Source organism: Chachezhania antarctica (assembly GCF_003646465.1).
Classification (GTDB): Bacteria; Pseudomonadota; Alphaproteobacteria; order Rhodobacterales; family Rhodobacteraceae; genus Chachezhania; species Chachezhania antarctica.
Window position 1 is genome coordinate 1 of the sequence record NZ_QZEX01000012.1, and the last position, 112,521, is coordinate 112,521.

General features: G+C 62.8%; 116 protein-coding genes, 4 pseudogenes and 2 riboswitches (1 of these 122 only partly in view). Of the genes and pseudogenes, 53 read left to right on the forward strand and 67 right to left on the reverse strand.

The genetic code is table 11. The annotated features are described in order from the left end of the window. Positions 1-286 precede the first annotated feature (286 nt). From D4754_RS19130 to D4754_RS19175, 10 genes and pseudogenes are all read right to left on the reverse strand, one after another. Positions 287-541: pseudogene (locus tag D4754_RS19130) on the reverse strand (transposase); the annotation flags it as partial. A gap of 55 nt (positions 542-596) precedes the next feature. Beyond that, the gene (locus D4754_RS19135; RefSeq protein ID WP_121066840.1) at positions 597-1,808 is read right to left on the reverse strand and encodes an IS256 family transposase; all 1,212 of its coding nucleotides are present in this window, start codon (positions 1,806-1,808) and stop codon (positions 597-599) included. Positions 1,809-1,966: 158 nt separating this feature from the next. Then, positions 1,967-2,266: pseudogene (locus tag D4754_RS19140) on the reverse strand (transposase); the annotation flags it as partial. A 12-nt stretch (positions 2,267-2,278) separates the two neighbouring features. Further along, positions 2,279-2,473, reverse strand: coding sequence for a hypothetical protein (locus D4754_RS19145; protein WP_121066843.1), 195 nt, complete (start codon positions 2,471-2,473; stop codon positions 2,279-2,281). A gap of 147 nt (positions 2,474-2,620) precedes the next feature. Next, on the reverse strand, positions 2,621-3,457 hold the full coding sequence (locus tag D4754_RS19150) for an alpha/beta fold hydrolase (RefSeq protein WP_071974396.1): 837 nt from the start codon (positions 3,455-3,457) through the stop codon (positions 2,621-2,623). A 7-nt stretch (positions 3,458-3,464) separates the two neighbouring features. Next, positions 3,465-3,680 (reverse strand): 2-hydroxymuconate tautomerase, encoded by a 216-nt coding sequence (locus D4754_RS19155; protein WP_071974395.1) that lies wholly within the window; start codon positions 3,678-3,680, stop codon positions 3,465-3,467. Positions 3,681-3,704: 24 nt separating this feature from the next. Next, positions 3,705-4,490 (reverse strand): 2-keto-4-pentenoate hydratase, encoded by a 786-nt coding sequence (locus tag D4754_RS19160; protein WP_071974394.1) that lies wholly within the window; start codon positions 4,488-4,490, stop codon positions 3,705-3,707. A 67-nt stretch (positions 4,491-4,557) separates the two neighbouring features. Then, positions 4,558-6,462, reverse strand: coding sequence for a TRAP transporter large permease (locus D4754_RS19165; RefSeq protein WP_083545811.1), 1,905 nt, complete (start codon positions 6,460-6,462; stop codon positions 4,558-4,560). A 14-nt stretch (positions 6,463-6,476) separates the two neighbouring features. Then, the gene (locus D4754_RS19170; RefSeq protein WP_071974393.1) at positions 6,477-7,502 is read right to left on the reverse strand and encodes a TRAP transporter substrate-binding protein; all 1,026 of its coding nucleotides are present in this window, start codon (positions 7,500-7,502) and stop codon (positions 6,477-6,479) included. A 188-nt stretch (positions 7,503-7,690) separates the two neighbouring features. Further along, entirely contained in the window at positions 7,691-8,494 is an 804-nt protein-coding gene (locus D4754_RS19175) for an IclR family transcriptional regulator domain-containing protein (protein ID WP_083545808.1), read from the reverse strand. Between the two features lie 170 nt (positions 8,495-8,664). On the opposite strand from D4754_RS19175, the gene D4754_RS19180 reads away from it, so the two are divergent. The 17 genes from D4754_RS19180 (at position 8,665) to thiE (ending at position 24,864) form a co-directional block, all read left to right on the forward strand. Then, complete coding sequence (locus D4754_RS19180; protein ID WP_071974392.1) at positions 8,665-9,597, forward strand: 3-carboxyethylcatechol 2,3-dioxygenase; 933 nt, start codon at positions 8,665-8,667, stop codon at positions 9,595-9,597. Positions 9,598-9,663: 66 nt separating this feature from the next. Next, entirely contained in the window at positions 9,664-11,157 is a 1,494-nt protein-coding gene (locus D4754_RS19185; protein ID WP_071974391.1) for a 4-hydroxyphenylacetate 3-hydroxylase family protein, read from the forward strand. 23 nt (positions 11,158-11,180) lie between these two features. Then, entirely contained in the window at positions 11,181-12,047 is an 867-nt protein-coding gene (locus D4754_RS19190; RefSeq protein WP_036562808.1) for an alpha/beta fold hydrolase, read from the forward strand. Positions 12,048-12,115: 68 nt separating this feature from the next. Then, entirely contained in the window at positions 12,116-12,667 is a 552-nt protein-coding gene (locus D4754_RS19195; protein WP_071974390.1) for a flavin reductase family protein, read from the forward strand. Beyond that, positions 12,664-13,461: a 2-keto-4-pentenoate hydratase gene (locus D4754_RS19200; RefSeq protein ID WP_071974389.1), complete on the forward strand. Its 798-nt coding sequence runs from the start codon at positions 12,664-12,666 to the stop codon at positions 13,459-13,461. The genes D4754_RS19195 and D4754_RS19200 overlap by 4 nt, the downstream gene beginning before the upstream one ends. Beyond that, positions 13,458-14,399: an acetaldehyde dehydrogenase (acetylating) gene (locus D4754_RS19205; RefSeq protein WP_071974388.1), complete on the forward strand. Its 942-nt coding sequence runs from the start codon at positions 13,458-13,460 to the stop codon at positions 14,397-14,399. Before D4754_RS19200 ends, D4754_RS19205 begins: the two co-directional genes overlap by 4 nt. A gap of 1 nt (position 14,400) precedes the next feature. Next, positions 14,401-15,435 (forward strand): 4-hydroxy-2-oxovalerate aldolase, encoded by a 1,035-nt coding sequence (gene dmpG / locus D4754_RS19210; protein ID WP_071974387.1) that lies wholly within the window; start codon positions 14,401-14,403, stop codon positions 15,433-15,435. Positions 15,436-15,573: 138 nt separating this feature from the next. Further along, positions 15,574-16,146 (forward strand): NADPH-dependent FMN reductase, encoded by a 573-nt coding sequence (locus tag D4754_RS19215; protein WP_205589667.1) that lies wholly within the window; start codon positions 15,574-15,576, stop codon positions 16,144-16,146. A gap of 94 nt (positions 16,147-16,240) precedes the next feature. Next, complete coding sequence (locus D4754_RS19220) at positions 16,241-17,512, forward strand: LLM class flavin-dependent oxidoreductase (protein ID WP_071974386.1); 1,272 nt, start codon at positions 16,241-16,243, stop codon at positions 17,510-17,512. A gap of 253 nt (positions 17,513-17,765) precedes the next feature. Further along, positions 17,766-18,644, forward strand: a complete 879-nt coding sequence (locus D4754_RS19225; protein ID WP_071974385.1) for an MBL fold metallo-hydrolase — start codon at positions 17,766-17,768, stop codon at positions 18,642-18,644. Positions 18,645-18,697: 53 nt separating this feature from the next. Continuing rightward, on the forward strand, positions 18,698-19,435 hold the full coding sequence (locus D4754_RS19230; protein WP_071974384.1) for an SDR family oxidoreductase: 738 nt from the start codon (positions 18,698-18,700) through the stop codon (positions 19,433-19,435). Positions 19,436-19,512: 77 nt separating this feature from the next. Next, a complete protein-coding gene (ribB, locus tag D4754_RS19235; RefSeq protein WP_205589668.1) occupies positions 19,513-20,214 on the forward strand; it encodes a 3,4-dihydroxy-2-butanone-4-phosphate synthase in 702 nt (233 codons plus the stop codon). A gap of 60 nt (positions 20,215-20,274) precedes the next feature. After that, positions 20,275-21,042, forward strand: coding sequence for an SDR family oxidoreductase (locus tag D4754_RS19240; protein ID WP_071974383.1), 768 nt, complete (start codon positions 20,275-20,277; stop codon positions 21,040-21,042). A 25-nt stretch (positions 21,043-21,067) separates the two neighbouring features. Beyond that, positions 21,068-21,340 carry a DUF1330 domain-containing protein gene (locus D4754_RS19245; protein WP_071974382.1) on the forward strand — a complete coding sequence of 91 codons (273 nt, stop codon included), beginning with the start codon at positions 21,068-21,070 and terminating at the stop codon, positions 21,338-21,340. 57 nt (positions 21,341-21,397) lie between these two features. Continuing rightward, a riboswitch (TPP riboswitch) is annotated at positions 21,398-21,516 on the forward strand. Positions 21,517-21,614: 98 nt separating this feature from the next. Then, positions 21,615-23,429, forward strand: a complete 1,815-nt coding sequence (thiC, locus tag D4754_RS19250) for a phosphomethylpyrimidine synthase ThiC (protein ID WP_071974381.1) — start codon at positions 21,615-21,617, stop codon at positions 23,427-23,429. Next, entirely contained in the window at positions 23,426-24,229 is an 804-nt protein-coding gene (thiM, locus tag D4754_RS19255; RefSeq protein ID WP_071974380.1) for a hydroxyethylthiazole kinase, read from the forward strand. Before thiC ends, thiM begins: the two co-directional genes overlap by 4 nt. Next, positions 24,226-24,864: a thiamine phosphate synthase gene (thiE, locus tag D4754_RS19260; protein ID WP_071974379.1), complete on the forward strand. Its 639-nt coding sequence runs from the start codon at positions 24,226-24,228 to the stop codon at positions 24,862-24,864. Before thiM ends, thiE begins: the two co-directional genes overlap by 4 nt. Here thiE and thiD read toward each other — a convergent pair. Beyond that, positions 24,853-25,557 (reverse strand): bifunctional hydroxymethylpyrimidine kinase/phosphomethylpyrimidine kinase, encoded by a 705-nt coding sequence (thiD, locus tag D4754_RS19265; RefSeq protein WP_083545807.1) that lies wholly within the window; start codon positions 25,555-25,557, stop codon positions 24,853-24,855. The genes thiE and thiD overlap by 12 nt on opposite strands. 30 nt (positions 25,558-25,587) lie before the next feature. Here thiD and tnpA point away from each other — a divergent pair, with 30 nt between their 5' ends. From tnpA to tnpC (D4754_RS19280), 3 genes are read left to right on the forward strand one after another with little or no spacing between them, the layout of a single operon-like run. Beyond that, positions 25,588-26,007, forward strand: coding sequence for an IS66-like element accessory protein TnpA (tnpA, locus tag D4754_RS24585; protein ID WP_420837224.1), 420 nt, complete (start codon positions 25,588-25,590; stop codon positions 26,005-26,007). After that, on the forward strand, positions 26,001-26,354 hold the full coding sequence (gene tnpB / locus D4754_RS19275) for an IS66 family insertion sequence element accessory protein TnpB (protein WP_121066846.1): 354 nt from the start codon (positions 26,001-26,003) through the stop codon (positions 26,352-26,354). Before tnpA ends, tnpB (D4754_RS19275) begins: the two co-directional genes overlap by 7 nt. Positions 26,355-26,408: 54 nt before the next feature. Beyond that, the gene (gene tnpC, locus D4754_RS19280) at positions 26,409-27,965 is read left to right on the forward strand and encodes an IS66 family transposase (protein ID WP_121066849.1); all 1,557 of its coding nucleotides are present in this window, start codon (positions 26,409-26,411) and stop codon (positions 27,963-27,965) included. A 28-nt stretch (positions 27,966-27,993) separates the two neighbouring features. Here tnpC (D4754_RS19280) and D4754_RS19285 read toward each other — a convergent pair. Beyond that, positions 27,994-28,146 (reverse strand): annotated as a pseudogene (locus tag D4754_RS19285) (bifunctional hydroxymethylpyrimidine kinase/phosphomethylpyrimidine kinase); the annotation flags it as partial. Beyond that, complete coding sequence (locus D4754_RS19290) at positions 28,143-28,592, reverse strand: NUDIX hydrolase (RefSeq protein ID WP_071974376.1); 450 nt, start codon at positions 28,590-28,592, stop codon at positions 28,143-28,145. The gene D4754_RS19290 and the pseudogene D4754_RS19285, both read right to left, overlap by 4 nt. 34 nt (positions 28,593-28,626) lie before the next feature. Continuing rightward, positions 28,627-28,743: riboswitch (TPP riboswitch) on the reverse strand. Between the two features lie 99 nt (positions 28,744-28,842). On the opposite strand from D4754_RS19290, the gene D4754_RS19295 reads away from it, so the two are divergent. After that, positions 28,843-29,994: an HPP family protein gene (locus tag D4754_RS19295; RefSeq protein ID WP_121066852.1), complete on the forward strand. Its 1,152-nt coding sequence runs from the start codon at positions 28,843-28,845 to the stop codon at positions 29,992-29,994. 15 nt (positions 29,995-30,009) lie between these two features. Here the strand turns inward: D4754_RS19295 and panC are convergent, their stop codons facing one another. The 6 genes from panC to D4754_RS19325 form a co-directional block, all read right to left on the reverse strand. Further along, entirely contained in the window at positions 30,010-30,897 is an 888-nt protein-coding gene (gene panC, locus D4754_RS19300) for a pantoate--beta-alanine ligase (protein ID WP_071974374.1), read from the reverse strand. After that, positions 30,894-31,721: a 3-methyl-2-oxobutanoate hydroxymethyltransferase gene (gene panB, locus D4754_RS19305; protein ID WP_071974373.1), complete on the reverse strand. Its 828-nt coding sequence runs from the start codon at positions 31,719-31,721 to the stop codon at positions 30,894-30,896. The genes panC and panB overlap by 4 nt, the downstream gene beginning before the upstream one ends. 124 nt (positions 31,722-31,845) lie before the next feature. Continuing rightward, positions 31,846-32,706, reverse strand: a complete 861-nt coding sequence (gene nadC / locus D4754_RS19310; RefSeq protein WP_028288506.1) for a carboxylating nicotinate-nucleotide diphosphorylase — start codon at positions 32,704-32,706, stop codon at positions 31,846-31,848. Continuing rightward, positions 32,703-34,286 (reverse strand): L-aspartate oxidase, encoded by a 1,584-nt coding sequence (locus D4754_RS19315; protein ID WP_071974371.1) that lies wholly within the window; start codon positions 34,284-34,286, stop codon positions 32,703-32,705. Before D4754_RS19315 ends, nadC begins: the two co-directional genes overlap by 4 nt. 4 nt (positions 34,287-34,290) lie before the next feature. Then, a complete protein-coding gene (gene nadA, locus D4754_RS19320) occupies positions 34,291-35,343 on the reverse strand; it encodes a quinolinate synthase NadA (protein WP_071974370.1) in 1,053 nt (350 codons plus the stop codon). A 663-nt stretch (positions 35,344-36,006) separates the two neighbouring features. Continuing rightward, on the reverse strand, positions 36,007-36,324 hold the full coding sequence (locus D4754_RS19325; protein ID WP_028288509.1) for a Dabb family protein: 318 nt from the start codon (positions 36,322-36,324) through the stop codon (positions 36,007-36,009). A 427-nt stretch (positions 36,325-36,751) separates the two neighbouring features. On the opposite strand from D4754_RS19325, the gene D4754_RS19330 reads away from it, so the two are divergent. The 11 genes from D4754_RS19330 to D4754_RS19380 all read left to right on the forward strand — a co-directional run bounded on the left by D4754_RS19330 (position 36,752) and on the right by D4754_RS19380 (position 48,395). Beyond that, positions 36,752-37,675 carry an ArdC family protein gene (locus tag D4754_RS19330; protein WP_048534124.1) on the forward strand — a complete coding sequence of 308 codons (924 nt, stop codon included), beginning with the start codon at positions 36,752-36,754 and terminating at the stop codon, positions 37,673-37,675. A gap of 90 nt (positions 37,676-37,765) precedes the next feature. Continuing rightward, the gene (locus tag D4754_RS19335; protein WP_028288511.1) at positions 37,766-38,155 is read left to right on the forward strand and encodes a DUF3768 domain-containing protein; all 390 of its coding nucleotides are present in this window, start codon (positions 37,766-37,768) and stop codon (positions 38,153-38,155) included. A 150-nt stretch (positions 38,156-38,305) separates the two neighbouring features. After that, positions 38,306-40,264 (forward strand): ParB/RepB/Spo0J family partition protein, encoded by a 1,959-nt coding sequence (locus tag D4754_RS19340; protein WP_071974369.1) that lies wholly within the window; start codon positions 38,306-38,308, stop codon positions 40,262-40,264. A gap of 70 nt (positions 40,265-40,334) precedes the next feature. Beyond that, complete coding sequence (locus D4754_RS19345) at positions 40,335-40,928, forward strand: hypothetical protein (RefSeq protein WP_048534128.1); 594 nt, start codon at positions 40,335-40,337, stop codon at positions 40,926-40,928. Further along, on the forward strand, positions 40,928-41,584 hold the full coding sequence (locus D4754_RS19350; RefSeq protein ID WP_048534129.1) for a DUF6927 domain-containing protein: 657 nt from the start codon (positions 40,928-40,930) through the stop codon (positions 41,582-41,584). Before D4754_RS19345 ends, D4754_RS19350 begins: the two co-directional genes overlap by 1 nt. A 112-nt stretch (positions 41,585-41,696) precedes the next feature. Beyond that, positions 41,697-45,956, forward strand: coding sequence for a bifunctional class I SAM-dependent methyltransferase/DEAD/DEAH box helicase (locus tag D4754_RS19355; protein ID WP_121066855.1), 4,260 nt, complete (start codon positions 41,697-41,699; stop codon positions 45,954-45,956). Between the two features lie 126 nt (positions 45,957-46,082). Continuing rightward, positions 46,083-46,469: a DUF6878 family protein gene (locus D4754_RS19360; RefSeq protein ID WP_121066858.1), complete on the forward strand. Its 387-nt coding sequence runs from the start codon at positions 46,083-46,085 to the stop codon at positions 46,467-46,469. A 1-nt stretch (position 46,470) separates the two neighbouring features. Continuing rightward, positions 46,471-46,911, forward strand: coding sequence for a DUF6915 family protein (locus tag D4754_RS19365; protein WP_121066864.1), 441 nt, complete (start codon positions 46,471-46,473; stop codon positions 46,909-46,911). Continuing rightward, positions 46,908-47,189, forward strand: coding sequence for a DUF5983 family protein (locus D4754_RS19370; RefSeq protein WP_048534139.1), 282 nt, complete (start codon positions 46,908-46,910; stop codon positions 47,187-47,189). The genes D4754_RS19365 and D4754_RS19370 overlap by 4 nt, the downstream gene beginning before the upstream one ends. An 81-nt stretch (positions 47,190-47,270) precedes the next feature. Next, entirely contained in the window at positions 47,271-47,549 is a 279-nt protein-coding gene (locus D4754_RS19375) for a hypothetical protein (RefSeq protein ID WP_121067029.1), read from the forward strand. A 117-nt stretch (positions 47,550-47,666) separates the two neighbouring features. Next, positions 47,667-48,395, forward strand: a complete 729-nt coding sequence (locus D4754_RS19380; protein ID WP_028288520.1) for a DUF736 family protein — start codon at positions 47,667-47,669, stop codon at positions 48,393-48,395. Between the two features lie 186 nt (positions 48,396-48,581). On the opposite strand, the gene D4754_RS19385 is transcribed toward D4754_RS19380, so the two are convergent. From D4754_RS19385 to D4754_RS19400, 4 genes are read right to left on the reverse strand one after another with little or no spacing between them, the layout of a single operon-like run. Further along, positions 48,582-48,899 carry a hypothetical protein gene (locus D4754_RS19385; protein ID WP_028288521.1) on the reverse strand — a complete coding sequence of 106 codons (318 nt, stop codon included), beginning with the start codon at positions 48,897-48,899 and terminating at the stop codon, positions 48,582-48,584. Beyond that, positions 48,892-49,878 (reverse strand): hypothetical protein, encoded by a 987-nt coding sequence (locus D4754_RS19390; protein ID WP_121066868.1) that lies wholly within the window; start codon positions 49,876-49,878, stop codon positions 48,892-48,894. Before D4754_RS19390 ends, D4754_RS19385 begins: the two co-directional genes overlap by 8 nt. Beyond that, on the reverse strand, positions 49,871-50,953 hold the full coding sequence (locus D4754_RS19395; protein ID WP_121066871.1) for a hypothetical protein: 1,083 nt from the start codon (positions 50,951-50,953) through the stop codon (positions 49,871-49,873). The genes D4754_RS19390 and D4754_RS19395 overlap by 8 nt, the downstream gene beginning before the upstream one ends. A 4-nt stretch (positions 50,954-50,957) precedes the next feature. Next, positions 50,958-51,995 carry a hypothetical protein gene (locus D4754_RS19400; protein ID WP_163025986.1) on the reverse strand — a complete coding sequence of 346 codons (1,038 nt, stop codon included), beginning with the start codon at positions 51,993-51,995 and terminating at the stop codon, positions 50,958-50,960. Between the two features lie 658 nt (positions 51,996-52,653). Between D4754_RS19400 and D4754_RS19405 the strand changes: the two genes are divergently transcribed. The 8 genes from D4754_RS19405 to D4754_RS19440 all read left to right on the forward strand — a co-directional run bounded on the left by D4754_RS19405 (position 52,654) and on the right by D4754_RS19440 (position 63,340). Further along, complete coding sequence (locus D4754_RS19405) at positions 52,654-53,637, forward strand: endonuclease/exonuclease/phosphatase family protein (protein ID WP_163025987.1); 984 nt, start codon at positions 52,654-52,656, stop codon at positions 53,635-53,637. 4 nt (positions 53,638-53,641) lie between these two features. Continuing rightward, entirely contained in the window at positions 53,642-54,439 is a 798-nt protein-coding gene (locus tag D4754_RS19410) for a hypothetical protein (RefSeq protein WP_017469683.1), read from the forward strand. Between the two features lie 581 nt (positions 54,440-55,020). Further along, positions 55,021-55,950, forward strand: a complete 930-nt coding sequence (locus D4754_RS19415; protein WP_121066877.1) for a DUF2493 domain-containing protein — start codon at positions 55,021-55,023, stop codon at positions 55,948-55,950. A gap of 593 nt (positions 55,951-56,543) precedes the next feature. Further along, positions 56,544-56,705 carry a hypothetical protein gene (locus D4754_RS24100; RefSeq protein ID WP_163025988.1) on the forward strand — a complete coding sequence of 54 codons (162 nt, stop codon included), beginning with the start codon at positions 56,544-56,546 and terminating at the stop codon, positions 56,703-56,705. 935 nt (positions 56,706-57,640) lie between these two features. Continuing rightward, on the forward strand, positions 57,641-57,847 hold the full coding sequence (locus D4754_RS19425; protein WP_068117809.1) for a hypothetical protein: 207 nt from the start codon (positions 57,641-57,643) through the stop codon (positions 57,845-57,847). Positions 57,848-58,408: 561 nt separating this feature from the next. Continuing rightward, the gene (locus D4754_RS19430; protein WP_121066883.1) at positions 58,409-59,002 is read left to right on the forward strand and encodes a transposase; all 594 of its coding nucleotides are present in this window, start codon (positions 58,409-58,411) and stop codon (positions 59,000-59,002) included. Continuing rightward, positions 58,989-61,316 (forward strand): relaxase/mobilization nuclease domain-containing protein, encoded by a 2,328-nt coding sequence (locus D4754_RS19435; RefSeq protein ID WP_121066886.1) that lies wholly within the window; start codon positions 58,989-58,991, stop codon positions 61,314-61,316. Before D4754_RS19430 ends, D4754_RS19435 begins: the two co-directional genes overlap by 14 nt. Before the next feature lie 8 nt (positions 61,317-61,324). Continuing rightward, positions 61,325-63,340 carry a type IV secretory system conjugative DNA transfer family protein gene (locus D4754_RS19440; RefSeq protein WP_121067032.1) on the forward strand — a complete coding sequence of 672 codons (2,016 nt, stop codon included), beginning with the start codon at positions 61,325-61,327 and terminating at the stop codon, positions 63,338-63,340. A 70-nt stretch (positions 63,341-63,410) separates the two neighbouring features. On the opposite strand, the gene D4754_RS19445 is transcribed toward D4754_RS19440, so the two are convergent. Both D4754_RS19445 and D4754_RS19450 read right to left on the reverse strand, forming a co-directional pair. Beyond that, entirely contained in the window at positions 63,411-63,974 is a 564-nt protein-coding gene (locus D4754_RS19445) for a hypothetical protein (protein WP_121066890.1), read from the reverse strand. Continuing rightward, on the reverse strand, positions 63,967-64,236 hold the full coding sequence (locus tag D4754_RS19450) for a hypothetical protein (RefSeq protein WP_121066893.1): 270 nt from the start codon (positions 64,234-64,236) through the stop codon (positions 63,967-63,969). Before D4754_RS19450 ends, D4754_RS19445 begins: the two co-directional genes overlap by 8 nt. Before the next feature lie 298 nt (positions 64,237-64,534). On the opposite strand from D4754_RS19450, the gene D4754_RS19455 reads away from it, so the two are divergent. Then, positions 64,535-64,786 carry a type II toxin-antitoxin system ParD family antitoxin gene (locus D4754_RS19455; protein WP_121067036.1) on the forward strand — a complete coding sequence of 84 codons (252 nt, stop codon included), beginning with the start codon at positions 64,535-64,537 and terminating at the stop codon, positions 64,784-64,786. Further along, positions 64,776-65,078 (forward strand): type II toxin-antitoxin system RelE/ParE family toxin, encoded by a 303-nt coding sequence (locus D4754_RS19460; RefSeq protein WP_121066896.1) that lies wholly within the window; start codon positions 64,776-64,778, stop codon positions 65,076-65,078. Before D4754_RS19455 ends, D4754_RS19460 begins: the two co-directional genes overlap by 11 nt. 89 nt (positions 65,079-65,167) lie before the next feature. Here D4754_RS19460 and D4754_RS19465 read toward each other — a convergent pair whose 3' ends face one another. The 17 genes from D4754_RS19465 to D4754_RS19540 form a co-directional block, all read right to left on the reverse strand. After that, the gene (locus D4754_RS19465) at positions 65,168-65,863 is read right to left on the reverse strand and encodes an RES family NAD+ phosphorylase (protein WP_205589669.1); all 696 of its coding nucleotides are present in this window, start codon (positions 65,861-65,863) and stop codon (positions 65,168-65,170) included. Beyond that, positions 65,860-66,273: an MbcA/ParS/Xre antitoxin family protein gene (locus tag D4754_RS19470; RefSeq protein ID WP_205589670.1), complete on the reverse strand. Its 414-nt coding sequence runs from the start codon at positions 66,271-66,273 to the stop codon at positions 65,860-65,862. The genes D4754_RS19465 and D4754_RS19470 overlap by 4 nt, the downstream gene beginning before the upstream one ends. Positions 66,274-66,493: 220 nt before the next feature. After that, entirely contained in the window at positions 66,494-67,573 is a 1,080-nt protein-coding gene (locus D4754_RS19475) for a TrbL/VirB6 family protein (RefSeq protein WP_121066901.1), read from the reverse strand. Between the two features lie 6 nt (positions 67,574-67,579). Then, positions 67,580-67,978 (reverse strand): hypothetical protein, encoded by a 399-nt coding sequence (locus tag D4754_RS19480; protein WP_121066904.1) that lies wholly within the window; start codon positions 67,976-67,978, stop codon positions 67,580-67,582. Further along, positions 67,975-68,169: a DUF4177 domain-containing protein gene (locus tag D4754_RS19485; RefSeq protein ID WP_121066909.1), complete on the reverse strand. Its 195-nt coding sequence runs from the start codon at positions 68,167-68,169 to the stop codon at positions 67,975-67,977. The genes D4754_RS19480 and D4754_RS19485 overlap by 4 nt, the downstream gene beginning before the upstream one ends. Continuing rightward, positions 68,156-69,154 carry an ATPase, T2SS/T4P/T4SS family gene (locus D4754_RS19490; protein ID WP_121066912.1) on the reverse strand — a complete coding sequence of 333 codons (999 nt, stop codon included), beginning with the start codon at positions 69,152-69,154 and terminating at the stop codon, positions 68,156-68,158. Before D4754_RS19490 ends, D4754_RS19485 begins: the two co-directional genes overlap by 14 nt. Before the next feature lies 1 nt (position 69,155). Continuing rightward, positions 69,156-70,538 (reverse strand): TraB/TrbI/VirB10 family type IV secretion system protein, encoded by a 1,383-nt coding sequence (locus tag D4754_RS19495; RefSeq protein ID WP_071974363.1) that lies wholly within the window; start codon positions 70,536-70,538, stop codon positions 69,156-69,158. After that, a complete protein-coding gene (locus D4754_RS19500) occupies positions 70,535-71,203 on the reverse strand; it encodes a TrbG/VirB9 family P-type conjugative transfer protein (protein ID WP_036051669.1) in 669 nt (222 codons plus the stop codon). The genes D4754_RS19495 and D4754_RS19500 overlap by 4 nt, the downstream gene beginning before the upstream one ends. A 123-nt stretch (positions 71,204-71,326) precedes the next feature. Beyond that, complete coding sequence (locus tag D4754_RS19505) at positions 71,327-71,983, reverse strand: VirB8 family type IV secretion system protein (protein ID WP_121066915.1); 657 nt, start codon at positions 71,981-71,983, stop codon at positions 71,327-71,329. Positions 71,984-71,993: 10 nt separating this feature from the next. Then, complete coding sequence (locus D4754_RS19510; protein ID WP_035366663.1) at positions 71,994-72,809, reverse strand: type IV secretion system protein; 816 nt, start codon at positions 72,807-72,809, stop codon at positions 71,994-71,996. Between the two features lie 11 nt (positions 72,810-72,820). Then, on the reverse strand, positions 72,821-73,909 hold the full coding sequence (locus D4754_RS19515; protein ID WP_121066917.1) for a lytic transglycosylase domain-containing protein: 1,089 nt from the start codon (positions 73,907-73,909) through the stop codon (positions 72,821-72,823). Between the two features lie 55 nt (positions 73,910-73,964). Then, the gene (locus D4754_RS24105; protein WP_163025989.1) at positions 73,965-74,132 is read right to left on the reverse strand and encodes a hypothetical protein; all 168 of its coding nucleotides are present in this window, start codon (positions 74,130-74,132) and stop codon (positions 73,965-73,967) included. Next, positions 74,129-76,504, reverse strand: a complete 2,376-nt coding sequence (locus tag D4754_RS19520) for a VirB4 family type IV secretion/conjugal transfer ATPase (RefSeq protein ID WP_121066920.1) — start codon at positions 76,502-76,504, stop codon at positions 74,129-74,131. The genes D4754_RS24105 and D4754_RS19520 overlap by 4 nt, the downstream gene beginning before the upstream one ends. After that, positions 76,494-76,772, reverse strand: a complete 279-nt coding sequence (locus tag D4754_RS19525) for a VirB3 family type IV secretion system protein (RefSeq protein WP_121066923.1) — start codon at positions 76,770-76,772, stop codon at positions 76,494-76,496. The genes D4754_RS19520 and D4754_RS19525 overlap by 11 nt, the downstream gene beginning before the upstream one ends. A 12-nt stretch (positions 76,773-76,784) precedes the next feature. Next, complete coding sequence (locus D4754_RS19530; RefSeq protein WP_071974362.1) at positions 76,785-77,075, reverse strand: TrbC/VirB2 family type IV secretion system protein; 291 nt, start codon at positions 77,073-77,075, stop codon at positions 76,785-76,787. Continuing rightward, positions 77,072-77,692 (reverse strand): lytic transglycosylase domain-containing protein, encoded by a 621-nt coding sequence (locus tag D4754_RS19535; RefSeq protein ID WP_071974361.1) that lies wholly within the window; start codon positions 77,690-77,692, stop codon positions 77,072-77,074. Before D4754_RS19535 ends, D4754_RS19530 begins: the two co-directional genes overlap by 4 nt. A 43-nt stretch (positions 77,693-77,735) precedes the next feature. Next, the gene (locus D4754_RS19540) at positions 77,736-78,092 is read right to left on the reverse strand and encodes a hypothetical protein (RefSeq protein ID WP_028093938.1); all 357 of its coding nucleotides are present in this window, start codon (positions 78,090-78,092) and stop codon (positions 77,736-77,738) included. 144 nt (positions 78,093-78,236) lie between these two features. On the opposite strand from D4754_RS19540, the gene D4754_RS19545 reads away from it, so the two are divergent. Beyond that, on the forward strand, positions 78,237-78,557 hold the full coding sequence (locus D4754_RS19545; RefSeq protein WP_017467345.1) for a hypothetical protein: 321 nt from the start codon (positions 78,237-78,239) through the stop codon (positions 78,555-78,557). A gap of 156 nt (positions 78,558-78,713) precedes the next feature. Continuing rightward, on the forward strand, positions 78,714-78,971 hold the full coding sequence (locus tag D4754_RS19550; protein WP_017467344.1) for a helix-turn-helix domain-containing protein: 258 nt from the start codon (positions 78,714-78,716) through the stop codon (positions 78,969-78,971). 141 nt (positions 78,972-79,112) lie between these two features. Here the strand turns inward: D4754_RS19550 and D4754_RS19555 are convergent, their stop codons facing one another. The 8 genes from D4754_RS19555 to D4754_RS19585 all read right to left on the reverse strand — a co-directional run bounded on the left by D4754_RS19555 (position 79,113) and on the right by D4754_RS19585 (position 86,902). Beyond that, complete coding sequence (locus D4754_RS19555) at positions 79,113-79,859, reverse strand: hypothetical protein (protein ID WP_088626515.1); 747 nt, start codon at positions 79,857-79,859, stop codon at positions 79,113-79,115. A gap of 107 nt (positions 79,860-79,966) precedes the next feature. Further along, positions 79,967-80,221, reverse strand: coding sequence for a hypothetical protein (locus tag D4754_RS24110; RefSeq protein WP_141102078.1), 255 nt, complete (start codon positions 80,219-80,221; stop codon positions 79,967-79,969). 208 nt (positions 80,222-80,429) lie between these two features. Next, positions 80,430-80,747 (reverse strand): MBL fold metallo-hydrolase, encoded by a 318-nt coding sequence (locus D4754_RS19560; RefSeq protein ID WP_240453949.1) that lies wholly within the window; start codon positions 80,745-80,747, stop codon positions 80,430-80,432. Positions 80,748-80,823: 76 nt separating this feature from the next. Further along, on the reverse strand, positions 80,824-81,876 hold the full coding sequence (locus tag D4754_RS19565; RefSeq protein WP_121066926.1) for an alcohol dehydrogenase: 1,053 nt from the start codon (positions 81,874-81,876) through the stop codon (positions 80,824-80,826). 12 nt (positions 81,877-81,888) lie between these two features. After that, positions 81,889-83,337 (reverse strand): NAD-dependent succinate-semialdehyde dehydrogenase, encoded by a 1,449-nt coding sequence (locus tag D4754_RS19570; protein ID WP_121066929.1) that lies wholly within the window; start codon positions 83,335-83,337, stop codon positions 81,889-81,891. Positions 83,338-83,448: 111 nt separating this feature from the next. After that, a complete protein-coding gene (locus D4754_RS19575) occupies positions 83,449-84,204 on the reverse strand; it encodes an SDR family NAD(P)-dependent oxidoreductase (protein WP_121066932.1) in 756 nt (251 codons plus the stop codon). A gap of 72 nt (positions 84,205-84,276) precedes the next feature. Further along, entirely contained in the window at positions 84,277-85,905 is a 1,629-nt protein-coding gene (locus D4754_RS19580; RefSeq protein WP_121066935.1) for a flavin-containing monooxygenase, read from the reverse strand. Between the two features lie 97 nt (positions 85,906-86,002). Beyond that, complete coding sequence (locus D4754_RS19585; RefSeq protein ID WP_088626556.1) at positions 86,003-86,902, reverse strand: alpha/beta hydrolase; 900 nt, start codon at positions 86,900-86,902, stop codon at positions 86,003-86,005. A gap of 410 nt (positions 86,903-87,312) precedes the next feature. Here D4754_RS19585 and D4754_RS19590 point away from each other — a divergent pair, with 410 nt between their 5' ends. Then, positions 87,313-88,509, forward strand: coding sequence for an IS256 family transposase (locus D4754_RS19590; protein WP_121067045.1), 1,197 nt, complete (start codon positions 87,313-87,315; stop codon positions 88,507-88,509). 151 nt (positions 88,510-88,660) lie between these two features. Beyond that, a pseudogene (locus tag D4754_RS19595) lies at positions 88,661-89,593 on the forward strand (IS5 family transposase). 64 nt (positions 89,594-89,657) lie between these two features. On the opposite strand, the gene D4754_RS19600 reads toward D4754_RS19595, so the two are convergent. Then, positions 89,658-90,479 carry a helix-turn-helix domain-containing protein gene (locus D4754_RS19600; protein ID WP_121066938.1) on the reverse strand — a complete coding sequence of 274 codons (822 nt, stop codon included), beginning with the start codon at positions 90,477-90,479 and terminating at the stop codon, positions 89,658-89,660. 278 nt (positions 90,480-90,757) lie between these two features. Here D4754_RS19600 and D4754_RS19605 point away from each other — a divergent pair, with 278 nt between their 5' ends. Continuing rightward, the gene (locus tag D4754_RS19605; RefSeq protein WP_121066941.1) at positions 90,758-91,681 is read left to right on the forward strand and encodes a LysR family transcriptional regulator; all 924 of its coding nucleotides are present in this window, start codon (positions 90,758-90,760) and stop codon (positions 91,679-91,681) included. Between the two features lie 9 nt (positions 91,682-91,690). Here the strand turns inward: D4754_RS19605 and D4754_RS19610 are convergent, their stop codons facing one another. Then, complete coding sequence (locus tag D4754_RS19610; protein ID WP_121066944.1) at positions 91,691-93,811, reverse strand: acetate--CoA ligase family protein; 2,121 nt, start codon at positions 93,809-93,811, stop codon at positions 91,691-91,693. 35 nt (positions 93,812-93,846) lie between these two features. Next, positions 93,847-95,013: an acyl-CoA dehydrogenase family protein gene (locus D4754_RS19615; RefSeq protein ID WP_121066947.1), complete on the reverse strand. Its 1,167-nt coding sequence runs from the start codon at positions 95,011-95,013 to the stop codon at positions 93,847-93,849. A gap of 86 nt (positions 95,014-95,099) precedes the next feature. On the opposite strand from D4754_RS19615, the gene D4754_RS19620 reads away from it, so the two are divergent. The 4 genes from D4754_RS19620 to D4754_RS19635 are packed head-to-tail and all read left to right on the forward strand — an operon-like array spanning position 95,100 to position 98,775. Then, the gene (locus D4754_RS19620) at positions 95,100-95,915 is read left to right on the forward strand and encodes an IclR family transcriptional regulator (protein WP_121066950.1); all 816 of its coding nucleotides are present in this window, start codon (positions 95,100-95,102) and stop codon (positions 95,913-95,915) included. Then, on the forward strand, positions 95,906-96,826 hold the full coding sequence (locus tag D4754_RS19625; RefSeq protein WP_121066953.1) for an SDR family NAD(P)-dependent oxidoreductase: 921 nt from the start codon (positions 95,906-95,908) through the stop codon (positions 96,824-96,826). The genes D4754_RS19620 and D4754_RS19625 overlap by 10 nt, the downstream gene beginning before the upstream one ends. Further along, positions 96,826-97,620 (forward strand): citryl-CoA lyase, encoded by a 795-nt coding sequence (locus tag D4754_RS19630; RefSeq protein WP_121066956.1) that lies wholly within the window; start codon positions 96,826-96,828, stop codon positions 97,618-97,620. Before D4754_RS19625 ends, D4754_RS19630 begins: the two co-directional genes overlap by 1 nt. 3 nt (positions 97,621-97,623) lie before the next feature. Continuing rightward, the gene (locus tag D4754_RS19635; protein ID WP_121066959.1) at positions 97,624-98,775 is read left to right on the forward strand and encodes an acyl-CoA dehydrogenase family protein; all 1,152 of its coding nucleotides are present in this window, start codon (positions 97,624-97,626) and stop codon (positions 98,773-98,775) included. A 300-nt stretch (positions 98,776-99,075) separates the two neighbouring features. Here D4754_RS19635 and D4754_RS19640 read toward each other — a convergent pair whose 3' ends face one another. The 5 genes from D4754_RS19640 to D4754_RS19660 are packed head-to-tail and all read right to left on the reverse strand — an operon-like array spanning position 99,076 to position 102,903. Then, positions 99,076-99,558, reverse strand: coding sequence for a class I SAM-dependent methyltransferase (locus D4754_RS19640; protein WP_088626310.1), 483 nt, complete (start codon positions 99,556-99,558; stop codon positions 99,076-99,078). Further along, positions 99,555-100,364 carry an HpcH/HpaI aldolase/citrate lyase family protein gene (locus D4754_RS19645; protein ID WP_088626311.1) on the reverse strand — a complete coding sequence of 270 codons (810 nt, stop codon included), beginning with the start codon at positions 100,362-100,364 and terminating at the stop codon, positions 99,555-99,557. Before D4754_RS19645 ends, D4754_RS19640 begins: the two co-directional genes overlap by 4 nt. Before the next feature lie 8 nt (positions 100,365-100,372). Beyond that, positions 100,373-101,137: a GntR family transcriptional regulator gene (locus D4754_RS19650; protein ID WP_121066962.1), complete on the reverse strand. Its 765-nt coding sequence runs from the start codon at positions 101,135-101,137 to the stop codon at positions 100,373-100,375. After that, entirely contained in the window at positions 101,134-102,279 is a 1,146-nt protein-coding gene (locus tag D4754_RS19655) for an acyl-CoA dehydrogenase family protein (RefSeq protein ID WP_121066965.1), read from the reverse strand. The genes D4754_RS19650 and D4754_RS19655 overlap by 4 nt, the downstream gene beginning before the upstream one ends. 12 nt (positions 102,280-102,291) lie before the next feature. Further along, positions 102,292-102,903: an MmgE/PrpD family protein gene (locus tag D4754_RS19660; protein WP_205589672.1), complete on the reverse strand. Its 612-nt coding sequence runs from the start codon at positions 102,901-102,903 to the stop codon at positions 102,292-102,294. Positions 102,904-103,116: 213 nt separating this feature from the next. Here D4754_RS19660 and tnpB (D4754_RS19670) point away from each other — a divergent pair, with 213 nt between their 5' ends. Both tnpB (D4754_RS19670) and tnpC (D4754_RS19675) read left to right on the forward strand, forming a co-directional pair. Then, positions 103,117-103,470, forward strand: coding sequence for an IS66 family insertion sequence element accessory protein TnpB (gene tnpB, locus D4754_RS19670; RefSeq protein ID WP_048534829.1), 354 nt, complete (start codon positions 103,117-103,119; stop codon positions 103,468-103,470). Between the two features lie 54 nt (positions 103,471-103,524). Next, positions 103,525-105,075 (forward strand): IS66 family transposase, encoded by a 1,551-nt coding sequence (gene tnpC, locus D4754_RS19675; protein WP_121066972.1) that lies wholly within the window; start codon positions 103,525-103,527, stop codon positions 105,073-105,075. A gap of 37 nt (positions 105,076-105,112) precedes the next feature. On the opposite strand, the gene D4754_RS19680 is transcribed toward tnpC (D4754_RS19675), so the two are convergent. The 9 genes from D4754_RS19680 to D4754_RS19720 all read right to left on the reverse strand — a co-directional run. Then, the gene (locus tag D4754_RS19680; protein WP_088626316.1) at positions 105,113-105,934 is read right to left on the reverse strand and encodes an alpha/beta fold hydrolase; all 822 of its coding nucleotides are present in this window, start codon (positions 105,932-105,934) and stop codon (positions 105,113-105,115) included. A gap of 2 nt (positions 105,935-105,936) precedes the next feature. Further along, positions 105,937-106,971, reverse strand: a complete 1,035-nt coding sequence (dmpG, locus tag D4754_RS19685) for a 4-hydroxy-2-oxovalerate aldolase (protein ID WP_121066975.1) — start codon at positions 106,969-106,971, stop codon at positions 105,937-105,939. Further along, entirely contained in the window at positions 106,968-107,903 is a 936-nt protein-coding gene (locus tag D4754_RS19690; protein WP_088626318.1) for an acetaldehyde dehydrogenase (acetylating), read from the reverse strand. The genes dmpG (D4754_RS19685) and D4754_RS19690 overlap by 4 nt, the downstream gene beginning before the upstream one ends. 4 nt (positions 107,904-107,907) lie before the next feature. Continuing rightward, the gene (locus tag D4754_RS19695) at positions 107,908-108,696 is read right to left on the reverse strand and encodes a 2-keto-4-pentenoate hydratase (RefSeq protein WP_088626319.1); all 789 of its coding nucleotides are present in this window, start codon (positions 108,694-108,696) and stop codon (positions 107,908-107,910) included. Then, the gene (locus D4754_RS19700) at positions 108,693-109,739 is read right to left on the reverse strand and encodes an amidohydrolase family protein (protein ID WP_163025990.1); all 1,047 of its coding nucleotides are present in this window, start codon (positions 109,737-109,739) and stop codon (positions 108,693-108,695) included. The genes D4754_RS19695 and D4754_RS19700 overlap by 4 nt, the downstream gene beginning before the upstream one ends. Before the next feature lie 96 nt (positions 109,740-109,835). Continuing rightward, complete coding sequence (locus D4754_RS19705) at positions 109,836-110,690, reverse strand: VOC family protein (protein WP_088626321.1); 855 nt, start codon at positions 110,688-110,690, stop codon at positions 109,836-109,838. Next, positions 110,687-111,577: a VOC family protein gene (locus tag D4754_RS19710; RefSeq protein WP_088626322.1), complete on the reverse strand. Its 891-nt coding sequence runs from the start codon at positions 111,575-111,577 to the stop codon at positions 110,687-110,689. The genes D4754_RS19705 and D4754_RS19710 overlap by 4 nt, the downstream gene beginning before the upstream one ends. Further along, positions 111,574-112,392, reverse strand: a complete 819-nt coding sequence (locus tag D4754_RS19715; protein ID WP_163025991.1) for an ABC transporter ATP-binding protein — start codon at positions 112,390-112,392, stop codon at positions 111,574-111,576. The genes D4754_RS19710 and D4754_RS19715 overlap by 4 nt, the downstream gene beginning before the upstream one ends. Further along, a protein-coding gene (locus tag D4754_RS19720; RefSeq protein ID WP_163025992.1) for an ABC transporter ATP-binding protein crosses the window boundary here: on the reverse strand, positions 112,385-112,521 show its final stretch. 664 nt of this gene lie beyond the right edge of the window; 137 of the gene's 801 nt are visible here — the last part of the coding sequence; its start codon lies beyond the right edge, outside the window; the stop codon is at positions 112,385-112,387. The genes D4754_RS19715 and D4754_RS19720 overlap by 8 nt, the downstream gene beginning before the upstream one ends.

Below are 112,521 nucleotides of genomic sequence, written 5' to 3' on the forward strand. Positions count from 1 at the left end.
CGACGCGGGCGGCCACCAAAAACAAAAAACGGAGCTGCAGATCTCTGACGCCGGCTGATCACCGGGACCAAGCAAGTGGGGAATTTTACTTCGGCACTTCTGGGGAAAATTCAAACGGCGTTGACACCAGCTTCTCATCTTCGCTCCACCGCCGGCGCCGTTCGACACCCAGAACCTCGCCCAGCATGGCTCCTCCGAATAAGACACGTCGTTAAGCACGTCGTTATGCACGTGTCTTAGCTCGGAACCCCGCCGTCAGGCAGGCGGCTCCAATCGGTCGGTTACTTTGTTCGAGCAATTCGGGCAACATGGGCGCATCGCCGATATTACTGCCGGTGATCTCGACAGCCCGGACCTCCAGTGTTTCCGCATCAATCCCGAGGTGGATCTTACGCCAGATGCGCCGCTTCGGGCCGCCATGCTTGCGCGCGTTCCACTCGCCTTCGCCCTCCGACTTGATGCCGGTGCTGTCGATGAGAAGGTTCAGCGGTCCCGTAGAGCCGCGATACGGCAGGCGCACGTTCAACGTCTTCTGGCGGCGGATAGTGTCCCGGGAAATGGTGTAACTTTGCTCTTCGGCCTTGGCTTGGCCGCAGTTACAGGGCGGCGATCTTCGCCGGGTCCATGGGGTCAGTGTCGCAAATGGCGGCGACGGTTTCCAGTGTCATGTAGCGCCGCGTGATCGCCCACTCATCGTTTTGCTCCAGCATCAGCGCTCCGACCAGACGCGTCACCGCGGCCTCGTTCGGAAAGATTCCGACGACGTTGGTCCGGCGCTTGATCTCTTTATTCAAGCGCTCAAGCGGATTCGTCGAATGGATTTTCGGCCAATGATCCTTGGGGAAGCCCTTGTAGGCCAGGACGTCCTCTTCGGCACGGCGCATCAACTCGGCGAGCTTTGGATGGCGTGGTTCGAACGCGTCGTTCAGCTTGGTCCAGTGGTCTTTCGAGGCCGCGAGCGTGTCCTGGTCGAAGGCGGTCCGGAGCGCCGCGGTGACGATCGGGCGGTCCTTCTTGCCGACGCAGGCTAGCGCATTGCGCATGAAATGCACGCGACAGCGCTGGACGGTCGCGCCGAGCACCTTGGCGGCTGCAGCCTTCAGGCCCTTGTGATCGTCGGCGATGATCAGACGGTTGCCGCGCAGGCCGCGATCCGCGAGAGAGCGCAGGAACTCGTCCCAAAAGACCTCCGCCTCGCTGGGCTGGACGGCGATGCCCAAGACCTCGCGGCGGCCGTCCAGGTTGACCGCCACGGCCACTATGGCCGCGACACTGACGATCCGGCCGCCGCGGCGCACCTTGATGTAGGTAGCGTCGAGCCACAGGTAGGGCCATTCGCCTTCCAGCGGGCGGTTCAGGAACGCGTCGACCCGTTCGTCGATCTCGCCGCAGAGCCGCGAGACCTGGCTTTTCGACACGCCGGTCATGCCCATCGCCCTGACGAGGTCGTCCACCGAGCGGGTCGACAGGCCTTGGACATAGGCCTCCTGAATGACCGCCGTCATCGCCTTCTCCGCTGCCCGGCGCGGCTCCAGGAACTCGGGAAAATAGCGGCCCTTGCGCAGCTTCGGGATCTTCACATCGACCCGGCCTGCACGCGTCTCCCAGGCCCGGGACCGGTATCCGTTCCGGCGGTTCACACGGTCGTCGCTGCGTTCGTGCGCGCCGGCGCCGCAGAGCTGGTCGACATCCAGCGCCATGAGCCGGTCGGCAACAAACCCGAGCATCTCGGCCAGCAGGTGGGTGTCGGACGTCTCCGACAAAAGCGCGCGCAAGGCTGCGGTCTCTGATAGGCTGTCTTTGGTCACGGTTGATCTCCTCGGTCATGGGTCAGGTCGGCAAACCGAACCTTAGCCGAAGAACAACCGTGGCCGCCAAGCGACCCACGCGGGCCTCGCTTCGCTACGCGAAGGCTCCGCTCAGCCCGCGCTACCGGCGGGAATTACACCAACCGTTGGGACACTGCTTGGCGGCGGCTCAGTGTGCTGAAATCCGGCACCGTCCAGTCCAGACCGACCAGACGCAGGAGACTTTCCACGAACCCGGTCGTTTGACGCAACGGAAGACCAAATAGAACTTTCAGGGTCAGCCAGGTCTGGATCGCGGCGTCGCTGAAACTCTGCTGTCGGCCGCGCCTGCCGCTTGGCGGGGGTGTCCAGGTCATCTCGGGATCAAACCAGATCGTCAGTGATCCACGCTGCTTCAGCGTGCTTTTGTAAGCCGACCAGTTCGTGGTCTTGTATCTTGTCGGTGCCCAGCTGCTCAAGACCTCCAGCTATCACACTGGATTCACAACATGAATCCCCTCACCCGATTTGTGCAACAAAGCCCCTTCGCATTTGCCAGTCTTGCGGTTCAAAGCAATCTCAAGGTGACTGGCATGGGGAATTTGGGTCAGAATCTGCAGAACCTTTCGGTCGTCTGTTATTGAGTGGTCGTTCGGGACGGTGAAGAATACGAAATGGCGGATCATCAAGAATATTCCGGTTGGTGGGACGGATCGCGAAGCCACAGGGGCTTGTGGAGATCCTGTTCTTGATCGAAGCCGTCACTTGGTTCAAGCGCTGTCACGGACGGGGCCCACCAAAGCCATGATCGGCACACTCCCTTTGTCATCGGGTCAGGAATTGCCCTCCGCTGCCGCCACCGCAGCGAGGTAGGCTCGTAACACCGCAAGGCTTTCCGGCTCGTCCAGAAATGGCATGTGCGCCCGGTCGGGTACTTCGGTTCGGATCAGGTCTGGCCGCCGCAGCGCCATCTCCTCGACAATGCGGGTGGATAGGATGTCCGAATTTTCCCCACGGATCACCGCCACCGGCCGCCCGGCAAGCGCGTCGAATCCGTGCCACATGTTCGGCGCCCGGTCTAGCGTGGCCATGAAAGCGTCGCGCAGGGCAGGGTCGTAGGTAATACGCAACCCGTCCGGCGTTTCGGCGAAATGGTGCTGCACCTCTTCGCACCACCGCGCATCGGGCACGCCGTAAAACCCCGGATGATGCGTGGACATTGCCGCAATGCGCGCGTCAATATTGCGTTCTTTGGGCTGGAGCCCGACATAGGTGGTGATCCGCATCCGCCCGTCCGGCTCCATTTCGGGGCCGATATCATTCAGACACAGGCCCAGGACGCGCTCCGGGACATGCGCGGCCAGCGCCATGGTCACCATGCCGCCGCGCGATGTACCCAGAAATGGCGCGGCCTCGATCCCTAGGTGATCGAGCAGGTTCAGGACATCCTCACCTTCGCGGGGCACGGTGTAAGTCTCCGCGCCGGTTTGTTCGGAGAGGCCGCGCCCGCGTGCGTCGAGGGCAACCAGTCTGTGGTCCGGAAAAAGCGGACGCAACAGTTCGAAATCGCTCCCGTTCCGGGTCAGGCCGTGCAGGCAAACCAGGATCGGCCCGTCACCGCCATCGCGATAAAACAGGCGAGCGCCGTCCGAAGCGGTAAAATGGGGCATGGTCGAACTACTTCTTTCCTGGTGGGTTTCCGGCGGCGCGGCTGTCGGCGATGGAGACGCCCGCAACCGAAAAGTGATTTGTCGGGATCTCTTTCAGGATCACGCGAATGCGCTCCGGCTCGGCATCCATGGACCGCGCCAGGGCGTCGGTGACCTCGCGCATGATCGCGCGCTTCTGGTCGTCGCTTCGACCCTCGAAGATCAGGATTTCTGCTATCGGCATTGGGTTCTCTCCTTCACGTGTGGCTCAGGTTTCAAGCGTTGGTGACGGGCTGAGGCGAAGCTCGATCCGGCCGAGCGGGCCAAATTCGGCACTGACAACGGCACCCGCAGACAGCGAAATGGCGGCGGTGGCGGCCCCGGCCAAGACCACGTCGCCTGCCGATGTGCTGATACCACGCGCGCAGGCGAGGCGCCCGGCCGCCGCCAACGCGTTGAGGGGATGCCCGAGAATTGCGGCGCTTGAGCCAGTCTCTTCCGGCCCGTCCGACATGGCAATCGAGATGGCGATATCGCTAATCTCGGTTTCAGGCGGGAACCTGCGGCCAAGAACATAGCCGGCAGAGGACGCATTGTCGGCGATCACATCGCCAAGGTCGAAACGGAATCCGTCGTAGCGGGAATCGATGATCTCCAGCGCTGGGGCCACCGCCTCGACGCAGGCCAGAGCTTCCTGCGGTGTCGGATCCGGCGGCAGTGGGCTGCGCAGCACAAATGCAATTTCGGGTTCGACACGGGGATGAATCAGCGGGCCGAGGTCCAAACTGTCGCCTTCGTCATGGTGCATCGCGTCGGTGAGTTGACCGAGGATGACCTCGTTCACGCCAACCTGTTTCATCTTCGCTTCGCTGGTGAGGCCGAGTTTCACCCCAGCCAGTCGTTCGCCCCGCGCCAGTCGATGCGCAACCACAATCGCCTGGATGGCATAGGCGTCCTCGACGGACAGAGCCTTGTCCGGAGGGAGTTGCGGCACGGGCCGGGTTGCGAAAGCGGCATTATCGAGAAGGGCCGCGCGGTCCTGGAGGCTGGTCATGGGGTAGGCTCCGTTCGAATATCTGATGTGACTGGATGACCCCAGCCGACGAAGGCGGTCCGGACGATCAACTCAACACCCCGCCAAGCCAAAGCGAGATCGCGGGAAAGGCGATAAGCAGCACCATGCGCAACAAATCAGCGGCCAGAAACGGCAATACCCCACCAAAGATGGTGGAAAGCCGGACGCGATTGCCCACGACTGCCTTCATCACGAACACGTTCATTCCAATCGGGGGGGTTATCATGCCGATTTCGACAAGTGTCAGCGTGACGATGCCCCACCAGATCGGATCGAAACCCATTGACAGGATGATGGGCAACACAAAGGGCACGGTGATGACCACGGCGGCCACTGTGTCGAAGATGCTTCCAAGCACCAGGTACATGATGGCCAGCAAGGTCAGAACCGCCCAGGCGGGCAGGGTATCCGGGTTGATCACGGCCTCCAAAGCCTGAGCCATACCCGCAAAGTTCAGATGACTACCGAAGATATTGGCGCCGATGATCAATAGATAAAGTCCGGCGCTGGTGCCCGCAGCATCCCGCAAGGCTTCGAACAGGCCGCTGACAGAGGCGCGGCCCGACATGAGCCAAGCCACGAAGGAGAAACCGGCTCCGACCGCAGCGGCCTCCTGCACGGTGAAGACGCCGCCATAAAGCCCCCCCAGCACAGCCAGGAACAGGGTGATCGGGCGCCAGGCGATGCGCAGCGCGTAGACCGGGGCGAAAGTTTCGGAACTGTCGGGGACCGGCGCCGCATCGGGACGCAGCCGGACCTGGATAAGGACAGACGCGACGTAGAGCGCCAGGGCCAGCATCCCCGGAACAATCGCTGCCGTAAACGCCTTGGCGATCGAAATTTCGGAAATGACGCAGTAGATGATCAGGACCACTGAGGGCGGAATAAGCGCGCCCAGTGTGCCGCCGGCGGCGATGCTGCCAGTCGAGAGCCCCGGCGCATAGCCGCGTGATTGCATCTCGCGAAAAGCGACACCGCCAAGCGTGGCGGTGGTGGCCACCGACGAGCCGCTGATGGCACCGAAACCAGCGCAGCCCATGACAGCGGCGAGTGCATGGCCGCCGCGCAGGCGACCAAAAACCGCCGTCGCAGCGGTGAAGATGTCATCGGCAAAACCTGCCGCGACCGCGAGGTTTCCCATCATCAGGAACAACGGCACCGCAGCCAGATCGACGCTGGACAGGCTTCCGGTCAGGTTATTTGTGCCGATGAGCAGGGCCGGGCGAAACCCCATCTGAAGCAAGACAGCGCCAAGCCCGGCAATCGCCAATGCCACGCCAATCGGGACATGCGCCAGCGCCAGGAGGTAAAGAATAGCGAAGGAGGCCAGGACCTTTGGCCCCGCCCCAAGCGTCGGTGCGAAATACGCCGTGCTCAGCATCACCGCGAAAGCGGCGGCGACCATGAGCGTGGGCGGAACCACATCGCGCAGCCGTTTGCCCGGATTCCGAAGATAGGAGGCAAGTTCCGAGACGAAGACCGCAAGCTGTGCCAGCGCCGCGAGCCCGATCATAACAGCGGCCGCACCCCAGAACGGGGCCTTGGGCAGCCCCGTAACCAGCGTCGTCTCGCCATGTGACGCTTTCCCGATGGCGTATCGGATAAGAAACCATGCAAAAAGGCAGGACACGAACAAGCCGAGGCCCGCCGCGATCAGGCGCGGAGCGGCCTCACGACCTGTGATCTGGGCCAGTATACCCATTGCAACGTGCGATTGTCGCGTGTTCGTCCAGACCAGAGCCAGCGCCATAACAACCGCAAAGCAAAGTTCTGCAACTTCATACAATCCGAGGATTGGTGCCGAAATGCTCCAGCGCAGCAGGACATCCAGGGTGAAGGCGAGCGACAACCCGAGCAGCATGAGGCCCGCCGCGTTGGCCAGCTGGCGGGCCGCGAACTCGCGCAGCCCACCCCCAGCCACCTCGGTAACGTTGGCTGTGGCGGCAGACATCCGCTTCCCCTGCGTTACTGACTCTCGCGCCAGGCTTTGATTTCAGCGCGGTATGCGTCCAGCACAGTCGCCCCGTTGGGCGTGGCCTCGACCCACTCCGCGATCACCTTGTCGGCGGCCGCTGACCATTTGGCCATTTCCGCTTCGCTCGGGACGATGATGTGATGGCCTGGCGTTGATTCCACCACGGCCCGGACACGATTACTCTCGTCCTCAAGACCCGGGCCCCAGAATGCGGCGAAGGCGGACGGCGGGTTGTCGTCGAAGACCTTTTGGATATCCGGCGGCAAGCGATCGTAGGTATTCTGGTTCATGACGATATACATCGGCGTCGTACCGAGCGGGATGTCGACATGGCCGAGCGTGACGTCGAGCAGCGAAAACCCTTCGACAGCAAACCAGTCGGCAGCGGCCGCATCGACCACATTCTTGGACAGCGCTTCAGCGATGGCCGGAGCCGGCAGTCCGACCGGAGTGGCGCCAACGGCGGTGATCATGGCCGAGAGAACGCTGCCCGCAGCGCGCACCTTGGCGCCCTTGAAATCGTCCAACCCGGTGATCTCGCCGGAATGGTGCAAACGCGCAATATCAGCGGTACCGATGCCAACCACCTTCACGGACTCAAATCCCTCGATGAGGCCGTCCTCATAGAGGGCTGCAAGGGCTGCGGATGTCTCGGAAGAGCCGCTGGCAAGAAGTGGCAGCTCTGTGACGCCCGCCGACTTAAACCGACCGGAGTTATAAGATGTAATGCTCCAGCCAAGATCAATCAGGCCCGCCTCGACGGAATCGAACACTTCGTTTGGAGCGGCAGCCGAGCCACCGGTGAGGAATTCCACCTTGAGCTTGCCGCCCGATTCCTCTTCCAGCTTCTTGAACCAGGGCTCGAAGAGACCGGTATTCAGGAAGTTTGTTGGGCCGGTAAAACTCGCGAAACGGAGCGTAACTTCCTGCGCGTTGGCCGTAGAAACAATGGTGGTCGACAGAGCGACACCAAGGGTTAACGCCGTAAAACGACGGCAGATCGTTGAAATGGACATTAAGGTCCTCCCTACCTTGTTGAGATGCCGCGGCATCCGTTCTGACGCGACAAAAGGCGGTTCGCGAGACTGCAAGTCTCCCCCTCACCGCCTCGTTATCGCTAGAGGCACAAAGAGAAATCCTGAAGGGCAAAGTCTAAAGTATTCACTTGGCGAACATCCTTTATTGGATGCCTCGTTTGGATGACTCAATAACGCGTTTGCGCTTTCAGAGCCGCCTCGGACCGGGCAATGCACTCGCGCAGGGGTTGGAGGCAAGTCGCAGCCGCTTCAGCGGGCGACATCGCCGTGCGGAAAAAGGCGATATTGACTGCGCCGATCGATTTGCGCCCGAGTTTGACGGGCAGGGCGATGGCGCTGATGTTCTCTTCGATCAACCCGACCGATAGCGCGTAACCGCGCCGGTGGATTTCGTCAAGCCGACCATCAATGTTGCCCAGAATCGCAAGGTCCTGGCCATCGAGCGTGCCGATTCGGTGCAATATGTCCAGAGTGCGCGCCAAGTCTGAGCGACCGAGCGAACTAAGATAGGCAAGCCCCAGCGCCGAACGGAGAACGGACCGCGTCTTGCCCACCAGCCTACGGTGAACCGAAACAGGACTGTATTTGTGGCTGGACGCCTGAATCACCATCTGCCCGGAAACCAGCGTCGCAAAATCACTTGGCCAAATGACCTGCTCGGTGAGTTCGTGCAGCATTTGCGACATGATCTGCGTCGCGACATCTTCGTACCGAACGCCATCGCTGAGTTGGTGTACCCGCTCGGTCAGCGACACCGAGCCATCCTCGGCGCGGCGCATAAGATAACCTTTGAGTTCAAGCGTGTGGATAAGCCTATACAGCGTGGCGCGGTCGATTCCGGTGAAGGTCGCAAGTTCGCCGACCTTTGCCCACCCCAGATCACCCGCAGCCTCCAGCAGATCCAAAGCGCGCGTGACCGCACGTATCTCCTTGTAGGGGGAGGCGGTATCGGAATCGCCAGCTATTGTCATGACCTACTCCCGTTCGCCACGTGAACAGTATGGAGGTGGTCGTTGTGGAAAATCAAGGGGGGCGTCATTTCTTGAGTGTCGGGAGGTTACAGACCTTGTCCGGCATTCGGCGAAACCGCTCACCCTGACACGGGGCAGAAGCGGACGCCTCTCGGAGAGGAGGAGACGAAATGATTGTTGGAAGCGTCTGCATGTCGCACAGCCCTATCATGGATCGGAACCGCGCGGCACCTGAGGCCGAGAAACGATTCTGGAGGGCCATCGACAAGGCGAGCGACTATGTTGCTGAAGCCGATCCGGACCTGGTGGTGATTTTTCATCCGGACCACGTGAACGGTTTCTTCTACAAACTTCTGCCGTCTTTCTGCATCGGAATCGAAGGCGACTCCGTGGGCGATTTCGGCACCGTTGCGGGCAAGCTCGATATTCCCGCAGGCCGGGCCTGGTCCTGCGCCGAACACACGCTGAAAGAAGGCGTCGATGTTGCGGTCTCCTACCGCATGGATGTGGATCACGGCGGTGTTCAGCCGATCGAATTGCTCTCGGCAAAGGTGCCGTTGACGCGCATGATCCCGATTTTCGTGAATTGTGCCCTGGCGCCGCGGCCGACGATGGCAAGGGTCCGCGCTCTCGGCGAGGCGGTCGGCCGCTGGGCAGCATCGTGCCCTGAACGGGTGCTGATCGTGGGTTCCGGCGGGTTGTCGCACGATCCGCCAATTGCCTCGCTGGACACGGCAACGCCGGAAGTGCGCCAACGGCTGATTGACGGCGGCCCGCTGCCGCACTCGGCGCGCACGGCACGACAGAATAACGTGATGGGAGAGGGGCCGCGCTTTGCCGCCGGGCAGTCGAAGCTGCTAGCGCTCGATGCTGACTGGGACAAGATGTTGTTGGACGGCTTCGCGGCTGGTGATCTCTCCACGCTCGACTCATCAGACGACCAAACGATCTCGCAGACCGGTGGCCGGGGCAGCCATGAGGTGCGTTGCTGGATCGCTGCATTGGCGGCCCTGGGTCAGGGCTACAAATCAGACGTGTTGTTCTACGAACCTATTCCGGAATGGCTTACGGGCATGGGCATCATGACGGCCACACCGGCCTGACGCCACGGATTCAACCAGACGGCCGACGCGCTTGGCGAAAGTCGACACGAAAAGCAGGAGTGAGACATGGGAGTCCGTAGCGGACAGCAATTCATCGACGGGTTGAAAGCCAACCCGCGCGCAGTTTGGATTAACGGCGAAAAGGTCGAGGATGTCACCACGCATCCGGCCTTCTCGCGGATCGTGCGCCAATTGGCCCGGCTTTATGAAGCCCAGGTCGATCCGGCGACCCGCAATACATTGACCTATGAAGTCCCCGAAACCGGTCAGCGGGCCGGCATGGCCTTTATGCCGGCGAAAACGTCCGAAGATCTGCGCCGCCGCCGCGATGCCTATTACCTCTGGGCGTCGATGAATTTCGGCCTGATGGGGCGCTCCCCGGACTTCCTTAACGCCAGTTTGCTTGCATTTGCCGAAGCGCGCGAGGTTTTCGCCCGCGGCGGCGACCGCTTTGCGGACAATATCGTCAATTACTACAAATACATCCGCGACAACGATCTGTTTCTCAGCCACGCGCTGATTTCGCCGCAGAACGACCGGACCAAATCGTCTTCCGAACAGAAAAACCTGCACATGCGGGTGGTCAAGGAAACCGATGAGGGCATTTACGTGCAGGGCGCGCGGATGGTGGCCACGCTCGGCGCGGTTGCGGACGAAATGCTGATGTATTGCCTGCCCGGCATCCCGGAAAGTGACGCCGACCACGCGTTGTCCTTCGCAGTTAAGGTGTCCGATCCGGGCGTGAAGCAGATCTGCCGCGAACCCTACACCGTCGATGGGCAGCGGTCCGACTTTGATCATCCGCTGTCGAATAACTTCGAAGAGAACGACTCGCTCTTGATCTTCGACAATGTCTTTGTTCCATGGGAACGGGTGTTCATGTATCGCGACGTTGCGCTCAACAACGCGCTTTATACCGAGACGGCGCTGCGCAACTACACCGCGCACCAGACCAACACGCGGGCGCTGGTGAAACTGCAATTCGGAGTGGGCGTGGCCATGGCTGTCGCGCGTTCGATTGGCGCCGACCAATTCCTGCATGTGCAGCGAATGCTGGGCGAGGCCCTGAACGGAATCGAGTTTCTCAAGAGCGGCTTGGTGCGCTCCGAAGTGGAATGTGAGCAAACCGGCCATGATACGGTGCGCCCGGCTCTGGCCCCTTTGCAGGCGCTGCGCACCTTCCTGCCAACCGCTTACCCGAAGCTGGTGGAGACCATTCAGACCATTGCCGCCGGCGGGTTCATGATGATGCCCTCGGGCGCAGAATTCACTGTCCCCGAACTGTCTGAAGACACGGACCTTTATTACCAGGGCGCAGGCGGAATGTCTTCGGTAGATCGGGCGCGGCTTTTCAAGCTTGCCTGGGATCTTTCCGGTGAGGCGTTTGGCTCACGGCTGCTTCAGTACGAGCGCTACTATGCGGGCGATCCGATCCGGACCACTGCCTCCAACTATCTTCAGGTGCAGGACGAAGAGATGATGCGCCTGGTCAACGATGCGCTGGCGCTGGCTGGTGATCCTGAACCCGCGCGCAGCCTGCAGCGCGACGCAGCAGAGTGAAAAACGTGGAGTATGAGATGACAATGACGTCCCAACACAAATCCATCTGGACCGACCTGACGCGGGTGCCTTTTACCCAGGGCTATCTGGATGCGGGCGGCGTCCGCACCCGCTATCTGGCGGCCGGTGACGAAGACAAACCGCTGCTGATCCTGATCCACGGGACCGGCGGCCACGCCGAGGCCTACAGCCGCAATCTTGCCGCCCATGCCGAGCATTTCCGCACCTATGCAATCGACCTTGTCGGCCACGGTTGGAGCGACAAGCCGAAGCTGGATTACGAAATCGCTGACTATGCCAAGCACGTGATCAATGTGATCAAGGCGCTCGGACACAAAAAGGCGCATGTGTCGGGCGAGTCCCTTGGCGGCTGGGTGGCCGGATGGATGGCGGTTCATCATCCCGAATGGCTCGACCGCACTGTACTGAACACGGCCGGCGGCTGGACCGCTTATCCGGAGGTGATGGAACGCATCAAGCGGCTGACCATGGAAGCGGTGAACGATCCGTCGCCTGAGCGGATTCGAACGCGGCTGGAATTTCTGATGCACGACCATTCCAAGGTGAATGACGATCTCGTCGAAGTGCGCCGGGCAATCTACGCACAGCCCGGCTATGCCGACATCATGGAACGCATCCTGTGCCTGCAGGAAATGGACATCCGTCAGCGGAACATGTTCAGCCCCGAGGACAGTGCCAAGATCACAACGCCGACTCTGGTTCTGTGGACCTCGCACGATCCCACCGCAGCGCCCGAAGAAGGCCGCAAGATCGCGGATGCGATTCCCGATGCGCGCTTCGAAGTGATGAACGAATGCGGCCACTGGCCCCAATTCGAAGATCCCGAAACTTTCAATCGGATTCACATCGACTTCCTGCTGGGCCGCTGACCGCGACCCGGAACGGAAACACGTGGTTTCATCGGCCCAACCGACCCTGAGACAAGGAGAGCAAAGTCATGACGATAAACACACAGGCAAAACGCCTTGTCAGTGCCAAAACGACACCACCCTTGGCGCCGACAGCGTTCCGCGATGCGCTGGGACGTTTTGCCACCGGCATCACGGTCATGACGACGCATGATGACGAGGAGGGGCATTATGGCGTCACGGCCACATCGTTCTCCTCGTTGTCGCTTGACCCGCCGCTGGTGCAATGGAGTTTGCGCAATGAAGCCTATTCGTTGCCGGTTTTCCTGCGCGCGCAACGCTTTGCAGTGAATATCCTGGCGGCGGATCAAGAAGAGGTGTCGCGGCGTTTTGCGACCGCCGATGTTGACCGCTTTGCCGATCTTGACCTTGACGAAGGAATTGTCGAGTTGCCCTTGATCAAAGGTGCAGCGGCCTGGATCGAATGCAGCCTCGAAACCACGCTTCCCGGCGGCGATCACACGATCCTGGTAGGGCGCGTGTTGCGGGCCCGCACATTTCCCGAGCCGCCGCTTCTGCACTGGCGGGGCGACTATCTGCCGATTGACGAAGACGCCCGCCAGCCTCGGGGCACCGCATGAGCGGGCGCATCGACGACATGGCCACGGCGCTGGTGGACGCCCGGACAGAGCTGAAACAGATCCCGCCGCTGCGCGAAAGTCACGGGCTGGACACGGTTGAGGACGCCTATGCGGTGCAGGACGCCGCAAACAAGATTTGGCTTGGCCAGGGACGACGGTTGGTTGGTCGCAAGATTGGGCTGACCTCGCCGGCGGTTCAGGCTCAGATGGGCATCGACCAACCCGATTACGGGATGCTTTGGGCCGACTATTTCTTCACCGATGGCGAGGTCGTCGACACCGGCCGCTTCATGCAGCCAAAGGCCGAGTTGGAAGTGGCCTTCGTAATGGACCGCGGCTTCGACGATCCCGAGGCGCCGATGGCCGAACTGATCCGCCGTGTCGCCTATGCGGTTCCGGCGCTTGAAGTGGTCGACACCGCGATCCGAGATTGGGACATCAAACTGGTCGACACTGTGGCCGACAACGCGTCGGGCGGGGGGTTCCTTCTGGGCCTTGGCGCGCGTCGGCTGACCGATCTCGACCTGCGACTCTGCGGCGGCATCCTGTCGTGCAATGGCCGCGTCGTTTCACACGGGCTTGGCGTAGATTGCATGGGAAGCCCGCTCAACGCGACATTGTGGCTGGCCCGCCGCATGGCGCAGCTGGGCCAACCACTGGCTGAAGGCGACATCGTGATGTCGGGGGCTTTCGGGCCGATGGTCCCGGTGGGACCGGGCGAGGCATATCTGGCCGAGATTTCCGGGTTCTCGCCAATCCAGGTGAATTTCGACGACGGAGGGGCGGGAGCATGACCGGCAAGATCAAGGTTGCAATCATCGGTTCGGGCAATATCGGCACCGATCTGATGATCAAGATCATGAGGACTTCGGACGTTCTGGAGGTGGGCGCCATGGTCGGGATCGACCCGGACAGCGATGGTCTGGCCCGTGCCACACGGCTTGGCATCGCGTCTACGCATGAAGGCATCGAGGGGCTGACCCGGCTGCCCGTGTGGTCCGAGATTGGCATTGTCTTCGATGCCACGTCCGCGGGCGCGCACAAGCGCAATGACCAGATTGTCCGCGACGCGGGCAAGATCATGATCGACCTGACCCCGGCGGCCGTTGGTCCTTATGTTGTTCCCCTGGTGAACATGGACAACCACCTGGCGGAGACCAATATCAATATGGTGACCTGTGGTGGCCAGGCCACGATCCCGATTGTGGCGGCGGTGTCGCGAGTCGCCGAAGTCAGCTATGCGGAGATCGTCGCCTCGATCTCATCCCGCTCGGCCGGACCAGGCACCCGCGCCAATATCGACGAATTCACCGAGACCACATCGCGCGCAATCTGCGAGGTCGGTGGCGCCTCAAAGGGCAAGGCGGTGATCATTCTCAACCCCGCAGAGCCGCCCATGATCATGCGCGACACCGTCTATTGTTTGGCAAAAACGACTGATCGTGAAGCCGTGCGCCGCTCGGTCGAAGCGATGATCGCCGAGGTGCAGGACTACGTGCCTGGCTATCGGCTGAAACAGGAAATCCAGTTCGAGACCATCGGCAACAACGCCGCGGTGCGCATCCCGGGCGTCGACGACCACGCCACCGGGCTGAAGGTCAGCGTGTTTCTCGAAGTCGAAGGCGCGGGCCACTACTTGCCGAAATATGCCGGCAATCTGGACATCATGACCTCTGCTGCGTTGAAAACCGCCGAACGGCTGGCGCGACGGACACTGACGGAGGCCGCGTGAGATGACCGACTCGGACAAGACCAAGCTTTACGTACAGGATGTTACCCTGCGCGACGGGATGCACGCGATCCGCCACCGGTACACTTTGGATCAGTGCATCGACATCGCCACGGCGCTGGACCGCGCCGGCGTGGCCGCGATCGAACTGAGCCACGGCGACGGGCTGGCCGGGTCGAGCTTTGCCTATGGTTTTGGGCGCCACACCGATCTTGAATGGATCGCCGCCGTCGCCGACAAGCTTGAAACCGCCAAACTGACAGCTCTTCTGGTGCCGGGGATCGGCACCATTCACGACCTTCAGGCCGCCTATGATGCGGGGGTGCGCTCAGTCCGTGTGGCCACCCATTGCACCGAGGCCGATGTCGCCGCCCAGCATATCGCCCATGCCCGCAAGATCGGCATGGATGTGTCGGGCTTTTTGATGATGGCGCACATGTTGGGGCCAAAGGAGTTGGCCGAACAGGCGTTGTTGATGGAAAGCTATGGCGCCCATTGCGTCTATGTCACCGACTCGGCCGGCGCGCTGCTGATGGATGGCGCACGGGACCGTATCCGCGCCTATCGCGATGTACTGAATCCGGAAACCCAGGTGGGTATCCACGCGCATCAGAATCTGTCGCTTGCGGTGGCCAATTCGGTTGTTGCGGTGGAACAGGGCGCGTTCCGGGTGGACGGCTCTTTGGCCGGGATGGGCGCAGGAGCCGGCAATACGCCGATCGAAGCCTTCGTGGCTGTCGCCGAGCGGTCCGGTTGGGACCACGGCTGCGATCTTTTCGCGCTTATGGACGCGGCTGACCGGCTGGTGCGCCCGATCCAGGACAGGCCGGTGCAGGTGGACCGCGAAACTATCGCGCTGGGGTATGCCGGGGTCTATTCGAGCTTCCTGCGTCATGCCGAAACCGCCGCCAAGACCTACGGTCTCGATTCGCGCGAAATCCTGGTCGAGTTGGGCGAGCGCAAAATGGTCGGCGGTCAGGAAGACATGATCGTCGACGTGGCCCTGGATCTGCTGCGGGCAGGGCAGGGCACCGAATGAGCGTTCGCTGAGTGAACAGAAGACAGTTAGTTTTGCGATGTTGTCGGGATGAGTAATAACCTCATTCTTGTCGATGCTGCGAAACGCCAGAGAGAGTGAGGCGGCGGCTCGACTGAAGGCCTAGGGAGGACATCTTCAATGATGAGAGAAAAGAACCGCCCCCTGATTCTGGGGGTCGGTGGAACTTTGCGGAATCAGTCCACCGGGCAAAAAGCCCTGCACCATGTGCTTGCACGAGCCGAGGAGCGCGGTGCCCGCACAAAACTGATTTCCGGGCAGGCGCTGAACCTACCGCTTTATTCGCCCGAGTCTGCCGAGCGCAGCGCGGCCGCCCAGGAGATGATCGCGCTGATGCGCGAATGCGATGGGCTGGTCTTGTGCTCTCCCGCCTTTCACGGCTCGGTCTCCGGGCTAGTGAAGAATGCGCTCGATTATACCGAAGACATGAACCGCGATGCCCGCGTGTATTTCGATGGGCTGCCGGTGGGCTCGATCGCTTGCGGCGCAGGTTGGCAGGCCGCTGGTCAAACGCTGTCCGCGCTTCGCGCCATTGTCCATGCGCTGCGCGGCTGGCCGACGCCAATGGGCGGGATGATCAATTCCACCCAAAAAGTCTTCGATGACGCGGGTGTCTGTGTGGATGCCGCCGTGCGCTTCCAACTCGACACAATCGCCGATCAGGTCACGGAGTTTGCCATTCGCAAGAGTTGAATGACCCGCCCGATTCGCTTTGGAGGTGGAGGGCGGGAACATCGGAAAGACATCGCCCCGGCGTTGATACGTAAATCAAGAAAGGAGAAAACACATGCGATTTGGAGCGTTTCTGCTACCGGCTGCGGCCGCGAAACACGATGAGTTACAATCAGAGCAGTACCCAGGAGCCAACCCGACTTACTACCAGCGGTCGCTGAACGAACACGCCCGCGTGATCAAGCAGCTCGAAGACCTCGGCTTTGACTTCGTCGCCTTTTCGGAGCACCATTTTCATCTGGAAGGCTTGGAGATTTCAAACAATCCGATCCTGCTGGGTTCCTGGGCCGCCGGCTTCACCAAACGCATCCGCATCGGCCAGATGGCCACCGTGCTTCCGGCGCGCAATCCGATCCTCGTGGCCGAGGATTTGGCGATGCTGGATCATTTCTCCGAAGGCCGCATGTTCACCGGCTTTGCGCGGGGCTATCAGGCACGTCACGTCACTACGATCGGCCAGAAGAACGGCGCCGTGGCGACCTTTGCGACCGATCCCGACTACGCCACCAACGATGCGCGCAATCGGGAACTCTTCCAGGAATCCTATGACGTGATCAAAGGACTCCTGAACAACAGGACCTTCTCGTATCAAGGCAAGCATTGGCAGATTCCGCCCGAAAACGTGAAGTGGGATCACCCGAAGACCAAAAAAATGGCGCCGGACATGGTTGATGGCGATATCCTGAAAAAGATCGGCATCGCGCCGAACACCCTTCAGGATCCCTCGACAATCGAAATGATGGTGCCCTTCACGCTCAGCCCCAACACCATGAAATGGGCGGCGCAGGAAGGGGCCTGGCCGATCGTCTTCACGCCCATCGACGAGACCCTGCGGATGTGCCTCGATGCCTACCATTCCGAGGCAGTGGGCCGCGACCCCAACGTCAAATGGGGTCAGAACGTGGGTCACTTTCGCGACATCGTTGTCGCCGATACCGACGAAGAGGCCTTCAATATCGGCAAGGACGCGCTTGGCTATATCTGGACCGGCTGGCACGATCACTTTGGCTTCAACGAGGCGCTGCGGCGCCCGGGCGAAGAGGGGCCGATCCCCAACACCTATGAATCGATGGTGGATCGCGGCTTCGCGATTGCCGGCTCGGTAGATACCGTGGCCGCCAAGATGGAGAAGATGATCGAGACCTACGGCATGGAAATGATCGTGCCCTGGATCGGCGTTGGACCGGGCCCGGTCGACAAACTGCTGCGTTCGAACGAGTTGCTGGTAGAGAAAGTTCTGCCGAAGCTCGGCATCAAGCTGGAACAGCGCAAGCCGACCTTCCGCAAAGAACTGCGCGAGGGCACTTGGCGCGATCAGCCGCTCTGATACCCTCCGGCTTCAGGCAATGAAAAAAGTCCCTCGCGCCACTGCGATGAGCGGCGCAGGGGCGCGAGGAGATCGGATGCTGACTCCCGTCAGGTATTTCATGGGTATATTCGGACCCGATGGCGATGCAGAATAGTGCTTCAGCCGTATCATAACGGTCTTGAACCGGACGGCCGAATTGTCCTGATCGCGCGGACGCGGGGGCTTGGCGTCTTCGCAAACTAATAAGAGACACAACGCGGAGGAGACGCAAATGACTGACGACCAATCGATCCGGCAAGCGCCGGGCATTTACCGCAGGCGCGTGGGCGACTTTGTGGTCACGGCGATCAACGACGGTATCGTTCCGGTGCCGGCCGAGGTAATGGTCGGCATGGCGCCCGACGAGGTGAAGAAAACCCTGGAAGGCCGCTTTCGCCCCGGCGATCCGCATATTACCATCGGTGCCTATCTGATTGAGAAGGGCGGTTCGCGCACGTTGGTGGACACCGGTGCACGCAATCTGATGGGACCGACGCTCGGAAAGGTGGTGGACAATCTGGCGGTGGTTGGGGTGACACCTGACCAGATCGACCGCATTGCCTTGACCCATATCCACGCTGACCATGCCGGCGGTATGCTGGACGACGACGGGGCTGCGATCTTCCCGCGGGCCGAAGTCTTTCTGTCGGTAGACGAAGAGAAACATTGGCTTGGGGGTGAGCCGCCGACCGACGAAGTGGGCGTATCCGAACAGGTCAACTCCTACGCGCCACAGCTGCGCAAGGCCTATGGCGACCGCTGGCACGCAATCGGCGAGGAAGAGATCATTCCCGGCATGCGCCGCGAAGCCTTGCCGGGCCACACCCCTGGCCACAGCGGTTATCACCTGTCCAGCGGTGACGAAGAACTGCTGATCTGGGGTGATATTACCCACGTGCCGGTGGTGCAGATTGCCCGTCCCGACGTCGGTCTGGCTTTTGACGTGGACGTCGACCTTGCCCGCAAAACGCGGCATCGTATCCTGGATCGTATTTCTGCGGACCGTCTGGCCATCGGCGGGATGCACCTGGAGTTCCCGGGCTTTGGTCATGTGGTGCGCAATGGATCGGGGTACGAATACGTGCCAGATTTGTGGATGCCCGACATCTGAGAAAACATGTGACCGGCGCGGCTGGTGTTGCCGCGCCAACCAAGGAGGCGGCGATGCAGGGCGATGTAACCAATGGCGGGGAAACGCAGCGGGCCAAGGTCGCCGTGGTGACGGCGGCGAGCTCGGGCATCGGGCTGGGCGCGGCCCGCGCATTGGCGGCGCGCGGCTGGTCACTCGTGCTGATGTCGCGTTCGGAAAAGATCGAAGCCGCGGCCGCGGAACTGGGCGCAACGGCCCTGCGCGGAGACGTGACCAACGATGACGACATCGCCCGGCTCATTTCGACCGCGATGGATCTTCACGGACGGATTGATGGCGCCGTCATCAATACCGGCCATCCGCCCAAGGGAGAAATCCTGGAGCTCACCGACGACGACTGGCACACTGCGATGGAAATCATCCTGATGCCGACGGTCCGCGCGATGCGGCACCTGGCCCCGATTTTTGCGCGGCAAAAGTCGGGAGCGGCGGTATCGGTCTCGACCTATGCCGCACGTGAACCGGAACTGACCTATCCGTTATCGGCGGTCTTCCGGGCCGCGTTGTCAGGCTTTCTCAAGCTCTGCGTCGCCCGCCACGGCGGCGAAGGCTGGCGGATCAATGCCGTGCTGCCCGGCTTCGTCGACAATTATCCCAGCAAACCCGAGGCGCTGGCGAAGATCCCGATGGGGCGATATGCGGCAGTCGAATATGAAATGGGTGCGACGATTGCCTTCCTGCTTTCCGAGGACTCCGGATACATCACCGGCCAGGGCCTGCTTGTGGATGGCGGGCTAGTCCGGGCGATCTAAAGGGAAGGAAAGCGAATGACCCAAATCGCAGGAAAGACGATCCAAAGCTACTGTACTGGAACTGCCGAGGTAACCCAATGAACACGATGGCGAATGTAGTCAGCCTGAATCTGCTGGAAGGCGAGATCGTTTCGCCGATTGTGCTGGATAGGGTGGAGGATGCGATCACCGCGATTGCGCGCGGCGAGATGGTGATCGTCGTTGATGACGCTGACCGCGAGAACGAGGGCGATCTGATCATGGCCGCTGACGCGGTCACCCCTGCCGACATCAACTTCATGGCGACCGAGGGGCGGGGGCTGATTTGTGTGTCACTGTCCGCCGAGCGCCTGGAGCAGTTGGACCTGCCGCAGATGGTGGGGAACAACACCGAGTTTCTCAGCACCGGGTTCACAATCACCTGTGATCTGCGCGAAGGGACAACCACGGGAATTTCGGCGTCTGACCGGGCAAAAACCATCCGTGCGCTGACCGACGCCAACCGCGTGCCGGGCGATTTCAACCGTCCCGGCCATGTCTTTCCGCTGCGCGCACACCCCGAAGGGGTGCTTGGACGTCCCGGACACACCGAGGCATCGCTGGACCTGTCGCGTTTGGCTGGGCGCTACTCCGGCGGCGTGCTCTGCGAGATTGCGCTGGCCGACGGCGAAATGGCTCGACTCCCCGACCTGGCGGCCTTTTCCCGCCGTTATGGGCTCAAGTTGATCTCGATTGAGGATCTTATCGCTTGGCGCCGGGTGAACGACAGGGAATCCGAAATCGGAAACACACCGTCCTGACCTGGCGGGACTGTGTGCACGGCCTGAGGCCCTGAGCCAGCCACGAACTGAGGATTTGATATGAGCAGAAATCAGGTTTGCGTTGTTGTCGGCGCCCGTTCCGGGCTGGGATTCGCCGTGGCCGAGGAAATGGCAAAACGCGGGTATGATCTGGTGCTTTCATCGCGCAATCCCAAAGAGGCCGCCGATACGCTGCGCGCTCGCCATGACGTGCGGATCGAAATTGTGCCCGGCAGTGTTGCCGAACCCGCGGTCGCGGCTGCATTGGCAGAAACCGCCAGCGGTCTGGGCGGGGCCAGTGCCTTGCTGCTCAACCACGGCGGACCGCCGGTCAAGCCGTTGATGGCCATCACGGATGAGGATTGGTCACAATCGGTCGAAATCATGGTGAATGGCCCTTTGCGTGTGCTGCGGGCGTTGGTGCCGCAAATGCAGGAAGCCGAAAGCGGACGGGTTGTGGCGGTGTCGTCTTTTACCGTCAAGTCGCCCTATGCCGGTATTGGCCTGTCAAACAGTCTCCGCGCCGCGCTGGTCAATGCGCTCAAGACGGCGGCACTTGAACTCGGGCCGGAAGGGATCATGCTCAACGCCCTGGCGCCGGGATATGTTGAAACAGGCCGTATTCGCGAGTGGAACGACTCCTACGCGAAGCAGCGCAATATCGGTGTCGATGACGTGCGCGCGCAGACCTTGGCGACGGTTCCATTGCGCCGGTATGGAACGCCCGAAGGCTACGCGCGGATGGCCGCGTTTTTGTTGTCGGACGACAACGACTATATTTCTGGTCAGCAGATCCTGTATGATGGGGCGCTGGTGACCGCGAACTAGACAACAAAAACACGGAGAAGGCGAAATGCCGGCACTGGTTCTTGCAAGAGTGAAGATAAGTGACGCCGAAGCCTACAAGGAATACGCAGCCCGTTCCAGTCCGGCGGTGCAGGCCTTCGGGGGCCGGTTCGTTGTTCGGGGGGCAACGCCAGAAAAGTTGGAAGGCGAGGATGACAGTCTGCGCACCGTCGTCGTGGAATTCCCCGATATCGAAACCGCCCGGGCGTGGCACAAGTCTGAGCAATATACCGAGGCGCGCGGATTCCGGACAGTCTCAAATCACCCGCCCGAGTGGTAACGATAATGGCCCCTCTTATCATGCGTTGACATTTGCGCGCGCCCAGAACAGCCTGCGGGCACTCACCCGGGGGGTCTCGACAAGAGGCTGAGATACTGCTGGCACCCGTGCAGCGCAGTGACCCGATGAACCTGATCCAGTTCACACTGGCGTAGGGATGGTGCACTGGCCGCGCGGGCCCCGACCACTTTCGTGGAGGGCTATTCCCACACCGGCAATCCCATTCGACGCGGAACTGGGTCTCCAACGCTTTGAGCTATGGAGGCTCCGACCGATGAAAGATCTCACCCCAACCGTCACCACGGGCCCGCTGCCCGCGTCGCGCCGCGTCTGGCACGCGGGCACCCGTCACCCCGATATCCGCGTGCCCATGCGCGAGATCGAGCTGCACCCCACGGCCGGGGAACCGCCCGTCACCGTCTATGACAGCTCGGGCCCCTATACGGACCCGGAGGCGACGGTCGCCATCGACCGGGGCCTGCCGCGCCTGCGCGAGGGCTGGATCGCGGCCCGTGGCGATACCGAAACCTACGACGGGCGCCATGTGCAGCCGGCTGACAACGGCTTTGCCGAAGGCGCGCGACTGACGCCGGAGTTTCCCGTTCGCAACGCGCCCCGTCGCGCCACGCAAGGTCGGGCGGTGACCCAGATGGCCTATGCCCGCGCGGGCATCGTCACGCCCGAGATGGAATTCGTCGCGATCCGCGAAAACCTCGGGCGCAAGGCGCAGGCAGAGGCCCATGCACAGACATTGGCGCGCGACGGCGAAAGTTTCGGTGCGGAAATTCCGGATTTCATCACGCCGGAATTCGTGCGTGACGAGATCGCCAAGGGCCGCGCGATCATCCCCGCGAACATCAACCATCCCGAGGCCGAGCCGATGGCGATCGGGCGGAACTTCCTCGTCAAGATCAACGCCAATATCGGCAACTCGGCGGTGACCTCCTCGATGGCCGAGGAAGTGGAAAAGATGGTCTGGGCGACCAGATGGGGCGCCGACACGGTCATGGACCTGTCGACGGGGCGCAACATCCACAACATCCGCGACTGGATCCTGCGAAACTCGCCGGTCCCGATCGGCACGGTGCCGCTGTACCAGGCGCTGGAAAAGGTCGGCGGCATCGCCGAGGACCTGAGCTGGGAGGTCTTTCGCGACACCCTGATCGAACAGGCCGAGCAGGGGGTGGATTACTTCACCATACATGCAGGTGTGCGGCTGCACATGATCCCGATGACGGTGAACCGGGTGACGGGGATCGTGTCGCGCGGGGGCTCGATCATGGCAAAGTGGTGCCTGCACCATAACCGCCAAAGTTTTCTGTACGAGCATTTCGACGAGATCTGCGAGATCGCGCGCGCCTATGACGTGTCCTTCTCGCTCGGTGACGGGCTGCGCCCCGGTTCCATCGCGGATGCCAATGACGAGGCGCAATTTGCCGAGCTTGAGACCCTCGGAGAGCTGACGCAGATCGCCTGGGCGCGGGATTGCCAGGTGATGATCGAGGGGCCGGGCCATGTGCCCATGCACAAGATCAAGGCCAACATGGACAAGCAGTTGCAGGTCTGCGGCGAGGCGCCGTTCTATACGCTCGGGCCGCTCACAACGGACATTGCGCCGGGATACGATCATATCACCAGCGGCATTGGCGCGGCGATGATCGGCTGGTTCGGCACGGCGATGCTTTGCTACGTGACGCCGAAGGAACACCTGGGCCTGCCAGACCGCGACGACGTGAAGGTGGGCGTCATCACCTACAAGATCGCGGCCCATGCGGCGGACCTCGCCAAAGGCCATCCGGCGGCACAGATCCGCGACGATGCGCTGAGCCGCGCACGGTTCGAATTCAGGTGGGAGGACCAGTTCAACCTCTCGCTCGATCCCGAAACCGCTCGGTCGATGCATGACGAGACCCTGCCGAAGGAGGCCCATAAGGTCGCGCATTTCTGTTCGATGTGCGGACCGAAATTCTGCTCGATGAGGATTTCCCACGACATCCGCGCCGAGGCGCAGAAGGACGGCATGGCCCGCATGGCCGAGAAGTTCCGCCAAGGCGGAGACCTGTATATCCCGCTGGAGGACAAGGCATGAGCCAGGCACCGGACACCCTTCTGACCGCGCTGCGCGCCACGCCGCCGCTGGTGCAGTGCATAACCAACTACGTCGCCATGAACATCGCCGCCAATGTGATGCTGGCGGCGGGGGCCAGCCCCGCCATGGTTTTCGACGTCGAGGAGGCCGAGGAATTCGCCGGGATTGCCGGAGCCGTGACGGTGAATATCGGCACCCTGTCGCCGCCCTTCGTCGCCGGAATGCACGCTGCAATCCGGGGCGCGCGAGGTGCGTGGCGGCCCTGGGTGCTGGATCCGGTGGCCTGCCAGGCGACGGCCTATCGCCGCGAGGTTGTGCAGGCGCTGGTGGCCGAACGCCCGACGATCATCCGGGGCAATGCCTCGGAAATCCTGTCGCTGGCCGGAGAGGCAAGCAAGGGGCAGGGCGTCGACGGGCGTGATCCAGTCGCGGCGGCGGAAGAGGGGGCGCGTCGGCTGGCGCGCAGCAGCGGTGCCGTGGTCGCCGTGACGGGCGAGGTCGATTATGTCACCGACGGCACCCGCGCAGTGCGGGTCGAGGGTGGTTCGCCTTTCATGCCGATGAACACCGCCCTGGGCTGTTCGCTGACCTGCCTTTGCGGGGCCTATGCTGCGGTGGCCGAAGACGCCTTCGACGCCGCCGTCGCTGCGCTTGCGCATTTCGCCGTTGCGGGGGCGAAGGCGGATGAGGGCGCCTCGGGGCCGGGCAGCTTTGCGCCCCGGTTCCTCGATGCGCTGGCGGCGGTCACCCCGGCGGACCTGTCGAGGGCGGCGATTTACGACGCGGCGGTTCCCGCGTGAGGCGCTGCCCTGACCTCTCGCTTTACCTCGTGCTTGATCCCGGCCTGTGCGCCGGGGTCGGCTTGGTCGAAACCGCCCGCGCTGCCGTCGCGGGCGGGGCGACGGTTGTGCAACTGCGCGACAAGGCGGCAGGCACCGCGCGGATGATCGAGACTGGCCGGGCACTGAAGGCGGCGCTGGCCGGAACCGGCGTGGTGCTGATCGTGAACGACGACGTGGAGGCCGCCGTTGCGATTGGTGCGGACGGGCTGCACATCGGGCAGGGCGACATGGCCGTGACCGAGGCCCGCGCCCGGATCGGTCCGGCGATGGTGCTGGGCCTGTCGGTCGAGACACCCGCGCTGGCCGCCGCCGTCGATCCGGCGCTGGTCGACTACATCGGTGCGGGGCCGGTCTTTGCCACGCCTTCCAAGCTGGATCACAAGGCGCCTGTGGGTTTCGAAGGGCTGGCGGCGCAGGTTGCTGCCAGCCCGGTGCCCGCCGTGGCGATCGGCGGGCTGAAGGCCGAGCACGTGGCGCAGGTCCTGAAGGCCGGCGCGCAGGGCGTCGCCGTGGTTTCCGCCATCTGCGGCCAGCCCGACCCCGAGGCCGCCGCCCGCGCCCTCAGGGACAGGATCGACGCGCTAACCGTCTGACGCCCAGAGCGCGTGGAAATGATGCACCGGCCCGTGCCCGTGGCCCACGTCCAGCGCATCGCTTTGGGCCAGCGCCGCATGCAGGTAGGCCTTGGCGCGGGTCACGGCCTCGGCCATGTCGTGATGCGGCAGGAGCGCGGAAATGGCCGAGGACAAGGTGCAGCCCGTGCCGTGATCGTTGGTCGTGGTGATGCGGGGCGCGCGCAGGGTCTGGATACCCTCGGGACCGGCCAGCAGGTCGGTGCTGTGCGCGCCCTCCAGATGCCCGCCTTTAAGCAGGACGTACTCGGAGCCGAGAGACAGGAGTTCGGGCAGGGCGGCGGTCATGGTCGCGGCGGTCCAGTCGTCGGGACGGTTCAGCAGGACGGCGGCCTCGGGCAGGTTCGGCGTGATGACCGTGGCCAGAGGCACCAGCGCCTCGCGCAGCGCCGAAACCGCTTCGGGATCCAGCAGCGCGTGACCGCTTTTCGCCACCATCACCGGGTCCAGCACGATGTTGCGCGCCGCGTGATGGCGCAGCCGGTCGGACACCGCGCGGGCGATCCCGGCGTTGGCGATCATGCCGATCTTCACCGCGTCGATGCGCACGTCCTCGAGCACAGAGTCGATCTGGTTGGCGACGAAATCTGGGTCAAGCGCCTGGAAGGACCGTAAGCGGCGGCTGCACCCCACGTTGTAGATGAGCTCCGGCACTGCGAGGTGATACCCATCTCATGATGTGGAGTGCGTTTCGCAATGTGCGCGACAAATTCGTTTCTCAGATCTCTGGGCGTCGAGATCTACGGGTCAGGTCATCGGCGCTGGCCGGACGACGTGAAGGCTCGTGCTGTGGCAGAGACCCTGGAGCCGGGTGCGACTGTGAATGCGGTTGCCGGTCAGTATGGCATCCGCCCGAACCAGCTCTCGGCTTGGCGGCGTCTGGCAAAGCAGGGGCAGCTGGTTCTCCCTCCGGCGGAGCTCGGAGAGCCGGCCTTCGCGCCTCTGGTCATTTGCGATCCGACGGAGACGCCCGAGCCTTCCGACGCGAAGCCCCAGCAGGTGATCCGGATCGTCAAGGGAACGACCCGGATAGAGCTGTCGCCCGACACGTCGGCAGATCGGATCGCCGCGATCGTGCGTGCTCTGGAAGCGCCCACATGCTGATGCCGTCCCAAGGGGTCCGCATCCTGGTGGCGACGAAGCCGGTAGACTTCCGCAAGGGGCATGATGGCCTGGCAGCCCTGGTGCAGTCGACCTTGGCCGAAGATCCGTTCACCGGGACGGTCTTCATCTTCCGAGCGAAGCGTGCAGATCGGATGAAGATCCTGTTCTGGGACGGCAGCGGTCTCGTCATGGCTTACAAACGACTGGAGGAGAGCACCTTCACCTGGCCCGCGATCCGGGATGGTGCGATGACCCTGAACCGCGCCCAGTTCGAAGCGCTGTTCGCCGGGCTGGACTGGCGGCGAGTGCGGTCTCTGGAGGCGCGCGCCCCCGCTGTGGCAGAGTGACTCAGGGCGGGGAAAGCCGGTCTGACGAACGCAGGAGCGGGGTATGATCCCCCCATGTCCAGCGCCCCATCCCTCGACCTGTCGGCCATTCCGGAAGACCAGCGTGACGCTGTTCTGGCCGTGCTGCGCGAGCGCGATGCACTCAGGGAAGCCAACAAGCGCCTTGAGCACCTCGTCGCCGAACTGAACCAGGTCGTGCATGGCAAAAGGTCCGAGAAACTGAGTGAGGACGAGCGGCAGCTGGCCTTCGAAGATCTGGAAACTGCCGTCGCCGAGGCAGAGGCCCAGCAGGATGAAGACGCCCCGGCCACGTCCGGTCCGCGGCGATCCAAGGTCGCCCGCCGCAATCGGGGCAATCTGCCTGAGAGCCTCCCCCGGATCGAGCAGGTGATCGAGCCGGCCAGCCTGGAGTGTCCCTGCGGCTGCGGCACGATGCACCGGATCGGCGAGGACCGCAGCGAGCGGCTGGACATCGTGCCGGCCCAGCTCCGCGTCATCGTGACGGTTCGACCCAAGTATGCCTGCCGTGCCTGCGCCGAAGGGGTCACCCAGGCGCCAGCCCCTGCCTTCCTGATCGAGGGCGGGCTGCCGACCGAGGGCGCCATTGCGCATGTGCTCGTCGCCAAGTTCGCCGACCATTTGCCTCTCTATCGCCAGAGCCAGATCCTCGCGCGTTCCGGAATCGACCTTCAGCGCAGCACGCTCGCCGATTGGGTCGGCACGGCGGCCTTCCACCTTGCCCCGGTGGTCGACCGGCTCGCCGAGCACCTGAAGGGCTCGGGCAAGCTCTTCATGGACGAAACGACGGCGCCGGTTCTGGAGCCCGGGCGAGGCAGGACGAAGACTGGCTTCCTCTGGGCGCTGGCCCGAGACGATCGGGGTTGGGGCAGCGATGACCCGCCCGGCGTGGTCTTCACGTACCACCCGAGCCGCGCCGGCGTGAACGCGGAGCAGATCCTGCAGGGCTTCGACGGCATCCTGCAGCTGGACGGCTATCCCGGCTACGATCGACTGACGCACCCCTCGCGCACGGGAGGCGCGCCGATCACGGTTGCACATTGTTGGGCACATGCGCGCCGAAAGCTGAAGGAAGTCTTTGACCGCGACGGATCGGAGATCGCCGCCGAGGGGCTGCGCCGGATCGCCGAGTTCTACCGTATCGAAACCGAGATCCGCGGCATGGGACCGGGACAGCGCCTGTCGGCGAGACAGACACGCACCGCGCCGCTGGTGGCCGAGTTCGGCGAATGGTTGCAACTCCAGCGCCGCCGGGTCTCCGCCAAGTCCCGCCTCGGAGAGAAACTCGCCTACATCCACCGGCAGTGGGACGGGCTGCAGACCTTCCTGCAGGACGGCCGCGTCGAGATCGACTCCAATGCCGTGGAGAACCTCATCAGGCCGATCGCCCTGACACGGAAGAACGCACTCTTTGCTGGGCACGATGAAGGCGGACGCACCTGGGGGCGCATCGCCTCGCTCATCGCCACGGCAAAGATCAACGGGATCGAGCCCTTCGCCTACCTCAAGGCGACGCTCGAGGCGATCGCGGCAGGCCATCCTGCGCACCGGATCGACGAGCTGCTACCCTGGAACTTCAAGCCGTCCAGCTGAACTCCGGTGGGGCGTAGACGCCGCTTACGAAGGACCGAACGCCGCAGGTGTTTTGCGCCACCACGGCCGTGACGACCGAACAGGCATAGGCGCCAAGCGCCGACATGGTCTTGATGTCGGCCTGGATGCCGGCGCCGCCGGACGGGTCCGTGCCCGCAATGGTCAGGACGTTGGCGATCATGTCGGTGCCCCCGCCATCAGGGCTGCGGCCTGGTCCGCAACTGCGCCGACATCGCGGCTGAGCGCGAGGCTGCCATCCGTCAGCGCGGCAAGGTCGATCCAGCGCGCCTCGAGCGCGTCATCTGCGGCAACCGGAACCCCGGCGATCCAGCGGAACAGAACGGCGATCAGGATGAAATGGCGGCGCAAGGTGCCGGTGCCGTCGTGATCAAAGGCGTCGAGCGCCGTGATCACCCGCAGCGGGTCTGCGGAAACGCCGGTCTCCTCGGCCAGTTCGCGGATGGCTGCGTCGAACAGGGGTTCGCCCTGGTCAATCTTGCCGCCGGGAAATCCCCAAAGGCCCGCATCGGGCGGATTGGCGCGACGCACGAGAAGGACCTGGGTGTCGCGCACGACTACGGCGATGGCCGCCGGGATCGGGCGCGGGTCTGTCGGTTGATATGGCAAGGCGGCCTCGTCATTCTGAGGCCGGCAAGGGCAAGAGAGCGCTGCGATCCTGTCCCTTCGCCGGCATGATCCGGATCAGGTTCAAAGGGTCACCGCGCTGCAATCGCCAGCGATATCTCAGCCCCTTGTCGGGACACCCCTAGGTGAGCGGCAGCTTATCAGGCTGAGCGCCCGGTTCAATGCCGTGCGGATGTGCTTGCGACTGCCGTCGCTTGCTGAAACTTTAGGCAAAACAGACAAGGCAGCAGTCATGGAGTCCCTGTTCCGTTCGCTTGGCCCGGTTATTGGCCGCCCCTCGCCAGCCGAAGCCCTTCGCGCCGGGATCGGCGCCCTGATCGGGCTTGGGGTGACGGGCGCATTCCTGTTGTCGCCCGTGGTCGACCTGACGCTTGGCCTTTACCTGATTGCCCCGTTCGGTGCGACGTCGGTCCTGCTGTTCGCAGTGCCCAACAGCCCGTTGGCGCAGCCGTGGTCGGCGGTGGTGGGCAACACTCTCGCGGCACTGGTCGGTGTGGTGGTCTGTTCCGTGGTCGCTGACCCTGTCCTGCGGATCGCCCTTGCGGTCGGGCTGACGATTACGGTCGGCATCCTGTGTCGCGCGATCCATCCCCCGGCGGGTGCGGTCGCCATGACAGCGACGATGAGCCCGGAGGCGGTCGAGCGACTTGGACTCTGGTTCGCGATCGCGCCCGTCGCCACGGGCACCCTCGCGCTGTTCGTCTGTGCTGCGATCTACGCCCGGCTCACGGGGCGCAGATATCCATTCCGCCAGTTCGATGAGCCAAGTCGCCACCGCACCGAAGATCCCGATCCCGCCAAGCGCATCGGGCTGTCCCGAGAAGAACTGACGGAGCTTCTGGATCGCTATCGCCAGTCGTTCAACCTGGGTGTCGAGGATCTGGCGCGATTGATCGGCGCGGCCGAGTTGCAGGCCGCCGCGCACCGGACAGGTCCGCTTCTGGCGACCGACGTCATGTCGCGTGATCTGGTGACCATTGGCCCGGACACTCCGCTGTCAAAGATTGCGGACCTGTTCAGACATCATCGCTTTACCTCGCTTCCGGTGACCGGGGTCGAGGGGCGTTATCTTGGCGTGATCTTCCAGATGCACCTGATCGACCGAGCGCGCGAGGATGCGCTTCGGCTCGACCGTGGATATCTCGCGGCGTTTCGGCGCCTGATCGACCAGGGTCGCACGCAGCCGGTCCGAGCCAAGGACATCATGAGCGTCGCCGGGCCTCGGGCGGTACCGGCGACTCCGGTCGGGGTGCTCCTGCCGATGATGGCCGATGGTGATGTCGATGCGGTGCCGGTCCTTGAAAAGGGCCGGATCGTCGGCATCGTCACCAGGACGGATCTGATCGCCGCCCTCGCGCGGTCCGGGCTGCGGGCACAGGGCTGAGAGGCGGCGGCCCGGTCAGGCCGGTTCGAGCGGGTGATCTTCGGGAGTCGGGACGCTTGCGAGACCCGCGACAGGGACATTGTCGATCAGGCGCACGCCATCGAGCCAGGCGGCCAGGAAAAGGCGACCGGGGCGGTCTGCCCTGGTCATCAGCTTGAGGTCGGGATCGCTGCGCAACTCCAGGTAGTCGATCGTGTCGAACCCGGCAGAGAGCAGCGCCGCCCTGGCGTTATCGAGGGCCTGCGCAACTTGTCCGCCGCGGGAGATGACACGCGCGGCGTCGTCCAGGACCTGGGCGATCACCGGCGCAATTTCGCGTGGCCCGGGCCCGAGCCGGAGGTTGCGCGACGACATGGCGAGGCCGTCTTCCTCGCGGATGGTCGGACAGCCGACAATCTCGGTCTTCAGGTCCAGATCCTCGGCCAGGCGGGTCACCACCTGCAGCTGCTGGTAATCCTTTTCCCCGAAATATGCCCGGTCGGCATCGCACTGCAGGAAAAGCTTGGTCACCACCGTGGCCACGCCGTCGAAATGCCCCGGCCGCGCCCCGCCGCACAGGCCCGCGCTGACACCGGTCACCGAAATCGTCGTGGCAAAGCCGTCGGGATACATCTGCGGGCCGTCGGGCACATAGAGGACATCCGCGCCATAGGGCGTCAGCTTTTCGGCATCGCTGTCCTCGGTCCTGGGGTATTTGGCCAGATCCTCGGGGTTGTTGAACTGCTTGGGGTTCACGAACAGTGTCACGATCACCCGGTCATTCTCGTCGCAGGCGCGGTCGACCAGGCTCAGATGACCGGCATGCAGCGCGCCCATGGTCGGCACCACACCGATGCTGTCCCCGGCGCGACGCCAGCTTTGCGTGAGGGCGCGCAGCTCGGCCTTGGTGCGGATTATCTTCATGTGCCTGGTTCCTCCTGGGAAAAGACATGTTCGGGGGCGGGGAAGCTGCGGGCGCGGACCTCTTCCGCGTAGGTGCGGATGGCGGTACGCGCCTCGCTGGCCAGGTCGCCATAGCGTTTCACGAACTTCGGCTTGAAGGCGTCGAAAAGGCCCAGCATGTCGTCGATCACCAGGATCTGCCCGTCACAGCCCGCGGACGCCCCGATGCCGACCGTGGGAATGTCGATACCCGCGGTGATCTGATCCGCCAGAGCGGCGGGCACCTTTTCCAGCACGACCGAGAAGGCCCCGGCGCGGGTCACCGCACGGGCGTCTTCCAGGATCCGGTCCGCATCTGCGCCGCGCCCCTGCACCTTGTAGCCGCCAAGCGCGTTTACTGCCTGCGGCGTCAGGCCGATATGGGCCATGACGGGGATGCCGCGATCGACGATAAAGCGGATCGTGTCCTCCATATGCGCGCCGCCTTCCAGCTTGACTGCGCCGGCACCGGTTTCCGCCATCAAGTGGGCGGCATTGCGAAAGGCTTGGGCCGGGCTTTCCTCATAGCTGCCGAAGGGCATGTCGACGACCATCAGCGCGCGGCTGAGGCCACGGGCGACGGCGCGGCCGTGCAGCACCATCATCTCCATCGTCACGCCGAGGGTCGAGGGCAGCCCGTGCAGCACCATGCCGACGCTGTCACCGACCAGAACCAGATCGCAGTCCGCGTCCGCCAGCTGTGCCACGGGGGTCGTATAGGCGGTCAGGCAGACCAGCGGATCGGCCCCCTTGCGCGCACGGATGTCGGACGCGGTGAGGCTGCGTTGCGGGGCGGATTGGCTCATGTCGGTCCTCCTCAGACAGGCTTCCGTGGGGTTACCCGGTTCGACATTATTTCGCAAGTGCAGCGTAATATTATTGCGATTCAATATAAGAAAAAGCCATATATGTGCGTGATGGGTTGTGGACTCAGAAGTCCAGTCCCAAGTCCAGCACCTGCGCCGAATGGGTCAGCGCACCGGATGAAATATAGTCCACGCCCGTCGCCGCGACCTCGGCGATGCGGTCCAGCTTCATGTTGCCCGAGGCCTCCAGCACCACCTGACGGGCGGTCATGTCCACCGCCTTCGCCAGCATTGACGTGTCCATGTTGTCCAGCAGAACAACGTCTGCGCCACCCTCGTCCAGGACCTCGGCCAGCTGGTCCAGGCGGTCGACCTCGATCTCGCAGCGGATCATGTGGGATGCCCGCGCCTTGACCGATTGCAGCACGGGGCGGATGCCACCGGCGGCCGCGATGTGGTTGTCCTTGATCAGGATCGCGTCGGACAGGCCGAAGCGATGGTTGAACCCGCCGCCATGCAGAACGGCCTGTTTTTCCACGATACGCAGGCCGGGGGTCGTCTTTCGGGTGCAGGTCACGCGGGCGTCGGTGCCGCGCGTTTCGGCCACGAAGGCGGCGGTCAGCGTGGCGATGCCGGACATGCGCCCGGCAAAGTTCAGCGCGACCCGTTCGCCCGACAGGATCGAGGCCGCGTCGCCCGTGATCTCCATCAGCAGGTCGCCCGGCGCGATCACGTCGCCATCGACCTTGTGCGTGGTGATCTGCAGCGCGGGATCGACCAGCCGGAACGCAAGCGCGGCCATTTGCAGACCCGAAACCACGCCCGGTTCGCGGGCATTCAGCCGCGCGGCATAGGTGGTGCCGGCAGGAATGACGGTGCGGGTGGTGATGTCGCCGTAGGTGCCCAGATCCTCGATCAGCGCGGCGCGGACCAGCGGTTCAAGGATCAGGTCGGGCAGGGGGGGCATTGTTGCGCTCTGGTTCATGCCGGTTCCTTTCGGGTCATGGTCGCGCGGATCGCCAACGCGTCGGTCAGGGTCATCAGCGACCGTATGCCGGTTGCGCCATCGGGGTGGGGAAAGTCCGACCGGAAATGCGCGCCCCGGCTTTCGCGGCGCAACAGCGCGGCGGCGGCGATCAGGGTGGCGGTGGCGGTCATGTTGGCCAGCGTCTCGCACCCGGGTTGGGCGGCTTCGATCGCGGCGATGTCGGTCAGCGTGCGGGTCAGCCCGCCGGCCGTGCGGATCACGCCGGCACCATCGGTCATCGCCTGCCGCAGCCGGGTGACCAGCGCAGGGTCGGGCGTTTCGGCGGCGGGAAGATCGGGCAGGGTGACGGGCGCGGCCGCCCTGGGCGCGGGCAGGGCGGCGTCGATCGCCAGCGCACAGCGGCGGCCATAGACCAGCGCCTCAAGCAGCCCGTTCGAGGCCAGACGGTTCGCGCCATGCAACCCGGTCGAGGCGACCTCTCCACAGGCCCAGAGGCCGGGCAGGGTGCTGGCCCCGTCGGCATCCGTCGCCACGCCGCCCATGTGGTAATGCGCGGCGGCGGCCACGGGGATCACCTGCGTCACCGGGTCCAGCCCGGCCTGCTGGCAGGCGGCGGCGACGGCGGGGAAATCTGTCAGGATCTTCGCGCCCAATGCCGCGCGGGTGTCCAGCGCGGGGGCCAGCCCGTCCTGTGTCTGGGCATAGACGGCGCGGGCCACGATGTCGCGCGGGGCCAGTTCGGCATCCGGATGCGCCTCCACCATGAAGCGGTCGCCGTGGCGGTTGACCAGAACGGCCCCTTCGCCGCGCAGTGCCTCGGTCGCCAGGGGGGCGGGATCAAGGCCGCAGGCCATGGCCGTCGGGTGGAACTGCACGAATTCCGCATCGGCGATCTGTGCACCGGCGCGGGCGGCCATGCCGATCACCTGACCCCGGATGCGCGGCGGGTTGGTGGTAAGGGCATAAAGCCCGCCCGAACCGCCCCCCGCCAGCAGCACGGCGGTGCCGCGCAGGGTGACGCTGGCGCTTTGCCCCTGATCGCAGCGGACGACGGCTACGCCGGTGACGCGGCCGCCCGATACCTCAAGCGCCGTGGCCATGACGCCTTCGAGCACCTGGATATGGTCCGCCTCGCGCACTTGGACGGTCAGGGCGCGCATGATTTCCGCCCCGGCCTGATCGCCCTGCACCCGCACGACGCGGGCGAAGCTATGCGCCGCCTCGCGCGACAGAACATAGGATCCGTCGGCGGTGCGGTCGAAGGGCGTGCCCAGCCCGGTCAGGTCAAGGATGTGATCGCGCGCCTCGGCGGTGACGGAAGAGGCCACGCCTGGATCGACGGTACCCGCGCCGGCGGTGACGGTATCGCGGGCATGGGCATCGGCGCTGTCCGCCGGGTCCATCGCTGCCGCCACGCCACCCTGCGCCCAGGCCGAGGACGCGCCCGTCCCCAAAGCCTCGGGAGAGATCATCAGCACGGGACGCGGGGCCAGTTTCAGCGCCGCATATTGCGCCGCCAGTCCCGCGCCGACGATGATCACGCGGCCCGTTTCGATCGGCGTTTCGATCGGGGTCATCGCCCTAGCCGGCCATTTTTGCGGACAGATCGATCATGCGCTGAACGGCAACGCGGGCCTTGTCGGCGATCTCCGGGTCGACCTCGACCGCGCCTTCCATCGTGTGCAGCGACCACAGCACCTTTTCCAGCGTGATTTTCTTCATGTAGGGGCACATGTTGCAGGGCCCGACGAAATCCACATCCGGCAGCGCGTCCGAGATGTTGGAGGCCATCGAACATTCCGTCACAAGCATCGCCTTTTCCGGCCGCTGCTGCGTCACATAGTCGATGATCCCGCTGGTCGAGCCGGAGAAATCGGCCTCGGCCACGACATCCGGCGGGCATTCGGGATGCGCGATGATCCGCGTGCCCGGGTTCCATTCGCGAAAGTCCTTCAGGTCCTGCGCGGTGTATTGTTCGTGCACGATGCAGGCACCGTCCCACCACACGATGTTCTTCTCGGGCACCAGGTTGGCGATGTTCTGCGCCAGGTACTTGTCCGGCGTCATGATGACGGTGTCCGCGTCCAGCCCGCGCACGATCTGCACCGCGTTGGAGGACGTGCAGCAGATGTCGGATGCCGCCTTCACCTCGGCCGTGGTGTTCACATAAGTGACCACCGGCGCGCCGGGATACTTGGCGCGCATTTCGGCGATGCCTTCGGCGGTGATGCTTTCGGCCAGGGAACAGCCGGCCTCTATGTCGGGGATCAGCACCGTCTTGGAGGGATTCAGGATCTTCGAGGTCTCGGCCATGAAATGCACGCCGCACTGGACGATGACGTCTGCCTTTACCTTGGTCGCCTCGATCGCCAGCTGAAGGCTGTCGCCAACCACGTCCGCGATGCCGTGGTAGATCTCGGGCGTCATGTAGTTATGCGCCAGGATAACCGCGTTGCGTTCCTTTTTCAGCTTGTTGATCGCCGCGACATAGGGCGCGTAGATCGCCCAGTCTGGGGGCGTCACGACACGGTCCATCCGGGCGAAAATGTCAGCATTTGCCTGGGCGATGTCGGTGGAGGGAGAGAGATCGTAGTGATCGGCGAGTTCGGCGCGCAGCGCGATCTGGTCGAGCAAGAGCGGAGTTCCTGAGGTTATTTCGGGCCGCCGCGGAGGGCGCGACCGCACGCGGGTGGTGTCGGCTGGGAGGTGTTTACGGGTCGACTTACCTAAGGGCAAGTGTGCGGGGTGTCTTATTTGAATGACGCACGCTAACATGTGCCGAAAGCCACCGTCATACGATTATGGGCTCAGACGTCGGTGCGCAGGCAAGACTTTGGATCCGGTCCAGAGGCGAAGCGGGCTTTCAGCAGGCATTCGTCGTATTCCGAGCGAACCTCGGAATCGAACAGGATGCCGCCTCACACTTTGAAAATGGCCTCATCGCCCTTTTGGAAGGCGAGGTTGCGGACGGATGGAGACATTGCCGCGCACCAGGCCAGAAGGATCTATGAATTCGATGGCCCCGCAGTCGATGTCACGCGGACGTCCCTCCAGCGCGCAGGGACTGTATTGCGCGGATCAAGGCCACAGCCTGTCTCGTAGCTCACGTAGCCCGCGCACCATTGGCCCGCGGTCCGCACGCGTTCCATGCGGTCCAAGGCCCGTGGCATCTCGTCAACATGGTCGGCGTAGATAAACTCGCGAGGTGCGGTGAACCGCATCTCGGTGCCTGCCCAATCGTCGCGCAGCAGGAGGCGGTGAGCGTCCGATTTGGCCTCTACTGGTACCCTCGAGGGGTCAGGCCTCTTCATCGGCCGTTACGAAGGCCTGAGAGGTGTCGTAGTCCACCGCGAAGCGCATCTCGCGGAGGGGTTTCACGCGCCGGATGGATTCGGCGTAGATCTCGTGCGCCTTGTAGGCGGCCAGCGCCGCGTCATCCACGAACTCTCCGTAGACGACAACATCGACTTCCTTGCTGGCCGGATCCGTCTTTCGGTTCAGAGCGATCTCGAGGTGCTTCGCATGGGGAATCCGCGTCAGGATCTGCAATCCCTTCCGAACCGCGTCGAGGTTGCCGTCGATTGGGACAGTGAAGAATACTACATGGCGGATCATTGAAATACTCCGGGAGTTTAAGGGTGGGAAGCGGTTCCGGGCCGCACGCGAGATAGCACGCGCCCCGCGCGTCTGCCCTTCTAAGGTTTCGGCCCGACACCGCAACCCGATCTGCCCGCCATCAGCAGGTTTTGCCCTGAGACACCGCCGAAGTGTGCGGGAAGCGCTTACGTCGCACTGAAAGGCTTCCTGTTGGTGCATCAGGACGGGTTCCTGGCGGGCGGTCCGCGTTCTGACGGTCGATCCAACCACGGGATGACCGGGTTCCGGAAAGTCAAAGCAGGCCTTGAGAAAGTCGGATCCGGAGGTGGAGTGATGGGTCTGGCGGGAATGCGGACAGCACCCGTACCCCCGCGCGGCGTCGCTCACCACCCTTGTCCGATCCGCGCGCGGCTGCCGCGCGCTCCCCAAACATCGGAGATATTTCATGTCCAAGTCTAGCAAACGCAAGTTCGACGCTGCAGCGTCGATCACCAACGAACTCATCGACATCATTGACCGGGGCGTGCTGCCCTGGCGCAAGCCATGGACGGTCGGCGGCAGTTCCGTGCCGCTCCGCCTGAACGGCGAACCCTACCAGGGCGTCAATAACTTCCTGTTGACTATGCGCACCATGATGGCCGGATACGCCTCGCCTTACTGGATGACGTTGAGGCAGGCGAACGAGCTCGATGCGAAAGTCATCAAGGGCTCGAAATCGTCGGTGGTCGTCTACTACGGGACGGCCGAGCGCGAGCAGGCCGAAAGCGCCCACGGCGACCAGGCGGAAACCGAAGATCCCAAAACCATCCCCTTCATGAAATCCTACCGCGTCTTCAACGCCGATCAGATCGAGGGGTTGGACCCTCGCTTCCATCCCGCTGCGGCCGAACCGGAAGTTCATCCCGAACGCGCACCGATCCCGCATATGCAGAGCTTCTTCGAGGCAATCGGTGCCAATGTCAGCTTCTCTGGTCGGGAAGCATGTTACGTCCCGAATCTCGACAAGATTTACATGCCCCCGATCGAGCTCTTCGAGAACCCGCGGAATTTCTACGCCGTCTGGGGTCATGAGCTGGGCCACTGGACGAAACCCCGGCATCGGTTAAACCGCAGCTATGGCGATGCGCGGTTCGGCAACACCGCCTACGCACGGGAAGAGATTGTGGCCGAGCTCTGCACGGTGTTCTTGGGTCAGAAGCTGGGGTTCTCCGCGCATACGCTGGAGCTGAACGCGGCCTATCTCGACAACTGGGTCCGCGTGCTCCGGTCTGACAAGCGGGCGATCTTCAAACATGCGGCGGACGCGCAGCGTGCCTGTGACTATCTCGTCGCCGCGTCGGAGGCGGGGCAGGGGGAACAGGCCGCTTGAGGCCGGGGCTGTCCGGGCTGGTAGGGCGTGGTGAAAGGAAAAACTGGCTTTGGGTTTGGTGGTTTCAACCCATCCCGAAAGGACAGACCCATGAGCCATCCTGAACCCGCAGACTATTCGCGTCCGAACGCGGCTGTCATCGCATCCCAGAACGACGCTTTCCGCAGGTTTGCCTGCCTTGGCATCACCCCGGATCAGCAGATCCAGGGCCGCCTCGTCGTGACCCAGTCCCTGATCGAGGCAGGCGATGGCTTCGTCACAGAGGCCGTCCAGGCCACCGGTGCGTTCGATACATTCGAGCCGGACAATGATCCGGAAGGCTGGCACGACTTCGGGGCCGTGACGATCCGGGGCGAAACCGTATTCTGGAAGCTGGATCACTACGAGGCCAGCTCTGACTTCCGCTATGGCGCCGAGGCACCCGACAATCCCGAGACGACCATGCGCGTGCTGACCGTCATGATGGCGCGCGACTGGTAGGGCGGGCCGCACCCCAACCTTCCATCACCGACAGGCCCGCTGACCCTCCGAAAGGGAAAGTGGGCCTCTTGTCCTGTTGGTTCCCGGATCCGGGGATTGGTTGCGCGAAGACCCGCGCGGCCCTCTCAAACACGTCGAGAAGGACATGTCATGACTCACACATTCAAAACTACCACCGTCGCCATCGGCGACCTCTGCCCGCATCCCGCGAACGTACGGACCAATTCCCCCGAGACCTATGCCTCGGAGAATATCGCGCATCTCAAGGCCAGCATCGCCGTTCTGGGCCTTCTTCAGCCGCTGCTCGTTCAGAAGATCGGTGGCAAGTTCGGGGTGCTCGCCGGTGGCCGGCGCCATGCGGCGCTTCTGGAGCTGGTCGCCGACAAAACCGCCAAAGGGTTCACGAACCGCACCAAGATCGACTGCCGTTTGGTCCCTGACGATTGCGATGTGACCACCGCGCTGTCGCTCGCCGAGAACATCACCCAGGCGCCGATGAACGCCATCGACGAGTTCGAGGCCTTCGCGCGGATGATGGAGGTCGACGGCCAGACTCCCGAGACGATTGCCAAGACCTTCGGCACAACCGTCGCCGCCGTCAAAGGCAGGCTGCGCTACGGGCTCATCCATCCCGACATCCGTGCCGCGGCCCGCGCCAAATCGATCACCCTCGACACGATGAAAGCCTTCGCCGATCACCCGAGCCAGGAGGTGCAACGCGAGGTCTTCGAGGCGCTCACCAGGGAGGACAACTATGTCCAGGCCCATACCGTCCGCAACGCGCTGAAGTCCCGCGGTGTGCAGGTCAGCGACGATATCGGCGCCTTCGTGCGGAAGGACTACGAGGCGCGTGGCGGCGCCATCGCGGCCGATCTCCTGGACGAGCATTCCGTGCTGGAGGATTCCGCGCTGGTCGAAACGATCCTGCTCGAAAAACTCGCCGCCGCCGCCGAAGAGGCGCGGGCAGAGATCGGCTTTGCCTGGGCCGATGCGGTCATCCAGTACGACTATGCCGCCATGGCGGACTATGGCCGTGTCTATCCGGGTCCAGTCGAGCCCGATGAGAAGGGCCAGAAGCGTGTCGATGAGATTGCCGCCGAACTCGAGAAACTCGAACACGAGATGGAGAACGAAGAGCTCGAGGAAGAGGCGTACAATGAACTCTACGAACGCGTGGACGCGCTGGAAGCTGAGGCGCGGGACCTACAGGAGGCCTATGGCACCGAGGATCTTTCGCGCTCCGGCGTGATCGCCTCCTGGTCGCATGGCAAGATCTCCCTGCATGTCGGGATGGTGCGCCCTGAAGACAAGGCGGAGCGGTCTGGCAAAGGCACCGGCGCACCGAGCGACAGGGGCGCCGTAGACGGCGATCAGATCACCTATCCCGCCTCGCTCACCGAGGACCTGAAGACCGAGCGGGCGATGGCGCTCGGCGCGGCCATGGCGATGCATCCAGAGGCGACGCTCGACCTCACGCTCTTCAAATTGGTCACGGATGTGCTGACCAGCGGTTTGGGCGTCACCCAAGCGATCAAGGTCGATGCGCGCCAGGAGTATCGTACCCACGCCAAGATGGACGAGATCGACGGCACCTCGCTTGAACAGGTGGCCGAGGCCCATGACGCACTCGACCTCTCCTGGGCCGATGACGCGAAATCCCCTGCAGACCAGTTCGCGCTCTTCCGGGCGCTCGATGCGGGCGAGAAGGCCAAACTCGTGGCCTATGCCACGGCGGCAACCACACAATCCTGCTTCTCACGGGACCGGCAGCGGGATAGCTTGATGCATGACTTCGAAGTCGAGATCATGTCGGACATCCGAGCGCATTGGACACCGAATGCGGCGCTCTTCAATCGCTTCAAGAAGGCCTGGCTTCTGAAGATCCTCGGTGAGGAACTGGGGCTCGCGCAGGAGGCGGTGACATTGGCCTCCTCGACCAAGAAGCAAGTCGTCGAATTCTGCGACAAGCTCTTCGCCGAGCCCTTCGCCACGCTGACGGATGCACAGCGGGCGGCGGTCGCGGCCTGGTGCCCGCCGATGATGCAGACGGCAGGTGTCGAGCCAGCCGAGAAACCCGAAGACGAAACCGAAGTCGCAGAAGCGGCCTGACCCTACAGGCGGCCCGCTCCGAAACGTAGGCGCGGGTCGCACCCCTCCCTCCATCTTACAGGTAAAACCCATGGCACTTCTTAGCTTCACCGCGGCGAGCGTCGCGGCGCAGATCGCGCATGCGCGCGGCTGCTCCACCTTCCTTCCCAACTGGAACGGGCCGGTGGGCAAACCCGCCCTGATCCTGATCGTCGGCAATGGCGTCCATCTGCGCTCGAACGGCATCGATGGCACGACGACGCGGATCGTCACCACCGAACGCGCCGATCCCACCCATGCCTTCGCCGAGGGCATCAACCCGTTCCGCGATCCGGGCTGGATGGCGGCGCGGCAGGCGGCGTTCCGCGATCTGACCGGCCAGTTCTACACCGACATTCTCGATGATGTGCAAATGCTCATCGACCGTGGTCATGACACGATTCGGCTGGCGACCGATGGCCACACGATCCGCGTCTTCCTGCGTCGCGCCGCCGACTATCTGATCGGCGGGACCTACGACGTGCCCTCCGGTCTCGGCGGGACGTTCCGGGTGATCCTGAAGGACGCCACCGACACCCACGCCCTCGTGCAGAATAGCGGCAATTGCGAGGATTTCGACGAGATGCTGCCTTACCGCGTGCCGCTCGATGCGCTCATCGAAATCGATGACCGGAGGGCGGCATAGTGGGTTGGCTCTTCTACACCGACCGCCGCGTCAAAACCTACGCGGACGAGAAGGCAGAAATCGCCCGGCTTTGCACGTTCGAAACGGATACGCGCAAGACAGTGCTGCTCAAGGCCTCCAAACTCGGGTCGACCTGGTATGCAGCTTTGAGGCTCACCAACATCGATGGCGCGCCGGTTGAAGACAGAACCTACGTGACCGATGCCGACGGGTCGATCACCTTCGGCGCCGTGTTCCTCACCCGCTATGACGAGGGCTGCTGGGGCTACAAGGACATGGAGGAGAGCGCCGGGCCCGTGGAGTCGCGCGCGCCGCTCAGCCTTCTGGCATTGCTCTCCGAGTTGAAGGATCCCGACAGCTATGCCCATGCCTGGCGTCAGCGCTGCCGCGACTGGGCGGCGATCCCGGACTACGACGAGGGTGACAAGATCAAACTGGCCGCACCGGTAACGCTGACCGATGGCAGCACCTGCCAGATCGTGACCGCCACCCATTACCGGCGCGGAGGGCAAAAGCGTCGCTGCTACCGCATCGAGGAGACAGGCGGCCTCGTGCGCCTGTCGAAAGCCTCGCTCGCCGGGTCCGAGCTCCTCGGCTCGGCGAAGAGTGAGGCGAGTCCGGTTCTGGCCGAGTTTTTCGCCGGGAACGATTCCTGACCGCCGGCAACATCGCTATCTGTTCAGCCTTGAGCCGCCTCCGCGCGTTTGAAAGCGCTGAGGCGGCTTTCTGTCCTGTCGGACCCACAACCTGACTCAAAGGACAGACGATATGGACAACCGAAGCCCGGCACTCGCACGCGATTTCCCATCGAAACCACAGCTTCTGCAGGCCATTCGCCTGATCGGCAGCGAGATTGAGAAGCAACCGCTCAAGAGCTCATCGCTCGCTCGGATCATGCGCGAGAGTTTCGGCGGTAGCGATGCCGGCGGCGCGTGGTCGTGGCGCATGGCCTATGACCTGATGCAGGCCGCCACGGTGACGGCGATCATGCGGGACAGCGGTTCGGACGCGCTCGCGACGGCCAGATTGCTCGCCTCACGGCTCCTGACGGAGACCCGGCGCTCCGAAGAGCAAATCCGGCTCCAGCAATTCTCGACGCCGCTGCCCTATGCGGCGCTGGCTATCCGTGCTGCCGCCATCCGCCCCGGCGAAACCGTCCTCGAACCTTCCGCCGGGACCGGCGCGCTGGCTGGTTTTGCAGTTTGCGCGGGTGGCAAACCGATGCTGAACGAGATCGATCCCTTCCGTCGGGCGCTTCTCGAGGCGGTGTTCGGGGGCGAGGTGTCCGGCTTTGACGCCGAACATATTGATGATCTCCTGACGGTGCCCGAGCTTCCCGGTGTCATCGTGATGAATCCGCCCTTCGCCTCATCGGTCGATCGGTCGCGCGACAAGCACATTGCGGCGAAACATCTGATCGGCGCTGCCAAACGGCTGGCACCCGGCGGACGTCTCGCGGCGATCATGCCGATGGGATTTTCGCCAAAACGAGACGCGGCCCATTGGGCACGGGCCTCGGCCATCGCAAAGCCCCGTCTCGCGCTCACTATTCCGGGCCACGTTTACCGCAAACTCGGCACCACCGTCGAAACCCAGCTCATGGTCTTCGACAAGGTGCAGGAGGAGATCGAGATCGTCCGCGCCATGGTCGACGATCTGGACGCGGCGCGCCAAATCATCGATGATATCGCCGCAACCCGCACTGCCACTCCCTCGATCCAAACCGGTGCGCAGTTTCGGACTGGGTCGCGCCGGGTCGGTGTCCCTGTTGCACGTCAGCGCCCAATCGCCCAAGCGGCGTCTGCCAAACCCAAATCGCATGCCGCCATCCCGCTGGCCTTCACCTGCCTCGACACCCCCCGCGAGAACACGCCCGTCTCCGACATCTATGCCCGCTATCGTCCGCAGCGGATCGAGATTGAGGGTGCCCGGGAACATCCGACCCCCCTGGTCGAGAGTATAGCCATGGCCTCGGTTGCCCCTCCGGCACCCAACGGCGAAGCCGCCGCTGATCTGCGCCTGCCCGGCCGTCTGATCGAGGAGGGCCATCTCTCCGAGGCCCAGCTCGAGACCATCCTCATGGCGAACGATGCCCACGCGCGCGACCTGCCGGGGCGGTTTACCATTGACCAGGACCAGACCCGGATGACCCGCGCCGACGATGATCCGGAAGCGTGTGCCTACCGCCTCGGCTATTTCCTTGGCGACGGTACCGGCTGCGGCAAGGGCCGGGAATGCGCCGGTCTCATCCTGGTGAACTGGCTCGCAGGTCGTCGCAAGGCGGTCTGGATTTCGAAGTCCACCACGCTCATCGAGGACGCGATCCGCGACTGGACCGATCTCGGCGGCTCGCCCGCCGACATCCAGCCGCTCTCCAAATGGAAGCCAGATCAACCCATTCCGATGGGCGACGGCATCCTTTTCGTGACCTATGCGACGCTGCGGTCGGCGGGCAAATGCGGGAGGACCCGGCTCAGCCAAGTTCTCGACTGGATGGGCGACGGGTTCGACGGCGTGCTGGCCTTCGACGAGGCCCATGCCATGCAGAACGCCGCCGGGTCCGACGAGGGCAGGGGGGTCAAACCCTCCCAGCAGGGCCTCGCCGGGCTGCGTCTGCAGCTCGCGGCTCCCCGGGCCCGGGTCTTCTATGTCTCGGCGACGGGAGCCACCAGCGTGCAGAACCTGGCCTATGCCTCCCGCCTCGGGCTCTGGGGCCAGGGGCCCGAATATCCCTTCCCGAGCCGCGAAAGCTTCGTCTCGGCGATGGAAGCCGGGGGCGTTGCTGCGATGGAAGTCGTGGCGCGCGACCTGAAGACGCTCGGGTTCTACACCGCGCGGGTGCTCAGCTTCGACGGTGTTGAGTACGACGTGCTCGAACATGCGCTCACACCCGCCCAGATCGAGATCTACGATGCCTATGCCGGGGCTTTCCGGACCATCCACCACAACCTCGAAGCGGCGCTGACCGTGACAGGCGTCAATGATGCCTCCGGTCAGACGAACGCCTCTGCCGCGAAAGCCTCGGCGAAGTCGCGCTTCGAGAGCACCAAGCAGCGCTTCTTCAATCACCTCCTGATGGGCATGAAAGCCCCGACCGTCATCCGCGCCATCGAAGAGGATGTTGCGGACGGCTATGCTTGCGTCATCCAGGTGGTCTCGACTGGCGAGAGCCTGTTGAAACGACGCCTCGAGGCGATGGATCCCGAAGACGAGCTGGTGGAAGGTGCGCTCACGCCCCGCGACTATGTGCTGTCCTATCTTGAACAGGCTTTCCCGATCCACGCCCAGAAGCTCGTGGAGATCGACGGAAACATGGTGGCCGAGCCGCTGCGGGATGCGAACGGTGCCCTGGTCGTCTCCCGCGAGGCCGAGGCCTTGCGCGATGCGGCGATGATGGAGCTGATGGCGCTTGCGCCTATTCCCGCCGCGCTCGACCAGATCCTTTGGGCCTTCGGCGATGAGGCCGTGGCCGAAGTAACCGGGCGCTCCATTCGATCCCTGAAATCCAGCGACGGGGCCCTGTTTATCGAAAAGCGCAGCGCCAACAGCAATTCCTCGGAAACCCGCGCCTTCATGGATGGCGAGAAGGACATCCTCATCTTCTCCGATGCGGGCGGGACGGGCCGGTCCTATCATGCCGCAAAGACGGCGAAGAACCAGAAGCGGCGGCGCCACTATCTGCTGGAGCCCGGCTGGCGGGCCGATGCGGCAATCCAGGGGCTAGGACGCACGCATCGTTCGGCTCAAGTGTCAGCACCCTTCTTCCGGGTCTGCACCTCGGATGTGCATGGCGAGAAGCGCTTCACCTCCACCATCGCCCGGCGGCTCGATCAGCTGGGGGCGCTCACCAAGGGCCAGCGCGAGACCGGCTCGCAGGGCATGTTCCGCGAGGAGGACAATCTCGAGAGCCCGATCGCAAGGGGTGCGCTGCGCGGCTATTACGCCGACCTGGCCGCCGGGCGTGCCGGGGCCATGAGCTATGAGAAGTTCTGCGATTGGACCGCCTTGCGGCTGATCGACCAGGACGGCGTGCTGCTCGAAGAGCTTCCACCAATCCAACGCTTCCTGAACCGGGTGCTGGCGCTGCCCATCCACATGCAGAACGCGCTCTTCGCCGAGTTCATGAGCCGGATCGCCGATCAGACCGAGCGGGCGCGGGCGGCTGGCACGCTCGATCTCGGCGTCGAGACACTGCGTGGCGAGCGGATAGAGCAGGTCTCGACCGAAGACCTCTGGACCTGTCCGCGCTCCAGAGCAGTGACGCGCATAATCGGACTTGAGGTGACGGACCCCGTCCATATCCTCTCCGCAGAAGAGGTGCTGGATCGGAACCCCGACAGGTTGCCGATGATCAACCGCGCGTCGGGTCGCGCGGCGTTCATCTCAGCCCGTCCGATGCAGATGTACGACGAGGAGATTGTCACGCTCATGCGCAAGGTGACCCGGCCGAGCGGGTCCACCTATGTCGAGGAAGGGAAGTTCCAGGCTTCCGCCTGGGAAGAGATCGAGCCGTCCGAGTTCCGCCGCCTCTGGGACGAGGAGGCCGATAGCCTGCCGAAGGTGACCACGACGAAGCTCTATCTGCTGACCGGGCTGCTACTGCCGATCTGGAAGGACATCCCCTCGGGCAACGAACGCATCTACCGGGTCACGTCCGAGGGGCAGGGGAGCATGATCGGCCGCACAGTCAGCGAGGACGGTGCGGTCGCGCTCAGAGCCCGTTTTATGGTCGGCACCCCGAAAACCCCGCAGGAGATGCTAACGGCGGCGCTCGGGTCCACCGCGCCGGTCGATCTGGGCCGGGGCCTCACGCTAACCCGCCGCCGGGTCGCGGGCGCGGCCCGCCTCGAGATCGACGGGGCCGACCGGGGCACGATCGACGGGCTGAAGGCCATGGGGTGTTTCACGGAGATCATCGCCTTCCAGCTCCGGGTCTTCGTGCCCCACGGGGAGGGTGTTGATACCGCCGCGATCCTGGCCCGGATCGTGGGGGAAGGGTCTCCAACGGCGGCAGATCGCGCCGCCTGAAAGGGAAAGTGGGCCTTGGGTCGGGGGGAACGCGGAAGGGTGCTTTGCCCCCTCGCGTTCCGCCGCCGTGGCGGGTCTCTGGACCCCTCGGCACCTTCCCCAATCCCAGACAAGAGGACGAGACCCATGACCAACTCCGAGACCACCTTTGCCGAGGCGGTGGCAAAATGGCAGGCCGAGCGCGAAGCCGCCAACAAGGCCGCCCGAAACGAGCTGCTCCCGCAATTGCGAGGCCTCGGCATCACCGAGGTCACCGCCGAATACGAGGGCTACGGCGATTCGGGGAATATCGAAGACGTGACGGTGCAGCCGGTCGGCATTGCGCTCCCCGACGATCTCGCCACGAAGCTCGGCGACTTCGCCTGGTCTGTCGCCTATCACCAGCATCCCGGCTTCGAGAACAACGAGGGCGGCTATGGCACGCTGACCTGGGATGTCACCGCCGACAGCATCGCACTGGATCATGCCGACCGGCATGTCGAGTGCTCCCACAGCCGTGACGAGGGGCTCTGACATGGCCCATCCTCTCCATCATGCCGAAAGCTCGGCCCGGAAGTATGGCGGGTCGCCATCCGACTATCAGGCGGTCCACGACTGGTTCGATGCCTCAAAGGAGCATCTCGCCATCTTCACCCACCGTGCGCTGCGCCATCACACGCAAGGCATCTTCGAAGCCGAACGGGTTTTCGGGCTTTCGCTCACCAACGAGGCGGGGCGTGAGATTCCCATCCGCTGGATCGGCGAGCAGCATGTCCGCGAAGACTGTCAGGGCCGCATCCCGAGCCTCGCCGACTGGCTCGGACGGATCCAGCCCGAGCCCTGGATGGCCAACGGGCATATCGACGGGCCGGCGCATGAGCCCGTCGGCGATCCGCGCACGAAATGGCTGGCCGAGGTGGCTGAGGGCAAGACGATCCTCGGCCTCAAGGACTGGATGGAGGCGAGGGGATCATGATGCGCAACGTCCGCAGATTCTACGATTGCAGCACAGCACATCTGCCTGAACAAACCGTCCAGGCCATCGAGAACGGGCTCTTCGCCAAATCGCCGAGCTTGCAGAATGAGTATGGCTGGCTGTTCTCCGTTCCGGAGACGCTCGCCGATCTGCCGGAAGGCGTCGACTGTGACGCCTTCAAGGCGGTCATGGCGTTGGCGATGGATGCGGGGTGCGACTACGTTCTCTTCGATCGGGATGTCCCGCCGGTGCCCTATCTCGAGGTCTTCGATTGGTAGATCGAATGCGGGTGTGCAGAGGCCCGATCTGGGGATCGGGCCTCTCTTGTTTCCAACACCAATACTGAAATGGAGATCCAGATGAACGTCGCGGAGATCAAGGCCGCCGTGGATGCCGGCAAATCCGTCCACTGGGCGAGCGAGGGCTACCGGGTGCATCGGGATGGCCTCGGCCAATACCTCATCACCTTTGTGCGGAACGGCAGCACGATCGGTTTGACAGACCGGAGCGGCCGCCAGTTGAACGGGGCCGAGGCCGACTTCTTCATATTGGAACCGAACAATGATGCCGCGGCAGAGCAGGGGAGGGTGGTGCGCGGGGCGACGTCGGACACCTCGTCCAGCGCCGGGCCGGGCTGACGGTCAGGAGAGAAAGGAAAGAGGGCTTTGTGGTTTTGCGATCCCATGAGGGGTCGAAAAGCAATCCCGCGTGCTCTGGCCAAGTGCCGGGCAGCGGCAAACCCAAGGAGAAGACCCATGTTCGCAGGAACCCTGACCAAGAATGCCGAGACCGCAGCCACCGCCTATTCCGGCATGATCCACTCGAGCCGGTTCGACATCGCGATCCAGCTCGAGACCCGCACGAAGATGTCCGAGCGCAGCCCGGATTTTGATGTGACCGCGGTGAACAAGTCGGGCCGGAAGGTGCGTATCGGCACGGCCTGGAACGAGACCGGCAACACCACCGGTAACCATTACATCTCGATGCAGATCGATGTCGGCCTCGGGCCGTTCCGGGTCAACGCCGTGCAGACGAAGGAAGCACGCGAAGCAATGACCGGTGAATTCGAGATCATCCCGCTGGTCTCGAACGGTGGCATGAAGTCCGGTTCGATCTCGGGCGAGTTGACCGCGATGGATGCAGACAACGCCTTCGCCGGTTACATCGCCAACATGATGTTCGACCTCGAATTCATGCTGATCGAGAACGAATTCAAGACCGAGGAGACCCATCCCGACTACCGGATCGAGGTCTCCTCGCCCAAGGGCCACCCGATCCGCGTGGGTTCGGCCTGGATGGCGAAGAGCAACCGCACCGGCAACGACTACGTCTCGCTCCTCATCAACACGCCCGATGGCGATCTGCGGGTAAACGCCGTGCAGAACGAGGAGCAGCGCGGCGGCCAGACCTTCTCGATCATTCCCTTCGTCGAGAGCGGTGCGCGCGAGCGGGACGCTGGTGCGGGACTGTCTCTGGTGTCCTGATGTGACGGAACCTGGTCCCGATCGATTAACGAGGCCGGCCTAGACCGGCCCGGTCTGCCTAACCTACGGGAGCTGCGGAAACGCGGCTCCCGTTTTTCTTTGTGGCCGGTCAGTTCGAGGTCAACGGCCTGCCCGTCGCAAGGTGATGGCGAAACTCGCCGGTGCGATAGCCCCGCTGGCAAAGCATCACTCCGAGGTCTCTTCCACCGTGCCATCGTTCTCGGAGGGCGTCTCACAAAAGATCTCTTCGACCGTCACCTGGTCGGGTAGTGGTCCTTGCAACGCGTCCTCGATCGCCTTGGTTGCGAAATTCGCCGAGACGGACGTCGCGAAACTGATCGTCACGGTCAGCACAAGCTCTTTTGCGGTCATGCCCAGGGCCGCGTCGACCGAGCTGTCGGTAACGTCCGCACCGGCGACGCCTTCCAACAGCGCGAGGATATCCTGTTTGGACGCGTCCGCGTCATCGCCGGCAAGGCGCATCACCACCACAACGTCAGTCATTGAAATCGTCCCACATCCGTGTCTCTCGAAATCCACTCAATGCCCGCATGAATCGGGCCCGGTTGCGACTATAGCGCGCAAGGTCTCGCCCCGCTTCACTTTTGTTCGGGATCGCCCCGCCGAGAAGCGCCGCAATGTCTTCCCCAAAGGGCGCGGTCACATCGAAGTGGTTCAGGGCGGCGAGCGCCGGAAGGACCGAGTGGCGAAACCTGTTCGCGACGTTTTGCACCTCTTCGCCGCTCGCCTCGCGGCGAACATAGTCGCCCGACTTCAGCAGGAGAAGGTGCGGTGCCACGTGGCGGAACACGGCCGCGACCACGTTCAGGTAGCGCGTCTCGGGCGTTGGATACCCATCCTCGACGGGCCCTTCCGAGGCGAGAAGTTCCAGGGTCGCGAAGACGCCGATGACGATGAACATCATGGCGCTGTCGGCTCTGTCATCACCGTCGGATGAGAGCCCCTCGATCGTGCGCATCAGCTCATAATCCGCCGACAGGAGGCTGGCTGCGGCGGCCCCGTCGGCTTCAAGCTCTGACAGGAGCCGGAATGTCGCCAGATCCAGAGGTCGCGGCAAGTCACCCGTGCTTGTTTCCGGATTCAGCGCCTTCTGATAGGCGACATGGCCTGCGGCGGCGTGGCAGGCTTCGTGGGTGGCGAAAAAGGCGACACCGGCAAACCATGCCAGCGTCATTGCGGGCTCGATCCCGCCCAACCGCTCGGCCCGAGCTGCGGTCTCTCCTTCGACGTTGACGGCTTGGAGGCGAGACAGGATGAGATCGGGTACGGCGGTTCCGATCGCGATGCGATAGCGATCCTTGCGCCAAGGCGAAATGATCGCGTCAAGGCCCGCACTTTCGCGGTGCCTCCAGTCTATCCGTTCGGCGAAGGCTGTCTCGTCGATCCCGGGGAAGAGCACGTAGGTGACGAACTCTCCGGCGACGCGGATCAGGGTCAGGGTTTCGAGGTCTTCCTCACCCATTGTCAGCACCGTCGAGGATGCGATCGATCCGGCGTGTGGCCTCGAAATATCGTGCTTCTCTGACGAGGAACTTCTCGTGATCCGCGTCCGAGGGGCCTTCCCCGAACCATCTGCCGTCGCCGAAACCGATGTCTTTGGAGATCTCACTCGCCTCGAACCAGGCGGTGTCGTGGACGCGCACCGACTCTTCAAAGTCACACGGCACCAGGTCGTGAAGGGATCTGAACACCAGGTTGGTGAAGTTCATCGCCCGAAAGAGCGGGGAGGGATATTCCGTCCCCGGTCGATCCACCGGACCCTCCCTCGTGTCGAGCGCCCGCATGACAAGGATATGGGCGAACGCCAGCTGGAAGCCGTATTCGAGCCCATCCTCCGCGGTCCAGCCCCTCAGAAACGGATGTTTCTCATCCATGCTCAGGAGCATTTGGTTCAGCCCGTTCGCATCCGCGTCAAACTCGATATCCTGTAGCATTTCCGGCAGCAATTCTGGCGATCGGCCGGGGGCTTGGTCCAGATATGTTGCCGCTTCGTCGACGAAGCCGGGTGTCGCGTCCGGAAAGAGGAGATCGATATGCCGCCGCAGGAGGTGCGCGAGTTCGTGCGAAATCACGTAGTCGAACATCTGCATCAGGATGTCGACGAAATACTCCGCACGCTCCGCCTCCATCGACCAGTCATCGAAGGCAATGAGCGGGCCGTCGAGCGCCTCTTTCCACGATTTGCCCGGATCCCTCAGGGGGTGCGCGCGCGAAAGCACGTCCGGATGATGGGCTGCGGCCGTAAGGAACCGCCAAAGTTTTCGCAGCAGGCCGAGGCTTATGATGACTGCACGGCGATCGCCCGATTGGCGCGCGGCCGCGTTCGGAGCATCGCCGGCTGAGATGACGAGGTCGATCCCTTTGATGTTGAGGTCCGGATCGCGCGCGTCCAGGAGGCCTATGTTGATGTCGAAGACATGTTCGGTCCAGTGCACCAATGTCGTCTCGACTGGTGTAAGCCCTATGACGTCGAGATATCCGCCCATAGACCTGACGATGGGATCGACCTTCCAAAACGCACGCGAGACCTCTTCCATTCGATCACGATATCCCGAAGAATTTCGGGATGGGGTCGCTCCATCGCGCGTCGAACGCGAAGGGTGCAAAAAGCCCGTCCTCCGTTTCGGGGTCCTGATCGAAATAGGCGGCGATCTCTTTCCTGAGGTCGGCCTCCCCCTCCCTGGTAATCGTGTCCCGGAGGAGATCGAGCTCGGGGAAGGCCGGTTCGAGCGGTGCCAATAATTCCATGGCGGGCTCAAATATCTCGGCGAAATAGTCACTTTCGGGATGTTCCACATTCCAACGCGCCCTTTGGGCGACAGAGTGTAGGAGCAACCGCAGATTTGGCGACGGGTAGGTGTCGCGGGTTCCGATCCTGTCGCGCGCCATGCGTTCCTGGCCGACCACGAAGAGTGCGTATCCTACGAATTCGGCATAAAGGTTCTCTTTGCCCGTCATATACTGCCAGCGCGGCAGGGTCGCGGATCGCGCGAAGGCGAACTCGCCGGACATACCCGAGCAGTAGACGTCGGCATCGATCTCGACATCGCGTAGCGGAAAGCCGGGAGGCGTGTTGCCCGCATCCTGGCTCATCAACTCGTCCACCATGCACAGGCCCGCCCCGCCGTGTCGCTGTCGGAGCAGGCCGAGATGCCCTCGCACTACATGGGCCAGCTCGTGAAACAAGACCGGCAGATAGAGCGACTCGAAGAAGAAGAGCCAGCTGCCCTCGATGTCCGGACCGATCTCGTTGATCGTCAGGTCGACGCAGGTTTGCACCCCGGACGTCGCCACGTCCTCTGCGAAGTCACGGAACGACAGGGACACGGTCCTTTCGAGGCGAAACCCTGAGGCCACCATGCGGGCGAGTACCGAGCTTACGACGGCCGCCCAAAGGACGTAGCCGGACGTGAACTCGATCGAGAACGGACCGCCGACGCGCGACTGGCGGGCCCTTGCGTTCAGGTGGGTCTCCGGAGTGACGCCAACCTTGAGATCGCTGCCGTCAGGGAAGGCGTACATGTCTCGCATGGCACCGGTGACGGCACGCACCGCGGACTGGAGGTTTCTCAACGCCATCCGCAACTGTGCCGAGTCAACGTCTGCGAACAGCTCGTCAGGGAAGCTGGGGCGGTCTATGTATTGAACCCTTCGCAACACCTGAGACTCTCTCCTTTGAACTTGCAAAAGCCTATCTCCGTCGGCCTTTCCGGGCAAATGCCGGATGAACAGGCGTCGCGTAACCAGTGGTTCCGCGTTCGCAAGTACTTAGACAAACGCCTATGGGCACATATCGAATATTGACGGGTCACCCATATTTGCCGCTCGACAATAGTATACGAAAGGTCTCCGAATGTAGCTTTGCATGAAGCGCATAGCTGCATTGCAGCATTTGGCGTTGTTGCACCGCAGCATTTCAGGCTAGCCTACTTTTGAGGTTGCTCTCCTCTCCTCCTCCCTGGAGATCGGCCTCAGGTTTGCGCCACACCTCCTCCCGTGGCGCGGGCAGAAGAGATCAGACGCCATCCCACCTCCCGGGATGGCGTCTTTCTTTTTCCCTATTGAAATCCTCACAGGATCTCGGGTCGCGAAACCATCGATACTGTCGTATCGTGGTCTCAAGACCAACGATTTTCCGATGATTTCAATTCCGAGAAGAGGGTTTTAGATGCGGGGCTTTCATTTCGTCCTTCCATGTTTGCTCGTGCCGACCGTCTGTTTCGCGGAACCTTTCACGGTGGCCAGTTGGAACATTGCGAACCTGGGCGCGCCGGGCTCGGAATTGCGCGGGTTCGACCGCGACGCGAATGACTACACCCGTATCCGGGAGATCATCTCATCCATCGATGCGGACGTGATCGCATTCCAGGAGATTGGCAGCGTCGCGGCGCTGGAAGCGGTCCTCCCCGACGGGTACAGCTTCCGGTTCGAGACCCGCTGCTATGAGAACGCACAGAAGTGCGCGGCGGATGCTGACGACATATACAACGCGATCGCGATCAGGGACACGTTCGCGCACCGTTTCTTCCAGATCGATGAGCTCGCCGTGCCGCATCAGAACGAATGCGGCGCGCCCGCGCGCCCGGTACGCGGCGGCGTGGGCGTCGATCTGTCGGTCGACGGGCGACGCTATCTGGTGCCGTCGATCCACCTGAAGGCGACCTGCAAGAACAATTCTGTCGAGCCCGGAACGGAGGACGACTGTGCGACGCAGCGCGAGCAGGTGCGACGCCTGCGTGCCTGGATGGACGCCCAGGACGACGAGGCGACGATCATCTTGGCGGGGGATTTCAACCGGCAACTCCTGGAGGGGGCCGACAACATCCGGGCGGAATTCTTCCCGAACGTGCCGCAGGGGCACATCCTGCCGGGTGCCGAGACACGCGCGTGCTGGTCCTCGTTCGCGTTCGATTTCGCTCGATTGGGCGAGGAGGCCATGGCGAACAACCCGCAGTTCGAGGCCGAGGGGCTGCGCCCATGGCTCTACACGCCCCGCAGCAGCGCCGAGATCGACTTCTTCGTCGTGGAGAACCTCGCGGAAGGTGTGACGCTGACGGCGGATCAGATCGAGCTTACGGGTGACTACGTGTTCCGCGATCCTGGCGCCGCGCTGACCCGATGTGATGGGAGCCTTCAGCCCTTCGCCGACGGAAAGGTCCTGACCTTTGCGGAAGCCTATCCGAGCGATCATTGTCCGATCGTGATGACCGTCTCGGAGTAGATCGATGTCCTCAGAGAGTCTTGGCGGGCAGATTCTGGTCGGTGTGACGGTGGCCGCGATCGTGGGGATCGGCGGGTGGGTTCTGGGACGTGCGACCGCGCCTGCGGAGCCGCCCTCCCTCGAGATCACCCCCGAAAGCGTCACGGCACAGGTTGGGCTCGACACCGAATTCAACGCGATTGGGGGTCCGGATGTGAGGACACTGACATGGCGTGTCGCGGGGCAACCGGTGGGCCGCTCGCATGTTGCGCAATGTGATGCCGTGGCCGCGCAACTCATGTGCAGGTTCCTGGTCCCCGGGACGTATTCGGTATCTGCCACGGCCACCGCCGCAAACGATTTGGAGGTCACGAGGCACAGTTCCGTCTCGGTGGTGTTCCCGGACAGGTACTACACAGTCTTCATCCAGAACCCGGATCGACAGGTGCGCAGCGATGCCTACAGGGTGTTGTTGCGTCGGATCGATTGGGCCAGGGTTCAGCAATCCATCACCCCCTTAATCCTGCTCTACGACCCGGACAAGGGCCGGAATGTGTTCGCAGCCGACACGGTCTTTGAGCCGGAGTTTGAGGGCGTGGACGTGTTGCAGGGCCTCAAGCTGCGGATTCCGAAGCTCACGGAACCGGCGCGAGGCCTCGTCGTCGGCCCACTGGAGGCTCTCGGGGTCACCGTCACCGAGATTCCCTATGCCGAGGCGATCCTGTCGATCGAACGGGGCGCGGTCGACGGCGGCTTCGTGACCCTTGGCGATCCTACGATCGATCTGCTCGACGCGGACCTCGAGGACATGCAGGCTGAGTAGCATACCAAGTGGCTTGATCCCTGATGTCCGCCACATGTCTTCCTAAGCCTTACGGCCTCCCCTGCTCGGCTGCGCGTGTCGCAGGGCAGAACGGCCCTTCGGTCCGTCGCGCATTCGGCCATGCGGCCTCACCGCGGCGCAGCACCTGGCATCCCGGTTTGCCCGTCTCGCGAGCAGGCCGTTCCCCGGCCGCTGCGCCGGATTACGCTCCGGTCTGTTTTGCGGGGCAAAACGATCCCGGCGCTCCATCCGTCTCCCGCGTCCGGTCGCGCCCTTTGCCTGCTCGCGTCGGGCAAACCTACCGTCAACACACACACATGAGTGCGGAAGCATATCCTCCGGATGGCCCCCAAATCAGCCCGCGTCAAGGATCGCAAAACTTTTCGGCGAGGCCGGCGGGTGTGGAGAAGGCAGTCCAGTGCTCGATGACGCGCCTGTGGTGAGCGATGCGCCCGGAAAACTTTTGCGCCCGGCGCGCCGGCGGCTTCGCCGTCCCTGACCCGGACAGATTCGGTGAACCAGACGTACGGCCATGCCACCACACTCACGTGGTGGTTCCCCGAACATCTGGAGACACCAACATGACATACGAGAACGCGAATGCCTACGAGACCATCGAACTTTTCGGCCTGACGGAGAAAGACGCGGAGCTGCCCATCCCCGAGGATCACGTCCTGACCGATAGCATCGTCCGCGAGACTTTCGAGGCCCTGCTTGGCCAGCTGCGCGGCACCGGTCTCGAGACCGAGATCGAACCGCTCGCGCACGGGCTCGCCACGATTCTGCAGCGCCGCAAGATCGCTCTGGGCAGGGAGCTTGACCGCACCGCTGACAAGATCGGCGCCCTGGCAAAATCCCATGACGGGTCGGAGATCGCCGAGACCGCGCTCGAAGAGGCGCAGGCCCGCTTCCTGCAGGTCCGCGAGATCGTCGGGGCCATCGAGGTGATGAGCGAGGCGGCGGCGGAATGCTACGAGGTCGAGACCGGCCACGCCTTCATCCCGGCCGCGGGATCGCGCGCCAGTGCTCGCGCTCAGGAGACCGGAGCGGTCTTCGAGGCCCGGCAGCTGCTGGAACAGCACGATCGCGAGGCAGCCGCGAAGTCGAAGGTCGAGGGGGTTCCCCTGATCGTCTCGGGGGCGACCGACTGGACCGATATCGACGTCATCTTCACGACACTCGACAAGGTTCGCGAGCGCATCCGGCAGAACCGCAACCAGGAGATCTTCCTCTGCCACAAGGGTGGCAAGCACGGGGCCGAGATGATCGCCGCCCGGTGGGCTCGGGCGCGTGGCGTCGCGCAGGCGCGCTTCGATCCGCGCTGGTCCGCGCATGGGCGGGCAGCACCCTTCAAATGCAACGACGAGATGCTGGACGACAAGTTCGCCGCGACCGGGGTCGTGCTCTTCGGCGGCAACGGGGTCGCACTGAACCTCGGGCAGAAGGCGGAAGCCAAAGGCCTGACGGTGATGCGGGTCGCCGATCCGGCGAAGAAGACGGCAGACGCGTGAATGAGAGAGGGTCGCCTTTGGGCGGCCCTTTCGTCGTTTTCATCTGCCTGCCCGTAAACTGGCGGTCTCCTCCGCACAGTAAGCCAAGTCGCGGTGGAGGTGTCGGCCTGAGGCCGATCGCGCATTCGGCCATGCGGCCTCACCACGGCGCAGCACCCGGCGTCCCGGTTTGCCCGTCTCGCGAGCACGTCGCGCCCCGGCCGCTCCACCGGATTACGCTCCGGTCTGTTTTGCGGGGCAAAACGATCCCGCCGCTCCATTCGTGTCCCGCGTCCGGGCAGCACCCTTTGCCTGCTCGCGTCGGGCAAACCTGTCGTTAATCACACACACATGAGTGCGGAAGCATATCCTCCGGATGGCCCCCGAACCCGTCCGCGTCAAGGATCGCAAAACTTTTCGGCTAGGGGGGGCCGGGGAGGAGAGGGCGGTCCAGTGTTCGATGACGCCCCCGTGGTGGGCGATGCGCCCGGAAAACTTTTGCGCCCGGCACGCCGGCGGCTGCGCCGTCCCTGACCCGGACAGTTTCGGCAACCAGGCATTCGGCCATGCCACCACACTCACGTGGTGGTCCACGAACATCTGGAGATGAGATCATGACCGACGAGAACAAGACCGAGGACGACCTTTGCCGACACTGCGACCGCACAGGCACGTCGCAGCGCGGAACTTCCACCGGGAAAGACCATCACGATATTGGCGGCCATGTCGTCCCCTGCGTCGCCTGCGGGAAAGACGCGTTGCGGACCGATTGGTAGACTATCGATGGCGGGAGCGTCAATTTCCACTGGCGGGAGGCCTGTGCGCATTGTTCGCACCTCAGCGAGTCTCTCTTCGCCTGAACAGTACCTTTCATCGGGCGGCCCCGTCGCCCGGTGATCCCTCTCTCTAACCCTTCCACGCTCTCGACGACTGCGACACCATCCATAAGTGCAGCCCCGCCCGGCTAAGGCCGGGCGGGGCTGCTGCGCTCCTCAACTGTCTGTGGCCCCTCAGTCAGACGCAAATAACATGAAGGTCGGTGGTGATCGATCGTCGGTCATGCCGGGCCCCTGCCGGCGGTTGCACCGCCGTCACCGCGCTCGCAGGTTCCGGCCGTGCCGGCCTCCACCCGGAACACGAGGCCCCTGGACGTGCTGAGTGGCATACCCCGGCGGCGGCCTCCTGACGGAGCCAGCCGGCGGGGTTGCCCTCATGCGCGCCAGAAACCCCGCGATCCGCCCGTCCGGGTGCAGATCGCTGGGGCGGGCGCAGCGCATCGACCGCGCCGCCCGATGACGGCGACCCGTCCGGGCCGACAACTCTGCTGCCAGACCTGCGGCTGTATCACCGCCCCGGATCGCCACACAGGCGACGGGGAAGCCGAGCTTGAGGCAGACGATCGCGGTCGTGCCGATCGGGCGCACGCGAACCATCGCGCCGACGCGTTGGAAGCGGGGGCGGACCTGGTCACGTCTGACATAACTCGACAGGACCGATGGCGGCTGAGGAGCGGGGTGCACATTTGGGTCTCCCCTCTTTGCTCATAGATGTGGATCGCACGGGGTCGGGCGGTCCGTGCCCTCCGCTCACGCTCCGGCAAACACAAATACGGTTTCCACGCGCGGGGCGCGCGGACCCTCCGCATTTGTGTTTGCGGACCTCCCTTGCCCCCCGTGCCGGGTGATCCCCATCGCAAAAAGGAGAGACCCAAATGACCAACCACTACGTCGCCACCGTTCCCGTCAAGTTCACCGACAGCGACGGCAAGGAACGCACCCGCTTCCAGCGCGTCGGCGCGATGTTCCGCAACACCCGCAACGGGGACGGCTCGGAGTTCTTCAGCCTCAAGCTCGACTTTCCCGTCGCAGTCCAGGAGCTGGTGATGTTCCCGCCGAGCTCGAAGGAACCGCAGGAGTAATCCTCCCACGAGGATGGGCGGCCCACGGGCGGCCCTTTCCCTGTCTCAGGAAAGGCTGCGCCAAGACCGGGGATGCCTGCCTTCGGCCGGCGTCCCCGGGAAGGTGTCAGGACCGCGTGCGGTCCTGACGGAGGATATCAGAGATTACCTGGAACAGGTCTGCCGGCCAGCCTCAAGGGGGCCATCCGGAATAACAGTCGGGCTGCGCCCGCCGGTTTTTCCGGCAGAGATTTGGCGGGCCAAATCTGGCCGCCCTTGACCCTGTCCGTCAGCCCCGTCGGTGAAGAGATGCGCCGCCCCTCGCTTCCGTCCGAACACATGCGTGTTCGGCCAGACCCTCGGGCGCGGGCATGACAACGGGCGACCGAGGTGCGGTTGGAGATGGTTGGGTTTTCTGGGCCCTTCGGGCCGGGCCTCACACCTGTGGAGCTCGGCTCGAAGCGGAATTCAAGGTCGCCTGGGGGCAATCTACAATAATATTGCATTGACCGTGACGTATAGTTTCGTATGATGAAAGCGACCTTGAATGAAGGTGGCAGGAAATAGGGGGGCTTTCTTCGTATGAGCCGGACCAAGAGACTGACACAGACGGAGCGGGCGGAGATTATCCGTGAGGCCGGAGAAGGTGTGGGGACTTCCGTGCTCGCGGAGCGGTTCGGGGTCACGCCGCGGGCCATCCAATACACGTTGAAAGCCGATGATGAACGCCAGCGGGATGCGGCCGTGGCGACGGCCGCGGTGACGGTGAAGCTGACACCAGAAGAGCTCGCCGCGCTCGATGAGGTGCTGTCCGCGGCGGGGATCGAGACCCGCACGGAGGGGGTCCGGCGGCTGATCCAGGCGGCGGGCGGAACCTTCGTTCCGGACGCGCAGCTGGCGGCTGAGATGGCACGTTACCGGGCCTCCCTGCACGAGGTCGGTAACGGCGTCGTACAGGTCGCCAAGCAGATGATGAAAGCCAGCCGGGAGGGGCTGGGGGAAGGCTCCGCGCCGAACGCAGAGTTGTCCGAACTGCGCCTCGCGCAGATGCGTGGGCTGGCGCGGTTCATCCTCGATTCCGCTGACGAGATCGACCTGCTTTTGCGCCGTCGTCGGGATGGGATGCAGCTCTCCGCCACTGCCGCTCTGAGGGAGTTCGCCCATGCGGCTGAATGATGCCGTCCATGACGTCACCGGAGAGATCTTCCGGGATGGCTGGAGCCGCATCCGGGGCTCGATGCAGGGGCTGCAGGCGTCCCGGCAGAGGCAGCTCGTGCGCGCCGCTGCGGGGCATCGTGCGGCGGTCTTCAAGGCGATCCGGGGCGGGGGCACGCATACCAAATCCCAGCTCATGAACCAGCTTGATTACCTCACCACCAAGTCCTCGCATATCGTGGACAGCAGCGGGTTCCTGGATGGGAAGACGAGGCTTGAGGGATCGGAGATCAAGGACCTGACGGAGCGGTTCGCCAAGCGCTGGAGTGCGGGGTTCAAGCCCAAGCTCGGACAGACGACGCATATGCTCATGTCCTATCCGATCGGCACCCGGGGCGAGGACGTGCGCGACATCACCGCCAATGTCGCGGAGCGGTTCTTCCAGTCGGACGAGGGGCATTTCGACTACATCATCGCGGTCCATGAGGACCGGGACCACCCCCACGCGCATATAGTCTTGAACCGCCGATCGCAGGAGGGCGAGTTCTTCTTCCTTGGCCGGGACCATCGGTTCAACTACGACGACTTCCGCCTCGCCATGGTCGAGGAGGCCGAGAGGTTCGGGGTGCGCCTCGAGGCCACGCGGCGGCTCGATCGAGGTGTCGTGCACTACCCGCCGCGCACCCGCGAGGTCTATGCGGCGAAGGACGAAGGGCGGGCCACGGAGCCGCGGCCACGGGTCGGAGCAGACTTGGATCGCGCTCTGGAAGAGATCGCAAACACCCGGATCATCTATCACTCACTTGCCGCCGAGGCCTCTGCGGACAACCGAGAGGACATCGCCGATGCCCTGTTCCGCTCGGGAGAGCTTCTGGCCAAGGGCGGCAAGCTGACTTTGGAAGGAGGCGTCTACATGGCAGAGGAGCAATCGTTCGAGGATCTGCGGACCCGTTATGCCGATCAGGTCGCGCGCGTCCAGGGCATGATTGATGCGAAGCCGGAGGCCGACCGGCCGAGGCTCGAGCGCAGCCTCAACGAGATCCAGTCGCGGCTCGCGCATATGCAGCCCTTGGGGCTGCGCTCCGTGACACTGACCGAAAAGCCTTCGGAGGGCGGGGTCTATTCCGAGACGAATATCGATGCGGCCCGGCTCGACCGGTTGCGCGACCCCGAGGTGCGGGCGCAGGTCGACACCGCGCTGCGCGGAACCGGCATCAGTTCGTCCGTCGTCGTCGCGCGGATGGAGACGGGCGCGCAGAACGCGGCGCTCGAGCGGCAATGGATCGCTGACGATCTGGCGCGGGTGGCCGAGAGGGACGGTCTCAACCTCGAGCGCCGCGCGGATCTGGAGGCGGCGCGCGAGACCCTCAACCGCGCTCATGTCCAGCTCGGCGTCGCGCTGGAGCGGGCAGGGGTCTTGCGTGAGGACGGTGTCGTGGAAGATCGCACGGTGATGGAGCGGGTCCATTATCATCGGGACGCCACTGAGGACATGGAGCGCGCGATCCGCCAGGACATGCGTTCGGAAGGTTTGACCGATCAGCAGATCGAGGCGCGGGAGTGGGAGGTTGTCTCCCGCGCGGAGCGGCGTATCGAAGAAGAGCAACGCAGCTACCTCGATGCGCATCCCGAACTGCTCGCGCGCCCGGGCGACGTGATCGACCGGTCCGAGCCCTACCGGGAGCGGATCACCGACGAGGCCCGGGCCCGCGAGATCACCCGCGAAGTCGACCGGATCATGGAAGGTCGCGACGCGCGGACCCCAGTTGCGGATGCCGTCACGGACGAGTTCCACGCGCGCTATCCCGATATGCCGTCGCATCTCGCCCGCGGGCTTGGCGCGACCTATGCTTCCGTCACCGATCTGCGCGACACCGAGGCCCTCAACCAGGTCCGCCGCGACAACGAGTTGCTTGAGGTGGCGCTCGACCTGCGCGACGGGCGGCTGTCGGACGCGCGCGAGGGGGACGCAGTCGAGGGCGCGCCGATCATCGATCCGGACATCCGGCGGGTCGTCGACCACGAACGGGCCGGCAATCTGCAGTCGCCCTTCCAGGATGACGGCCAACGTCTGGCCTACCGCGACGCTGTCGAGCGGGAGCTTGATGATAGGCAGATCGAGCGGCTGCGGGACGGTGATGCCGACGTGCTGAAGACCCAGATCGAAGACCGTCTCGACCGGCTCTATGCGGCCAAGACCTATTTGCAGTCGGATACGGCCACCGCCAACAGCGAGGCGACCCGCGCCGTGGTCGAAGAGATCGCCGACCGCGAGTTCGAGCTTCACCGCGCCGATCTTGTCGATGGCGAGACCGAGCGCGGGGAGACCCATTGATGGGATGGATGGGGAAGGGCCGCCTCGCCCTCGGCGTCGCGCTGGTCACACTGGTCGCTATCGCGATCGGCTATGTCATCGCCTCGGCTGTGGTGACGTTCCGGGACCTGGGTTTCCGGGCGGAGATCGATTTTTTCTACATCGCCCAGTACTATCGCGCCATCGGGGCCGCCCGCCCCGATGATTTTCGCCTGATCAACCTGATCATGGGCGGGGCCGGGGTGGCGGGCCTCATGATGAGCCTGGCGATGTCGGGCTCGGCGCTCACCCGGTTCGGCTATACCCATTGGCAGACCCGCCGCGAGATGAAGCGGAACGGCTTCTTCGGCGCGCCGGGCACGGGTTTTGTCATCGGCAAGCTGGGCAAGCCCGGATCGCGGGCGCCGTTCCTCTGCTCCCGGACCTTTCCGCATGCGTTGATCGTGGCCCCGACCGGACGCGGCAAGACCACCGGGTTTGTCATTCCGAACCTGCTGACCTGGCAGGGATCGGCGGTCGTGCTCGATGTGAAGGGTGAGTGTTTCGAGGCGTCGGCAAGGCATCGGGCCGCCCAAGGCGATACGGTCTATCGGTTCGCCCCGACGGATTGGGAGGACAGGCGCACGCATCGCTACAACCCACTCTTGCGCATCTACGAGCTCAAAGACCCGGCGCGCCAACAGATGGAGTTGCAGCTCCTGGCCACACTCTTCCTGCAGAATGACAACGACCGGGTGCAGGGGCTCCTCAAAGGCGGGATCGATCTCTTCGTCGCGGCCGGGCTCCTGGCCTTCCAGCGTCGTCGACCGACGCTAGGAGAGATCTACCGCATCGCCGCCTCGGGTGGGCAGAAGCAAAAGGAATATCTCGCTCGCGCCCACGAGGTCCAGAACGCCGCGGCGCGGCTGATATTCACGCGGCTGGCCTCGACCAACAACGACACGCTGACCTCCTATGTCTCGCTCCTGATGACGTCCGGCTTGGACCAGTGGCAGAACCCGGCGATCGATGACGCGACGGCGACCTCAGACTTTGACTTCCGGACGATCCGCAAGAAACCTTTCAGTGTCTATTTGGTGGTCCAGCCCCTCATGGTGAAGCCGCTGGCACCTCTGATACGGCTCTTCTTCTCGGATCTGCTGTCGGCGCTTCAAGACAAGGAGCCGGGTCCGGACGAGCCCTGGCCGGTCATGATCATGCTCGACGAGTTCAACCGGCTCGGAAAGATGCCGATTGTGGCCGAGAGTATCGAGGTGCTGCGTGCCTATCGCGGGCATCTCGCGGTGGTCACCCAAACCATCCCGGCCATCGACGAGATCTACGGCGAGAACACGCGGCGGGCCTTGCAGGGCAACGCCGGGATCAAGCTCTACCTGACGCCCTCGGACGAAAAGACCGTCGAGGAACTGAGCAAGGCCGTGGGCAAGACCACCAAAACCGTGGTCACACGTTCCCGCGCGGTCGGCAAGAACCCGTTCGAGGGCCGCAGCCAGTCCGAGCGGACGGAGGAGGTCGCGCTCCTGCCGGAAGATGAGGCGCGACGTCTGCCGCTTGATGAGATCGTGGTGGTCGTGGACGCGCAGATGCCGGTCCGGGCGAAGCGGGTCGTTTACTACGAGGATCCGTTTTTCAAAGGCATCCACGCGGCGCAGGAGGGGGATCTGCCCTTCCCGAAAGGCTCAGTTCCTCCGATGGAGGAGTTGCCCCTGAGTGTCCGGGCGATGCCTTCGGCGCCGCGTGGGTCAGGTCTCTCGGAACGCGATTTCGAGGCCAGGATGGGGTTATCAGACTCCGGAGGGAGCGCACCCATTGATCCCGGTCCGGCTCGAACGCCTCGGCGCGGTCGTGCCGCAGTTCTCGCGGACGATCAGCGGCAGTTCGAGATGGATTTCGGGCGGCAGACAGATCTGGAGGTGGAGGCTGCGTCCGAAAACGACGTCGCCCGAGTTCAGGACGCCGTGAGTGATCTCGAGCGGTTGGAGGCGGAGATGTCCGGTTCGGAAGCAAACGTCAGCGAGACGGGCGAGAAATTCGGGCTTGGCTGAGCCGCCATGCGGGCGACACGAAAGAATGTCGCGATGGCGTCTTGTGGCCACGGCCTTGAGCCGACCATTGTCACGGGTGAAGAAAGCCAGGGTCGTCGCGCTCTGGTCGAGGGGCTCGCTCAATCGTCGCAGGGTCGATCTCACGCATCGTCAACTGGGCGTTCACCCTGCGGGCCGCGGGGCCCGCACGAAACCACTTCGCGGCGGAAGCCAGGTTAAAGCGCGGACGACGCTGCCCCTTTGCCGGGTTTGAGGCCTCCATCAGAACCTCGATCATTTCATCGATGCGGTAGAGGCCACCCGCAACGGGGAGGGGCATCTTGCGCTGCTGGAGCGCCTGTCGCTTCACCTCGAGCTTCTCGGCGACATCCGCGAGAGACACAAGGTCGGGACGGGCCTCGCGCAGGACAGTGCCCTGCGGCAGCGCCTTGATCAGCGCCCGCGCCGCTTCAAGGATCGCGCTCTCGGCCTCATCCCCTTCAAGTTCCAGTTCTACACCCAGAAGACCGGCGTGACCGGTGCCCACGAGTGCATCTTCAAAACCCGCCTCGAAGATCGCGTCAGAGAGCGCAAACGCATCGTGCTCCCCATCGGGGAGCGCAAAGACCAGTTCGAATTCGAATTCTTCAGCCATTGGCATTACCTTCGCCGTTCTTCTGAAGCTTCACGCAGGCCAGAGCCTTCTGTCGGATCCTTTTCGCGAACTGCTGTGGATTCTTCGGGGTCGACCAGACAGACATCTGACAAAACTCGCCACAGCGGCAATCCTTATCGTTGACCGGGCATCGGAGGATCCGCCACGCGTGCCCCTTGCCCTCAATAAGGTCCCATCCCAGCTCTTCGAGCTCTTGGATGACGACCTCGATTTCCTTTGCTGTGTGCTTCTTCCTTGGCACCTTAGATACTCCACTCTCTTAAATTGTCAAGTGACAAGTTAATGTCTCGGCAGAAACATCGCTGCAATTTGCTGCCCGCTACCTGCTCATTCCCTAAGGAAGTTTGCTGTCATACGCTTTGATCTGAGAACGGGATACAGGACCGGCGTCCCAGACAGCAACACCGGGGCTGATGGCGGTCGGTTGCGTCGCAAGTATCATTCGCTGCGGTTTTGGGGTGCGGATACTTCTCAATAGCCAACGGTTGCACTCTGAGTGATACGCATATATCATCTTTATGCGTATTTTGGATGTTAAGATGGCAAGCACCAGCGTGACACTCGGCCCGCATTGGGACCAATTCATTGCCCTGATGCTGAAGGAGGGCCGATACGGGTCGACCAGCGAGTTGATCCGTGCCTCGCTGCGGCTCATGGAAGAGCAGGAGGGTCAACGCGCCCGGCTCCGGGTCGCCCTGATGGAGGGCAAGGACTCCGGCGATGCGGGACCGCTGGACATGGCCACGATTAAACGCGAGGCGTGGGCCAGGTCTGGCGCCAATGACGCGTGAAATCCGGCTCAGCGAGGCTGCCAGAACCGATCTTATCGACATCTGGATGGAGACTGACCGAAAATGGGGACCCGACCAAGCGGACAGATATCTCGACGACATCGAACATTCCCTGAACGGATTGCTCGACAATCCGCGGATCGGAACGGACTGTTCGGATCTCTTGCCGGGATGCTGGCGACTGATCACCGGCCGCCACCTTGCGTTCTACGAGGTCGATGGCGCCGCGATCTTCGTGATCCGGGTCCTGCATCAGTCCATGGATGTGCCGCGACATTTGAGGGATCGGTGACGGCAGAGGAAGTCCGGTTGGCCGAGGGAGGTTCGCTGCACCCCATCTGGGAGCCAAACCCGTTTCCCCGGTCTCTGCTCGCCGTGGCGTCAGGCCGAGATCGCGTAGACTGACCCGTCGCCCAAGTCCTTGAACATATCAACCTTCGCGCCGTCCCAATGGTAGGTGATGTGGCGCCCTTGGACGGGAGCGGCGGCGACATCGGGATAAAAAGTCGCGAAACATGTGCCGGCAGGGTTTCGGACGGACGGGTAGACGATACCACTCGCACCATCAGCACGTTGGTCTCGCGCGAAGGCCTGAGGGCTGGTGTAATCTTCCGGGTTGAGAAGATCGTCAAACCCCTCCCGGACGTCGACAAGGACCGCATCTAGTTTCCCGATCAGCTCGCGCTTGTCGGCGATCCATCCCGGCGCTTCGTCGGTTGCGGCACAAAACAGCTGGGTGTGATGGACGGTCTCAAATAGGGCCGTTTCGAAATCGTCCGCTCCATAGAAGGCGCCGAAGGTGCCGTCGTGGAACCGCCCCTTGTGATCGGGTGTCACATGCACGAATGGGGCCATCAGATAGGATGCTCCAGGCCCTCCGACGCGCCGTTCCTCGGGGACGAGGTCCAGGTTTCCGATGGTCAGGGCGAGCCTAGGGTTGGTCTTGCTCTCGCCCGAGCCGAGAAGCAACCAGTCGGCTGGGTCTGCGATATCCTCGAAGAGATCGATCGGTGGGTAGGCCGAGTTTATCAAGCGATGGTACCTGTCCCAGGTGACCCTGGTTTCGGGCGCTGTCACCAAGGCCCCCGCACCGCGTCAAGGTAACGCCTGACCCGCATGATGTCGGTGATCTGCCCCCCAAGCATGACCTCCAAAGCCGTCGCGCCGCCAAATGCGGTATTCGAGCGCTTGACCCAGCTGTAACCTCGTGCTGGCTCCTTGAAGAGCAGTCGGAGCGCCTTGTGGATCCCCATGATGTTCGAGAGGCGTGCGGCGGTATCGATCCCGGCACGGCCGAATTCCCCTGCTTTCCAACGCCGAAACGTCCGCACCGAAATATCGCCCATGAGGACGGAGGCCTGCTCATCGCTCAAACCCCAGAGGCCGGCGAGTTTAATAAAGGCGCGCTGCATGGCCTGCACCTCCTCATCGGAGAATTGCGGTACGGGAGCGGCGACGTGTGGTTCGATCCGTCTGAGTTCAGGCATAACAGCCTCCGGAATGGACATATGGCATATATATGCAAATTAGCTGCCACTTGTCAACATCCGGCCTGGGCCCGAGGTACACTGCGCGGCGACAGCTTAGCAGCTGTGACTTATCTCAGAGCCCCCGATATCGGCTCGAGGAAACGGCACAGACTCTGTGACGGGACGATTGGGATCATAGGCAAGGCGATGCATACACTGTTGAGTGCGCATTCGGGGATTATCGCCTTCCCAGCCTGCTTAGACGGGCCAACTGTGCCATCATCTTTGCGCCTGTGCCGGGTGGGCCCGATCCGGGAGAAACGGGTGTGTTCTGATTGACACCCGGCCTTTGAGGCATCGTCTGGACGCCAAAGAATTGTCGGGCGCGGAGTGCAGCGTACTCCGCCCCACTCGCTCCGCCGATAAGATACCGGTTGTAGGCCTGCTGGCTGCCGCCAAGGGCTCTGCCGAACCCGTAGGCCCCACCCATCCCTGCCGAGAGCGCAGGCATCATGATGTTTCCCGAAATCGCCCTGACGATGAAGGGCGTCGCGATGATGAAGCCCTTTGCCATGAGCACCATCATGAAGAATGGGATAAGGGCCCCAATGTTGGACGCGCCCTCGGGATCTCCAAGCTCTCCGATCAGTGCCGAACTGACGCCGGTGATTGTCGCGAAAACACCTGCGACGACTATTGGATAGAGCGCGAAGGAGACCAGCGCCGAGAGCCAACGCGCAAAATAATCCTTGGTCACCTCGAAAAGCGTCAGGAAGATCATGACCGGAGCGATCCCGATCAGAAGTGCGATCATGAGCCGGGATGCGACGAGAATGAAGGCAGCAAGCCCGCCCAGGATCGAGAGCAGGAGCACGCCAAGAACATCTAGCAATGCGCCGGCCACCCAATTCAGTTCCGAGCCTGCGGCATTCAGGTATTCTCCCAACTCGGCAATGAGCCGGTCAAACTCCTCTGCGAACGTGCCGCTTGGGCCCGGCGTGCCACCACCAACAGAGGCGACTAGCGATCCGGCGATGCTGTCGATGCCGTTCAAGACGGCTGATGAGAAGGCGTTGAACTGAACCCAGTTGGTCGCGAAAACGCCTATGAGGCCGACTTTCACCGCGAGCCAGAAAGCAGTGCGTCCGTCCATGGCACGGTACTGGTAGATCATGTTCACACAGACCAGAATGACCACAAGCGTCGTTCCAAGAACCAGCATTGTGCCGACTGTTGCCGCCACCGCGCCGAACTGAGTCTCTGCGGCAGAATCCAGGTAGCCCTGGGAGGTTTCGACGAAGTAGGTGACGACGCTCATGACCCGTTACCAGTTGCCCTCGGCTTCGCAGATCGCCATCGCGTCAGGTCTCAACGCGTTGGCGCGCCGGTTGTAGGTGTCCGAGGCCTCAAGCATTTCCCATCGTTCGGTTGTGGCGAAACGATCCCGAAACTCCGTTTCCGCCGCCCCCCAGGACGGGAAACGGGTGTCGCAGGAGCAGGATCCGGTTTCGACGATACGTTCAAGGTTTTGAGCCCGGTAGATGTCCTGCACCAGGACACGTTTGAAAGCCTCTCGCACGGTGATGTTCTGCATCCACTCAGGCTCAGCGGGCCGATCGATGCAGACATCCGACGTGCCGTCGAGAGAGGGGACGAGGTCGCGTTCGGCGGCAGCCGAAAACCCCACAACGGTGATCGAGATGCAAAGCAAGGCGGTTCTCAATTCGCGCCAGCTCCTTCGGCAATCTCACGCTTCAGAAACGCGGTGTGGCCAAGATGCGCGAACTCGGACGTGCTTACGGATACGACCTCCCATCCATCCCGACCACGGGTGTTCAGGTCGTCCTGCATCGCGATCAGGCTGGTTTTCTTGTCCACCGGATAGGTGATGATCTGGTACTCAAACCGCTTCATGGGTCATGCCTCCGCTAAGATCGGTTCCCGGGAGATAGAATTCGGTGATGCCGCGTTGGCCGTCCTCGCGGCCCGCCTGGATGATCACGTCGATCGAGCTTTCGATGTATTGGACCATGTCCTGATAGGTCATCGGAATTTCAGTCTTCAGCGCGGCGATGGCCAGCCGTTGGACCGCCAGTTGTGGCGTCTCGGCATGGAGGGTTGTCATCGAACCGCCATGGCCGGTGTTGATCGCCTCGAGGAAGGTCATGGCCTCCTTGCCGCGGACCTCGCCGAGGATGATCCGGTCGGGCCGCATGCGCAGCGTCGCGGTCAGGAGCACGTCGGCCGATTGGAACTCGGCGTCGCGGTTGGCGATCAGGGTCACTGCGTTCGGCTGGGCGGGGAGCAACTCTGCGGCCTCTTCGATCGTGACGATACGTTCCGCGTCGGCAACGTAGGAGAGGATCTTGCGCGCGGCGACGGTCTTGCCGGTCGAGGTGCCGCCGGAGACGATCATGTTGAGCTTGTTCTCGACGCAGAAGCGGATGGCTGCGTAGATGTCACCGGAGGCGACGACCTCGCGGAGCGCGCGGTTCTTCTCTTGGCGCAGTTCCTCGAGCTTGCGCTCTTCGCCATAGAGAAAACGAAGCTCAATCTGGTCCAGCGGCAGGCTCGAGAAGAAGCGGAGCGAGATCGACATGCCCGCGAGCACCGCGGGCGGGGTTACGACCTGGGCGCGGATGGGGCGGTCGCGATAGGTGATCGAGACCGAGACGATGGGCTTGTCCTTGCTCATAGTCGTGTTGGCTGAGGAGGCGATCTGGTTGCCGAGATCGCGCACCTCCGTGACCGTAAGGCGCTGCTCAAGCCCCCGCATGAAGTGATCCCCCTGGAACTCACCCCAGCAAGAGCCATCCGGGTTGATGCATATCTCGATGACGTCATCGCGGGCGGCGTCCTTCAGCTTATCGAGCGAGGTCTGGAGGTAGGAGAGCGTCATCTCAGAAAATCTCCAGATCCCGGTCGACCATGACGGTGACGCGGGCACCCTGATCGACATAGATGACCGGGCCAATGGAGAGATATTCACCGATCACGCTGTCGGTGGCATCGGCCAAGTCATCGCCCACATCTTCAAGTACGTCCGCGGTGGTCTCATCCTCGACCTGGGCGGCGGCCACACTCGGGGCGGCCGAAATGATCGAAATCAGCGCGGCTGAGCCGAACCGCTCGTCAAAGCGGGTATCGACGAAGCCAGTGACACCCGAACGGCCCAACTCGTCTCCCCCGAAGGAGCTTATCTGGACGGTCTGGTTGTTTGGCAGGACAATCCGGTCCCAGGCGATGGTGACGCGCTTCTGGGCTATCTCGATGCCGGAGCGGTAGCGTCCAATAAGGCGCGAGCCGCGCGGGATCAGGAGCCGTGAGCCGTCATAGCTGAAGACGTCTTCGGAGATGATGGCACGGGTCTGTCCGGGGAGCGAGCTGTCGAGTGCGGTCTCCATCACGGCCTGGATCATCGTGCCCTGAATGACCGTGTTCGAGGGATTTGCGATGACTTCGGCTTGTGTGATGGCGCTCGGCAACGCGCCGTTCAGCACGAAGTCTGTCACCTCGCCGAAGGTGCGTTCGGTAAGTTCTGTCTCGCCCGCATTGGCGCCGCCCGTTCCGCCGAAGGCGATAACGGGGGAGGAAATCCGCCGTTCCTGGAAGGCACGCTCCTCCTCGGCCCGGCGTTGCAGCTCGGCCAGCCGCCGCGCCTCTTCCTCACGTCGCATCCGCTCATCTTCGCGGGCGCGCAACTCTTCGTCGGTGGGTCCGAGCGGGGCGGGTGCCGGCTTGTTGGCCTCCAACCGCGCGAGGTCCAGGTCCATACGCAGCTGTTGCAGCTCCCGATCTCGTGCGGCGAGTTCGGTCTGGAATTGTTCCTGAGCATTCTCGGAGGCGTCCTGTAGGGCTGCGATCCGTGCGGTCAGGGCATCGATCGCCTCCGCTGCCGCGCTGTCCGCCCCGGCGTCGGTGTCCGGCGCGTCGCGCAGTTCCTCGATCTGGGCCTGGAGTGCGGCGATCTGCGCCAGAAGTTCGGCGTTGGGTTCTGGTTCGACGAGAACGATCTCGGGTTCCGGGGCGGGCGGCGGCACGAAGGGTTCGATCTCTCCGAACCCGTCACCCTCGGTTTGGAACTCGTCCGGGGTGGCCGTCGGCAGGGCGACCTCTTCCCCCGGGCCCGAAAACAGCAAGAGGACCAAGCCGCCCGCCAGGATGAGCCCTGCGAGGAGGAGGGCGAGGAGCGGTAAGCGGTGTTTCGGGGCGGGTCCGTGGCGCGGGTTGCCCCGTTCGAGCGCAGCAAGACGCTGTTCGAGATCCGGGTTGTTGTCACTCATGAGGCGGCCTCCGCGGGCGGCGTCGCCTCGATACACACCACGTCCTCGCCCAGACGCAGCACCCATTGGCGCCCCACGCCCGAGACACGGATCACACCGTCTTCGACCGCGCCTGTGTTCACCGTGCGCTCGCGCCCGTTCGTGTAACGGAAGATCGCCGGGACGGGTGCGTTCCGTGGGAAGGCGAAATAGGTGAAGGTGCCGTCGTCCCAGACCCGGGTCGGCGTGAACTCCGTCCGTGCGCTGGCCCCGTAATTGGTGTTTGGCGCGGCGCGTGCGATGGCGTCGGCCGAGCGGCGATTGTCTTGCGGGTAGCGGAATTGCACGACATAGAAGGTTGGGCTCGAGACCTCGTTCACGTTGAAATAGTAACTCCGTCTGTTGGTGTAGACGGTCACGTTGGTATGGACGCCGCGGGCGACAGGTTTGATCGCAAAGGCGCGACCACCTGGGACGCCGTCGATCTCAAATCCTTCCGTGTCGCCGGCGATGATTGAGCGGATGCTCTCGCCTGTCCCGAACTCGATGGTCGTGACATGGGTCAGGGAAACGTTCAGCCTGTAGACCTGGCCTTCCTGGTAGGACGCGACCCGCACGCGGTGGTCGTTGGGTCCCCCGCGCGGGATCGCCTCGGCTGACGCGTGGGGCGTAAACAGCGAGACCATCAAAAAGGCCGCGACGAACGCCTTGGCGTGTCCGGCGTGTTTCGCATTGCAAAAAGCCTGGCGCCTCTCGCGCTTTTGGGACGCTGGCAAGGCGTTCCCTGATTTCTTGTTCCGGAAGCGAATTTACTGGTTCTCCAATCTGTCCGAGCGGATCGCGTATTCGACGACCGTGAAGCCAAACGGGTTGGTCCAGACCTGGTCGATGGAGCGGCTCTCTTCGGGGCGGAACTCGAAGAGGAGCGTCGCGGTGAAGAGGCCCGCTTGGACCCCCTGGATCGAGGTCAGGCGCTTGCGAAGCCGCACCGTGGCCCGGTTGTTGCCGATCAGGTTGATGCTGAGAATCTCGACATCGAGCCGTGCATTTGGCCCGTAGACTGACGGCGGATACTCTGCATTGGCCGAGTTCCAGATCTGGCGCAGTGAGGCCCCTGCTGCACGGTCCGAACGGCGCAACACGCTGCGGATGCGCACGTCATTGTCGAGCTGGTTGTAGACCTCGCGGTCCGTCACGTAGCGGAAGACCTCCGCCTCGATAATGGCGCGGTTCTCGGTGACGGTGGTGGCCCCGACGGTGGCTTCGGGGAGGGCGAAGCCGGTGGCGGGATCGTAAGGCACAACAACTGGGGGCGGATCGACATCGAGGATGGCCACGGCGGCCGCGCTGAGGCAGCCCAGGATGCCAAAGCCGAGGCCGATGAGCCCCAGGCGCTGCCAGAGCCGTTCCCGTCTCAGTGCGCCGTAGACCAGTTCCTCCTCGATGATGGCGGTTTCTTCGTCCAACAATCAGTCCTCAATCCGCGCTCAGTTCCGGAAGCGTGAACTCCATGAAGCGTTGTTCTTCGGCGATGGTGGCGGCATCGATCACGCCGCCGGTGCCATCTCCTACGGTCTGGATCGCTTCGAGCTGCCACATGGCGACGAGCGCGATGGCGAGCTCTGCCGTCACCCGCGTGTTGAGATCGACGCTCTCCTTGAGCTCATCCATGTCGTCGATGAGCCCGACGAGCCGGTCGACACGTTCGAGCGACTGCCCGGCATCCTCATAGCTGTTCTGGGCCGCGGCCGAGACCAGCGCGCCGGTCGTGGCCTGTGTCGCCACGCGCACGGCCCCGGGATTGCCGCTGCGGGCCATTTCCGAGAGCGTGTCCTCGTCGAAGCCGAGATCGGCCAGCACCCGGTCCATCTGGGTTTCGATCTCGACGGCGCCGGATCCGGTGAGCCCGGAAAAATCCCCCGTCTTGATGGCTTGAATCGTGGCGATGATGTCGCCGAACTCCTGGTCCAGGAGACCGTTTAGTTCGTCTTCCATCTGTGTCCGGATGATCTCGGGCAACTCTGCGAGACGCGTTAACGCCTCATACGTTCGTTGTAGCTCGGCGAGCTGCTCCGTGAGCGTGGCAAGCTGTTCGCGGAGCTGCACGAGTTGCTCGTTTTGCAGGATCTCGTCCTCGATCATCTGCCGGAGCTGCTGGATGTTTTGGGCGATGTTCTGGGTGTCCACGACCGGCACGCCCTGGGCCAGGGCGGGGGCACTGGTCACGAAAGGCGAGCAAAGCGCCAAGACGCTGGCCAGGGTCAACGCGCGAAATGGTGCTGAAATGAACATTCTGCGGGGCATCAATCCAGATCCTCCAATGTGAACTCCATGAATTCGTTCTCGGCCATGCGGGTCGCGGCCTGGGCCAGTTGGGCCGCGCTGAGCGGTTGGGTCCGTGCGGCTTTCAGGCGAATGCGCGCGGCCATCAGCCGGACCAGTTCGGCGCGGGCATAGGTGTTGAGCGCCATGCTCTCCTGGAGGTCCTGGGTCGCGCCGATCCGGGTGACGATGTCCTGGACGCGCAGGGCGGCCTGCCGGATGGCGGCGGGGGAATTGCTGCCGTAGAAGGCGGCGCCGAACCCGCTGAGCGAGAGATGGGCGTTGGCGAGAAGCGCGGGGTCGATCGTGCCGAGCGCGTCGATGCCACCGATCCGCGCGAGGTAGAGATTGTAGCGTTCGGGGATGACCCTGATGTAGTGCCGGGTCTCCTTGAAGGGCGGTACACCGCCATATTCGAACACACGGCCAGGCCCGGCGTTATAGGCCGCGAGCGCGTTGACGACGTTGCCGTCGAAGGTGGTGAGCTGGGCCGCGAGGTAGCGCGCGCCGCCCTCGACCTGCAGGTAGGGGCTGTCATAGTATTCCGGGTTGATCCCGAGATCGCTCGCGGTGCCCGGCATGATCTGGGTGAGGCCGAAGGCGCCCACGGGCGAGCGTGCGCCGATGGAGAAGCGGCTCTCCTGCCAGATGAGCGCCTGCAGGAGGGCGCGCCATTGCACGACGGAAAGACCGGCCCGCCCGACCCCGGGCCGGCCGTGGGTCTCCTGGGCGACCCGGATGATCAGCTGCTCGATGTTTTCCGCCGCATCCCCGAACGTACCCGCGCCGCCGGGGTTGGGATCGATGTCGCCCGAGCCGTAGACCCCCGCTGCGGACCGGTCCGGATCGCCGCTGCCGCCCTCGAGGTCTTCGACCATGCCCGGCAGTCCCTGGCCGCCGAAGCTCGTCTGCGCGTCTAGGATCGCGCGAAGCGCGGCGAGCTGTTCCCGTTCGATCTCGGTTAGCAATTCTTCGACGGTGAGTTTCTCACGCTGGACGGCGAGGTCGGCGTCCCGGTCGCCCGTCTCGACGATATCGCGGGCCGTTAGCCCGGAATCGTTGGTGGGCACGCCCTGGGCGAGCGCGGCCGCCGGCAGGAGAGCCGCCAGGAGGATATGTGCGACCCTAGACCTCAACGCCGTCGTCCGGGTTTCCGATGGGTGTGAAGATGCAATCCGGCTCGGCCCGGTCGAGCGAGGCGCGGAAGGCGAAGCAGTTGGCCTGCGGCTCGCGATATTCGGCGCAGGAAGAGAGAACGCCGAGCGCGGCGAGGAGAATGAGCGGTCGGATCATGAGAGCCTCCAGAAATCAGGTCTGTCGCGGTAGTCGGGGCCGACGAGGGCCTCGCCCTTCTCCATGCCGCCCAGGATGGTGAGGAGGGGGCCGAGGGCGGAGAGGTCGGCATCGACCACCACCGAGCCGCTGTCGTCGCGGATGAGCGCGAGGCGACTGTCGCTTCCGGTGTTCAGGAGAACGTCGAGCTCTTTCTCGAAGAGGTTCAGCATCGCGTAATCCGATGCGTGGGCGCGGATGTTGGGGAGCAGGATCTGGGTTGGCACCGCCTCGACGATGGTCTTGCCGGTCCGCGTGCGTTCGAGCTGGCTCGCATATTGTGTCATCATCACCGCGACCGTGTTCTGTTTTCGGGCGGTCACCAGCCAGTTCGAGAGCCGTTCGGCAAAGTACGGGTTGTCGAGCGCCTTCCATGCCTCGTCGATCACGATGATCGTGGGGCGGCGGTCCTCGATCTCCCGCTCGATGCGGCGGAAAAGATAGGAGAGCACCGCCATGCGCTCCTTCTCGCTCTCGCTGTCGAGAATGCCGGTCAGGTCAAACCCCACGACATCGCCATCGAGGGAGAAGGTGTCCTCAAAGCTCTGGCCGAAGATCCAGCCGTAGCGGCCGTCCTCAGTCCATTCGAGAAGGCGTTGGTGCAGGTCGCCACTGTCGTCGGTCGAGACAAAGAGCGAGGCGAAATCCTTCCAGTTCCGAAGAGCGGGGTTACCGGCAGTGGCGTTCTGGCGAACGACCTCCTGGATGCGGTTGGTCTGGGCCGGGGTCAGGGGTTTATCCGAGCGATAAAGAAGCGAGGCGAGCCAATCCGAGAGCCAGGCCGTGCCGCGCTCATCAATCTCGGTCCAGAGCGGGTTGAGGCCTGTCGCCTGTCCCGCCTTGATCGAGGCGTAGCGCCCGCCATTGGCGCGGACGGCCATCTCCATCCCGAGCCGATAATCAAAGACGAAGATGCGCGCGCCGACCCGGCGGGCTTGCGTCATGAGGAAGGCCGAGAGGACGGATTTGCCGGAACCGGGTCGGCCGAGAATGAGAGTATGTCCGCCAGTGGGCTCCTTCTCCGGCGAGCCTTGCTCGTGATAGGAAAACCGGTAGGCGCTCTGTTCCGGCGTCGGGAAGAGCGTGATCTCCTGGCCCCAGGGCAGTTGGTGTTTCTCCTTGCCGAGCTGCGTGCGATGAAGTGCCGCGAAATCCGCAAAGTTGCGGTTGGTGACAGCGCTGGCGCGGACCCGTTTCGGCTGGTTGCCCGGATGCTGGCTGAAATAATGCGACTTGGCCGCCATCCGCTCGCCGATCATCTTCACGCCCTCGGCGGCGGCGGCGTTCACGATCTCGGCTCCGAGGGTCTGCAGCTCGTCGAGACTGTCACAGAAAACGGTCACGACCATGTGGTGCGCGCCGAAGCTCTGGCGCTTGGCTTCGAGATCATCATGGGCGATGTCGAGCGCTTCGAGGAGTGAAAGCGCGGCATCCTGGGAGGCTTGCATCTGGCGCTTCTGGCGCTTTATCCGGCCTGCCATCAGGTTCGAATTGATCGGCGTGAAGGAATGGGTGACGATCATGTCGACCGGCAGGTTCAGCATGTCGAACATGGTGCAGGTCGTGCCTTCGGCATATTCGCCGATGGTGAAGCTCTTGCCGAAGCGGTGGCCGACAACGCCGTCCGATAGCTCGAAATGATCCTCGAGAAACGTGACCCGGGTGTTGGCGACGTTACAGGCGAGGAACCCGTAGCGGTTTGCGGGATAGAGCGGCAGTTCGCGGCCCGTGTTGAGCGCGCCGAGAAAACCGACAAGCTCGCCAGAGGCTGCTGAAAGGATGCGGGGCTTGAGTTCGGCGAGGCCGGAGGTGAAGACGCCGACCGCCTCCTTGAGACGACGGATCCGTTTCGCAGTCTCTTCCCTAAACCGCTCCGGCGCAGATCGGTTCACGAAGCCGAGGAAGCTTCTGGGCGGCGGGCGGTGGATGATGGTGAGTGTGAGGGTCTTGTCCCGGAGACCGGCCGAGGCGAGCTTTGCGCGCCAGGCATCATCCACCGCCGCCGCGAAGCCGTCGCCCCGGACCGGGAGCAGGTCCGGGGTGATCGACTTCGAGACCTTGTGCACGTAGTAGCTGAACTCCGGCCCGAGCTGCGCGATGATCCGGGCGAAGAGCGCCGTCACCTTGTCGAGATAGGTATCGTCCGTGGTGTAGCTGTTCACCCCGCTCAGGCGGATGCATTGGAGGAGCTCGTTGGCACGCGTGCGGACCGTGTGGTCGTCCACGAGACTGACATAGGGCAGCATATGCGCGAGGCGCTTCTCGCGCGCATACCAATCCGGCATGAGGGTGCGTTCATCGACGGTCTCGCCCAGGGCTTCACTATGGCGCATAGCTGTCGCCCCCGTGGATGGACCGGTTCCGCGTCGGTGGGGTCTCCTGCAGAGACGTCATCATCACGTCGATGAACCGCGGGTCCCAATCCGCCGCTTTCCAGAGAACCGGATAGAGAACCGCCGCGATGCCCAGGACAACCAGGTGCTGCACCCACACGAAGAGCAGCACCGACCCGAAGAGCCAGATCATGGCATACATGATCGGCAGGCCGAGGAGCTTGGGCGGGCGTACGAGGCCCAGAAAGAGCGGCGATCGTTCGGCCACGTTCGCCTCCTCTCACGACCCGAAGACGGCGGCAACGATGGTCGGCGCGGCCGCAACACCCGCGATTCCCACCAGCACCCAGAGGGCTTGGCGCAGATCGATGATGTTGAAGAACCAGCTGAGGAACACTCCGAGGACCGCGAGGGTGGCGATGACGACGCCAAGCGGTCCGGTCAGCGCGTCCACGATGCCCTGTAATAAGCTCTGAATCGGTGAGAGGTCGATGCTCTGGGCCAGGGCCGGTTCTGCCGCAACGATGAGGAGAGCGGCAAGGGTGATCAGGGGGTTCGTCAATGGCTTCATGGGGACGCTCCTTCCAGCCGGTTGAAGACGGCCAGCACCCGCTGGACGTGGTTTTGGGTTTCTCGAAACGGTGGAATGCCGGAATGCTCGCGCACGGCGTCGGGTCCGGCATTGTAGGCGGCGAGCGCGAGGCGCGCGTCGCCAAACTCGGCCAACATCAGGGCGAGGTAACGCGCGGAGCCGTCGAGGTTCTGTTTCCAATCATGGGGGTCGACGGCAAGAGCGCGGGCTGTATCGGGCATCAACTGCCCGAGCCCGACCGCCCCGACATGGGAGACGGCGTGCGGATTGTACGCACTCTCGATCTCGATATTGGCGCGATAGAGGTGGAGCCAGTCCGTGACGGTGATATCGGCTGCACGGAGCCCAGGGTGGCTCGCATAGCGCAGTCCGGTCTCCTCGATCGCGGCGAGGATATCCGGGCGTGGTGTGAGCGCGCGAGGGATCATCGCCGCGACGCGCACCCCTTCACGTCGCTCAGTGCGGCGCTCCTCGCCCAAGATGCGCAACCCTTCTGAGGTCGAGCCAACGCCAACCCCGTCATTGTAGTTGCGCGCGAACCGCTCCTGGGCGCGCGACGGCGAAAGAGAACCGTCCCCCGCCATCACCAGGACCATGTCTGCCGATGCCGGGAGGCCCAGGTAGGAAAGGAAAAGGGCGCTAAGCCCGGCTGGCAGCCATCTCTTCGCTGGAGAGTTTGTGAACCGTCCGCTTGCCCTCTTCCAGAGGCACGTCGGCGTGCGAGAAACCGATCCCTTGCAGGAAGGAGATGACCCCGGTGACGGTCTTGATCTCGCGGATCTTGATGTCGTTGCGCGAGGTTCGGGTCCGGGCCGTGACCAGAAGTTTCTCGATCCCATCGTCGCTGACAGCGCGCATGATCCAGACCCCATGCCAGTTGGGGCCTTTCTTGAAGGCGTCCTCTTTGCAGACAACTTCGACGCGATAGCCGCTGGCGACCAGATCGCGGAATCTGGGTTCGGTGACCACATTCGGGGCTTCTTTTTCTAGGTCCATCACCCGGATCACGTTCTCCAATAGGGCGAATGACCAGGTTTCAGGTGTTGAAACCAAGTCATACGATCATATAGTATTGACGCACAAGATAAACTTTTGATGCGACAAGCGGATTCTTGCTCAACTAACGAATAGACGGTTCCCATGCATTTGATCAAGAAAATAAGGGGGTTGGACGCCCTCAGGTTGTGCGCATCGACCGTGGCACAAGCTATACTTCTGGTCACGTGCCTGCCGGGCCACGCCTTCGCCGCGTCCTGTTTGCCGCCGCCCAGGCCCTTCGTGCCGAGCGATTCCGAGGCCGCGCGGGACTATGCAGATCTCATCCGCAGCGACTTTGAACTCTACATCCGGGACATCCAGAGCTACTTTCGGTGCTTGGAGGAGGAGCGCGCCCGTGCGTTCGAAGAGGCGCGCGAGGTGAGCCAGGACTACGGTCGCTTCCTGGAGCTGGTGGACGAGTGATGTGACCGCGACCTTTCCAAAGGGTCGCCGCCTAGTGACATCCGGCCGTATCGGCGGCGTGCAATTCGGAGTCTCTATCATCACCTAAACGCCCATTATCCACTTTTTAGATAATCTATAAAGTAGATTAGCCCTGTCACAAGAGGTTTGTGACACGTGGCGAAAACGATCAGGAGTTCGGGACATGAGGCACTCCGCGACGCTTTGATTGCGGCGCGGAAGGCGGCTGGGTTAACGCAGGCCGAGCTCGCTTTGCGTCTCAGATGCCACCAGTCCTTCGTCGCCCGTCTCGAGAGCGGAGAGCGCAGGGTCGACGTAGTTGAGTTGATCGTGCTCGCGCGTGCTCTGCAGATCGATGCGGTTATGCTACTGGCAGCGGCCGAGGCGGCGACAGAACTCGATCACCGTATTTAGGGCGAGGTGATGGGCTCGTCTTCTCGGATGGTATGACGAGATCGAGTCCCGGTGGGGCGGAAGAGAAATGATAACAATGGATTGTTATGGGGCGCTGCGCTGCACTGTCTCTAATACAGGTTTGGTGGAGAGAAAAACGTCTTAGTAGTTCACCTGCTCGAACCCGTAATTGCCCTCGTAGTCTCGCCAGTCGACGAAGACCGAGCGGTGATAGATGGAGGGACAATGATCGCCCCAACGTTCCAAGCCGACATGCGCCTCGGGCAACGCGGCGACGGACGAACGAGACCAGTAAAAATCGCCCTGGATTCCATAGGAACCGAGAAGGACTGTTTCGAAACGGCTGCAATCGCTGTCGCGGGATTCGTGTTGGCGCGCATACCGAACATCGAAGACACGGATCGAGCGGATGAAGTTGAACTCCGGTCCACTGATGTCGATGTCGGCTCGGTCCTGGATCAGATGTAACGCAAACCCGTCAGGGTGAGGTAGTGGCTCGACGCCTTTCGACCGCACGACGGCAGGCAAGAGGGCGCCAGCTTTTTCGGGGTCAGATTCCGCGAGGTTCTGGGGCAGGGTAGAAGCGTTGGAGAAGAGGATGTCAATGACACGCCGAGTGCGACCGGGGTCGTCTACAGGTTCGAAGGAGGCCCCCATGGGGCAACGCCAGATCTGGAGGGGAGGCTCGACAGGCCATGGCGTGATCCGTCGTATGAACTCTGCACGTGCCCGCGAACAGGGCTCTGATGCCGGCCAGCCGCCGGAGAGGCAGAGCAGGATGGCGCAATCGATCGGGTAGGTCTGCGCCGACGCGCTGTTTCCACCTCCGCTCAGCGAGGCCGTTCCCGCGACGACAGCGAGAAAAAAATTACGAAGGAAATTGCGCATATCCAAGAGCTCGATTGACTGTGATGCAGAATCTGAGGATTACGATAATATACTATCGTCGAGCGGTCAAATTCGAATTTTTGTAACTGTCTTGGAGCGCCTTGATGCTAAAGCAGATCGGCTGAGCCCCTGAGCGACAGCTCCTCCAAAAGGTCAGTAACCTCATCGGTGGTGACAGTCTTTGCATTCGCAATCGTGTTCCGGCTTAACGGGGGATCGATATGGTGTGCCGTACGTTTGGGATCGAGCCAGAGGATGGACAGTTCTGACGTATTCCAGCGATAGACCCAACCAACGGTTCGATCACTGCGACCGTCAACAAGCCGCGCGACCGGAACCGCTTCTTCCTTTTCGATGCTCACCGGTTCGTGTCCGCCTTTTCTGCTTCGGTTCTTCAGTCCTATTCGGCTGGGACGTTCCCGTGATCTGATCTCGGTTGAACTTATTCCTGGCTCGTTAAAAAGGGGCGACACCGACCGCGTCGGTGCCGCCAGAGGTTCGCCCACAGGGAGGTGGTAGAGGGCGAAACCTATTGAAAATAGGGGAATTTCATGTTGCGCATAATAACTCTTATGTTAATTTCCATACCCCGCCATCTTGTACCACCCGCGACTCAGACAACAGCTTCTCCAGATGCGCCGCAACGTTTCGTCCTGCGGCCATTGCGATTTGTGGGTCGGTTTTCTTGTAGACGGAAGCGGCGATATTCTGGACCGAATCCGGGGTGTTTGAGAGGTGGGCGAGGATCTCCGCCTCGCGACGCATGCGGTTGGAAAGCAACCGTTTGACGTAAGGTTGCGGATCCCGGAGTATAGGTCCGTGCCCCGGAAAGTAGATCCTATCGTCGCGCTCAATCAGCCGCTGTAGCTGCGCGCAGTAGTCGTGCATGTTTCCGTCAGGGGGGCTGACGATCGAACTGTTCCAACTCATAACGTGGTCGCCCGTGAAGAGCACTCCGTTAGTGTTATGGCGTCAAAATCGCCCGTCCTACTATTTCGCCCTCTTCGAGACGGTTCAGAGTATTCTCGGCCTCTTCTAGATCGACCGTTTCGGTCGGCAGAACAGCGACCTTTCCGGCCCTGGCAAGCTCCATCAGTTCGGCGAATTCGGACAGGGATCCGACATAGCTGCCCAGGATTGTCAGGGCTTTCACCGGGATCAATGGCAACGCCCAGGGCGCCGCGCCGCCGAACAGGCCGACGATGACGATCTTGCCGCCCTTGCCGACCGCGTTGAAGGCAAGGCTGGCGGTGGGCTCGGCGCCCACCAGATCAACAACAGCCAGCGCCGGACCGCCCGTGGCCGCCTGGACCTGGGCAACCGCATCCTCGGCGGCACCGTCAATTGCCGCGCCCGCGCCCGCCTTCAGCGCCGCGTCGCGCTTAGCCGGGTCGATATCTACGACAATGGGCGGCAACCCGCCCATAGCTTTCACCAGGCCAATCGCCATAAGACCCAGCCCCCCGGCCCCGATGATCATCACCGGAGCGGCCTTGATCGTGTCTTCGACCTTTTTCAGCGCCGAGAATGTCGTGAGCCCGGAACAGGCCAGCGGCGCCGCCAGTTCGGGGCTGATGTCGCCGATGTCGAACAGATAGCGCGGGTGCGGAATCTTGATCCGATCCGCATAGCCGCCATCGGCGAACATGCCCAGATACCGGGGGGCGGCACAATAGTTTTCGAGCCCCGCCTTGCATTGGTGGCATTCGCCGCATCCCTGCCATGGATAGACGACGAAATCCTTGTCACGCTCCAGCTCGCCCGCATCCGGCCCGACCGCGATGACCCGGCCAACCGGTTCGTGCCCCATCACCAGCGGCAGTTTCATGCCACGATCGCCAAAGCTGAGCGTCTGGCCGTGGCCCAGATTGTAACAGCCTTCGCGGATATGCAGGTCGCTGTGGCAAACGCCGTTCGCGGTCACCCGCAACAGCACTTCGCTGCCGCTCACTTCGGGGTCGGGGCGATGTTGGGAGACAAGCGGCTTACCGAATTCGGTCAGGGATTCGCATTTCATTGTGACAACTCCTTAGATTTCAGCTTGCGCTACGAATTTGTTGGTCAGGAAGGATTCCAGACCCTCGATCCCGCCTTCGCGGCCATATCCCGACTGGCGCCGCCCGCCGAGAGAGGAGTCAAGAAACACTAAGCCAAACCCGTTAATGCCAACCATGCCCGCATCCAGCGCCGCCGATATCCGGTCGGCACGATCCTGCGAACCGGTAAAGGCATAGGCACCAAGGGCGAAATCAGTGCTGTTCGCCTTTGACACCGCGTCGTCGAAATCGGCGAACCTGTTGACGATCGCCACCGGGCCAAAGGGTTCTTCTTGCATGATGCGCGCCTCGGGCGGGACATCGGCCAGCACCGTGGGGGCGTAAAAATTGCCGGGCCGGTTCAACCGCATTCCCCCGGTCAGAACCCGTGCGCCCTGAGCGATGGCGTCCTGTACCAACGCATCCACCGCCTCGATCCGGGCCGGGCTCATCAGCGGACCCATCTGGGTGTCAGGCTCCATGCCGTCACCGACGGTCAGGATTGAAAACTTCTTAGCAAAGCCGGTGGCGAAGGCGTCGCAGATCCCGTCCTGCACCAGAAAACGCGTCGGCGATATGCAGACCTGCCCGGCGTTGCGGGCCTTTGTCGCGACGGAAAGATCAAGCGCGCGGTCCAGATCGGCGTCGTCGAATACGACTACCGGGGCGTGACCGCCCAGTTCCAGAACACATGGCTTGGCCTCGGCCCCGGCCTGCGCGCCAAGGATCTTGCCCACCCGGGTCGATCCAGTAAAGGCGATCTTTCGGATTACGGGCGAAGCAATCAAAGCCGCGCTGATCCGGCCCGGATCGCCGATCAGGACATTGAGCGTGCCGCGCGGCAGACCCGCTTTCTCCAGTGCCTTGGCGACGGCCTGAAAGCACATCGGGGTTTCTTCGGCGGGCTTGACCACCACCGGGCACCCAACCGCAAGCGCCGACGCCATCTTGCGCGCCGCAAGCGAGGCAGGAAAATTCCAGGGCGCAATCGCAGCAATCGGTCCGATCGGCTCCGTGCGCATGGTCCGTGCCACGTATCCCGGCATTGCGTCCAAGGAGCGATCCTTCAGCTCTGCCGCCGCATCCGCGCTCCATTCAAGCAGGGCGGCACAGTTTTCGATCTCCAACCGGCTTTCGGCCAGGGGCTTGCCCAGTTCCAACGTCATGTGGCGAGCGGCGGTTTCGGCGTCTTTGCGCAGTTCGGCAGCGGCCTTGTGCAATATGGCGCTGCGGTCCAACAGGGACATGCCCGACCAGATCGGAAAGGCGGCCTCTGCCGCATTCAGCGTGCGTTCGATATGGGCGGGTTCAGCCATCGGGAAATCGGCCAGTCTTTCGCCTGTCGCCGGGTTGTTCACTTCGCCCATTTTCGGCGTCGTGGTAATCCATTCGCCATCGACGAAAAGCGCGGGCTGCCCGTATTCGGGATGATGCGGTGTCATGAGATCCTCGGATTATGTGTCGACGCTGGGTTCCGCGAACGTTGGCATGCGCGGACAGCGCGGCGAACAGGGATGCCCCCCTGCCCGCCACAACCGTTCGAACGCAGAGCGTCAGTTGCAGGTATATCCGCCGTCCACGACAAGTTCGGAGCCATGCACGAAGGACGCATCGTCAGAGGCCAGGAACAGAACCGCCTGCGACACCTCTTCGGGTTTGCAGGGCCGGTCGAACAGGGTCGGCCCCATGATCGCGGTGCGGGTTTCGGCATCGCCGTGCAGCAGATCCTTGGTCATGGGGGTGTCGATAACGCCGGGGTGGATGGAGTTGACGCGAATGCCGTGCTCGATCAGGTCGACAGCGCAGGATTTCGTCATCAGCCGCACCGCGCCCTTGCTGGCGATATAGGCCCCGGCCATCGGCGCACCGACGAGACCATAGATCGACGAGATATTCACGATGGACCCGCCGCCGCTGTCCTTCATCAGAGGCACGCAGGCGCGAATGCCCAGATAGACACCCTTTACGTTGACGTTGAACACCTTGTCCCATTCATCCGGTTCGGTTTCATGCGCCGGTTTCAGGACCAGGATGCCCGCGTTGTTGACCAGCACGTCCAGACGGCCGGCTTTTTCCTTGACCGTTGCGGCCACCGCGTTCCAGTCGGCTTCTCTGGCGGCGTCATGCTTGATGAATTCGGCCTTGCCGCCAGAGGCGCGGATGCCTTCAACCACGGCATTGCCCGCCGTTTCGTCGATGTCGGTGACAAAGACGGTGGCGCCTTCGGCGGCCAGTGTTTCACTATGGGCCTTGCCCATGCCCATCGCGCCGCCGGTGACAATCGCGACTTTTCCAGATACTCGTCCCATTCTTTCCTCCCTGGGTTCAGTTGATAAATGGTTTCCGCCGCCAGACAGGACGGCGGAAACCGGGTAATGATGTTACTCCGCTGCCACGGAAATGCGAGTCTGTTCGAAAGAGGCATAGCCGGAATCGGCCACCTCTTTCAGCACGGCCCGGTAGTTGATCAGACCGCCCAGATAGAACCGCACCGCGTTCTTCTTGCCGGGAACATTGGCGCCGAAAATCCAGGATTCCGCCTTGGGGAACAACGTCATGCCAGCGATTGTGCGGCAGGTCTCCAACCATTCCTCCTCGGCCTCGGGTTTCGGATCGAAGGCCGCTATGCCGTTGTCTTCGGTATATTTGATCGCGTCCGAGATCCATTCGACCTGGGTTTCGATCGACGGCGGCAGATTGGTAAACGGACCGTTCGGTCCGAGGATCATGAAGAGGTTCGGGAAACCGGTTTCGGAGACACCCAGATAGCCGTCCGGCCCGTCCTTCCAGCGTTCCGCCAGCGTCACGCCGCCGCGTCCACGGAAGTCGATCTTCATATAGTTGCCTTCAACCGCATCAAACCCGGTCGCCAGGATCAGGATATCCAGTTCGCATTCGGTTCCATCGGCAAGCCGGATACCGGTCTCGGTGATTTCGTCGATCGGGTTTTGCTTGACGTTGATCAGCGAAACGTTGTCGCGGTTATAGACCTCGAAGTAATTGTGCCCGCACAGAGGCCGCTTGGCATAAAGATCCGTCGGCGTCAGCAATTCGGCGGTCTTGGGATCCTTCACGATCTGCTTGATCTTCGTGGTGATGAATTTCTGCGCCGCCTTGTTGGCGGCTTCATCCGTGGCAATGTCGCAGAAGGTGCCGAACATGAACCGGAACCCGCCGCCTTCGTCCCAGGCATCCTGGAAAATCCGGTCGCGTTCCTCTTCGGACACCGACATCGCCGGGATCGTGGATTCCTCAAACCCGAAGGCCACACCGGAATTGAACACCTGATCCCAGATCGCGTCATAGTTCTTCTTGATCTCGGCGATCTCTTCGGCTGATTGCGGGCGATTGCCCACGGGCACGTTATATTGGGGCGTCCGTTGGAACACCGTCAGATGCTCGGCCAGCGGGGCGGTTGCGGTGATCACCTGCTGACCGGTCGATCCGGTGCCGATGACGCCGATACGCTTGCCTTGCAGGTCCACACCTTCGGGCCACTGGCCGGTATGGATCAGCTCGCCCTTGAAATTGCCGATGCCCTTGATGTCGGGCGTATTGATCGCCGACAGCAGGCCAAGCCCGCAGACAATATATTTGGCCTTTACCGTGTCGCCCTTGTTGGTTGTCACGGTCCACAGGTTTGTGGCTTCGTCGAAATGCGCCGCCGTGACCCTGGTTTCGAACTGAAAGCTGCGCCGCAGGTCGTGTTTGTCGGCGAACCGGTTCAGATAGGTCAGGATTTCAGGCTGCGTGAGATAGGTGGTTTCCCAGGTGCTTTCCTGCAGCAGTTCCTTGTCAAAGGCATAGCGATAGACATGGCTGGGCGTGTCCGACAGGGCGCCGGGATAACGGTTCCAGTGCCAGGTGCCGCCCACGCCGGGGGCGTCGTCATAGGCCTGGACCTTGAGGCCCAGATCGTCGCGCAGTTTCTTGACCTGATAGAGACCGCCAAAGCCGGCCCCGATTACGATGGCGTCGACATCGCCGCCATGTGTGTTGGTATGTGTCATGATGTCCTCCCAAAGGGGTGCGGGGCCGCCATGGGCACCCGCAATAGATGCAGCCCTTCCGGCCCCTTGCCGGAAAGGGTGATGGGTTCAGGCGATGTCAGAGAGCCTTGTACCAGGCGCCGATCCGGGCGATTTCCGCGTCGGCCTCGGGGGCGCGTCCGGCCAGGAACGGGAACACGTGCTGCATCCCGTCCACCACCGACAAGGTCGTGTTGACGCCTGCCGCCTTGGTTTTGTCGGCCAGGCGGGTCGCATCGTCCCGCAGGGTTTCGACCTCGCCGGCATTGATGTAAAGCGGCGGATAGCCCGCGAAATCGTTTTTCAGCGGGTTTGCCAGCGGATCCGCCGGATCGCCGCCTTCGCCCAGGAACATGCCGCGCATCCCTTCTAGGACGGGTCGCGATACCAGCGCGTCGGTCGCCTCGTTCGAGGACAGCGTGCCGCCAGAAAGTTCCATGTCCAGCCAGGGCGAAAAGGCAATGACCGCGCCCGGCAGGGTCAGCCCCAGATCGCGCAGCTTCAGGACCGTCGCCACAGCCAAGTTGCCACCCGCGGAATCGCCGGCGGTCAGGATGTTTCCGGGCTTGATCCCGTTGTCGACCAGCGCCTGATAAACCGAAACCGCGTCTTCGATCTGGGCTGGGTACGGGTGTTCGGGGGCACGGCGATAATCCAGAATGAAGGCCGAAACCCCCAAGGCCTTGGCCAGATGACCCGCCATTTTGCGGTGGCTGGACGATGATCCGACCGCAAAGCCGCCGCCATGGGTATATGCCATGACCTTGCTTTGGTCGCATCCGGCCGGATAGGCCCAGACCCCATCCACACCGCCCAGGGTGTCGGATTTATAAGTGACGCCTTCGGGCTCCATTGTCGGTTTTTCCCATTCGTCGAACAGGGCGCGCAGATCCGGAACCGTCATCTCCGGATTGGCGGTCATGCGGTCGCTCCAATCCTGGTAGAGCGCCCTCAGATAGTCGGACTCGTTTGATGCCATGGTCATTTCTCCTCCTAAGAATTTTAGTTCAGGCCCACGCACCCGGTTCGGGTTGCGCGGCCTCATCCACGGTATTGAGGGTCCGAAGCGATCCGTCCTCCCGGATTGGCTTGTCCACCTATTGCTTGCTGCCCCCCAACAAAAGCGCCGTCCAGGCACCGCACCGATGCGCCGGACAAACGAACGCTAGTCGAAAAAAATTGGCCGGTATTGGACGATGCTGCTTTTCTTTGGTTGGATATTGCTGCCGCGGTTTCGCCCGCCAGGTAGTGTCCCACCGCTTGGTGTAGGAGGCCGCGCGCGGAGCCCCCGGCGTAGCGCAGCGCGCGGCCGGGTGTGACGCTGGCGGCCACCGCCGATCTTCGAGAAGGTTCGGGTTGCGAGACCTTGAACCAAGAACGGAGATGACGATGACCGATGACAGAATGATGCTGATTGAGCTGGTTGAGAAGCAGGCCGATGGCGATCTCGTGCGCGAGATGCTGGCCTTCGCGGCCGAGCGGATCATGGAAGTGGAGGTCGAGGCGCGAACCGGTGCCGGGAAGGGCGTTCGCTCTCCCCTGCGGGAGGTTCAGCGGAACGGTTACCGGGACCGCGACTGGGACACTCGTGCCGGGCGGATCGCGCTGGAAATCCCGAAGCTGAGAAAGGGGAGCTACCTGCCCAGCTTCCTGGAGCCGCGACGGACGGCTGAGAAGGCGCTGGTGGCGGTGATCCAGGAAGCCTACGTCCACGGCGTCTCCACGCGCTCCGTGGACGATCTGGTGAAGGCGATGGGCGCTGGCGGCATGTCGAAGAGCCAAGTCAGTCGCCTTTGTGTCGAAATCGACGAGCGGGTGAATGCATTCCTCTCCCGGCCGCTCGAAGGCGCTTGGCCCTATCTCTGGCTCGACGCGACCTACGTGAAAGTGCGCGAGAGCGGGCGGATCATCAGCCGCGCCGTGATAATAGCGGTGGCTGTAAACGAGGACGGCAAGCGCGAGGTTCTCGGCGTCGCCACTGGTCCTTCCGAAGCAGAAACGTTTTGGACCGACTTCCTGCGCTCTCTCGCCGACCGTGGCCTGCGCGGCGTGAAGCTGGTGGTCTCCGATGACCACAAGGGGCTGCGGGCTGCCGCGCGGCGGGTGTTCGACGCGACGCACCAGCGCTGTCGCGTTCACTGGATGAGAAACGCTCTTGCCCATGCTCCGACCAAGCAGCGCACGGCCGTGGCGGCAATGCTGAAGACGATCTTCGCCCAGGAAAACAAGGCGGATGCCGAAGCCCAGTGGGAGGTCGTGGCGGACGCGCTGCGCGAGAAGCAGGCGAGGCTCGGCGCCCTCATGGACGCCTCGCGCGACGACGTCCTCGCCTACATGGATTTTCCGCGCGAGCATTGGGCCCAGATCGCGTCGACGAACCCACTGGAGCGGGTGAACCGGGAAATCAAGCGCAGGTCCGACGTCGTCGGCATCTTCCCGAACGACGAGGCAATCGTCCGTCTCGTCGGTGCGCTGATGCTCGAGACCAATGACGAATGGACGGTCGCGCGGAGATACATGTCTCTTGAAAGCCTGGCGCGTGTCACCGACACTACAACCGTCAGGCTATCCGCCGTGGCGACCTGATCAGCCTTGGACCTCTCCGAAGGTCGGCGCTCTTACACCATCTCTCGGGACACTACCGCCCGCCATGGTGCGCGATTGGCGGGAAACGGCTTTGTTGCACAAATGGCGTGAGGGGATTCATGTCGTGAATCCAGTGTGATAGCTGGAGGTCATGAGCAGCTGGGCACCAACAAGGTACAAGACCACGAACTGGTCCGCTTACAATAGCGCGCTGAAGCAGCGCGGATCACTGACGATCTGGTTTGATCCCGAGATGACCTGGACACCCCCGCCAAGCGGCAGGCGCGGCCGACAGCAGAGCTTTAGCGACGCGGCGATTTAGACCTGCCTGACCCTGAAAGTTCTATTTGGTCTTCCGTTGCGGCAAACGACCGGGTTCGTGGAAAGTCTCCTGCGTCTGGTCGGAGTGGACTGGACGGTGCCGGGATTCAGCACACTGAGCCGCCGCCAGAAGACGTTGAACGTGCGCCTGCCGTATCGCGGCTCTACGGGACCGCTGAACCTTCTCATCGACAGCACTGGCATCAAGTCGGAGGGCGAAGGCGAGTGGAACGCGCGCAAGCATGGCGGCCCGAAGCGGCGCATCTGGCGTAAGATCCACCTCGGGATTGATGCGGAAACACTGGAGGTCCGGGCTGTCGAAATCACCGGCAGTAACATCGGCGATGCGCCCATGTTGCCCGAATTGCTCGAACAAATTCCACCCAATCAGGAGATTGGGTCGGTCACCGCGGATGGCGCCTACGACACCCGCAAGTGCCACGAGGCGATTGCTGCCCGACACGCCGATGCCGTGATCCCGCCCCGCAAGAATGCCAAACCCTGGAAGCCCACGAGCGCCGGTGCCATCGCCCGGAACGAGGCAGTGCGGGCCTCACGATACCTGGGCCGTGCGTTGTGGCGAAAACTGACCGGATACCACCGCCGAAGCTGCGTCTAAAGCAAGATGCACTGCATGAAACTGCTTGGCCAATCCGTGATGGCCCGGGACTTCGACCGGCAGGTCGCGGAAATCCAAATCCGCATCGCCGTGCTCAACCGCTACACTGCTCTCGGCATTCCCGTCACAGAGCCCGTAGGATAAGTCCGTCCGGGGAAAGGGGAAATCTGCCCGTCATTGGATTTGTGCAACAAAGCCGCGGGAAACCTCAGCCGCGGCGGAACTTCGCGGGGGTAACGCCGACAGTTTCGCGAAAGACCCTGGTGAAATGGCTTTGATCCGAAAACCCGGTCTCGTCCGAGATCCATGCAATCGGCATGTTCGAACTGTTCAATAAACTCTTGGCGCGGCGGATCCGTTCGGCGGTCACATGGTGATGGGGCGTTTGCCCATAGCTTTCCTTGAATTTGCGCAGGAAATGAAAACTGCTTAGCCCGACAACAGCCGCCATGTCGTCCAGCGCGATTTTCCGTGACAGATGGTTGCGGATATATTCGTCAAGAAGCCGGCGTTCCGTCGCGCCGAACCCGCCCGAAGACGGCACCTCGCGGAACCGGAAATTGGCGTAGTTGCGCAACAGATGGATGCAGCTTTGGGTTCTGAGCGTACCCGCCAGCAGATCCGCGCCCGCCGAATTTGCGGTCAACTCGCTGGTCAGCGCCTCGGCGATTCGCGGAAAGACATTGTCCTCGCGCCGCACATGATCGTGGATTTCGATGTCTTCCAGGGGGCGGTCATAGATCTCGCAGGCGACCTCGCTGATGGACTCATGGGACAGATAGATGTGCTGAACGTCAATTGGCGCGTTCCAAGCCCATCGTGACATCTCGGCCCGCGACAACAGGGAAACCACACCCGGTTCAACGGTCTCTTCCTGCCATTTCCCGCCATCGGAACGCCCCATCCGGGCGGCCTGACCCCGGTAGACGACGATCATGTAATCGCGCATCTCGGGGATCTCGACATCCTGCGAGGCATATTTGTACCCGATGAATTCAAGCCCCTGCCAGCCGCGCGAGGTGCTGTCCACGGTCCGCCTGCCCGGAATCCAGTCGGTTATCTGATCTGGTGGAACCAATGCATTCAACTAAAGACCCTCCCGATCATCGTTCCCCCTCCTGTCTTCTCATCGGGGTGCCGCATGATGGTGGCCGTCAGCGGTTGCGGCCGACTTGTTGATCCCGGCAACCGTGCGCCCCCGCCAGGGACCGGCCCTGAAATGTGCAAACCCAACCGTTGAATGCTATCAGATGAGGTCATATACGAGAAATACTCAACTTTTATATCTGCCATACCGGAACGGCATGGATGAACCTTCGCCAACTTCGCTACTTCGTTCAGATTGTCGAACAGCGCAGCTTTACGGCAGCCGCTGAACGGCTGGCTGTGGCCCAATCGGCGCTGAGCCGGCAGATCAGGGCGCTGGAGGATGAGTTGAAGGTTCCGCTTTTGCTCCGGCACGGCCGCGGCGTGTCCCCGACCGAGGATGGGCTTGAATTCGCGCGCCGGGCCAAATCCATCCTGGAGGACGTTCAGCACCTGACCGGGGCGTTTTCGCAGGAACAGGCGCCGCTTGTCGGGACGGTCCGGCTTGGACTGCCTCCGACCGTGTCCAATATCCTAGCCACGCATCTGATTGAGCGCACGATGCAGGCGCATCCCGCGCTCAAGCTTCAGGTGTCCGCCGGGTTCAGCGGGCATATTGAGGACTGGCTTGCGCGGGGCAAGATTGATCTTGGCGTTGCATACGGCGAACAGAAATCGACCCTGGTCGATACCCGCCCGATGCTGCGGGAAAAGCTGTTTCTGGTTCAGCCGCCTTCCGCCGCCCCGGTGGACGAAAAGCCGATCGCCCTTGGCAAGGCGCTGTCACTGCCGCTGATCCTGCCGAATACGGGTCACGGGTTGCGGTCGAAAATCAATGCCGCCGCGCAGGCCGAAGGGGTGGCGCTGAATGTCGTCTACGAGATCGACATTCTCGAAGCCATGTTGGGTCTGGTGGAACGTGGCCGCGGTTATACGATCCTGCCCAAGGTCAGCGTGATACCGCAAATGGAGGCTGGCCGATTGGTGACGCGCGCCATCGAAGACCCGGAACTGGACCGGACGCTGGTTCTGATGACGCCGGGTCTGGTGCCGGTATCGCAACTGCACCGCCGGTTCGCCGATTTCCTGACCGACGAGATTCACGATATGGTTGCCACGGGCCAATGGCCCGGGACGCGCCTTTAGGCACCGCTGTCAGGTGGTGTCACCGCCATGCCCGACCGGTTCCAGTTCGATCACCGCGTCCAGCGCATAGGCCCCCTGCCCCTCTGGCATGGCCAGAACCGGATTGAGGTCGATCGACATCAGCCGCTCTCCGGCCCCGGCGGCAAAGACCGAAAGCCGCGACAGCATCCCGGCCAGGGCGTCGATGTCGGCCGGGGCCTGGCCGCGCAGCCCCTGCAGGATCGCCGAACCGCGAATGGACAGGATCATCTCGCGCGCCTCATCCGGGCCAAAGGGGCAGGCCCGTACCGCGACATCGTTCAGAAGCTCGACGAAAATGCCCCCCAGGCCGAAAACGGCAACCGGCCCGAAGGTCGCATCGCGGTTGATGCCCATCAGGCATTCGACCCCGCCCGACAGTTGCTTTGCCACCAGCACGCCGGTCACCTCTGCGTCGGGCGCGTGCCGCGCCGCCGCGGCCAGGATCGCGCCATGGGCCGCGCGAACGGCATCGGCATCGGCAATGTCCAGCCGGACCGCGCCGATGTCAGATTTATGCACGATGTCGGGCGACAGGATTTTCATCACCACCGGATAGCCGAACCGTTCGGCGGCCTTCACGGCCTCATCGGCATCGGCGGCGGCGTATTCCGGCGCGGCGGCGATACCCCAGGCCTGCAGGATGTCTTTGGCCCGTGCTTCGTCGGGGCTGCTGTCCGGCAGGGCCACCGGCCCGGCCTGCGGAAGAGGCACCTTGGCCGGGGCTGTCCCTGCCTCGGAATAGCGCAACACGGTATCAATCGCGCGGACCGCGCGGCAGGGATCGTTGAACACCAGAATGCCGGCATCGTCATACCGGCGCAAGATCTCGGGGTCGCCCAGGGCGCACAGGGCGATGATCCGGTCGGGATGGTCCCGGCGCAGCGGCGCCATCGCCTTGAGGATCACCTCGGACATTGCCGGTGCCCCGGCCACATAGGTCAGAAAACACAGCGCCGCGCCATAACCGCCTTCTTCCAGGGCGACACTGGTGAATTTCTCGAACAACGAAGGATCGTTCAGAGCCTGCGCCGTGCAGTCAAGCGGGTTCACCGGCGACGCATATGGCAATAAATCCTTCAGGCGTTTCTGGACCGCATCGGGCATGGGGGGCATGGGCAGGCCCAGACCTTCGGCCGCGTCGCTGGCCACGATCCCCGCGCCCCCGCTGACCGTGACAACCCCAAGCGAGCGTGTCGAGGGGAAGACGCCCCTGGAGGCGACATAGGCTATGTCCATCATCGCTTCGGAATCCTGCACCAGGATCGCGCCGTGCTGGGACAGGACCGCATCGGCCACCACCGCGTTTCCGGTCAGCGAGGCGGTATGCGATGCCGCCGCGCGGGCCCCCACGGCGGATCGTCCCGCCTTGAGCAGGATCACCGGCTTGCCCGCCCTGCGCGCCGCATCCAGCGCGGCCAACAGCGCGTCGGCGTCGTTTATCGCCTCCATATAGGCGCAGATCACGTTGGTCCTGTCGCTCTGAACCATCCAGGAAATGGCGTCCGACACCGTGATGTCGGCCTCGTTTCCGGTGGTGATCAATACCGACGAACCCAACCCCTGCTGGCGCGCCAGGGCGCTCAGATGGGCACCGAACGCGCCGGACTGGCTGGCGATGCCGATCGTGCCGGGGCGGGGAAAGCCCAGATCGAGCGATGAGGAAAACGTACCGAAATACCCGATTTCCGCGTTATAGACCCCCAATGTGTTCGGCCCGAGCAGGCGGATCCCGTGTTTGCGCGCAAGGGCGACCAGTTCGCGTTGCGCGGCTTCGCCTTCGGCGCCGGTTTCGGCGAAGCCTGACGAAAACAGGGTTGCCGCCCGGCACCCTTTGGCCCCCAGATCGGCCAATGTCCGGGGCACCAGTTTTGCCGGAACCGCGATCAATGCGGCATCCGGCGTTTCGGGCAGATCGGCGACGCTGGCAAAGCAGGGCAACCCCTGAACTGCGTCCCGCTTGGGGTTGACCGGCAGAATACGCCCCCGGTAACCCGCCTTCAGCATGGCGGCGATCGGGCGCCCGCCGATCCGCAGCGGGTCGTCCGAGGCACCGATCACGGCAACGGATCCGGGCGATATCAGATTGGAGAGTTGATCAAGCGTATTCATAACTGGTCCTCAATTCATATCGTGGCGATTGCCGGTCAGCCCATCCGGTCCGCCAGGGTGCGGCGCGCGATCACCAACTGTTGTATCTGGCTGGTGCCTTCGTAGATCCGCAAAAGCCGGATGTCGCGATAGAGCCGTTCGATGTCATATTCGGCCATATATCCTGCCCCGCCGTGGATCTGCAGCGCCCTGTCGGCGATACGGCCCGCGGCCTCGGTGCAGAAATATTTCGTGCAGGACGCTTCCAGAATCGCCTTGCCTTCCCGATCAAAGGTATCGGCGGTGGCCCTGACCAGCGCCCGCGCCGCCTGCAAATCGGCCTGACAATCCGCCAACAGGCCCTGAACCAACTGGTGTTCGCCGATGGGTTTGCCGAATTGTTTGCGTTCCAGCGCATAATCGGTGGCAATGTCCAGCATCCGCTGCCCCTGCCCCACGGCCATTGTGCCGACATGAATGCGGCCCCGGTCCAGCACCTTCATGGCCGTCCGGAACCCCTGATTGATCCGATCCGGCCCGCCGATGATCGCGGTTTCGGGAACGCGCACATCCTCGAAAATCACATCCGAGGTCTTGGTGCCCTTCTGCCCCAGCTTCTTGTCGGGTTTGGCAACGGTGATGCCCGGCGTGTCGGCCGGAACGATAAAGGCCGAAACCCCGTCGGCGCCCGGCTTGTCGGGATCGGTGCGCGCGAAAACGGTGAACACACCTGCGCGCACCGCATTGGTGATATAGCGCTTGGTGCCGTTGATCACGAAATCCGACCCGTCACGCCGCGCCGCGGTGCGAATGCCGGCCGCATCCGATCCGTTGTCGGGTTCGGTCAGCGCAAAAGAGGCGATGACATCGCCACTGGCAACCGCCGGCAGCCAGCTTTGTTTTTGCTCGGGTGTGCCGTCCATCACGATACCCTGCGATCCGATGCCGACATTGGTGCCGATCAGGGACCGAAAGCTAAGCGAGGCATAGCACAGCGCCTCGATCAACCGGGCCTCCTGGGGGACGTTGATGCCGATGCCGCCGTATTCCTCGGGGGTCGAAAGGCCGAACAGCCCCATGTCCTTCATCTCCGAGACGATGTCCTCGGGAATATCGTCCTCTTCCTCGACCCGCTTTTCGGCCGGGATCAGTCTTTCGCGCGCGAACCTGTCCACCGCCACCAACAATTGTTCAAAGACATCCGAATCCACGCCCGCAGCCATGTCATTTCCCCCTTTTCATCACGAAATCAGGCTTGCTATAGCAATACCTTTTCGTATAGTAAATATCATTCCATATAGGAAATACGATGGTCGACGAGCAGAACACCCAATTTGTCCCAGCCGTGCAAAACGCCACACGGATCCTGCGCCTGATCGCGGCCAGCGGCCGCCCGCAGGGGGCAACAGAGATCGCCCGGCAATCCGGGCTGAGCGTTTCGTCGGTGTTCAAGATCCTGCGCACGCTGCACCAAGAGGGGCTGATCACCTTTGACGCGGATGAAAAAACCTATGGCGTTGCAATGGGTTTGCTGGAATTTGCCATCCCGCTGATCGGGTCCAGCCCCGGCGATCTCATTCGCCCGGCGCTCAGCGCGATTGCCCATGATCACGGCGTGATGATCGCCCTGTGGCAAATCACCCAGGACGACCGCATCGTTCTGACCGACCGTTTCGTGGCGCCCGGCACCGTGCAGGTCGTGATCGCGCCAAACAGCCGTTTGCCGGTTTTCGCAGGTGCCACCGGGCGTTGCTATGCCGCCGCGCTGGGGCTGGACAAGGCCGCGGCGCGCCGTGGCTATGACACGATTCGCTGGCAGGACGCCCCGGGTTTTGAAAGCTACTGGCAGGATGTGATCGCGGCGCGCGACAGCGGGTCGGCGCAGGATCGCGGCCATCTGTTCCGGGGGCTGGACATGGTTGCCGCACTGGCATGTGACGCGACCCAGGTTCCCCGCCTCGCGATGAGCAGCATCACAATTGCCGGACAGCATTCGGATGACGGTCTGGCAAAGGTCGGTCAAACGCTTGCCGATGTCGCCGCCCGGATCGAACACATCGTTTTCGGGCGTCCGCGCTCGGGACCCACAACAGTTGACGAAAGAGAGGAAACGGAATGTCAGTAAAGACAGCACTTGACGGCAAGGTTGTTCTTGTCACGGGCGCGGGTGGCGGGATTGGGCGTGATATCGCCTTGATGGCAGCCGCAGAAGGCGCCGCCGTGGTGGTCAATGATCTGGGCGCATCCCTGAAAGGCACCGGTCAGACAGAAACTGCGGCGCAGAAAGTCGTCGAAGAGATCAAGGCGGCGGGCGGCGATGCGATCGCCGATGGCGGCAACGTCACCGATTCGGACGCCGCGCGCGCGATGATCGAGGCGGGTGTCAAGGAATTCGGCCGCATCGACGCGGTGGTGAACAACGCCGGCATCCTGCGCGACGGGTTCTTCCACAAAATGACCTACGAGGATTTCGACGCGGTGGTGAAGGTTCATCTTTATGGCGCCTTCAACACCAGCCGCGCGGCGGCCGATTATTTCCGCGAACAGGAGGGCGGCGCGCTGGTGCATATGACCTCGACCTCGGGGCTGATCGGCAATCTGGCGCAGGCGAATTACTCGGCGGCAAAGCTGGGCATCGCGGCCTTCTCGAAATCGGTCGCGCTTGACCTGAAACGCTGGAACGTGCGGTCGAACTGCATCGCGCCCTTCGCCTGGAGCCGGATGATTTCCTCGATCAAGACCGACACGCCCGAACAGGAGGCGCGGGTTGAAAAGCTCAAGCAGATGACGCCCGCCAAAGTGGCGCCGATGGCCTGTTTCCTGATGTCCGACAGGGCCGAAGGCGTCAGCGGACAGATCTTTGCCGTGCGCAACAACGAGATTTTCCTGTTCAACCAGCCCCGCCCGGTGCGCTCGGTTCATTCCGGCGATGGCTGGACCGCAGATGAAATCGCCGAGCGCGCCATTCCCGCGCTCAAATCGCAATTCACGCCGCTCGAGGTTTCGGCGGATGTCTTTTCGTGGGATCCGGTCTGATGGGAAAACGCAAAGAAAAAATCAGCTCTGACATTGCCTGGAGCACCTCTGACAAGATCAGCGTGCGTGGGCTCGATCTGCCCAACGAGATCCTGGGCCACATGAGCCTTGGCGATCTGGCGTTCCTGCAACTGACGGGCCGCAAGGCCACGCCCGAGGAAAGCCGCGTCTTTAACGCCATCGTCATTACCCTGGTCGAACATGGTATCACGCCCTCGGCCCTGGCGGCGCGGATGACCTATATGGGGGCGCCGGAATCGCTTCAGGCGGCTGTGGCGGCTGGCTTGTGTGGGCTGGGCACCGTCTTTGTCGGTTCTATGGAAGGTGCCTCGAAAATGCTTTACGAGGCACTGCCACAGGACAAGTTGGGCACCGGTGTCGATCTGGATGCGCTGGCCGTCGAGACGGTAGAAAAATTCCGCGCCCGCAGGATGATCGTGCCGGGGCTGGGCCATCCGGTGCACAAACCGGTCGATCCGCGCACCCCGCGCCTGTTCCAGATCGCTGCCGAGAACGGCAAGTCCGGTGAATACATCGAGTTGATCCAGAAAATTCAGGCCGTTGCCGAAGAAAAATCGGGTAAGATGCTGCCGATCAACGCCACCGGCGCGATCGGGGCGATCTGCTGTGAATTCGGCTTTCCCTGGAAGATCGTGCGCGGCTTTGGCGTCATGGCGCGGTCCATCGGGCTGGTCGGTCATATCCTCGAAGAGAGCGAAAACCCGATTTCCTATGAGCTGTGGCAGCGTGCCGAGCAGGAAATTCTTGAAACGTCGGGTCCGGGGGCGGCATAAGCGATGCAGACCTCGGCCCCCGACAGCCATAACGACCTGCGCGACGCCATGCGCGCGCTTTGCGCGCAGTTCCCGCCCGACTATCACCGCCGCGAAACCTACCCCGAGGAATTCGTCGATGCGCTGACCCGCGAGGGCTGGCTCGCCGCGATGATCCCAGAAGAATACGGCGGCTCGGGCCTGGGGTTGACCGAAGCCTCGATCATCATGGAGGAGGTGAACCGCTGCGGCGGCAACGCGGGCCATTGCCACGGGCAGATGTATAACATGGGCACGCTTCTCAGGCACGGTTCGGAGAAGCAAAAGCAGAAATACCTGCCCGGCATCGCCAGCGGCGCGTTGCGCCTGCAATCCATGGCCGTGACCGAACCGACAACCGGGACCGACACCACCAAACTGAAGACCACCGCGGTCAAGAAGGGTGACCGGTATGAGATCAATGGCCAGAAGGTCTGGATCAGCCGTATCCAGCATTCCGACCTGATGATCCTGCTGGCACGCACCACGCCGCTGAGCGAGGTCAAGAAAAAGTCGCAGGGCCTGTCGATCTTTATGGTCGATCTGAAAGAGGCAATCGGCAACGGGATGGAGGTCCGCCCCATCGCCAACATGCCCGGCCACGAAACCAATGAAGTGTTTTTCGACAACCTGGAAATCCCCGCCGAGAACCTGATTGGGACCGAGGGGCGCGGATTTTACCATATTCTTGACGGGTTGAACGCCGAACGGACCCTGATTGCGGCGGAATGTATCGGTGATGGATACTGGTTCACCGAAAAGGCCCGCGCCTATGCCGGTGACCGCGTGGTCTTTGACCGTCCCATCGGCCAGAACCAAGGCGTGCAATTCCCTATCGCCAAGGCTTTCGTGAACGTCGAAGCCGCCAACCTGATGCGGTTCGAGGCCTGCCGGCGTTTCGACGCGGGCCAGGATTGCGGCGCACAGGCGAACATGGCCAAACTGCTGGCCTCCGAGGCCAGCTGGGAAGCGGCCAATGCCTGCATTCAGACCCATGGCGGCTTCGGTTTCGCACGGGAATACGATGTCGAACGCAAATTCCGAGAGGCCCGGCTGTATCAGGTGGCCCCGATCTCGACCAACCTGATCCTGTCATATGTCGGAGAACATATCCTCGACATGCCAAGATCGTTCTGAAGGCCAAGGGCACCGCGCCAGCGGATACCATCCAGCGACGGATCGGCGGCATCCCGCCCGCCCTTTCCGTCGGCCAAACCCACCGTCAGGCTTTGGGTTTTTCCAGCACGAGAACCAGCATCCGGCCTTTGAATTCGGCGCTGCCGCCAGGGGATTGATACCGACCCCAAAGGCGGGCAACCTGCGTTTCGATCGCGGGCGTGATCCTGGATTTCAGCTAGGGCAGGTCCGTCATTCTGGCCCGGAAATCGTTGAGGTCGCGAAAGGCGAGCGGACGCAGATAATCGAAACGCCGGGACATCAGGAACAGCCCGGCGTCCAGGCTGCGCTCAATCGCCGCCAGCGCCGCGGCGCGTTCGGGGCCTTCATCGTGAAATACCCGCAAAACGTCGTTGAACGCGCCCTCATAGGCGGGTTCGCAGATATAGGCCCGCCGGGCCGCAGCAAGCGCGCAAGCTCGGCCAGGGCGGTATCCATGGACGGAATCGGCACGTGATGCAGCGATTTCATCATTATGGCGGCATCCATACTTGCCGTTTTCAGGGGCAGTGCCTCGCCCCGGCCCTGCAGAAAGAACACAGCCGGGGCATCCTTTTCGACGGCGCGGGCAATCTGCGCGGCCTCGGCGTCGATGCCGGTCACATGCGCGGCAGCCGCCTCGCGCGCGATACGGCGGCTTAACCCGCCGTTGCCGCATCCGAGATCCAGAACCCTTGCGCCGCCGAGGTCAAGCGCCTGCATCAGCGGTATCAGTTCGTCGGCGTAGACCGGCAGATCCTTCATCTGTCCGCCTCCAGCATATTGCGCGCCCGTTCGACCACCGGCGCGTCGATCATGCGCCCGTCAAGCTGGACCGCGCCCTTCGATCCGACCGTGTCCGCAGCGGCAACAACCCGCTGCGCCCAGTCCCGTTCCCGGTCGCTCAGGGCGAACCCCCGGTTGACGGTGCCCACCTGCCGGGGGTGGATGCACATCTTGCCGCCAAACCCCAGCCGTCTGGCACGGGCAGTATCCTCTTTCAGCCGGTGTTCGTCATCGAGCGCGACACAGACCCCGTCCAGCGGCGCCGGAAGCCCGGCCATGGCCGAGGCCACGACAATGCGCGAGCGCGCAAGAAGAAGCCCCTCGTCTTCGTCGTCGATACCGCAATCGAGCTGAAAATCCACCGATCCGAAGCCCAGCCGCGCAATCCCCGGAACAGAGGCGATACGATCGGCATTCCACAACCCGCGCGCCGTTTCGATCAGGGCGATCACCGGCATCGGACGCGGGAGGGCGGCGACAAAAGCCGCCGTTGCAACATCGTCCTCGGCCTTGGGCAACATGACGGCACCGACCCCTGCTGCGCCAAGAACGGCGATGTCGCCCGCGTGCCAATCGGTTCCGATCCCGTTGATGCGAACCGCGACACCGGCCGTGCCCCCGGCATGGCCCGCCAGCCAGCCGGTAATCGCATCCCGCGCGGGGCGCTTGGCCTCGGGCAGGACCGCATCTTCGAGATCAAGGATCACGCCATGCGCGCCGCTGGCCGCCGCCTTGTCGAAACGCGCCGGTCTGTCACCCGGCACAAAAAGCAAAGATCGTTCCATCTGGTCCTCTAGCCTGCGCGCGATCCCGGTGCCCGGCTTTCGATCCGCAACGTGTTTGAATAAGTAAAGCGATCGGCCGGGTAAAGGTTGATGGCCACCAGATAGGTTGCCCCGCTGCCATTCAGATAGTGGCGCGTAACCCGCAGCGCCGGATCGCCGGGCGTGGCCCGCAAAAGGGCTGCCGCGCCCTCGTCCAGCAGCGCCGCCCCGATTTGCTGGCGTACCTCGGCCGGAGAAACCCCGTAGCGCTGTTCGATCAGCGACCAGACCGGCAGGCCCGAGTCGTCAACCACATCGCACACGCCGCGAAAGCTGCGCGCAACATAGATATCGGTCAGGGCAATTGGCGATGGCGCGTCGCGCTTGGACCGCAGCCCCTGCAACCGGGTCCAGATCTGGCCCGATGCGCCACCCAGCAGGTCCGCGATCCCGCCCTCGGCCTCGACATCTGCCACCTGTTTCAGGCTGAAGGTCACGTCGCGCTCATATTGGTACAGATCCGAGACCGAATCGCCGACCTGCACATATCGCTGGCTGACCCGATCCGACCGCACCCGTGTGCCGATGCCGGGCCTGCGGGTGACAAGCCCCAGGGACTGCAACCGCCCGGTCGCCTCGCGCACGGTGTGCCGGGATATGTCAAACTGGCGGCACAACTCCTGTTCGGTGGGCAAGAGGGTGCCGACCGGGTAACGGCCCGCCTGAATATCCTCGATCAATGCCTGCGCCACTTGGGCATAGCGCGGTTGTCCCGCGATCTGGGCGGTGCTCATACCGGGTGTCGTTCGATCAGTTGCCGCGCGACGATGATGCGCTGCAATTCGTTGGTGCCTTCGCCGATCAGCAAAAGCGGCGCGTCGCGATAGAGCCGTTCGACGTCGAATTCCTTGGAATAGCCATAGGCCCCGTGGATGCGCATGCAATCCAGTGCATTGGCCTGCGCCGCTTCGGTGGCTGAATATTTGGCCATGCCGGCCTCCATGTCGCAGCGCGCGCCCTGATCATAGGCCCTCGCCGCGCTTTCGGTAAGCAGCCGCCCGGCTTCGGCGCGGGTGGCCATTTCGGCCAGTTTCAGCTGAATCGCCTGATGTTCGCAGATCGGCTTGCCAAAGGCCTTGCGCGTCTGGGCATAGGCCACGGCCATATCAAGCGCCGCCTGCGCCAGACCGACGCCCCGCGCGGCCACGTTGATGCGCCCAAGTTCCAGCCCGGACAGGACCTGTTGCAGCCCCCGGCCCTCGGCCCCGCCGATCAGGTTTTCGGCGGGCAAGCGGTAGTCGTCGAATTGCAATTCGCAAGTGTCGATGCCGCGATAGCCCAGTTTTTCCAGTTTGCGGGTAACGGCAAACCCCGGCCCCTTTTCGGCGATGAACAGGCTCATGCCCCGATGCGGCGGCGTGGCCGTCTTGTCGGTCTTGACCAACAGCGCCAGGCAATCGCCCTCTTGCGAATTGGTGATCCAGGTCTTGGAGCCGTTGACCACGTATTCGTCACCGTCCCGCCGGGCGGTGGTGCGGATTGCTTGCAGATCGGTACCGCAATCAGGTTCGGTCAGCCCGACGCCACCGCGCAGTTCCCCGGTGGCAAAACGTGGCAGGAACCGGGCCTTTTGCCGGGACGTGCCGTGTCGCTGCACCGCCGAGGCCATGATGAGATGGCTGTTGATGATCCCCGACAGCGACATCCAGCTTTGTGTGATGCGGGCGACGATCCGGGCATAAGTGCTGGCCGACAGGCCCAGCCCACCGTACTGCTCTTCGATGATACAGCCGAACAGGCCCATTTCCTTCATCCTGGCGACTATGTCGTGCGGATATTCATCCCGCGCCTCAAGATCATGGACATAAGGATCGACATCCGTTTTCAGGAACTTGTCGAGCGCGTCAAGGATCACCTGATCGTTGTGGTCGGTCATGATTGGCCTTTCCTAAACGGGCACACCGGCCAGAACCGCAGCAAAGGCGCGCGCGTCCGGTTGCGCATCCAGCCCCAGAACCGCATCGCGGATCGCCTCGGCGCGGTTGTCGGACACGGCTGTCGTGGCGTTTTCCCAGTATTTCGCGACAATCTCGTCATTGGTCAGCGGCCGGTCCGGGTTGCCACGGTTGATCTCTTCGCCATGCGTCAGCGTCCGGCCATCACCAAGCGTCAGCACGACCTCGCCCGAATAGTACTTCGGAAACGGCGCGTCAGGATAGTCGGCGCAGGTCACCTTTGCGGCCAGCGCCAGCAACTCCGGATCGTTCAGTGCCTCATCGGACAATTCCGTCAGCCCAAAGCGTTTGCGGGCCAGCCCGGACGCTATCGCCCAGGGGACCGAGAATTGCGCGTCATAAGAATTCTGCGGGCAGCGTTTGGTGCCGATCGGCTCGCATACGGTCTTGTGCACGCCTGCGGGAACAAGCGCCTGAACCTCGACGATATCCTCCGCCGTCACCCCATGCGTCGTAGCAAGCGCCACGGCCGCATCGGCGCAGGCATGGGTGAAATGGCAGGCCGGGACGGCTTGACAACTCTCGGCATGGCGACGTGAAGCCAAACAGGGCAAGCTCGTGCTGCCTGCGGCAGAAGTCGAGGACCCTGTCTTTGCGCCTCTCGTTGTCTGCGAGGTCGCCGAGGAGGAAGCGCGGCCGGAGGTCGCATCGCAGGCTGCCCCGATCAGGATCATTCGGGGTGCTGTCGTGATCGAACTCGCGCATGACATCCCCGTCGCCCGGGTCGCGGAGATAGTCCACGCGCTGGAGGTGCATCCATGCTGATGCCCTCGCAGGGCGTGCGGATCCTGGTGGCGACGAAGCCGGTCGACTTCCGGAAGGGGCATGACGGTCTCGCGGCGCTGGTCCAGTCGACGCTTGCCGAGGATCCGTTCACGGGCACGGTCTTTGTATTCCGCTCAAAGCGCGCCGACCGGTTGAAGATCCTGTTCTGGGACGGCAGCGGACTCGTGATGGCCTACAAACGGCTGGAAGAAAACACCTTCACTTGGCCCGCGATCCGCGACGGGGCAATGACCCTGAACCGGGCGCAGTTTGAGGCCCTGTTTGCCGGTTTGGACTGGCGCCGGGTTCGATCTCTGGAGGTGCGCCGACCGGCTGTGGCAGAGTGACTCGGCCTATTGAATAACCGGGCATCGGCGCCCCGGGCCCGGTATAATCCAACCATGCCCGACGCCCCGCCCATCGACCTGTCCGCGATCCCCGAAAGCCAGCGCGCGGCCGTGCTGGCGCTGCTTCAGGAGAACGGCGCGTTGAAGGATGCCAACCGGCGCTTGGAGCACCTTGTGGCAGAGTTGAACCATGTCGTGCATGGCAAACGGTCCGAGAAGCTGAGCGAGGACGATCGGCAGTTGGCCTTCGAAGACCTTGAAACGGCCGTCGCCGAGGTCGAGACCCGCAGGGAGCAGGCCGCCCCCTCCACCCAGACCCCGCGACAGAAACGGCAGCGCAATCTCGGCCATCTGCCCGCGGACCTGCCGCGCATCGAGCGTGTCATCGAACCGGCGAGCCTTGAGTGTCCTTGCGGCTACGGCCGCATGCACCAGATCGGCGAGGATCGGACCGAGCGTCTCAACATCGTGCCCGCGCAGCTTCGTGTGCTGGTCGACATCCGGCCGAAGTATGCCTGCCGTATCTGCTCGGATGGGGTCACTCAGGCTGTCGCCGCGCCCCGGCTGATCGAAGGCGGGATGCCGACCGAAGGTGCCATCGCGCATATCTTGGTCTCGAAGTTCGCGGACCACCTGCCGTTCTACCGCCAAGGCCAGATCCTGGCGCGCTCCGGCATCCAGGTCGACCGCAGCACCCTGGCGGACTGGGCAGGCACCGCAGCCTTCCACCTCGGCCCCGTGGTCGACCGGCTGGCGGAACACATCAAGTCCTCCGGAAAGCTGTTCATGGATGAGACCACGGCTCCGGTCCTCGCCCCCGGACGCGGCCGAACCAAGACCGGCTACCTCTGGGCCCTGGCCCGCGATGATCGCGGATGGGGCGGAGAAGACCCGCCCGGTGTCGTCTTCACCTACCAGCCCAGCCGCGCCGGCGCCCACGCGGAACAGATCCTTCTGGGCTTCGACGGTATCCTGCAGCTCGACGGCTACACCGGTTATGACCGGCTGACGCGCCCGTCCCGCAAGGGCGGCGCGCCGATCACGGTGGCCCACTGCTGGGCGCATGCGCGGCGCAAGCTGAAGGAGATCTTCGACCGCGACGGCTCGGAAACCGCCGCCGAGGGCCTGCGCCGGATCGCTGAGCTCTACCGCATCGAGGCCGAGATCCGAGGCATGGGCCCGGGCCAACGTCTGTCGGCCCGTCAGGCCCGCAGCGCGCCCCTCGTGGCCGAGTTCGGTGATTGGCTGCAGGCACAGCGTCTGCGTATCTCGGCCAAGTCGCGCCTCGGCGAGAAGCTGACCTACATCCACCGCCAGTGGGGCGGCCTGCAGACCTTCCTCCACAACGGCCGCGTCGAGATGGACTCCAACGCCGTCGAAAACCTGATCCGCCCGATCGCCCTGACAAGAAAGAACGCCCTCTTCGCCGGCCACGACGAGGGCGGTCGCACCTGGGCCCGCATCGCCTCCCTGATCGCCACCGCGAAGATCAAAGGCGTCGAGCCCTTTGCCTATTTGAAGGCGACCCTGGAAGCCATCGCCGCCGGTCACCCGGCCAGCAGGATCGACGAGCTGCTACCTTGGAACTTCACCCCGTCAAGCTGAACAGGCGTGGGGTGGCGACAGCGCTTACAGATCATCCTTATGCCAGAAAGAAGCTCTTGATCAGGCCGTTGAACCGATCCTTCTTTTCGATTTGCGTCCAGTGGCCGCACTCGCCGAACGTGTGCAGTTCCGAGCGTTTCAGCATTTGGTGAAGGCGATGAGAGGACTCCAGGGGGATAACCGCATCCTCGCGACCGTGCACAATCAGCGCGCGATGGGGGAGCGCGGCAATCTTGTCTTCGGGCGTAGACAGCGCGGCGACATGGCGGCCGCGGGGTGCCGGGAACATGGCCGAGAAACTTTCCTGATAGCCGGGGCGTTTGCTGGCGTCGTAACGCGATTTTATCAGATCCTCGGTGATGAGGCTTTTGTCATAGGCAAAGCACTCCATCATGATCTTGCGCATGTTTTCCAGGCTGGGCTCATAGCCCCAGACGGTGTCCAACCCCTCTGTCAGACCAAAATCAAGACCTGCCGAACCCATCAGAACCATCCGGTCGACCCGGTCGGGATACCGGCTGGCAATAGCCAGCGTGAGCCCGCCACCGAAGGAATTACCGACGAAATGGGCCTTTTCGACACCCGTGGCGTCCATAAATGCGATTGTATGTTCGACCCAGCCGTCCAGCGAGTAGGTCTCGTTCTCGTGGCGCTCGGTGTAGCCAAATCCCATTGCATCCGGCGCCAGAACCCGGAAATCGCTGGCCAGGTCGGGAATTGTCAGCCGCCAGTTGGCATAGCCGGTCACGCCCGGCCCGGATCCATGAAGCAACAGAACTGCGGGGCCAGTCCCCTCCTCAAGATAGTTGGTCTTCCGCCCTGCGGCCTCGATTGTCTTGCCGATTTCAGGATTGGTCATTGTTAATTCCCTTGTTGCTCTGTTGCGTTACTGCCGTTCGCCAAGTCCAGTGCGACATCAACAATCATGTCTTCCTGCCCGCCGACCATGCGGCGTTTGCCCAGCTCGTTCAGAATAGTGCGTGCATCTATGCCATATTGCACGGCCGCGCGTTCCGCGTGCAAAAGAAAGCTCGAATAGACACCGCTATAGCCCAGAGAAAGCGTTTCACGGTCGACCCGGACCGGGCGCTCCTGTAGCGGGCGGACCAGATCGTCTGCCGCGTCCATCAGCGCGTTGAGGTTGGTGCCCGTATCGTAGCCTTCCCTTTCAAGAACCGCTATCAGAGCTTCGAGAGGCGCATTTCCGGCCCCCGCGCCCAGGCCCGTCAAGGATCCGTCGACGCGATACGCCCCCTCTTCGACGGCGGCGACTGAAATCGCAACACCAAGCGTGAGGTTGTGATGCGCATGGATGCCGACCTGGGTTTCCGGCTTTAGCGCCTGACGCAAAGCCCGCGCCCGCGCCCGCGCGGAACTGACGGTCAACGCACCGGCGCTATCGGTCACATATACGCAATGTGCACCGTAGCTTTCCATAAGCAGGGCCTGTTCGGCCAGGGCTTCGGGTTCGTTCATGTGGGCCATCATCAGAAAGCCCGACACATCCATACCAATGTCGCGCGCGGTCCCGATATGCTGTCTGGCGATGTCTGCCTCTGTGCAATGGGTGGCCACGCGAACCGACCGGACACCGGCGGCGTATGCCTCTTTGAGGTCGGCGATTGTGCCGATTCCCGGAACCAGAAGCGTGGTCAGTTTGGCCGTCTTTGCCGCGTCGGCTGCGGCGGCGATCCAATCCAGATCGCGATGGCGCCCGAAACCATAGTTGAAACTTGTCCCGTTCAATCCGTCGCCGTGGCTGACCTCGATCGCATCAACGCCTGCGGCGTCCAGCGCAGCGGCGATATCCTGCACCTGATCGACAGTGAACTGGTGGCGCACCGCATGCATCCCGTCGCGCAGTGTCACGTCTTGGATATAGAGGTTCTTGGTCATTGCGCGGCCTTTTCTTTCGTGCGTGCGATCTGTTCGCCGGTTGCCAGCGCCGCCGATGTCATGATGTCCAGATTTCCGGCGTATTTCGGCAGGTAGTGTCCGGCGCCCTCTACTTCGAGAAACACCGAAACCTTCAGCCCGCCTTCGGCAGGGCCGCCGGGCAGCCCGGCCGCCGCGTTCGGTCCGATCCTTTCGAACTGAACTTCCTGTTTGAGACGGTATCCAGGGACATAAGCCCGCACGGATTCGACCATATCCTCGACCGATGCGCGAATAGCTTCCGCGTCGTCTGTCTGGGCCAGGCAATACACCGTGTCCCGCATCACCAAAGGCGGCTCTGCCGGATTGAGGATAATGATGGCTTTGCCTTCCTCGGCGCCACCGACCTCACATATGGCGCGCGAGGTGGTCTCGGTAAATTCGTCGATATTCGCGCGTGTTCCCGGCCCGGCCGACCTGGAAGAGATCGAGGCGACAATTTCCGCATAGCGCACCGGGGCCACCCGCGAAACCGCGGCCACGATCGGAATGGTGGCCTGGCCGCCGCAGGTAACCATGTTGACATTGGCCGCGTCCAAATGGGCGGAAATGTTGACCGTTGGCACCACATAGGGCCCGATGGCGGCAGGCGTCAGATCGACGACCCGTTTGCCATCGGCTGTCAGCAACTCGCTGTGCCGGGCGTGGGCCTTGGCGGACGTCGCGTCGAACACCACAGCAATGTCGCCATAGCCGGGCATCTGCCGCAAACCGTCGATACCCTCGGCCGTCACCGGGACGCCCATCTTTTCAGCCCGCTTCAACCCGTCCGAGGCAGGGTCAATGCCGACAAATGCAGCCAGCTCCAACAGGTCGCTGTTCCGCATCAGCTTGATCATGAGATCGGTGCCGATATTGCCGGTGCCGATTATGGCCGCCTTTACTTTTGACATTCTATCACTCCGTGAATGAAACGCTGACATGGCCCAGGCCGCCAATCGAGGCCTGAACCAGTGCTTTGCCCGTGACCGGAGCCATCGGCCCCAACGCTCCGGACAGGATGATCTGCCCCGCCCTGAGGGGCGTTCCGTTTGTACGCATCTTTTCGGCCAGCCAGGCGACGGCGTTGACAGGGCTGCCCATGCAGGCCGCACCGGTTCCGGTGGAAACGGTCTGCCCGTTCAGGGTCATGTCCATTGCGCAGTTGGAAAAATCGAAGCCCAGGGGCGAGATGACCGGAGCGCCCAGAACCAACAAACCGGACGAGGCATTGTCGGCGATCGTATCGAGCAGGGTGATGTTCCAATCGGCTATGCGGCTGTCCACGATCTCGATTGCCGGGGCAATAAAGACGGTTGCGCGCAATACATCCGCGGCATTCGGCTGGGCAATATCCAGATCGTCGCCCAGAATAAACGCGATCTCCGCCTCGATCTTTGGTTGCAGCACGCGGTCGGATGAAATGACACCCCCATCGCCGACGATCATGTCCGACAGCAAGGTACCGTAGTCCGGCTGATCCACGCCCATCTGAGCCTGAACGGCCTTGGCGGTCAGTCCGATCTTATGTCCGATCAACCGGCTGCCCCCGGCCAGACGCCGTTCGATATTGGCCTGCTGCACGGCATATGCGGCATCAAGCCCGCCGTCCTCCAAATGTGTTAGGATCGGAGCGCACGGCGTTGCTTTGTTCTCAGCCTGCCACAATGTTTCGGCCGCGACCGCCAGATCATTATCCAATGTCATACGTCCCTCTGTTCTTCGGTTTGTGATGAACCGGATGCGGTTTGCCGCAACCCGAGCAAAACGGCCGGCGACCGGTACAGAACGGTATCGGCGGCCGTTTCAGACAGTGCGCGCCGGATGAACCCTACCGGATCGTTTTCCATGATCAGAAATGGATAGTCGGTACCGGCCAGTATCCTATCGTGTCCGATGGTTGTTTCCAGAAACTGCAAGGCGACATCGTCGTAAACGATGCTGTCAAAATAGAACCGGCGCGCCAGTTTGCTGGGCGGCACGGACATGCTGTTCCGGATCGACATTCCCAAGCGGTACGCATGATCCAGCCGGGGCAGGATGGCGGGCAATGCACCGCCGCCATGCGAAAGGACAATGCGAAGATTGGGGTGATTTTCCAGGACCCCACTTGTCATCAGCGACGTGGCGGCGAGAGCTGTCTCAAGCGGAAACGCCGCAATTGCGGCCATTGCCGGTACATCGCCGATCCGCTCGACCCCGGCCGGATGCAGCGCATGAACCATAACCGTCATGTTCAGCCGTTCGGCTTCGGCAAAGACCGGGGCAAGCGACGGATCGCCCAGGGGCGTACTCTGAACATGCGTGCCGATCTCGATCCCTGTCAGCCCCATGTCCCGCAACCCGCTCAGGCTGTGAGCGGCCTTTTCCGGTGTTTGCAGCGGCACCATCCCGAAAGCTGAAAACCGCTTCGGGTAGGTGGCGACTAGATCTGCGAGAAAGGTATTGACGCAGTCACAGATCGCCTCTGCATCGTCGGCGCCGAACCAATAAGACAAAAGCTCCGGCATCGGCGACAACACCTGATGGCCGATCCCCTTGGCCTCCATGTCGGCCAACCTGGCATCGGCGTTCCAGGATCGTGAATCGATCTGGCGAAAAGACTTCCCTCCGATCACGATCCGGGCCGAGCCGTCCCGTTCATGCACAACGGAGGGCCAGAGCGCATCGCGTTCTGTTCCGTCCGGAAACTGATCGGGCACGACGTGGCTATGGACATCTATTGCCCCAGATGAGCGCAAATTCTTCACCACAGTATCTTCCGTGTTATCATCCAGCCAAACAGCTTTCCGTCCATCAACCGGAAAGCTGCGCAAACGCGATTACATGCGCCTTCGGAAGCCATATCAGTTCTCGAGGCCGTTCAGATTCGATTTCGCGCCCCACATGCAAAGGCTGAAAGGTTCGAAACCGAACTGGCGTTCTCTATACGTTTCTTCGTCTACCTTGTTAACACCAACTGAGTATTCGAATGTCATCCCGTCAGGGCCCTGGAAATAAACAAACCGGGCACCTGATGTCGGGTGACGTCCCGGACCGAAGGTAATCGGTACGTTATGTTGTTTCAGCAGATTGTACGAACGCATGATGTCATCGGTCGATTCAACCTGATGGTTGATATGCTGGAGTCCGCCGCGCCCTGCAGGGACAAGAGCGAGCGTATGATGAATCTCATTCACGCGCAAAAGCGGAACGTCTCCGATACGATCACTGACGCGGGCGTTGCAAACCTGGGTCCAGAATGCTTCATCCCGCTTGCAGTCCTGGCTGAAAATGCCGACATGGCTGAAGCCGGAGATTCCGGCGTCCCGGCTCGGAAAATGACGCTTGCCCATAATCTCTGGCTGAACTACCAGCTCGATTTTCAGGCCACTGGGCTCTCGGAAAGCAACGAAATCTCTTACATGACGGGAATCGCACTCGTCGCGGGTGCCCCTATGCAGATCGTGTCCAAGATCTTCGAGAGTCGCAGCCGCGATTTCAAGTGTCTGACTATCGCGGACTTCGAAACCGACGACGTGGTCGTTGGGGTCCCCTTCGTGGTAGTATAGGGTATGTCCCCGTTCATCTGATCTGAGGTGTCGCGAATTGCGGCTGCTTTCGGAAACCTCCAGGCCCAGAATTCTCGTTGCGAAGTCGGTGCTGGTTTGAATATCTTTTGTACCCATCCGAACATAGCATACATCAAGCAGTTCAATCATCTTGTGGTCACCTTTCTGTTATCTTGGGTTTCCCAATCGGCTCCCCAGCGTTCGGGAATCAGACCATCGGAGTTCCACATGCAAAACGAGTCGCGCGCGTTTCTGAATTGTCGCGCGGTCCAGTCAGGCTCAACAGTTTTCATTCCGGTCCCGTAAGACACGATCAGGTCCTCGGGCCCCTGGAAGTACAGAAAAACTTCGCCACTTGCGGGATCGCGCCCGGGACCATCGAGGATTCGCACCTGTTGATTGGCAAGCAAATACTTGCTGCGCATGATATCGTTCAGGTCGCCTACCTCAAAATTGACGGATAGCAGCCCACTCCGCTGGCTTGCGTAGTAGGCGAGGCGTTGGTGCCGTTCATCAAAACCCAGTTGAACGCTTTCTCCGACAAAGTCCCGCACCCTGGCGCCGAAAACCTCGGTCCAGACCGCCATGTCGCGCGCGGGGTCGGGGCTGCGCAGATCGACCGATGAAATCGCTTTGATGCCCGCGTCGCGCGCGGGGAAAAACCGCTGACTCTTGTTTTCGTGGCGCACAACAATCTCGAACCGGTTGCCGGCGAAATCTTCAAAGGCCACCGCATCGCGGTAGAGCTTTCCGGCGCAAACCTCTGCGGGCAGCCGCTCGGGCTCAAGTCCGCAGGCGGTAAGTTTCCCTGTGATGTCGTCAAGATCGCTCTGGTAACGGACACTGAACCCGACAACCGGCTTGCCGGTCGCGCCGGTGGCGTCGCATTCTACTGAATACGATCGCTCGTCGGATCGGAAACGGGCGATGTCGTCACTGCCGTCCGCCGACTGAAGCCCGACCGCGCCTCCAAGGAACCGTTTGAAATCATCCAATTCTTTCGCTGGATACCGAACAAACCGAAGCTCTTCAATCATACCGGGGTCACCCCTTCTTCCCGCGGCGCGGTCACATCCGCGCCTGCTTGCGTCAGTTGAGTCGTGCCAAGATAGGCCCGTACCACTTCGGGGTTATCCAGCACCTCATCAGGAGGTCCGTCTCCGATCGACCGGCCGTAATCCAACACATGGATACGGTCCGCAATCGCGGCGACCATTTCCATGTCGTGTTCGATCCAGAGCATCGGAATTCCCAGTTGCTTCTTTGCGGCGTCGATATGGTAGGCAAGTTCCTCGCGTTCTTCCTGGGTCAGTCCCGCGGAAGGTTCGTCCATCAAAAGAACTTTCGGTTCGGCCACCAGCGCCCGCCCAAAGCCAATGATCTTCTGAATTCCGAAAGGCAGACCGCCGACAGGCAAATGCGCCAGATGGGTCAGCGACAACATCTCGAGCACGTCGTTGACCACAGCGAGATGCTCGGCCTCTTCGCGCCGCGCCGACGGCAGTCGGAACCATTGTTCCGCAAGTGTCGCCTTGAGATGGTTGTGCCGGGCCACAAACAAGTTTTCACGTGCGTTCATCCGGGGGATCAGTTCGGCATGTTGAAAGGTGCGCCCGATTCCCATTTCCGCAATGGCACTGGGTTTCTTCCCGATTAGGGACGTGCCAAGAAAGTGGATCTGTCCCGAGGGCCGATAGAGCCCGCTGATGCAGTTAAAGATACTGGTCTTGCCGGCCCCGTTCGGTCCGATCAGCGCCAGCAATTCGCCCGACCGGACACCCAGCGAAACTCGGTTAAGGACGACCAGACCGCCGAAATGAAGTTCCACATCCTTGAGTTCAAGGTCATACATTTGCTCGCTCCTCGCGTCGGCGCCGCGCATTGGCCAGATAGTCGGCGCGGCCAGCGCTTCCGGTCCCAAGGTACAGTTCCAGGATTTTCTGATTGGTCCGCAGGTCTTGGGTTGCACCTTCAAGCTCGA

Excerpts from the sequence above, each read along its gene's own strand:
- D4754_RS19145 (WP_121066843.1), bottom strand. The coding sequence starts at position 2,473 with ATGATCCGCCATTTCGTATTCTTCACCGTCCCGAACGACCACTCAATA.
- D4754_RS19150 (WP_071974396.1), bottom strand. The coding sequence starts at position 3,457 with ATGCCCCATTTTACCGCTTCGGACGGCGCTCGCCTGTTTTATCGCGAT.
- D4754_RS19155 (WP_071974395.1), bottom strand. The coding sequence starts at position 3,680 with ATGCCGATAGCAGAAATCCTGATCTTCGAGGGTCGAAGCGACGACCAG.
- D4754_RS19160 (WP_071974394.1), bottom strand. The coding sequence starts at position 4,490 with ATGACCAGCCTCCAGGACCGCGCGGCCCTTCTCGATAATGCCGCTTTC.
- D4754_RS19165 (WP_083545811.1), bottom strand. The coding sequence starts at position 6,462 with ATGTCTGCCGCCACAGCCAACGTTACCGAGGTGGCTGGGGGTGGGCTG.
- D4754_RS19170 (WP_071974393.1), bottom strand. The coding sequence starts at position 7,502 with ATGTCCATTTCAACGATCTGCCGTCGTTTTACGGCGTTAACCCTTGGT.
- D4754_RS19175 (WP_083545808.1), bottom strand. The coding sequence starts at position 8,494 with ATGACAATAGCTGGCGATTCCGATACCGCCTCCCCCTACAAGGAGATA.
- D4754_RS19180 (WP_071974392.1), top strand. The coding sequence starts at position 8,665 with ATGATTGTTGGAAGCGTCTGCATGTCGCACAGCCCTATCATGGATCGG.
- D4754_RS19185 (WP_071974391.1), top strand. The coding sequence starts at position 9,664 with ATGGGAGTCCGTAGCGGACAGCAATTCATCGACGGGTTGAAAGCCAAC.
- D4754_RS19190 (WP_036562808.1), top strand. The coding sequence starts at position 11,181 with ATGACGTCCCAACACAAATCCATCTGGACCGACCTGACGCGGGTGCCT.
- D4754_RS19195 (WP_071974390.1), top strand. The coding sequence starts at position 12,116 with ATGACGATAAACACACAGGCAAAACGCCTTGTCAGTGCCAAAACGACA.
- D4754_RS19200 (WP_071974389.1), top strand. The coding sequence starts at position 12,664 with ATGAGCGGGCGCATCGACGACATGGCCACGGCGCTGGTGGACGCCCGG.
- D4754_RS19205 (WP_071974388.1), top strand. The coding sequence starts at position 13,458 with ATGACCGGCAAGATCAAGGTTGCAATCATCGGTTCGGGCAATATCGGC.
- dmpG (WP_071974387.1), top strand. The coding sequence starts at position 14,401 with ATGACCGACTCGGACAAGACCAAGCTTTACGTACAGGATGTTACCCTG.
- D4754_RS19215 (WP_205589667.1), top strand. The coding sequence starts at position 15,574 with ATGATGAGAGAAAAGAACCGCCCCCTGATTCTGGGGGTCGGTGGAACT.
- D4754_RS19220 (WP_071974386.1), top strand. The coding sequence starts at position 16,241 with ATGCGATTTGGAGCGTTTCTGCTACCGGCTGCGGCCGCGAAACACGAT.
- D4754_RS19225 (WP_071974385.1), top strand. The coding sequence starts at position 17,766 with ATGACTGACGACCAATCGATCCGGCAAGCGCCGGGCATTTACCGCAGG.
- D4754_RS19230 (WP_071974384.1), top strand. The coding sequence starts at position 18,698 with ATGCAGGGCGATGTAACCAATGGCGGGGAAACGCAGCGGGCCAAGGTC.
- ribB (WP_205589668.1), top strand. The coding sequence starts at position 19,513 with ATGAACACGATGGCGAATGTAGTCAGCCTGAATCTGCTGGAAGGCGAG.
- D4754_RS19240 (WP_071974383.1), top strand. The coding sequence starts at position 20,275 with ATGAGCAGAAATCAGGTTTGCGTTGTTGTCGGCGCCCGTTCCGGGCTG.
- D4754_RS19245 (WP_071974382.1), top strand. The coding sequence starts at position 21,068 with ATGCCGGCACTGGTTCTTGCAAGAGTGAAGATAAGTGACGCCGAAGCC.
- thiC (WP_071974381.1), top strand. The coding sequence starts at position 21,615 with ATGAAAGATCTCACCCCAACCGTCACCACGGGCCCGCTGCCCGCGTCG.
- thiM (WP_071974380.1), top strand. The coding sequence starts at position 23,426 with ATGAGCCAGGCACCGGACACCCTTCTGACCGCGCTGCGCGCCACGCCG.
- tnpB (WP_121066846.1), top strand. The coding sequence starts at position 26,001 with ATGCTGATGCCGTCCCAAGGGGTCCGCATCCTGGTGGCGACGAAGCCG.
- tnpC (WP_121066849.1), top strand. The coding sequence starts at position 26,409 with ATGTCCAGCGCCCCATCCCTCGACCTGTCGGCCATTCCGGAAGACCAG.
- D4754_RS19295 (WP_121066852.1), top strand. The coding sequence starts at position 28,843 with ATGGAGTCCCTGTTCCGTTCGCTTGGCCCGGTTATTGGCCGCCCCTCG.
- panC (WP_071974374.1), bottom strand. The coding sequence starts at position 30,897 with ATGAAGATAATCCGCACCAAGGCCGAGCTGCGCGCCCTCACGCAAAGC.
- panB (WP_071974373.1), bottom strand. The coding sequence starts at position 31,721 with ATGAGCCAATCCGCCCCGCAACGCAGCCTCACCGCGTCCGACATCCGT.
- nadC (WP_028288506.1), bottom strand. The coding sequence starts at position 32,706 with ATGAACCAGAGCGCAACAATGCCCCCCCTGCCCGACCTGATCCTTGAA.
- D4754_RS19315 (WP_071974371.1), bottom strand. The coding sequence starts at position 34,286 with ATGACCCCGATCGAAACGCCGATCGAAACGGGCCGCGTGATCATCGTC.
- D4754_RS19325 (WP_028288509.1), bottom strand. The coding sequence starts at position 36,324 with ATGATCCGCCATGTAGTATTCTTCACTGTCCCAATCGACGGCAACCTC.
- D4754_RS19330 (WP_048534124.1), top strand. The coding sequence starts at position 36,752 with ATGTCCAAGTCTAGCAAACGCAAGTTCGACGCTGCAGCGTCGATCACC.
- D4754_RS19335 (WP_028288511.1), top strand. The coding sequence starts at position 37,766 with ATGAGCCATCCTGAACCCGCAGACTATTCGCGTCCGAACGCGGCTGTC.
- D4754_RS19340 (WP_071974369.1), top strand. The coding sequence starts at position 38,306 with ATGACTCACACATTCAAAACTACCACCGTCGCCATCGGCGACCTCTGC.
- D4754_RS19345 (WP_048534128.1), top strand. The coding sequence starts at position 40,335 with ATGGCACTTCTTAGCTTCACCGCGGCGAGCGTCGCGGCGCAGATCGCG.
- D4754_RS19355 (WP_121066855.1), top strand. The coding sequence starts at position 41,697 with ATGGACAACCGAAGCCCGGCACTCGCACGCGATTTCCCATCGAAACCA.
- D4754_RS19360 (WP_121066858.1), top strand. The coding sequence starts at position 46,083 with ATGACCAACTCCGAGACCACCTTTGCCGAGGCGGTGGCAAAATGGCAG.
- D4754_RS19365 (WP_121066864.1), top strand. The coding sequence starts at position 46,471 with ATGGCCCATCCTCTCCATCATGCCGAAAGCTCGGCCCGGAAGTATGGC.
- D4754_RS19370 (WP_048534139.1), top strand. The coding sequence starts at position 46,908 with ATGATGCGCAACGTCCGCAGATTCTACGATTGCAGCACAGCACATCTG.
- D4754_RS19375 (WP_121067029.1), top strand. The coding sequence starts at position 47,271 with ATGAACGTCGCGGAGATCAAGGCCGCCGTGGATGCCGGCAAATCCGTC.
- D4754_RS19380 (WP_028288520.1), top strand. The coding sequence starts at position 47,667 with ATGTTCGCAGGAACCCTGACCAAGAATGCCGAGACCGCAGCCACCGCC.
- D4754_RS19385 (WP_028288521.1), bottom strand. The coding sequence starts at position 48,899 with ATGACTGACGTTGTGGTGGTGATGCGCCTTGCCGGCGATGACGCGGAC.
- D4754_RS19390 (WP_121066868.1), bottom strand. The coding sequence starts at position 49,878 with ATGGGTGAGGAAGACCTCGAAACCCTGACCCTGATCCGCGTCGCCGGA.
- D4754_RS19395 (WP_121066871.1), bottom strand. The coding sequence starts at position 50,953 with ATGGAAGAGGTCTCGCGTGCGTTTTGGAAGGTCGATCCCATCGTCAGG.
- D4754_RS19400 (WP_163025986.1), bottom strand. The coding sequence starts at position 51,995 with ATGGCGTTGAGAAACCTCCAGTCCGCGGTGCGTGCCGTCACCGGTGCC.
- D4754_RS19410 (WP_017469683.1), top strand. The coding sequence starts at position 53,642 with ATGTCCTCAGAGAGTCTTGGCGGGCAGATTCTGGTCGGTGTGACGGTG.
- D4754_RS19415 (WP_121066877.1), top strand. The coding sequence starts at position 55,021 with ATGACATACGAGAACGCGAATGCCTACGAGACCATCGAACTTTTCGGC.
- D4754_RS24100 (WP_163025988.1), top strand. The coding sequence starts at position 56,544 with ATGACCGACGAGAACAAGACCGAGGACGACCTTTGCCGACACTGCGAC.
- D4754_RS19425 (WP_068117809.1), top strand. The coding sequence starts at position 57,641 with ATGACCAACCACTACGTCGCCACCGTTCCCGTCAAGTTCACCGACAGC.
- D4754_RS19430 (WP_121066883.1), top strand. The coding sequence starts at position 58,409 with ATGAGCCGGACCAAGAGACTGACACAGACGGAGCGGGCGGAGATTATC.
- D4754_RS19435 (WP_121066886.1), top strand. The coding sequence starts at position 58,989 with ATGCGGCTGAATGATGCCGTCCATGACGTCACCGGAGAGATCTTCCGG.
- D4754_RS19440 (WP_121067032.1), top strand. The coding sequence starts at position 61,325 with ATGGGGAAGGGCCGCCTCGCCCTCGGCGTCGCGCTGGTCACACTGGTC.
- D4754_RS19445 (WP_121066890.1), bottom strand. The coding sequence starts at position 63,974 with ATGGCTGAAGAATTCGAATTCGAACTGGTCTTTGCGCTCCCCGATGGG.
- D4754_RS19455 (WP_121067036.1), top strand. The coding sequence starts at position 64,535 with ATGGCAAGCACCAGCGTGACACTCGGCCCGCATTGGGACCAATTCATT.
- D4754_RS19460 (WP_121066896.1), top strand. The coding sequence starts at position 64,776 with ATGACGCGTGAAATCCGGCTCAGCGAGGCTGCCAGAACCGATCTTATC.
- D4754_RS19470 (WP_205589670.1), bottom strand. The coding sequence starts at position 66,273 with ATGCCTGAACTCAGACGGATCGAACCACACGTCGCCGCTCCCGTACCG.
- D4754_RS19475 (WP_121066901.1), bottom strand. The coding sequence starts at position 67,573 with ATGAGCGTCGTCACCTACTTCGTCGAAACCTCCCAGGGCTACCTGGAT.
- D4754_RS19485 (WP_121066909.1), bottom strand. The coding sequence starts at position 68,169 with ATGAAGCGGTTTGAGTACCAGATCATCACCTATCCGGTGGACAAGAAA.
- D4754_RS19490 (WP_121066912.1), bottom strand. The coding sequence starts at position 69,154 with ATGACGCTCTCCTACCTCCAGACCTCGCTCGATAAGCTGAAGGACGCC.
- D4754_RS19495 (WP_071974363.1), bottom strand. The coding sequence starts at position 70,538 with ATGAGTGACAACAACCCGGATCTCGAACAGCGTCTTGCTGCGCTCGAA.
- D4754_RS19500 (WP_036051669.1), bottom strand. The coding sequence starts at position 71,203 with ATGGTCTCGCTGTTTACGCCCCACGCGTCAGCCGAGGCGATCCCGCGC.
- D4754_RS19510 (WP_035366663.1), bottom strand. The coding sequence starts at position 72,809 with ATGTTCATTTCAGCACCATTTCGCGCGTTGACCCTGGCCAGCGTCTTG.
- D4754_RS24105 (WP_163025989.1), bottom strand. The coding sequence starts at position 74,132 with ATGATCCGACCGCTCATTCTCCTCGCCGCGCTCGGCGTTCTCTCTTCC.
- D4754_RS19520 (WP_121066920.1), bottom strand. The coding sequence starts at position 76,504 with ATGCGCCATAGTGAAGCCCTGGGCGAGACCGTCGATGAACGCACCCTC.
- D4754_RS19530 (WP_071974362.1), bottom strand. The coding sequence starts at position 77,075 with ATGAAGCCATTGACGAACCCCCTGATCACCCTTGCCGCTCTCCTCATC.
- D4754_RS19535 (WP_071974361.1), bottom strand. The coding sequence starts at position 77,692 with ATGGTCCTGGTGATGGCGGGGGACGGTTCTCTTTCGCCGTCGCGCGCC.
- D4754_RS19540 (WP_028093938.1), bottom strand. The coding sequence starts at position 78,092 with ATGGACCTAGAAAAAGAAGCCCCGAATGTGGTCACCGAACCCAGATTC.
- D4754_RS19545 (WP_017467345.1), top strand. The coding sequence starts at position 78,237 with ATGCATTTGATCAAGAAAATAAGGGGGTTGGACGCCCTCAGGTTGTGC.
- D4754_RS19555 (WP_088626515.1), bottom strand. The coding sequence starts at position 79,859 with ATGCGCAATTTCCTTCGTAATTTTTTTCTCGCTGTCGTCGCGGGAACG.
- D4754_RS19560 (WP_240453949.1), bottom strand. The coding sequence starts at position 80,747 with ATGCACGACTACTGCGCGCAGCTACAGCGGCTGATTGAGCGCGACGAT.
- D4754_RS19565 (WP_121066926.1), bottom strand. The coding sequence starts at position 81,876 with ATGAAATGCGAATCCCTGACCGAATTCGGTAAGCCGCTTGTCTCCCAA.
- D4754_RS19570 (WP_121066929.1), bottom strand. The coding sequence starts at position 83,337 with ATGACACCGCATCATCCCGAATACGGGCAGCCCGCGCTTTTCGTCGAT.
- D4754_RS19575 (WP_121066932.1), bottom strand. The coding sequence starts at position 84,204 with ATGGGACGAGTATCTGGAAAAGTCGCGATTGTCACCGGCGGCGCGATG.
- D4754_RS19580 (WP_121066935.1), bottom strand. The coding sequence starts at position 85,905 with ATGACACATACCAACACACATGGCGGCGATGTCGACGCCATCGTAATC.
- D4754_RS19585 (WP_088626556.1), bottom strand. The coding sequence starts at position 86,902 with ATGGCATCAAACGAGTCCGACTATCTGAGGGCGCTCTACCAGGATTGG.
- D4754_RS19590 (WP_121067045.1), top strand. The coding sequence starts at position 87,313 with ATGACCGATGACAGAATGATGCTGATTGAGCTGGTTGAGAAGCAGGCC.
- D4754_RS19605 (WP_121066941.1), top strand. The coding sequence starts at position 90,758 with ATGAACCTTCGCCAACTTCGCTACTTCGTTCAGATTGTCGAACAGCGC.
- D4754_RS19610 (WP_121066944.1), bottom strand. The coding sequence starts at position 93,811 with ATGAATACGCTTGATCAACTCTCCAATCTGATATCGCCCGGATCCGTT.
- D4754_RS19615 (WP_121066947.1), bottom strand. The coding sequence starts at position 95,013 with ATGGCTGCGGGCGTGGATTCGGATGTCTTTGAACAATTGTTGGTGGCG.
- D4754_RS19620 (WP_121066950.1), top strand. The coding sequence starts at position 95,100 with ATGGTCGACGAGCAGAACACCCAATTTGTCCCAGCCGTGCAAAACGCC.
- D4754_RS19625 (WP_121066953.1), top strand. The coding sequence starts at position 95,906 with ATGTCAGTAAAGACAGCACTTGACGGCAAGGTTGTTCTTGTCACGGGC.
- D4754_RS19630 (WP_121066956.1), top strand. The coding sequence starts at position 96,826 with ATGGGAAAACGCAAAGAAAAAATCAGCTCTGACATTGCCTGGAGCACC.
- D4754_RS19635 (WP_121066959.1), top strand. The coding sequence starts at position 97,624 with ATGCAGACCTCGGCCCCCGACAGCCATAACGACCTGCGCGACGCCATG.
- D4754_RS19640 (WP_088626310.1), bottom strand. The coding sequence starts at position 99,558 with ATGAAGGATCTGCCGGTCTACGCCGACGAACTGATACCGCTGATGCAG.
- D4754_RS19645 (WP_088626311.1), bottom strand. The coding sequence starts at position 100,364 with ATGGAACGATCTTTGCTTTTTGTGCCGGGTGACAGACCGGCGCGTTTC.
- D4754_RS19650 (WP_121066962.1), bottom strand. The coding sequence starts at position 101,137 with ATGAGCACCGCCCAGATCGCGGGACAACCGCGCTATGCCCAAGTGGCG.
- D4754_RS19655 (WP_121066965.1), bottom strand. The coding sequence starts at position 102,279 with ATGACCGACCACAACGATCAGGTGATCCTTGACGCGCTCGACAAGTTC.
- tnpB (WP_048534829.1), top strand. The coding sequence starts at position 103,117 with ATGCTGATGCCCTCGCAGGGCGTGCGGATCCTGGTGGCGACGAAGCCG.
- tnpC (WP_121066972.1), top strand. The coding sequence starts at position 103,525 with ATGCCCGACGCCCCGCCCATCGACCTGTCCGCGATCCCCGAAAGCCAG.
- D4754_RS19680 (WP_088626316.1), bottom strand. The coding sequence starts at position 105,934 with ATGACCAATCCTGAAATCGGCAAGACAATCGAGGCCGCAGGGCGGAAG.
- dmpG (WP_121066975.1), bottom strand. The coding sequence starts at position 106,971 with ATGACCAAGAACCTCTATATCCAAGACGTGACACTGCGCGACGGGATG.
- D4754_RS19690 (WP_088626318.1), bottom strand. The coding sequence starts at position 107,903 with ATGTCAAAAGTAAAGGCGGCCATAATCGGCACCGGCAATATCGGCACC.
- D4754_RS19695 (WP_088626319.1), bottom strand. The coding sequence starts at position 108,696 with ATGACATTGGATAATGATCTGGCGGTCGCGGCCGAAACATTGTGGCAG.
- D4754_RS19705 (WP_088626321.1), bottom strand. The coding sequence starts at position 110,690 with ATGATTGAACTGCTTGATGTATGCTATGTTCGGATGGGTACAAAAGAT.
- D4754_RS19710 (WP_088626322.1), bottom strand. The coding sequence starts at position 111,577 with ATGATTGAAGAGCTTCGGTTTGTTCGGTATCCAGCGAAAGAATTGGAT.
- D4754_RS19715 (WP_163025991.1), bottom strand. The coding sequence starts at position 112,392 with ATGTATGACCTTGAACTCAAGGATGTGGAACTTCATTTCGGCGGTCTG.